Consider the following 86,327-nt stretch of genomic DNA (forward strand, 5'->3'; position numbering starts at 1 on the left):
GCGGTTCATTGTCAGTTTTATCGCCAACGGCCAACCGGATAGCCGAGTGATGGAAGCCGACAGCGAGACATTGAGTGTCAGCGAGGCCGAAGCCCTGTTGAGAGTTTCTTTCAGTGAACTCCAAAGCGCTCAATTAAGTGACATTCAAGTGCAGAAAAGAACACGCCCCACTGAACAGGAACATGGCGTACCCGGACACTTTAAACAACCATAGCCATTATCGTTTAATGTTTATAACGTTATCTGAGGCGTCGACCGCCTTTTAGCCATCAGCGCTGCGCATATGTGCTTTTCAGCGCGTCGATCCACGCCGGATCCAGGCACGACTGTCCGATATCCAGACCCATCTCCTGCATCCTTTCCACATGTTCATCGGCTTCTCGCGCCAACGCCCGCTGGTCGCTGGAATTGGCGTCCAGCCGATGCATTTGCTCCAGTCCCACGTGATAGAACCGCAGTAGCTTCATGGCGACCGGGTCCTGGACCTGCACACCGGCCTTTACCCGATGCATGACGTTGGTGACGCGCATCAGGTTGCGCTTGAGCTGCCAGCCGTACACCGCCGCGGCCATCCAGGGTTGCGTCCAGAAATACAGGCGCATCAGCGCGGCCATCACCAGCACCGCCACAATCACCCCGACCAGGTTGAAACGAAAGTTATCCCCCCCAGGCGTGCCGAACACCATCACGGCCAGGCTGGACAACAGCATCGCCAAGGCCAGGAACAGCACGGCGATGATCAGCGTACTGCGGCGGGTCTGCTGTTGGTAGAGGTCGGCATCCCAGGGTTTGATCTCGAACATCGCGGTGCAATTTCCTTGTACGGCACGAAAAGAGTCGAGCATTATCGCCTGCCCGGCCGATTTAGCTATGCTGGGGCTCATTTTGTGTTGCACCCGACCCGAAGGATCCGGATCAAAGTCCATGGCGATACCGCAAGGATCGTGCGATCTTTCTGCGTGGACGTATTTTTCAAGATGCCGCCTCAGTGTGCACGGCATCGTTTTCAAGGAAAGCTGAATGACTCAAAGACATGTAATCAACGCTTCGGTGAGCCCCAAAGGCAGCCTGGAGACCCTGTCCCAGCGCGAAGTCCAGCAACTGAGCGAAGCCGGTTCCGGCAGCATCTATACCCTGTTCCGCCAGTGCGCCCTGGCCATCCTCAATACCGGCGCCCATGTCGACAACGCCAAGACCATCCTGGAAGCCTACAAGGATTTCGAGATCCGCATTCATCAACAGGACCGCGGCGTGCGCCTGGAACTGCTGAACGCGCCGGCCGACGCCTTCGTCGACGGCGAGATGATCGCCAGCACCCGGGAAATGCTGTTCAGCGCCCTACGCGACATCGTCTATACCGAGAACGAACTGGACAGCCAGCGCATCGACCTGAGTTCGTCCCAGGGCATCAGCGACTATGTGTTCCACCTGCTGCGCAACGCCCGCACCTTGCGTCCCGGCGTAGAGCCGAAGATCGTCGTGTGCTGGGGCGGTCACTCGATCAACACCGAAGAATACAAGTACACCAAGAAGGTCGGCCACGAACTGGGCTTGCGCAGCCTGGACATCTGCACCGGCTGCGGTCCCGGCGTGATGAAAGGTCCGATGAAAGGCGCCACCATCGCCCATGCCAAGCAACGTATCCATGGCGGCCGTTACCTGGGCCTGACCGAACCGGGCATCATTGCCGCCGAGGCGCCGAACCCGATCGTCAACGAGCTGGTGATCCTGCCGGACATCGAGAAGCGCCTGGAAGCCTTCGTGCGGGTCGGTCACGGCATCATCATCTTCCCGGGCGGGGCCGGTACCGCGGAGGAGTTCCTGTACCTGCTGGGCATCCTGATGCACCCGGCCAACCAGGACCTGCCCTTCCCGGTCGTCCTCACCGGGCCGAAAAGCGCCGCGCCATACTTCGATCAGTTGCATGCCTTTGTCGGTGCAACCCTCGGCGAAGCGGCCCAGAAGCATTACCAGATCATCATCGACGACCCGGCCGAAGTGGCACGGCAGATGACCCAGGGCCTCAAGGAAGTGAAGCAGTTCCGCCGCGAGCGCAACGACGCCTTCCACTTCAACTGGCTGCTGAAGATCGATGAAGGCTTCCAGCGTCCGTTCGATCCGACCCACGCCAACATGGCCAGCCTGGGCTTGAGCCTCGACCTGCCGTCCCATGAGCTGGCCGCCAACCTGCGCCGTGCGTTCTCCGGGATCGTGGCCGGCAACGTCAAGGACAAGGGAATCCGCCTGATCGAAGAACACGGCCCTTACGAGATCCACGGCGATCCCGCCATCATGGAACCCCTCGACCGCCTGCTCCAGGCCTTTGTCGCCCAGCACCGGATGAAACTGCCGGGCGGTGCGGCCTATGTGCCGTGCTATCGCGTGGTGACCTGACCTCTCGCAAGCACCCACTGTGCCATTGTGGAAGCGGGCTTGGTGGGAGCGGGCTTGCTCGCGAAGGCGTCGGCTCATTCAATATGAATGCGACTGAACCACCGCTTTCGCGAGCAAGCCCGCTCCCACAGGGGTCTGCGGCGGTTATAGAGTGATGTTCAGCCGCATCAGTCCAGATTCATCCAATCCGACGCCAAGTCCAAGGTAACCCTCGATCGACGGATGCACAGTCTCCACCGGATGCACATGCGTCGCCGTCACCACCATCACATCCGCCCCCGCGGCCTCGCCGGCCCGGATGCCGGCGTCGGCATCTTCGAACACCAGACAATCCTGCGCTGCCACCTGCAGCCGCTCGGCAGCCAGTCGATAACAGGCAGGGTTGGGTTTGCCGTCGCTGACGTCCTCGGCGGTGACCATCACGGCGGGACGCGGGATACCGGCGGCCTCCATTCGACGCAAGGCCAGTGCCATGGGGGCCGAGGTGACGATCGTCCAGCGCTCGGGTGGCAGGTTGTTCAAGAACGCCACGACCCCCGGCACGGGCACCACGCCTTCGACGTCTTCGATTTCCTCACGGGTTATCTGCTCGGCCTCAGCCTGGGCATTCACCCCCGGCAGATGCTGGCGAGCGATCGTGTCGACGGCTCGCACGCCATGGATGGTGGGCAGAAATGTCGCCACGTCCACGCCGTGGCGCAGTGCCCAACGGGTCCAGATCCGCTCGGCGGCGGCGATGGAGTTCAGCAGGGTGCCGTCCATGTCGAAGAGGAAGGCTTTGTAGGCAGTGGATGAGTGTTTTACGGACATCGGGTTCTCACAGTCAAAACATTGGCCCCTGTGGGAGCGGGCTTGCCCGCTCCCACAGGGTTATGGTGTCTGGGGGCGATCATCTACACCAACCGCTCGATCGACTGATGCTGCCAGACCCGTTTGTAATACAGCACCTGCAGCAACAGCATGCTCAGGTACGCCACGGGAAACGCCATCCATACCCCTTCCAGGCCGAAGTGGGCGTCGAGCAGGTAAGCCGCCGGCACCTGTACACCGACGATGCAGAAAATCGAGATCGCCACCGGCATCAACACCGTGCCGCTGGCGCGCATGATGCCACCGACGATGGCCTGGAAACCGAATATCAGCAAGCTCCAGAGCATGATGTGCAGCAGGTGTTCGGCCTTGACCCGTGCCGCCGGGTCGGTGATGAACAAACCCAACAGCCAGTGGGACAACAGGTACCCCAGCAACACCAGTCCACCCGTCAGGTAGACGTTGATCAGCAACCCGGTGCGCAGGATCGGCCCCAGGCGCTCCAGGCGTCCGGCGCCAATGGCCTGGGCGCCGAGGATGGAAGCGCTGATGGCAATCGACAATGCCGGGAACTGCACATAGTTGACGATCTGCGTCACCGCGCCATAGGCCGCCGTGGCCTGGGAACCGTGGCGATTGACCAGCGCCAGGATCACCAGCTCCGACAACGAGATCACCACCATCTGCAACCCCGTCGGCAGGCCGATACGCAGCACTTTGGCGAGGATCTCCCGGTCCAGGCGCATCGCCGCGAACAACGCCCGATCCGGTGCCAGGGCATGCTCGCGACGGTTCAAGCGCCACGCCAGCAACGCCATGGCCGACGCCGTGCCCAGCAACCCCGCCAGTGCCGCGCTCTGGATGCCCATCTGCGGCAGTCCCAGCCAACCACGAATCAACGCTGGCGTGAGCAGCATCCCGACCCCGGTGGACACCAGCAACGCCAGCAAAGGCGTCAGCGTATCGCTGACCCCGCGCAACAACTGGGTAAACAGGACGAACACCAGCAATATCGGCAGAATCCACATCATGACCCGGGCATAGGCAACGGCGTCCTCCAGCACATCGGCCGGCGTGCCCAAGCCTTGCAGGGCCTGACGGGTAAAAATACTGCCAAGCACCGCCGCCACCAGACCGATGATCGCCCCCAGCAGCAACGTCGAGCCGGCAATCGCCTTCACCGTGCCGGTTTCCCGCGCACCGTAGGCCTGCCCGATCAGCACCCCGGCCCCCGCGCCCAGGCCGATCACCAGCGCAATGAAGAAGAACAGGATCGGAAACATCCCCGACACCGCCGCCAGCGCCTCGGTGCCAAGCATCTGGCCAATGTAGATGCTGTTGAGCGTACCGGACATGGACTGCAGGAAATTGGACAGGACCATGGGGGTGAGGAACAGGAGGTAGATTTTCCAGAGCGGCTGGGTCGGCATGGGAGCTCTTGATGGCAGGTTCGACAATTCAGGTGTCGGTAATTTAGCGCAATCCATACCTGTGGCGAGGGGATTTATCCCCTCGCCACAGGTTCACTAGGCTGGCAGTTACCTTCGTCAGGCCGATTCGACATTTCACAGACTGTGGCTAATCTGAAGTAGCACAGTGCCACGCCCTGAGTAGGCCTTTGCCTACAACAGTCGGAAATCGGACGACTGGTCTTCAAGTCAAATCCGAGGTCGCAGATAACCAGTTATTCGCCAATAACCCGTTAGCAACACTGTTCAAGGACCGAACCATGACGTCGTACCCACACGGTCATTCCTTTTCTTCAATCCCACCTCGCCTTCTCTGGAGTCCCGTGCTCGTTGCCGTCGTCGCCGCCATCGGCGTGCTGATGCTCAACGAGATGAACGCACAGAACATCGGTTTCAGTGCAGTGCTGCTGGTCCTCGGTCTCGGTACGGGCCTGTGGGGCGCGCGGGCACGACGTCGGCAGCTCGACGAAGCGCTGGCCGCCACCGCCCGGCAAGACCTGCAAGGCGCCGAGCACGCCCTCCACAAAGCCAGTGCACAACTCAACGAAGTCATCCTCGGTGCCATGCCGATCTGGGCCAAGCAGGTGGAAAGCTCCCGGCAGCAGACCGAGACCGCGATCGTCTCGCTGACCAGCCGCTTCACCGGCATTTCGTCGCGCCTGGAAGAAACCGTGCAAGCCTCGCAACTGGCTGCCGGTGAGCTGGCCGGGAAAAGCAGTGGCGGCGCCGTGCAGGTGCTGGCCCAGAGCGAGAATGAACTGGTACGGGTGATCGACTCCCTGAAAGCCACCCAAGCCAGCCGCGACGAAACCCTGGCCCAGGTGCGTAACCTCACCGCCTACACCGGCGAGTTGCGGACCATGGCCGCCGACGTCGCCGCGATTGCCGCGCAGACCAACCTGCTGGCCCTCAACGCCGCCATCGAAGCCGCCCGGGCCGGTGAAGCCGGGCGCGGTTTTGCGGTGGTGGCCGACGCCGTGCGCAGCCTGTCGAGCAAGTCCAGCGAGACCGGCCAGCAGATGTCGGCCAAGGTCGACATCATCAATACCGCCATCACCCAACTGGTCCAGGCCGCTTCCAGTAGCGCCGATCAGGACAGCCAATCGGTCTCCACGTCCGAGGACAGCATCCAGCGCGTATTGGAGCGTTTCAAAAGCGTCACCGGGCAGCTCGCCGAATCGGCGGACCTGCTGCAACAGGAAAGCTTCGGCATCCGCGATGAACTCACCGAGGTGCTGGTCAGCCTGCAATTCCAGGATCGGGTCAGCCAGATCCTCAGCCACGTGCGCGACAACATCGAGGACCTGCATGTGCATATGCAGCAGGCCCAGCAGTCGCCCGACCAGGCAGTGTCCATCGATGCCCGCCAATGGCTGGCACGCATGGAAACCACTTATGCCACCGACGAGCAACGCCGCAACCACCACGGCGACTCGGGCGCGCAGCAAATTTCACAGGAAATAACCTTCTTTTAGGAGAGCCGTTCATGGCTAAAAGTGTATTGGTTGTCGACGACTCCGCGAGCGTTCGGCAGGTTGTCGGCATCGCGTTGAAAAGTGCCGGCTACGACGTGATCGAGGCCAACGATGGCAAGGATGCGCTGGGCAAGCTCAACGGGCAGAAGGTGCACCTGATCATCAGCGACGTGAACATGCCGAACATGGACGGCATCACCTTTGTCAAGGAGGTCAAGAAGCTGGCGAGTTACAAATTCACGCCGATCATCATGCTCACCACCGAATCCCAGGAATCGAAGAAGCAGGAAGGCCAGGCGGCAGGCGCCAAGGCCTGGGTGGTCAAGCCGTTCCAGCCGGCGCAGATGCTGGCGGCGGTGTCCAAACTGATTCTGCCTTAAAGGGTTGGAGGCTGTGATGCCACTGCTGTACGAAACACAAAGTGACACCGCGCAAGTGCAGATCGACGGCGAGCTGACGATCTACACCGCCGCCGACCTCGCCGCGCAATTGCTGCCCTGCCTGGGCAACACGCCGCAGATGGAGCTGGACCTGTCGCAGGTGACCGAAATGGACGGCGCCGGCCTGCAACTGCTGCTGATTGCCCTGCGCGAAGCACCGAAGGCCGGTACCCAACTGACCCTGACCGCGCGCAGCAAGACCGTCAGCGAAACACTCGAGCTGTGCAACCTGCTGGCCTAGCGCCCGACACGACAAAGGATATGAGCGTGAGCATCAATCTCGACCAGGCACAACAGACGTTCATCGTCGAGGCACGGGAACAGTTGCAGGCGATGGAAGAATCCCTGCTGCAACTGGAAAACGACCCGGCCGACGATGACGCCATCGGTGCGATCTTCCGCGCGGCCCACACCATCAAGGGCTCGGCCGGGCTGTTCGGCCTGGAGCCGATCGTCAGCTTCACCCACATCGTCGAAGATGTACTCGATCGCCTGCGCAACGGCAGCGTCGAGGTGGACACCGGCCTCATCGCGGTGCTGCTCAAGTCCAGCGATCACATGCTGGAACTGATCAACGTGGTGGCCAACCAGGGCGGGACGCTGACGCCGCCGGCCCTGAAACGGGAGATGGAGCTGTGCCAGGTGCTGCAGGAGTACCAGGCGCCCCCGTCCGATGACGCCACGGCAGCGGCGGCTGAAACCACAACGCAGGAGTCGTCCGAAACGCGTCTCTGGCACATCAGCCTGCGTTTCGGCCAGGACGTGTTCCGCAACGGCATGGACCCCCTGTCATTCCTGCGCTATCTGCAGACCCTCGGTGAAATCGTCCACCTCGACACGCAGACAGAAGCGTTGCCCAGCGTCGAAGCCTTTGACGCCGAATCCTGCTACCTGGGATTCGACATCGATTTCCGCTCGGCCGCCAGCCACGGAGCCATCAACGAAGTCTTCGATTTCGTCCGGGAAGACTGCCTGATCGAGATCGTGGCCGTTGATGAGCGGGCGAACACCGGACTGGTTGCCACCGCCCAGGAACCCAGCGCCGAAAGTACCGCGCTGGTCACCACCGGCGAACTGCTGGCGGACCAGCGCAAGACGCCGCGAACGTCAGGCCGACTCCCGGCTGACGGATCACCGGCCAGCAGTGAAAACAAGGCCAAGGACGGCGCCTACGTGCGGGTCAACGCCGACAAGCTCGACGAATTGATCAATCTGGTGGGTGAACTGGTCATCGCCAGCGCCGGCACCAGCCTGCTGGCCCGCAACTGCCACGATGACACGCTGCAGGAAGCCACTTCGACGGTGTCCGGGCTGGTGGAGGAAATCCTCGACGGCGCCTTGCGCCTGCGCATGATCCCCATCGGTGAAACCTTCAACCGGTTCCGCCGGGTGGTGCGCGATGTCAGCCAGGAACTGGGCAAGGACATCGACCTGATCATCAGCGGCGCGGAAACCGAACTGGACAAGACCGTGGTGGAGAAGATCGGTGACCCGCTCATGCACTTGCTGCGCAACGCCATGGACCACGGCATCGAGACCGCCGACGCGCGGCTGGCCGCCGGCAAGCCGGCCAAGGGGCATCTGCACCTCAACGCCTATCACGACTCGGGCAGCATCGTGCTGGAAATCGCCGACGATGGCGCCGGCCTGAACCGTGACCGGATCCTGGAAAAAGCCCAGGAACGTGGCCTGGTCGCCCCCGGCGCCAGCCCGACCGACCAGGAGATCTACAACCTGATTTTCGAACCCGGCTTCTCCACCGCCCAGGCCGTCACCAGCCTGTCGGGACGCGGAGTGGGCATGGACGTGGTCAAGCGCAACATCACCCTGCTGCGCGGCACCGTGGACCTGGACAGCCAACCGGGCCAGGGCACCGTGGTGCGGATCCGCTTGCCGCTGACCCTGGCGATCATCAATGGCTTCCTGGTGGGCATCGACCAGTCCACCTATGTCATTCCGCTGGATATGGTCCAGGAATGCATCGAGCTGAGCGAAGACGACGGCACCGCCAGCCGCGAACAGGGTTACCTGGACCTGCGCGGCGAGGTGCTGCCCCTGGTGTACCTGCGCGATCACTTCAATCACGAAGGCCGGGCCGCACGCCGGCAGAACGTGGTGGTTGTGCGCTATGCCGAACTCAAGGCCGGACTGGTGGTGGATGACTTGCTGGGTGAATTCCAGACCGTCATCAAGCCCCTGGGCAAGTTGTTCGGCGCCCTGCGCGGGATCAGTGGCTCGACCATTCTCGGCAGCGGCGCCGTGGCGCTGATTCTCGACGTGCCGGCGCTGCTCGCCCAGATCGCCCAGACAGAAAACCGCTACACCCCTACCCCATTATCACAAGCCAACGCTCGCTGACGCTTTAGCAACTCCATGGAGAGGTATTTCCCAATGAAATGGTTCTACGATCTTAGAATCGCCACCAAACTGATCACGTCATTTCTTGTGGTGCTGGCCCTGACCGCGGTTATGGGGGTGTTTTCGATCATCCAGCTGGGCGAGGTGAACGGCACCACCACCGAAATCCGCGAAAACTGGATGCCGTCGATGCGCGCGGCGTCCGGCATGCGTTTCTACGGCGCGAACTATCGCCTCAAGGAAAACCGCCATATCACCGCTGATTCCGAGCAGGAGCGCACCACAATCGAACAAGAAGCGGAAGAAGCCAGGAAAGGTTTCGAGACCCGTCTGGCGACCTACGAAAAACTGCTTTCCAACGCCGAAGACCGTCAACTGTTCGAGACAACCCGCGATGATTGGGCCGCCTATCTGGCGATCAGCAAAGACCTGATGGCACTGTCCCGGCAAAACCTCACCGACCAGGCCCATGCGCTGCTCAAGGGCGAGTCCCGGCGCCGATTCGAGCTGGTGACCAGTGACCTGCAAAAACTGGTCGAACTCAACGATACCGGTGCCGGCGCGGCCAGCGAACGCGGCACGGCGCTGTTTGAAAAATCGCGCCTGTCGATCATCGCCGTGCTGGCTGCCGCCCTGCTGATCGGCCTGGGCCTGGCGCTGTTCATCTCCCGGGTTATTTCCCGCCCCTTGAAACAAGCGGCTTCGGTGGCCGAACAACTGGCCGAAGGCAACCTGAACGCAAAAATCGAAGCCGGTTCCAGGGACGAAACCGGTATGGTGCTCAACGCCATGCAGAACATGGTGGGCAAGCTGTCCCACATCATCGGTGAAGTGCGCAACGCGGCGGACAACCTGGCCAGCGCCTCCGAAGAGGTCAGCGCCACCGCGCAGTCCATGAGCCAGGCCACCAGCGAACAGGCGGCCAGCGTCGAGGAGACCAGCGCCTCCATCGAGCAGATGAGTGCCAGCATCAACCAGAACACCGAGAACGCCAAGGTCACCGACGGCATGGCCAGCAAGGCTGCCAAGGAAGCCACCGACGGTGGCGAATCGGTGCAGCAGACCGTGGTGGCGATGAAGAAAATCGCCCAGCGCATCAGCATCATCGACGACATCGCCTACCAGACCAACCTGCTCGCGCTCAACGCCGCCATTGAAGCCGCTCGTGCCGGCGAGCATGGCAAAGGCTTCGCCGTCGTTGCCGCCGAAGTGCGCAAGCTGGCCGAACGCAGCCAGGTTGCGGCCCAGGAAATCGGCGAACTGTCTTCCAGCAGCGTCGACATGGCCGAGAAGGCCGGCAACCTGCTCGATGAGATGGTGCCGTCGATCAACAAGACCTCAGACCTGGTGCAGGAAATCAGCGCCGCTTCCGAAGAGCAGGCCGCCGGCGTGGCGCAGATCAACACGGCCATGACCCAGCTCAACCAGGTGACCCAGCAGAACGCCTCCAGCAGTGAAGAACTGGCCGCCACCGCCGAGGAAATGAGCAGCCAGGCCGAACAACTGCAACAGGCCATGAGTTTCTTCACCCTGGACACGCCGCCCAAGTCGGCCAGCCTGCCGGTGAAGGTCGACCACACACCCGGGTCGTCCCTTCGCAAGCCGCCCCGGGCCTCGGTGACCACGTTGCCCAAGGCGTTTGCCTACAACATGGCCAGCGCGCCGGACGAATCCGAGTTCACCCGGTTCTGACGGTCCGCTTCTACAGGCTCGCTTATAAGGAGAAAAGCCATGGGCGCCATCGCGACCACCCGTCAAACCGCCATCGCGGTCGAGGAAGAAGCGCAATACCTGACATTCATGCTGGGCACGGAGATGTTTGCCATCGGCATCCTCTGCATCAAGGAAATCATCGAATACGGCAACCTGACCGTGGTACCGATGATGCCGGCCTTCGTCCGTGGGGTGATCAACCTGCGCGGTGCGGTCGTGCCGGTGGTGGACCTGTCGGCCCGTTTCGGCCGGCAGAACTCGTCGATCACCCGGCGCTCGTGCGTGGTGATCATCGAGGCCAACAGCGAAGACGGCCACGCCCAGGACATCGGTCTGCTGGTGGACACGGTATCGGCGGTGCTGGAAATCCCGGCCTCGCAGATCGAACCACCACCGAGTTTCGGGGCGAAGATCCGTGCCGACTTCATCAGCGGCATGGCCAAGGTTGAAGGCAAGTTCGTGATCGTGCTGGAGGTGGGCCGTGTGTTGTCCATCGACGAAATGTCCCAACTGGCCGAAGCCAGCCCCACCGCGCTGGAGTTTGAAAGCCAGTGAACACCGACACCTGCAAGGAACGCACCGTGAACTCACTGGCGCTCAGTGACCGAGAGTTCAGCCAATTTCAATCCTGGCTGTACAAGGCCGCCGGCATCAACCTGTCCGACGCCAAGAAAGCCCTGGTGGCCGGGCGTTTGTTCAAGCGCCTCAAGCACTATGAGCTGGGCAGCTACGGCGAGTATTTCAAGTTGATCATGAACGGCCAGCGCACCGACGAATTGCAGGTAGCGCTGGACCTTTTGACCACCAATGAAACCTACTTTTTCCGCGAACCCAAGCACTTCGATTTCCTGCGCCAGCACGTGCTGCCCCACGCCGTACCGGGCAAGACCTTTCGCCTCTGGAGCGCGGCCAGCTCGTCGGGAGAAGAACCTTACAGCCTGGCGATGACACTGGCCGAAGGGCTGGGCACCACGCCTTGGGAAGTCATCGGTTCGGACATCAGCACCCAGGTGCTGGCCAAGGCGCGCTCCGGGCATTACCCCATGGAGCGCGCCCGCACCCTGCCCCAGCCGCTGTTGGTGAAATACTGCCTCAAGGGCACCGGCAGCCAGCAAGGCACGTTCCTGATCGACCGAGCGTTGCGCAATCGCGTCAACTTCGTCCAGGTCAACCTCAATGACACCCTGCCGGAGTTGGGGGAGTTCGATGTGATTTTCCTGCGCAACGTCATGATCTATTTCGACCAACCCACCAAAAGCAAAGTGGTTGCCCGATTGATCCCCCGGCTCAAGTCCGGCGGGTATTTCATCGTAAGCCATTCGGAAAGCCTCAACGGCGTGTCCGATGCGTTGAAAATGGTGATGCCATCGATTTATCGCAAACCATGAGAGCCGCCCTGCAACCCGCGACGAGGGAGGTGGCCGAGGTCTACCTGGCGCCAGGCGAGTTCCGCTTCGCCACGTGCCCGACCCGGCTGCGCACCATCCTCGGCTCCTGCGTGGCAATCACCCTGTGGCATCCAGAGCAGCGGATCGGCGGCATGTGCCATTTCATGCTGCCCAGCCGCGTACGCTGCTCCACGGCCCTCAACGGCCTGTACGCCGACGAAGCCATCGAACTGTTTATCCGCAAGGCGCGGGCCCATCACACTGAACCCGAGGAATACCAGCTCAAGCTGTTCGGCGGCGGCGAGATGTTCCCCGAGCTGCAACGGCATGTGCCCTTCGGCGACGTTGCGCGGCTGAACGTCAATGCGGCGCTGGAAATGGCCGCCCTCTATCGCCTGGACCTGATTGCCCAGGACATGGGCAGCACCGGCTACCGGAGCATCATCTTCGACCTGTGCAGCGGCGACGTGTGGGTCAGGCACCAACCGATAAGGACACGGCATTAACCATGTCAAAAAAGATCAATGTATTGCTGGTGGACGACTCTGCCGTGGTTCGCCAGGTACTGCTGGCGATTCTCAGTGACACCCCGGACATCCACGTCATGGGCGCGGCTTCCGACCCGATTTTCGCCATGGACAAGCTGGCCCGGGAGTGGCCGGATGTGATCGTGCTGGACGTGGAAATGCCTCGCATGGACGGCATCACTTTCCTGAAGAAGATCATGAGCGAGCGGCCGACCCCGGTGGTGATCTGCTCGTCCCTGACTCCCAGAGGCGCGGAAACCACCTTGCAGGCGATGGCTGCCGGGGCAGTGGAAATCATCACCAAGCCCACCAGCGGGCTGAAGAATTTCTTGCTGGAATCGGCACCGGAACTGGTGGCGGCGATCAGGGGCGCCGCCCAGGTCAATGTCCGCAACCTGGGCAAGCGCCCCGCGCCACTGGCACCGGCCACCAAACTCAGCGCCGATGCCATGTTGCCCGCCGCGAACGGCCACGCCATGGCGCAGACCACCGAACGCATCGTCGCCCTGGGAACCTCAACCGGTGGCACCCAGGCCCTCGAAGCGGTGCTGACCGCTCTGCCGCGGGTGTGCCCGGGCATCGTCATCGTCCAGCACATGCCGGAGAAATTCACCGCCTCGTTCGCCGCCCGACTCAACAGCCTGTGCCAGATCGAAGTCCGCGAAGCGCGCAACAACGACCGTATCCACCCGGGTCTGGCCCTCATCGCCCCCGGCGGCAAACACATGATGGTGACCCGCAGCGGCGCGTTCTACCACGTGCAGGTGGTGGACGGGCCGCTGGTCAATCGCCATCGCCCGTCGGTGGACGTGCTGTTCCGCTCAGTGGCCAAGTTCGCCGGCCGCAACGCCACCGGCATCATCATGACCGGCATGGGCGACGACGGCGCCCGCGGCCTGAAGGAAATGCTCGACGCCGGCAGCGCCACCGTAGCCCAGGACGAAGCCAGCTGCGTAGTCTTCGGCATGCCCAAGGAAGCCATCAAACTCAACGCCGCACAGCGGGTGATGGGGTTGCAGGAGATTGCCCAGGTGATTTTGCATCGGTAGTCATGAGAAACCCTGTGGCGAGGGGATTTATCCCCTCGCCACAAAAGCGATTCCTACACCGGCGGAATCGTCGCAAGCACACCAATCAACAGGGTCAACGCCAGGAAACCACCCAGAAAAATTGCCATCTTCGTCATAAGCGCTCCTGAAAGAAATACACAGCAAGCAGCCACCTCACAACCCCTGTGGGAGCGAGCCTGCTCGCGATAGCGGCCTGTCAGTCGGCAAGGAGGTTGGCTGTGCCGACGCCATCGCGAGCAGGCTCGCTCCCACAGGGTCCAGAGGTGAACGCGCTATCGATGAACACCCGCCGTATTCTGGCTCGGGAATCAGGTGGCATTACAGCCGCACCTGCCAGCAAAAAAACCGGATCAGATCTCATCGATATACCAACGTATATTTTCCCGCCCTTAATCTCAGTGGCCATCGTCGAAGGCCGGACTTAATCTCGCCGCACTCAAACACCGACGATATAAAAGAGGTGCTCGATGCGCTCTCCACTCGCCGCCTCAGCATTGACCCCTTTCAACTGCAACGAGCCAGGTGCCTGGTGGGCCGATGTCACACTGGTTTGTCTCATCGTGGCGTTGGCCGTGTTCATTGCCTATGGCGTCGAGCAAATGAACCAGCCGCTCGGTGTGCTGGATGCCTCGCCGTTGTCGCTCGATCTGGCCCACTTGCCGGGATACACCCTGCGCACCACCTTGCGTATGTTCATCGCGCTGTTCGCTTCCTTGATGTTCTCCCTGCTCATCGCCACGTTGGCGGCGAAAAGCCGCAAGGCCGCCCTCGTCATCCTGCCGGCGCTGGATATCCTTCAATCCGTGCCCGTCCTCGGGTTCCTGACCTTCACCGTGGTGTTCTTCATGGGGCTCTTCCCCGGCAGGGAAACCGGGGTGGAATGCGCAGCGATCTTCGCCATCTTCACCAGCCAGGTCTGGAACATGACCTTCAGCGTCTATCAATCGCTGAGGACCGTGCCTAACGATCTCTATGAAGTCAGCCGGCAGTTTGCGTTCTCGCCCTGGCAGCGCTTCGTCAAGTTGGAGTTGCCCTTCGCGACGCCAGGGCTGGTGTGGAACATGATGATGTCGATGTCCGGCGGCTGGTTTTTCGTGGTGGCGTGCGAAGCCATTACCGTCGGCAACACCACCGTGAGCTTACCGGGGATCGGTTCCTGGCTGGCGCTGGCGATCGAACGCAAGGACATCGCTGCCACCGCCTGGGCCGTGCTGGCCATGACTGCGGTGATCATGCTCTATGACCTGTTGTTCTTCCGGCCGATCGTGGCCTGGGCGGACCGCTTTCGCTTCGAACAGACGGCCTCCCAGAAGCGCCCTCGCTCCAGGGTCTACGACCTGCTGCGCTCGACGCGCCTGGTGCCCTTGGCGTTGGGGGCCCTGGGCGGCCTCAAAACCTCCTTGTTCCTGGACAGACTCCCCAGGCTGCCACCCCTGCGCTTCAAGGCCAGCGCCCGTTTCAGCCGGGCTGCGGACCTGCTCTGGATCAGCTTGATCGTGCTGACCTGCATGACCGGTATCGTTCAATTGTCAGGCTTCATTGGCAGCACCTTGGGCCTGGAAGATGTCATCGACACCTTCGGCCTGGGGCTTGCCACCCTGCTGCGGGTCGCCGTGCTCATCGCGCTCGCCAGCCTGGTCTGGGTGCCCATCGGCGTGTGGATCGGCCTGAACCCGCGCTGGGCCGAACGCTTGCAACCCGTGGCGCAACTGTTGGCGGCTTTCCCGGCGAATCTGCTGTTTCCGTTTGCGGTGGTCGCCATCGTGGCCCTGAAACTGGATCCCGATATCTGGCTGTCGCCGCTGATGGTGCTGGGCACCCAGTGGTACATCCTGTTCAACGTGATCGCCGGGGCCAGCGCGCTGCCGACCGACCTGCGGGAGGCCGCACGCAGCTTCCATCTGCGCGGTTGGCAATGGTGGCGACGGTTCACCCTGCCCGGCGTTTTCCCCTACTACGTGACGGGCGCCCTGACGGCGGCGGGCGGCTCGTGGAACGCCAGCATCGTCGCCGAGGCCGTGTCCTGGGGTAACGAGCATCTGTATGCGTCAGGACTCGGCGCCTTTATCGCCCAGGCCACCGAGGCCGGAGACATGCAACGGGTGGCGTTGGGGGTCGCGGTCATGGCGATCTTCGTCGTCGGTTTCAATCAACTGCTGTGGCGACCCTTGTACGGTTTCGCCGAGCGCCGACTGCGAATTGATTGAGGATGAATCCAATGCAAATGATGGAGAAACGCTGCCTGGTCGACGTGCAGCAAGTGGGACATGTCTATGGCTCGGCCGGAGGCGCCGAACGGCGAGTCCTGGATGACGTCCGCATGCGCCTGGACGAGGGGGAAATCGTCGGCCTGCTGGGCCGCTCAGGGTCTGGAAAGTCGACCTTGCTGCGCGCTATCGCAGGTCTGATCTCACCCACCGCCGGTGTGATCGATCTTCCGGTCGATGCCCAGGGACTACCGAGCTCGGTGCGCATGGTGTTCCAGAGCTTTGCCCTGTTCCCCTGGCTGACGGTGCTGCAGAACGTCGAGGTCGGCCTCGAAGCCTTGAACGTACCGGTGCCCGAGCGCCGCCGACGGGCCCTGGCCGCCATCGACATGATCGGCCTCGACGGCTTTGAAAGCGCCTTCCCGAAGGAGCTGTCCGGCGGCATGCGCCAACGGGTCGGCCTGGCGCGGGCGTTGGTGGTCACCCCGGATGTACTGTTGATGGACGAGCCGTTTTCCGCCCTGGACGTGCTCACCGCCGAAACCCTGCGCACCGATCTGCTGGACCTGTGGCGCGAGGGACGGATGCCGATCAAGTCGATCATGCTGGTCACCCATAACATCGAAGAAGCCGTGCTGATGTGCGACCGGATACTGATTTTTTCCTCCAATCCGGGGCGCGTCATGAAGGAAATCAATGTCGGCCTCAACCAGCCGCGCAATCGCTCCGACCCGGCGTTCCAGGCTCTGGTGGAGCATATCTATGTACAGATGGCCGGCGGTGGGCGTTCAGACTCTCTGCCCCAGGGTGTGTTTGCCGGCAGCGGCGTGGGCATGGTCTTGCCGTCGATCTCCACCAACGCACTGGCCGGGTTGATCGAGGCGGTCCAGGATCACCCCTTTGACGGCCAGGCCGATCTGCGGGAACTGGCCGGGGCGCTGCGCTACAGCGACGCCGATCTTTTTCCGGTGGCCGAGGTGCTGCAGCTGATGCGTTTCGCCGACCTCCACGATGGGATCCTTACCCTGCTCCCCGCCGGGCACCGCTATGCCGAATCAGATGTCGATGAGCGCAAGCAGCTGTTCGCCCGGCACCTGCTCCGGTATGTACCGCTGGTGGGTCATGTACGAAGAGTGCTGGACGACCGCCCTACCCGCACGGCACCCGCCCGACGTTTCCGCGATCAACTGGAGGACTTCATGTCCGAGCACGACGCCACCCATACCCTGGACTGTGTCACGCAATGGGGACGCTACGCAGAGCTGTTCGCCTACGATGAAGTGGCCGATCAGTTCAGCCTGGACAATCCGTCCTGAGGTGATTCAAATGACAAGGTCGAAGCCCGGCCGGATCGAGCGACACGAGATGAATATTCAATGAGAAAGACTCAATGGGCGCTGCGCCTGCTGCTTCTGCTGGGGCTGGCGCTCGGCATCGCGGCGATAGACACCCTCACCGATCTCGAGATCGCCGTGGGGGTCTTCCAGATCGGCGTGGTGCTGATTGCCGTGAGGATGCTGCCGGCTCGTGCGGTCGCGGGTGTGTCGTTCATCTGCATGGTGTTGACGATCCTCAGCTATCGGCTGACCCGCTTCGGTGACTCCGAGGCCGGCCAGATCAACGTGCTGATCAGCCTCGCCGCCATCGCCGGCACGACCTACCTGGCCCTGCGCCTGTCCGCTGCCATCGAAACCGTGCATCGTACCCGCGCTCACCTGGCGCACATCGCCCGGGTCAACATGCTCGGCGAACTCGCCGCCTCCATCGCCCACGAAGTGAACCAGCCCCTGGCTGCCGTTGCCAACAGCAGCGGCGCCTGCCTGCGCTGGATGGCGACGGAGCCACCCAACCTGCCCAAGGCCCGCCTGGCGGTGGAACGCATCATCGCTGATACTCATCGGGCCAGTGAAATCATCACCCGCCTGCGCGGCATGGCCCGGCACCAGACCCCCACCAAGCAATGGCTGAACGTCGCCGACACGGTCAATACCGCCCTGCGACTCTTGGCCGGAGAACTGAACGAGCAAGGCATCACACTGCGCGTGCATATCCAGGAAGGCCTGCCACCGATGCTGGCGGATGAAGTGCAGATCCAACAGGTGATATTGAACCTGGCCATGAATGGGATCGACGCGATGCGCCAGGTCGAGGCCGATGATCGCATCCTGGCATTTCATGCCGAGCTGGAGTCCGGTCAGCAATTGCTGTTTTCCGTGTCCGACCAGGGCAAGGGTCTGTCCGGAAACGACCACGAGCGGGCATTCGATGCGTTCTACAGCACCAAGCCCGACGGCATGGGCATGGGCCTGGCCATCAGCCGCTCGATCATCGAGGCCCACGACGGGCGCATCTGGGTGTCCAGCAACCCGCAATCCGGTGCAACCTTCCACTTCACCCTGCCGGCCGTGACAAGGGAATCCGATGACTGAGCCCGATCTTGCCGAATCGATGGTCTACATCGTCGACGACGACAACTCCGTACGCGCCTCGCTTCAAGACCTGCTGGCCTCGGTGAACCTGCCGAGCATGGCCTTCGCCTCGGCGCGTGAATTCAGGGACGCCACGCTGCCGGACATTCCCGCCTGCCTGATCCTCGACGTGCGCATGCCGGGGATGAGCGGGCTGGATTTCCAGCAGGAAATGGCCCGCTTGAACCTGCCACTCCCGGTGATCTTCATCACCGCCCATGGCGACATACCCATGTCGGTGAAAGCCATGAAGGCTGGAGCATTGGAATTCTTGACCAAACCGTTTCGCGAACAGGACCTGCTGGACGCCATCAGCCAGGGCCTGAACCAGGACAGGGAACGGCGCAAGGCGGACGCGGTGATGGATGATTTGAAACGACGCTATGACAGCCTCACCGACGGCGAACGGGAGGTGATGGAACTCGTGGTGTCAGGCTTGCTGAACAAGCAAGTGGCCGGGCGCTTGGGGTTGAGCGAAGTGACCGTGAAAGTCCGGCGCGGCGCGTTGATGCGCAAGATGGAGGCGGACTCGTTGGCGGCGTTGGTCAAGATGTCGGAGCGGCTCAAGGGAATGAGTCACTAAGGAACCCCGAGGCTCTGCTTTTGGTTCGAGCGAACCCTGCTCGCGATGGCGGTAGCACATCCAACACCCCATGCCAGCAGGCCCACCGCTATCGTCGGATCGCCGCCCGGAGCAGGCATGGCGCTGCCGGAATTCGATGAACTGGCAATGGAGGCCAAATACGCCGGACTCAACGGCACGCCCTTGACCCCGGCACAACAAGACGCCTGGAACACATTGATAGCACTGGCAGCGGTACCGACAACACCAGCACATCCGAGCGGTGCAGGTGGCTTGCACTGGGAAGACGTGGATCTCAGCGCCCGTGAGATTGCGTCTCAGCAGACCAGGAGCCTGGCTGACCACATATGTACCGACATGAGAACAGGCAATCGACTTCCGTGTGCAGGCGATCAGCTACATCGCACCAAACACAAAATCGGCAGGCTCGAATCGCTCGCTCGTGTCCATCCGGATATTGCGCAAATGCGCTGTCTCCAAGTGCGACGCATAGAGCCGCTCCGAAAAATAGCCGATCAGGATCGAGCGACGTCGTGCCCCACTTACGTTCAGACCGGCCCCATGGACCAGCTCGGCATCAAACACCAGGATGTCGCCGGCACACCCGGAAAGCTGCACGGAATGGGACTCGTCAGCGAAGTCAAAGGGCGGCGTTTCCGGCGGCGGGCGATGGCTGCCGGGAACGATACGCGTCGCACCGTTCTCGGGACCATAGTCATCGAAAAAAGCCAGGGCGACCGCCGTGTCGCCTGGCCGCTGGGCCGACAGGTCGCGGTGCAACGGCTGATGACCGCCACCGGCCAAGGGCTCGCGTCCTTCCACCTGCGCGAGAAAGAACCGCTCGCCGATCAGCTCGCCCACCGCTGCCAGCAACGGCGGCAGACGGCACACCGCCCGGATCGTTGGATCGCAATCCAGCAGGGAGTGACGCCAGTCCCAGCCACGGGGAGTCGGCCATTGATCCGAGGGTATTACGCCCGCGTCGAATACGCTACGCAGCCCTGCGAGCCACTCGCTTGGGATCGCTCGGTGCAGGAGGACGTAACCATTCTGGTGGAGCTGATTGGGGCTGATCATGGCGCTGGCAGGTATCCTTGTGTGGCGAGGGGATTCATCCCCGCTGGACTGCGAAGCGGCCCCCATTAAGGCCTTGGAACTGCCCTCAGGAATTGGAACCCATCCGCCCCCCGAAACGCCATGCCCAGGCACCCCCAGGCTATGGTTCATGTGGGCGGTAGCAATCGGCCATTTAGCAACCGCTATATACGAGGTCGTTGCAGCTTGATCCACTCTTGCACTGTTGGGCGCTGCCATTGGCGATGAGCATAGTCTTCCAGTTGAGCGGGTACAGTATCTCCATTGAGTATCAACCGATTCAGCATTAATGCGAGATCAACATCGGCGATAGACCATTGACCAAAAAGGTAGTCCGGACTATCGGAAAGCAGCCGTTGAGCGGCATCAACCAACTTTTGCCTGGCAGACTCAGCCGACGCTGACAAAGGGCCGTATTTGTGGCCATAGAACACAACGAGAGTAGAGCGCTCCTGGCGGATGGGGAGCAGATCACTGCGTAGCCACGCTTGAATTTGCCTCGCCACGGCGCGCTTCTGTGGGAGCCGTGGGTACACAGGCGTCTGGGGGAACACATCTTCCAGGTATTCAGTGATTGCCGATGATTCCGACAGCGCAAAGTCGCCGTGTATGAGGGTGGGCACTCTTTGCGTCAGCGAAAGACGGGCGTAGTCGTCTGTCTGATTCTCCAGTGCGTCCAAGTTCAAAGTATTCATTTCGAACTCTATTCCCTTTTCTCGCAATGTCACAAAACATGACAGCGCGTAAGGGCTGGTGAACTGAGCGTCAACGTAAAGGCGCAGTCTTGGGTCATTCATAGCGACATCTCCATATGCAGGATGGAGCACGTTAAAAGATCCAGCGATTTAAATAAAATTCATGTTTTTTATGGAGGTATTCCTCTCAGGAATGCGGTATCGCCGCAAATTACCTCTAATTTTCCAGACTTTTCGAAGGACTACTTTTGATCGATCAAGATCGGGTCAGAATGACGAGTTGCTGCCGCATAAGTGACAGCCGGCGTAATCAGGCAAGGCGGGGTCGCCGTTCCTTCACTTTAGATCACACAGAACACGATATCATTCTGCCTTCATTGGGCATGCAACACCTGGCTCTGCCCTTTCGATCAGAAACCCGATCCAGGTGATCAGGAATAATGGAATATGCAAAACTGGAAAATCAGGACCCATCTCCTATTGCTCACTGGCTCGTTACTGTTTGGTTTGTTGTGTGTCGGCGGCCTCGGACTCTTTGGCATGCAATCCGCTGTACGCAGCCTGGAGACAGTCTATCTCGATCGAGTCGTACCCCTGAGGGACTTGAAGAGAATTGCTGACCTGTACGCCGTGGACATCGTTGACGCCACCCACAAGACGCGGAACGGCACCTTTACCAAAGCCGAATCGCTGACCCGTATAGAGCAAGCCCAGCGGGAAATCGATCAAACATGGCAAGCCTATAGATCGACGCAACTGATCCCGGCGGAAACGCATCTGATCGCACAAATCGAGCCGCTGATGGAAGCCTCTCGCGGGCCATTGCAAAACTTGCAGGGCATGTTGCGTCAGAACGACGATGCAGGTATCGCACGCTTTGCGACCGATCAGTTGTATCCACTGATTGACCCCTTGTCAGCCAAATTCTCCGAGCTGATCGAAGTGCAACTGGTCGAAGCCAAAAGCCAGTTCGATCAGCAGCAGATCGCCTACACCTTTTACCTCAAACTCAGCCTGTTGATTCTGCTCTTGGCGCTGGCCACCGGTGCAGCTTACGGGTTGTACTTTTCCAGGCTGCTGAGCCGCCAACTCGGTGCTGAACCCACAGAACTCGCCGCCATCAGCTCGAACATCGCCCAAGGAAAACTGGCCGGTACACAGCTGGATCAACGACAGCCGTCGACCGGGGTTCTGCACTCCGTTCAGGCTATGCGCCATAGCCTGCGCGAAATGATCGGTAAGATCGGCCACGCTTCCGAGCAGATCGAGGGTACCACCCTGCAATTGTCGGCGTCTTCCGAACAGGGAATGAGCAGCGCCGCCCTGCAAAGCGAGACAGCCTCGTCCATGGCCGCCACGGTAGAGCAGCTTTCCGTGAGCATCACCCATATTGCCGACAACGCAAAACAGGCCCAGAGCACCACACAAAAAGCGGGACAAATTACCGATGACGGCATGGCGGTGATGCACGAGTCCATCCAGGAGATGGGACACATTGCCAATCTGGTTGCGCAAAGCTCATCCGATATCGATCAGTTGGCTATTCAGTCGAACGACATCAGCCTGATTGTCGGTGTGATCCGGGGTATCGCTGAACAGACCAATCTTCTTGCGTTGAATGCCGCCATCGAAGCGGCACGAGCCGGCGAACAAGGCCGTGGTTTTGCGGTGGTAGCAGATGAAGTTCGCGGCCTGGCCGCCCGCACGGCTCAATCCACCACAGAAATCGTCACGTTGGTCAGCACGATTCAAAACGGCATGCACAAAGCCAAAGAGAGCATGGCCGCAGGCTCCGAGCGCGTGATCCATGGTCAGAAACTGGTCGAAAGCGCAGGCGAGTCCATGAGCAGGATCAAGAGCGCGCTGGACGAATCCCTTGCGGCCGTCAGTTTCATTTCGTTGTCGTTGCAGGAACAGCGCGCAGCCAGTGAGCAGGTCGCGCGCAACGTCGAAAAAATGGCGCAAAGTGTCGAAGAGAACGCCGCCGCCCAGGGAGGGATCGTGCGAACGACCCAGGAACTCAAGGCAATGTCCAACGGACTGGAAGTGATTCTGCGGCGGTTCAGCGTCTGAAGGGCTGCGAGTCACACGATCAGTAGTGGCTCGAAGTCTGTACCGGTAGGCAAGACCTGATCCCACTTCTCGATCTACAAGGAGTCGTTCTTCCATGAAAATGAAAGTGGACTTGCCTCCCTTACAAAACCGGACACAAAGCGAAAGGCGAAAAGGCGACTACACCCAGAGGTCAGCCACTCCGAGCAATTGAAAAACCTCATCTCCCGACGGCTCGGCGAAGATGATGTCCAGGCTCCGGTAACCGGAGTGGTCCCCTACCAGGCTCAACTCGAATCGAGCCCCATGGGCGTCGGTTTCATAGTTCTTCAAGTACGTCAGGTTCTTGGTTTCACTGAACACCACGTCCAAGGTGCCGTTGTAACCATTTCCCAACTGCGTAATGCCCAAGGCGGACACATCGATCCTGTCTTCACCCACGGTGTAGTCAATCAGCCGATCAGTGTGGTTCTCGGTCGCGGTACGGTAGCTGTCGCTCAATGCGTCGAAGCGGAACACATCGTTGTTGCCGCCCCCCACCAACAGGTCCCGGCCCTCCCCGCCAACCAATATGTCATTCCCCAGCGCGCCATGAAGGCGATCATCGCCCGCCAACCCTTCGATGATTTCGCCTCGAGCGTTGCCTTGTAAGCGATCGGCCCCTACGGTACCCATCAAGCTGGCTCGCTGAAACAGAAGGTTGGTTTCATTCAGCGTTTGGCTCAAATCACCGTCGAAAACCAGTTCGAAGCGTTCCCCATTTGCGTTGGCATCGAAACTTTTGAGGTAGGTCCGCGTCCCGCTTTCATTGACTCGAATCGCCAGCGTTCCATCATGTCCATCGCCCAGCCCGAGGAAGCCCAGGGAGAAGAGCTCGACGGTATCGGTGCTGGGATCGAAGTCGGTAATTCGGTCGCTATGGGCCGCCGTTGCGGTTCGGTAACTGTCCGTGACTGACTGGTAACGGAACGTATCGGTCCCGGCACCGCCGGTCAGCAGGTCACGACCTTGCTGACCATCGAGCAGATCGTTACCGGCACCGCCCGAAATCGCATCGTCGAACGAGGCGGTACCCAGCAAGAAATCATCATCGCCGCCACCATCAAGGTGGTGATAGCCGTCGTCGGGATTGCCGAAGCTGTGGTCCAGGCTGCCGTCAGCGTTCAACTGAACCAAGGCGGCCAGATAGCCGTCCGCGCTCGTTCCTTGGCTTCCACCAATCAACAGCTTGCCGTTGGCCAGCACGATCATGTCGGCGACTGCGAAAGGAGCGCTTTGCGAACCCCAACTGACCTGCCCCTGATGACCGAAATCGGTGTCGAGCGAGCCGTCGACGTTGAGCCGGATCACGGTCGCCACGCCGCCCGAGGCACCCGCCAGAAGGATTTTGCCGTCGTCCTGGATGACGAGGGCGTTTGCATGGACATCCAGGGCCAGGCTGCCGCCGTCCGCAAAGCTGCTATCCAGAGTACCGTCCTGGTTGACGCGAGTCAGGGTATCCCGCCCCGTGACCAATACCTTTCCGTCTGCCTGCAGCGAAACGTCGATCATACTGGCGGGGTGAATGCCGACGGACGCCGCCAGGTCCAGGACCCCACCCTTGGCGAAAGACGAGACCAAGGTCCCCGTCGCGTCGAAGCGGGCGATATGGATCTCCCCGGAGGGATACCCAGCGCTTGCGAAAAAGCTGCCGTCGCGTTGTACCGAAAATGACGCTTGCTGGCCTAGAAAATCATTCCAGTAGAAAGGCACTGTCGCGGTACCGCCGTTCCCGAACCCCGTATCGAGGCTGCCGTCAGCCAAGGTACGACTGACGCCTGACATCCAAGCGTCGCCTACTTTCACGTATTGCGCCACCAGGTAGCCCCCTCCCGGTTGCACCGCGGCATTACCGCCGTCCTCGATATCGAGCGAAACAGGCAGGAGGGATTTACCGTCTCCACTGTAGTTGCGGTCCAGGCTACCGTCGGCATTGAACCGGACCAGGCTGCCGGTGAAGCCCGAATCCTCTTCGCCTCCCAGCCCCAGGCGACTATAAGCGCCAAGCCAGATAGCACCATCCGGATCGACCGTGATACCGCCGATTTTGTCCGAGCCCCATAAGGGCGTGACCACCATGCCTGTGTTCCGCACAGCTGAAGCGGCGGGCGAAATGCTCTGGCCCATGTCCATGCCTCCGTTGGCTATTTGTCGCCCGAAACAATAGACACGGGTCAACCTGGTTGCCACTTTACGAGACGAAAGGAGGTTCTTGGGCGATCCTCGACCCTGCTATCGATGCAACCAGTTTCCTTTTCGCTAAATGCGGCCCCGGCCGATCCGGGCCACCAGCCTGCTCTTCTCCAAACTTGCCGGTTAACTTGACAGCCCCTAACCTGCGCCCCTTTCACGAGAGACCGCATATGCGAGAGCAGCAGGCAGCGCAATTTTTTTTCAGAGTACCAGCACTTCCATCCCTTGATAGCTAAATGCCATCCACCGATAATCCCCCTCCCCAAAAAAGCACATAAGGATTTGCTGTGAAGAAGCTCTACCTGGCTCTACCATTTTGCGCACTGTTGCTCCAAGGCTGCGGCGTGACCATGGCCCGCTATGAACCCAGCTTCCAGAACGTTCAGCAGCTCAAGCAACACGAGCCGATGCAGCCTCTGCGTGAAGCCCAGGTGAATGCCGATTCCGGCCAAGGATCGCTGATGGTGCGGATGAATCCGATCTCTTCGCCCGCAGGCAGCGTTCCATTGCACATTCAGGCGGCGATCAACGATGAGCTGCGCCAGGCGGGTCTGTTGGACCCACGTGCTGACCGTCAATTGCAGGTTCAATTGGTCAAGAACCAGCTCACTGCCGGCATGGGCAGCGGTCATGGCGAGCTGTCTGCGCGCTTCACGTTGCGCAAGGGTGACCAGGTTCTCTACGAAACCACCAAGGACGTGCAACGCGAATGGGACAGTAGCTTCTTCGGGCCGATCGCCATCCCGGCGGCGGCGAACAACTACAACCCGATGGTGCAGGACCTGCTCAAGAACTTGTACAGCGACCCGCAGTTCACTCAAGCGTTGAAGTAAGCATAAAAAAAGAGCCGCAATCGCGGCTCTTTTTTTCGGTTGTCAGCCCCGCGGAATGTGGGTGTCGACAGCGGAGTATTTCATGCGGTTGTTGTCGACCCAGTTCTTCAACAGCGCATTGACCTGGCGGTTGAAGGTGTCGGTAACGGCCGCCTTGGGCGTGTTGCCTGCCAATGGCAGGAACCAGATACCGATCCAGGTGTTGATCGCATCGTGGTTGCTGGTCTTGGCCAACGATTGACCGCGCTCGTCCACGGTTTCCAGGCTCATGGTGTACTGGTCGGTTGCCAGCGCAGGAATGATCGTGAAGGTGAAGCCACTGAGGAACGCCAGAGCCATTTGCCCACCGCCTGGCGCGTGGTTGTAGACCTTCAGGCGCAGGCTATAGTCGCCGGGTTGCTTCTGGAACTCATCGAAGACCACGCGCCCAAACAGCCCTGATTCATCGAAGGTTCGTTTCAGCTCGGGCTTGAGCATGTCCCGGGCTTGCGGCATTTCGGTGGCCTTGGCGTTGTCGGGTTCGCCCTGATAGAAATCGAAGTCGACATAGACGTTAGGCTTGTTCGAGTAGCTGGCCATCGACGGCAGGTTCACGGGGGCGACTTCATCTTTGGTGAAGCTGGCGCAGCCAGTGAGGCTCAGAGCCAGGACGAGGCCTATGGCTTTTCCAAATTGCATATCAACTTCCTTGCGTAATTTGCTTATGCCGCTCACAGAGAGGGAGGCGGATTCTAGCGAGATCCGTTTGAAATCAAAAGGCCATCATCTGATTACTTGCGACCGAGCCCGCTTGGTAGCGCCCCCCCCTCACTTGACCCTGACCACAACCTTCCCCTTCGCGCGCCCCTGAGCCAGATAGTCGAGCGCCCCCTTGGCTTGCTCAAAGGGAAAGACCTGGTCAATCACTGGCTTGATATGCCCAGCGTTGATCAGCTCGCCAAGCGCATTCAATTGAGCCCCATCCGGGCGGACGAAGAGAAATGAATAGCTAATGTCGTTTTTCTTTGCCAGGCCCATGATCTTGCGACTCATCAGGCCGAATACGAAGGTAAGGAGGAAGTTCAGCCGGCGAGTTTGAGCGAAGGCTTTGTCCAACGGGCCGACGAGGGAAACAATTTTTCCTCCGGGTTTGAGAATGCCAACGGACTTCTCAAGCGCATCCCCCCTGGTTGTACCGAGTACCACATCGTATCCCTTGAGTACCTGTTCGAAATTCTGGTTCTTATAGTCGATCACTTCGTCTGCACCCAAGTTGCCAACCCACTCGGTATTGGCGGTGCTGGTGGTCGTGGCTACCTTGGCGCCCAGGTACTTTGCCAGTTGGATCGCGAACGTCCCGATACCCCCTGAGCCCGCCGGTATGAACACTTTCTGATCGGATTCAAGGTGTGCACGCCCTTTCAACGCTTGCCAGGCGGTAAGCCCCACCATCGGAATAGAAGCAGCCTGCACGAAGTCCAGGTTGTCTGGCTTGAGCGCGGCAACATGCTCCGGTACGGCGACATACTCGGCGAGTGAACCGATGCCAAGATCAAACACACTGGCAAAAATGGCGTCACCGACCTTGAAGCGAGTCACAGCGCTTCCAACCTCCCTGACTACGCCAGCGAGATCGCTGCCTATCGTGGCGGGTAGCTGGAACTTCAAAACGGGTTTGAACATGCCCGTGAGAATCATGTTGTCGATCGGGTTCAACCCGGCAGCGTGAACCTCGACCAACAATTCGTCAGGCTTGATGGCTGGGCGAGAAACCTGCTCAAACCCGACGTCCGACGACTTGCCATAGCGTTTGAAGGTGAGTGCTTTCATATTGATTCCGATAGGTTGGATGGTAGGGGCTATGGCGTATCGCAGCTCAGATTTGCTTTCAGATTTTGATGGAAGCGCAGATAATGATTGCGACCGAACTCTAAAAAGTCAACATTTTGATGTCAGTCGACATCAATGCATGCTGACGTCATAGATGAAACCCCCGTGGATAGGCCATGAAAGTCTCGAAAAAACAGGCGCAGGAAAATCGTGCGCACATCGTGGAAACAGCGTCGGCTCTCTTTCGAGAGCGCGGCTATGACGGCGTAGGTATAGCGGATTTAATGGCCGCTGCCGGTTTTACCCAGGGAGGGTTCTACAAACACTTCAACTCCAAAGCCGATCTGATGGCGGAGTCGTCGGCGTGCGGCATTGAACAGTCTGCCGCGCTATTGGTTGGCGCCTCGACTGAAGATTTCGTGAAGACCTATCTGGCGCGCGATCACCGCGATCATCGCGCCACAGGGTGCACACTGGTAGCCTTGTGCGGTGATGCCGCGCGCAAAGAAGAAGGGGTTCGCGCCACGTTTGCTGCCGGCATTGAAGCCCAGCTCACGGCGTTGTGCGAAAGCGGGAGCGAAGCGGGCAACCCAGACGCTGCGCATGTCCGGGCAAAGCATCTTGCCCTGATGGCGCATGCCCTTGGCGCTGTGGTCATGTCCCGCGCCTGCCCGGATGACTCGCCGCTGGCCGATGAAATTCTTGCTGTGTGCCGTGATGCAATTCTTGGAATGATCGCGCCCTCGGGAACGGCGGATGCGGCCGAACCGGAACGATGACTCCGGGATGGATAGGCAGCTCCCTTCTCTACAGCAGCCGGTAGTCACCTTGCAAAAATGTGGGAGCGAGGCTGCTCGCGATGACAGCGGCACATTCAGCCTTCCAGCGACTGACATACCGCTCGCTCCCACCGAGGGATAACGCTTTTAAACGCCCTTGGTCGAAGGCAGCAGAATCGTCAACACACCCAGCAACGGCAGGTAGGAACACAGCGTGTAGACGTATTCGATGCCGTGGATGTCCGCGAGATATCCCAGCAACGCCGCGCCGATGCCGCCGAAACCAAACATCAGGCCGAAGAATACGCCGGCAATCATGCCGACATTGCCCGGCACCAGTTCCTGGGCAAAGACGACGATGGCGGAGAACGCCGAGGCGAGGATGAAGCCGATGATCATGCTCAGCACGCCGGTCCAGAACAGATCCACATAAGGCAGCGCCAGGGTGAACGGTGCCACGCCCAGGATCGAGAACCAGATGACCTTCTTGCGGCCAATCTTGTCGCCGATGGGGCCACCGAAGAACGTGCCGGCGGCCACCGCTCCCAGGAACAGGAACAGGTACACCTGAGAGCTGGTCACCGACAGGTGGAATTTCTCGATCAGGTAGAACGTGAAGTAGCTGGTGAAACTCGCCATGTAGAAATACTTGGAGAACACCAGCAATGCCAGGACCACCAGTGCGGCGGTCACCCGCGCCTTGGACAGACCATGGGTTGCCTTGCCGCCCTGTTTCAACTTGAACAGGTTGAGGTGGTTACGGTACCAACGGCTCAAGCCGTACTGCACGAAAATGGCGAAGACCGCAAACAGGCCGAACCAGGCAACATGGCCTTGACCAAACGGAATCACGATGGCCGCGGCCAGCAACGGACCGAAGGCGCTGCCCGCATTACCGCCGACCTGGAAGGTCGATTGCGCCAGGCCATAGCGACCGCCTGAAGCGAGCCGGGCCACACGCGAGGTCTCTGGATGGAAGGTCGACGAGCCGATGCCCACCAGCGCGGAGGCCAGAAGGATCGCGCCAAAGCTGCCAACGAACGCCAGCATCATGATGCCGATGAGGGTGCAAACCATGCCGGCAGGCAGCAGCCAGGGCTTGGGGTGACGGTCGGTGTGATAACCCACCCAGGGCTGCAACAGGGAGGCGGTTAGCTGAAAGGTGAGCGTGATCAGTCCCACCTGGGCAAAACTCAGCCCATAGTTGGCCTTCAGCATCGGGTAGATGGAAGGCAGTACAGCCTGAATGAGGTCATTGATCAAATGCGCGAGTGCGCAGGCACCAATGATCCGCATGACAAGCGGGCTCGTTTGGTTGACGACTGAGGCAGTGGTCGAGACTGTGGCGGTGGTGGACATGACAAAAGCTTCCAGGCGATAGGTCTGAAAAAAAACCTGGGCAGAAGATGACAGCACTTTCTGACAGGCTGGTCGTCATCCTAGAATCCACGCAAATGTCTGTCTCACTGGACAAGGGAATCAACCGTCGCAAAAAGGACATCATGATCAAACCCTTGAATGAAGCGTTGCTCGAAATCGACGAAGGTGCCTGGACCATGATCGGGCGGGCAACCGATTACCCTGCGGACTGGTTCATCCCCCCGCACGCCCATGAAAAGCACCAATTGATCTACGCCGTCGAAGGCGTGATGGTCGTACACACGGCGTCCAGCCAGTGGACCGTCCCGTCGAACCGGGGGCTGTGGATGCCATGCGGGCAGAGACATTCCGTGCGGTGCGTGGGCCACGTCAAAATGCGCAGCATATTTGTCCGGCCTGACGCAGTGGCGGACCTTCCGACCGAAACGAAAGCCGTCAGCATTTCCGCCCTATTGAGTGAACTGATCAAGGTCGCAGTGCACCTTCCGCTTCCCCACGCCCCGAACACCCGCGCAGCCAGGGTGATGGAGTTGATTCTCGATGAGCTCGCCCTGCTCCCCACCCTGCCGCTGCACCTTCCGCAACCCACGGACCCGCGGATCAAAAAGATCTGCGTCACGCTGCAAGGCGATCCTGCCGATGGCTCGACACTGTCGGATTGGAGCGCCCGCCTCGGCCTTGATGGGAAGACGATCCAGCGGCTGTTTCGCAAGGAAACCGGGATTACCTTCGGGCAGTGGAGACAGCAGGTGCGCCTGCTGCAAGCGGTGGAGCGAATGGCGGTGGGAGAAAAGATCATCGATGTTGCGCTAGCGCTGGGGTACGACAGCCCGAGCGCGTTCACGAACATGTTCAGGAAGCAGTTTGGCAAGACGCCGAGCAAGTTTTTTATATGAAAGGAGCATTTCCAGAAGCACCGGCGGCGGCTGACCGGCCGCTATCGCGAGCAGGCTCGCTCCACAGGGAATCGTGGCGAACATAAATCCCGAGGAGCCCCAAAAACAACTGTGGGAGCGGGCTTGCTCGCGAAAGCGATGGATCAGCCAATCTCTTCATCAACTGACCCGGCGCCTTCGCGAGCAAGCCCGCTCCCACAGGTTTTGTGACCTACTCACCAACTTTCAGGGATAGTGGCTGGTTCTTCACTGGATTCAGCAGCCAGTTTCAATCGGTCTGCTTTACTGATGTACTTGGGTTTGTTTTTCGGCGCCAACTTGGCACTCGCCTTTTTGGCGTGGGCCTTCAGTAGCTGCTTGATTTTTTTCTGACGATTCATACGCTTCTGCTCAAATCCTGGCGCCCAGGATAATGACAGACCTCAAGCCGTGAACGCCACAATCCCCTATGATCGGACCCACATGAACCCAATCGACACCCTGCCGTTCCAACGCATCATTGCCGCCCATGGCGCACTCGACGGTGCGGCGTATTTCGACGCTGAAGAAGATCTCGTCCAAGAGATATTTCCCGATCGCATCGTTTTCCAGACCAACTACCTGGACTACCGCAGCTACGAGGTCGATCTCGTCGACGGCGCGATACGTGTCCTCAAGACACGACTGGACAACTACCAGCGCGGCGATAAGGCAAAGGTGATCGCGGATGACATGGATGAGCAAGACTGGGAGGAACTGGGCAATCTGTGGCAGCGTCTGAGCCGGGACCTGGACACCCAAGGTCCGGGGCCACAGCTCGATCAGGTCGATACCTTGGCCGATCTGTTCGATTGCCTGTTCGACGAGGATCGCGCACAGGCGCTCATCCAGGGCATTGCGCCGCCAACGGCACAGTGGGACTGGGCGTGGACTCAGCTCGAAACAGCGCTTGCCCAGGCCAATCAACTGGCCGGGTTCGAATGGAAAGAGTGGTCGTCCCATGGGGTCTGCGCCGTCAATAGCCTTGGCCCGTTACGGCAGTTGAACATCGAGATCGCTATGCCCGACCGTAAAGCCATCGATACTGTCAACGGCGCCGACGATTGGGAACGGGCGCTGCTCCAGTATTTCAACGCACAACTGGATCCCCATGACCTGAAACTATTAGCCATCGGCACTCATTTCGATGAACACCAGAGCTTCGCCTGCTTGCCCATGAACGGCTTGGGCCTGGCCAATGCGTTGGAAATCATGGGTAGGCTGGGTATCGTCTACAAATTCTGAGCCTCGAATCGACGACATGAAAATCTGTGATCAATGCAGCAGCCTTCTTTCGGTTGACCGGTCATTGCGCCGGGGGCTGCTCGTAACGATGCTGGATACGCTTCAACTCGCCAGATTGGCGTAGCTGTTCCAAGGCATTGGCCCACGCGGCGACTCGTTCATCCTCGCTGTCTGGACTGAACGCGATGTACAGCGATGAGCGGTACAACTCGATGGGTATCTTGCGGAGCGTGCCGGGGGCGATGTTCAACTGGCGGCTGTAATACGCCACCCCTGCGTCGGTGTCCCCCACGATGATGTCGGTGCGCCCCGCCAGCAGCATGCGGTAGAGCAACTTGCTCTCCGTGGCACTTTTGTCGAGGTTCTTGAAGCCCAGCGACTGCAGCTTCTCAGGCACCAGCCCGGCGTGCCGCGTGGTGATCTGCGGGGCGCCCAGCAGTTGTTCCAGGGAATTCACCGGCGGTGTACGCGCCAGTTGATAAGGATAGATGGCTTCCTCCACGATCGGTCCGACCCACTTGTACAACGGCTCACGCTCCGGCGTGCGGAACAGCGAATACATGATCGTCTTGGGCCGGTTCTTCAAGACCTGGGTGGCACGCATACTGGGCTGCAACAGCACCTCGAACTCATCCCCGGTCAGCGCCATGATGGCCCGGACGATTTCCGTGGTCATGCCGGTGAGTTGACGGTTCTCCTGATAGTTGTAAGGGGCCCACTCCTCAGTGACCACCTGATATTCCTCGGCCCTGACCACACCCGTGCCGAGCAATAGACAGAGCAACGCCGTGGCGGGGGTCAAAGGCTTCACGTGTACTCCTGGAGGACTGTTGGCGTTCCATGGGCGGGCTGACCGGAGGGACAAGGTAAGCATAGACCCCAAACACTGTTGTGCTGGATGAGCAGGCGATTCACCTTCGACCTCATCGTGAGCAAGCTTCCATAACCAAAACCTCGCAAGTATCTGTAATTCCTATAGTCGCTATCGATACCAGCGCCGTTCTCGTCATTGCCCGACCTCTCTAATCTGCCCACCAACGCGATCGACAGCGGTCGCGACAATCACCCAGCCCTTATGGAGAGAGCCCAATGAACACGTTCAACCGCACCCTGGCCATCGCTACCTTGGCACTCGCGACCGTCGGCGCGCAAGCCGCGCCGGCACAACCCAGCGCCCCTGCCACCACCTCTGCCGTCGGCAGCGTCATCCAGTCCGCCAGCTACATCACCACCAAGGACGGCGTCCAGCTGTACTACAAGGATTGGGGCCCGCGCGACGGTCAGGTCGTCACCTTCAGCCACGGCTGGCCGCTGGACTCCGACAGCTGGGAGGCGCAGATGATGTTCCTCGCGTCGAAAGGTTATCGGGTTGTCGCCCATGACCGTCGCGGCCACGGGCGCTCCAGCCAGCCGTGGGAAGGCAACGACATGGATCACTATGCCGACGACCTGGCAGCGGTCATTGAAGCGCTGGACCTGAAGGATGTGACCCTGGTGGGCTTCTCGACAGGGGGCGGTGAAGTGGCTCGCTATATCGGTCGCCACGGGACTGCCCGCGTCAAGAAAGCAGTACTGGTGTCCTCTGTTCCGCCACTGATGCTCAAGACCGACACCAACCCCGGCGGCCTGCCGCTGGCGGTGTTCGACGGCCTGCGCAAGGCGTCCCTGGAAAACCGCTCGCAGCTTTACCTGGACATCGCCTCCGGCCCCTTCTACGGCTACAACCGCAAGGGCGCCAAGCCGTCCCAGGGCCTGATTCAGTCGTTCTGGGCCCAGGGCATGCAGGGTGGCGCCAAGAATACCTATGACTCGATCGCGGCGTTCTCGGCTACCGATTTTCGCGATGATCTGAAGAAATTCGACGTGCCGACGCTGGTGATCCATGGCGACGCCGACCAGATCGTGCCGATAGACGCGTCGGGCAAGGCTTCGGCGGCATTGATCAAGGGCGCCCGACTGATCGTCTACCCTGGCGCGCCGCACGGCTTGACCGAGACGCACAAGGATCGCCTGAACCAGGATCTGCTGACCTTCCTCAAGGAATAAGAGCGGCGCACTCGCCACGCAAGGCCCTTCTCAGGAAGGGCTTTTTTTGCGTTGCAAAGGTATGGAGCCGGTAATCAGCGATGCAGCAACTTGCGCAGCGGCACGCCATCCTTCAGCACCGGCGATTTGATAACGATGTAGCTGAAGTATTTGGCTATACCGATGTTCTTATCCAGCAGCCCCTCCATCACTTCCTGGTAATGCGGAATACTGCGGGTCATGAAACGTGCAAGGTAATCGTAACCGCCACTGATCAAATGGCATTCGAGCACCTCATCGACCAGGCGAATATTGGACTCGAACTTGGCGAAGTCCTCGCGCTTGTGGTCGTGTAGCGTGATCTCCGTGAACACGGTGACCGACTCAGTGATCTTGGCCAGATTGAGATGTGCGTTGTACCCCGAAATATACCCGGCTGCCTCGAGCCGCTTGACTCGCTGCAGACATGGGCTTGCCGACAGACCTACCGCGTCGGCGAGGCTGACATTGGTAATGCGGCCATCTTTTTGCAGCTCAACCAAGATGTTGATATCAATCCGGTCCAGCTTGACTAAACCTTCCATCGCATACCTCGTGATTGTTCTATGCAATCATTCTGTCAGTATTAGCGCCTTAGAGATTGTTGATGCTGTGTCACCAGGTCCGCCATGCTGTTGATGTAAAAATCCGCGGTGCCAGATAAATCAGGTTCGCTGCAACCACGCTGGATCAGGCACACACCGTTTGCCAAAGATACGTCGGCAGACGAACCGCACACCAGCAGAATATCCTTGGGTTCCAGGTCGTTTCTCAATAGCCAGTCGCGATCCTCCAATGGCTTGCTGGTCGGTGACAGAAAATCTTCCGACGCGATTCCCAGACGCTCACAGAATGCCTCGCGATCTGCGCTGTCACGGTCCCCGTAAACCAGCAGCCGATAAAATTTGCGCAGGTACAGCATCGCGCCAGGGGCGTCCTCGTACAGGGACCATTCGCAAACCGAACGGGCGAACGTCATGCCCTCCTCCCAACTGGCCTTGAGTCCCAGACGCTCGGCCAATTGGCGATGTGCAAAACACAGCAGACCACTGAAGCCCAGTTCGGAGAAGCGAGGATAGAGCTCACGCATCACCTGGTCATATTCAGCCAAGACCTGTTCTCTACTCAGTGTATCTGGATAATTCTCGAGCAGCGGTTGCAATGCCGTCCAGATGCCAGAGTTCCGATCGAACAGGACCTCATCGCAATCGATCAGCAGTGCACGATAGTCCGTCAGTTCCATGGCCTGAATGCCTCCCATGTTGGCATTTCAAAAATAGATACTCGTCAGGGTGCTCGGTCGGCATTTATTTCAATGTGCCGACCGAGACCAAGGCGTCAGCTCAAAACCCGTGACAACGCCTTTTCGAGAATATCCAACGCTTCGTCGACCTGCGCCTCTTCAGTCACCAGAGGCGCGAGGAAACGCAATACGTTGCGGTACACGCCACACTTGATCACCAGCAGACCGCCGTTGCGAGCCTCATCGATCACTTGTTGATTCAACTCTGGATCCGGACTGCGAGCCGCATCGTCCTTGACCAGTTCGATCGCAAGCATGAAGCCGCTGCCGCGTACATCGCCGATCTGAGGAAAGCGCGTCTGCAGGCGAACCAGCCCCTGACGCAGACGCTCGCCCAGCTTCACGCCGCGTGCCAGCAATTGTTCCTGCTCGTAGGTATCGATCACCGCCAACGCCGCCGCGCAAGCCAGCGCGTTGCCGCCGTAGGTACCGCCCAGACCGCCGGGCGCTGGTGCATCCATGATTTCTGCACGACCCACCACGCCAGAAATCGGCATGCCAGCGGCCAGGCTCTTGGCCACGGTGACCAGGTCCGGCTGAATACCGGCGTGCTGGAACCCGAACCATTTGCCTGTACGGCCGAAGCCGGTCTGCACTTCATCGGCAATCAACACGATGCCATGTTGTTCGGTGAGCGTGCGCAGCGCCCGGAGAAACTCGACCGGTGCGCTAAGGAATCCGCCGTCGCCCTGGACCGGTTCAATGATGATCGCAGCTACACGGTCCGGAGAAACCTGAGTAGCGAACAGCTCGTTCAGCGCCTGCAGTGCCATCTCACTGGTGAAACCGCGATAAGCATTCGGATAAGGTGTATGGAAGACTTCCGGTGCCATACCGAAGTTCTGCTTATAGGGCTGGCTCATGCCCGTCAGGGTCGTACCAAGCAAGGTCCGACCATGGAAACCGCCACGGAAAGAAATAACTGCAGGGCGTTGGGTATGGGCGCGGGCGATCTTCACGGCGTTTTCAACCGCCTCGGCACCCGAGGTGAACAGCACTGCCTTATGCGCAATGCCACTGGAACCTGCGACCAACCCGCACAAACGCTGCACCAGGTCGAGGTAGGGCCGGTAGGCAACCACCTGGAAGCAGGCATGGGTTACCTTTTGCATCTGCGCCTGCACTGCCGCCAGCACTTTCGGATGGTTGTGGCCGATGTTCATCACACCGATACCGCCGACGAAGTCCAGGTAACGCTTGCCACCCACGTCCCACACTTCTGCCCCTTGGGCCCGATCGATAACCAGCGGGTGGGCAGTGACCAGACCGCGCGGCACGAACTGATCACGCTGCTGGAGCAGATAAGGGGTTTCTTCGCATTTGCTGTTCATGACATCTCCATAGTGAGCCGGGCAACCAGGAGGAGGCTGCGATGTGCCTTAGGTTAAGCTTTCGACGCAATGCTCTAAGCCGAACTTGGCCGCTGAGAAATACGGATCGACTGTTTTAACCCCACAAAACGGCAGAATCCGTCAGGCGCTGCAGGCCCATGGAATCTGCCAGACTGTACCGCCATACACCCCGCGCCCTAATGCCAATCAGTCATTTGCACCGCCCTTATCGACAGAATCTGCTCCGGCATTCGGGCATGCTCCATTCTCTGTACATAAGAGCAGATGCCCATGGCCGAGGAAAAAAAAGCCCGCAGTGTGAGCGGGCAAAAAGGGTGAGCGTGATGTTCTGGAATGAGGCTCAGAGCGCTTCGGCAATCGCCCTGCCGACATCCTGGGTCGAACCCTGTCCGCCCAGGTCGGGGGTGATCGGCCCCTCGGCGATCACCTGCTCGATGGCCTTGAGGATGCCGTCGTGAGCGGCACGGTAGCGCTCATCGCCATTGCCGAGGAAATCCAACATCAGTGCGCCGGACCAGATCATGGCGATTGGGTTGGCGATGTTGCGTCCGTAGATGTCCGGGGCCGAGCCATGTACCGGTTCGAACAGCGAAGGGAAACGCCGCTCGGGATCGAGGTTGGCCGAGGGGGCGATACCGATGGTGCCGGCACAGGCAGGACCCAGGTCGGAAAGGATGTCGCCGAACAGGTTCGACGCCACCACCACATCAAAACGGTCAGGCTGCAAGACGAAACGCGCGCACAGGATATCGATGTGCTGCTTGTCCCACTTCACCTCGGGATACTGCTCGCCCATCAACGCCGTGCGCTCGTCCCAATACGGCATGCTGATGGAGATCCCGTTGGATTTGGTCGCCGACGTCAGGCGCTTGCGTGTCCGGGTCTGGGCCAGGTCGAAGGCGTATTTCAGAATCCGGTCGACGCCGCGTCGGGTAAACACCGACTCCTGGAGCACGAATTCGTTATCGGTGCCTTCAAACATCTTGCCGCCGACGGAGGAGTATTCGCCCTCGGTGTTTTCACGGACGACGACGAAATCGATGTCCCCCGCCTCGCGCCCGGCCAGCGGGCATGGCACGCCGGGAAACAGGCGCACCGGACGGATGTTCACGTACTGGTCGAAGTCGCGACGGAACTTGAGCAACGAGCCCCATAGGGAAATATGATCCGGCACCTTGTCCGGCCAGCCCACGGCGCCGAAGTAGATGGCGTCGAAGCCTTTCAACTGCTCGAACCAGTCGGCGGGCATCATTTGCCCATGTTCCAGGTAATAATCGCAGTGGGCCCAGTCGAGCACTTCGATGCTCAGGCCCAGATCCCACTTGCGCGCAGCCTGTTCCAATACCCGCAGCCCCTCGGGCAATACTTCCTTGCCGATACCATCGCCGGCGATCGCGGCGATCTTGAATGTCTTGCTCATGTCGTTACCTTTGCGGATTCGCGTCAATCAAGCCTGTGCAGACAACCGTTGCTCTACAGCCCACCGATATGGAAAGCCTTGATTTCCAGGTACTCGTCCAGGCCGTACTTGGAACCCTCGCGGCCCAGACCGGACTGCTTGACGCCGCCAAAGGGGGCCACTTCCATGGAAATCAGCCCGGTATTGAGGCCGATCATGCCGAACTCCAGCGCCTCGCCGAAACGCCATGAGCGACGCAGGTCCTGAGTGAAGAAATAGGCGCCCAGGCCATAAGGCGTGGCATTGGCCAGGGCCAGGGCCTCTTCCTCAGTGCTAAAGCGCATCAACGGTGCAACCGGACCGAAGGTTTCTTCCTTGGCCAGCAACATCCCGGCATGAGCCTCGGCCAGCACCGTCGGCTGAACGAACTGGCTGTCACCTGCCGGGATGCCGCCACAGAGCAGACGAGCGCCATTGCCCAGAGCATCGTCAATATGCCGGGCGACCTTACTGACCGCCGCCGTATTGATCAGCGGGCCGATGGTCACGCCGGCCTCCAGGCCATTGCCGACCTTGAGCTTGCCCACCTCCTCCACCAGGCGCTGAGCAAAACGCTCGTAGATCCCGTCCTGCACCAGAATCCGGTTGGCGCAGACGCACGTCTGCCCGGCGTTGCGGAACTTGCTCTGCATGATGCCGGCCACCGCCTGTTCCAGATCCGCATCGTCAAACACAACAAAGGGAGCATTGCCGCCCAGCTCAAGGCTCAAACGCTTGATCTGCTCGGCGCTCTGGCGCATCAACAAGCTCCCCACGGCGGTCGAACCGGTGAAGGAAATCTTGCGCACCGTCGGGTTACCGGTCAGTTCTTCGCCGATACCCACCGGCATGCCGGTCACGACGTTGAACACCCCGGCCGGTATCCCGACTCGCTCGGCCAGCACCGCCAGTGCCAAGGCGGAAAGCGGCGTCAGGTCCGAAGGCTTGACGATGACCGGACAACCGGCAGCCAGGGCCGGCGCGCACTTGCGGGTGATCATCGCGTTGGGGAAATTCCAGGGGGTGATCGCGGCACAAACCCCGACAGGTTGCTTCAGAGTAAGCAGGCGACGATCACCGCTGGGGGCCGGTATGGTCTCGCCGTAGATCCGCCGGGCTTCCTCGGCGAACCACTTGACGAAGCTGGCGCCGTAGCGGATCTCGCCCTTGGCTTCGTTGAGGGGCTTGCCTTGCTCGCAGGTCATGATCAAGGCGAGGTCGTCGAGATTATCGAGCATGGCTTGATACCAGCGCTCCAGCAGCGCCGCGCGCTCCGCCGCGGGCCGTGCGCGCCAGGCCGGCCAGGCACGGTCGGCGGCCTCGATAGCGCGACGGGTTTCCGCGCCTTGCAGGGCCGGAACCCGGGCCAGGCACTCACCCGTGGCGGGATTGATGACATCCAGGGTGGCAGCGTTATCGGCGCTCACCCAACGGCCATCAATGTAAGCGTGTTCTACCAGCAGGCTGGGGTCTTGCAAACGATTCTTGAGCATGATCGAGTCCTGTTCCGAGACAGCCTTCAGTCTATTCAGGCGCCACAGGCCAGGATGCTGAAAGCGCCTTTGCAGCAGCGTTGACTGCTGAATATCAGCGGATGACAGCAGGCTCTACCGGAGAAATTCGCTGATGATGTGAGCGACCGGCCCGCAGGGTCGTGGTGCACCAGGGTCTGCACCGATGCACCTGATCCCGAGTCAGACATTGAAGTGCTTGACCCGCCCACTCAGCTCGCTGGCCAGGCCGGCAAGTTCCTGACTGGACTCGCGGGTCTGCCTGGCGCCGGCCGAGGTCAGTGCGCAGACATCGCGGATATTCAACAAATTGCTGTCGACCTCACGGGCGACCTGGGATTGCTCTTCGGTGGCGCTGGCAATACTCAAACTGCGCTCATTGATCTGTCCGATCGCCTCGACGATAGCATTCAGTGCAGTACCCGCTCCGCGTGCGAGCCCCAGGGTATAGCGGGTTTTTTCATTGCTGCTGTGCATGGCACTGAGGGCGCTGCGGCTGCCTTGCTGTACCGAGCCGATGATGCCCTCGATCTGTCGGGTCGAGTCCTGGGTCCTTTGCGCCAGGGCCCGTACCTCATCCGCCACCACGGCGAAGCCGCGGCCGCTCTCGCCCGCCCGAGCCGCCTCTATCGCCGCATTCAGGGCCAACAGGTTGGTTTGCTCGGCGATGCCTCGAATCACATCCAGTACCGAGCCGATATCGCCAATCTGGCCCGCCAGGTTCTGCAGCGCATCAGCGGTATGCGCCATATCGCCGGTCAACGATTCGATGGCGTCGACGGTTCGGGTGACGCTGTCTTCGCCCTGTCGTGCGCAATGGTCGGCGGCCTGGGACACCTGCGAGGCCGAGGCCGCATTACGCGCCACCTCCTCGATGGCACAGGTCAACTCGGTAACGGCCGTCACCGCCTGGTCGAGTTCCTCGCTCTGCCTTTGCAATCCTTGGCTGGCGTCGTCGGTCACCGCGCTCAATGCCTCGGAAGTCGAGCCCAACTGTTCGGCGGAGCTCACCACCTGACTGACGGTGTCACGCAGGTCCGTTTGCATGCACTGTAATGCCTGCAGCAGGCGTGCCGCCTCATCCATACCGGTGGTCTCAAGCGTCTGGGTCAGGTCGCCCTTGGCGATCCGCTCGGCTGCCGCCATGGCAATAGCCAGCTGCTTGAGCAGGCGCAGTACGATCAAAGTGGCCAGGGTGCCGCCCACCAGCAGCAACGCCAGCAGACCGGCGGACATCAGCAGGGTGTCCTGCCGATAGCTGTCGCGCCTCGCCGCCAGCGCCTCGTTGAGCATTGCCATTGCGGAGTCGCCAAGGGCCTGCAGAGCGCTGATAGGTCGATCATACGCGGCCAGATAATCAGCTGCCGGGTAGCTCAACTTCACTCCGTAGCCACCACCGGCAGAAAGATCCATTTCGACGGCCGCGACCAACTGCGTATCGGTCAATGCCAGCGCCTGCTCGATCTGCGGGCGCAGCGCCGCCAGAGGTGTTTCAAGGGCAGCGGCGAACGCCTGATTGGTCGCCGCTGCCTTGGTGAAGGCCCGAGTCATCCTGTCGAGGCTGGCCAGAGCCTGGCCGGTCAACCCCACCAAGGCACCTTGTTGCTCGGGCAGAATTCGTCCCTGAACCAGATACAGGCTGCCGTAGCCACGCAACTGACCGAACAACTCGGCGGTTTGCGGCATTTCGATCAGCGCGGCGTACATCAGCGAATAGGTTTCCAGGACCGGGTCCAGGGCCAGTTCGAAATGATCGAGTAAGGCATCCTCGATCAACAGGATGGAGGCGATCAGTTGCGAATGCAGTTGCAGGCTCTGCCTGGCTTTGATGGTGCCTTGGCCGATCTGCTCGGACAGCGCCTGCCATTGTTCGCGTACCTTGCGCCAGGCCGTCAACAGCTCCGCATCGACCCCGGCCGCTTGCAGCGCCAGCTCGCTCGCTTCGAAGGCGCGCTGCACCTGCGCTTGCTTGGCCAGGCGCGCCTGTTGCAGGGCGTCGTCGCCGCCGAGCACGGTGGCAGCCAGATCGCGATGCTGCTGGGTCAACGCCACCAGACGGAGCAGCGCCTGGACCGGTGGCAGCCCCTGTACTTCCCGGTCGGCCTGACGGCCCGTCTGCAGCGCGCCAAGCACGTACAAGCTGCTCGGCACGGCAATCAGAGCGAGGACCAGCAGACCGAGCAAGGCGAACTTGGTGGGAAAGGAAAGGCGTTCGAGAACTTTCATGGACGGACTCCCGGAGTGTTATCGGGGACTCGTCGGAGTCCCGCTTTTTTTTTCTTGGTTACTCGGTTGAGGTATTGGTCTTTGGCAGACACGCGTACGCTGTCCTCGAGCGAGAAATCCGCCGACCATCAAGGGATATCGGGTGACGGTCAGAACGCGAGGCAACCCCTCCCGGACTCGGCAAGGGTCACATGCGAAACACCGGCGTTACAGCTTCAACGAGCCCAGCAGCCCATCGAGAAAGCGCTCCCCGGCCCGCATCTGGCTCAGCTCGACGAACTCGTCGGGCTTGTGCGCCTGTTCGATGGAGCCCGGCCCACACACCACCACCGGTATATCCAGGCGCAGGCTGAATAAACCGCCTTCGGTGCCGAAGGAAACTTTTGCGTTGCCGGTATCCGCTGGGGCGAAGTTCCTCAGAAAGCGCACGGCTTCCACACTGGGGTGGGTGTCCAACCCTGGGTAGACGTTCAGCGTCTCGATCTCGATATCGGCTGCACCGGACAGACGCTTGGCCTCGCGCACGATCTGCTCGGCCCGTTCGCGCATCTGCTCGAGAAACTGATCGAGGTCGTCGGCCGGTAAATTGCGCACCTCAAAATCCAGGCTGCACAGGTTCGGGACTATGTTCAGGGCCTTGCCGCCGGTAATCTGCCCGACGTGCACGGTGCTGTAGGGAACGTCGTAATCCGCGTCGCGCGCACCCTGCTGTTCCAGACGCCGTTGGCCCTCGCGCAGCATGGCGATAAAGTCGCAGGCCACATGAATGGCGTTGACCGACCTCGGGGCCAAGGATGAATGGGCTTCCTGCCCCCGACACCGAGCTCGGTAGGAACCCTTGCCCTTGTGTCCGAGAACGAACTGCATGCCGGTAGGCTCACCGACGATGCACAGCATCGGCCGCAACGGCGCCAGGTGCAGGACATCGAGCAAACGGCGTACGCCAACGCAGCCGATTTCCTCGTCATGGGACAGGGCCAGTTGCAATGGGCGGCTCAATGAGCAATCAGCGGCCTCGAGCATGGCGTCGATCGCCAGGGCAATAAAACCCTTCATGTCGCAGCTGCCCCGGCCATAAATCCGCTCATCCTTCAGCGTCGCCTGGAACGCCGGCACGCTCCAGGCCTGGCCGGCGGCCGGCACCACATCGGTGTGCCCGGACAGCAGGATACCGGGCTGATCGTGCGGACCGGTACTGGCGAACAGATTGGCCTTGCGCCCGCTCTCGTCCTTGACGATCAATGACTCGATACCCTTGCTCAGCAGCAGCTCGCGCACATAGTCGATCAGCGCCAGGTTGGACTCCGAGGAGACGGTGTCGAAAGCGATCAATCGCTTGAGGATTTCCAGTGTCCTCGCTCTCATGACGCCATGGTCCGTTGCTCAGCGACGCCGGCGAAGCGCGTGACGTCGAAAGGGGCAATATGCGTGCTGGTGCTCCCGGTGCTGATCAACTCGGCCATCACGTCACCAACCCCCGGCCCGAGCTGGAAGCCATGCCCGCTGAAGCCGAAAGCGTAATACAAACCGTCGACCTTGCCGCTGGAGCCCAGCACCGGAAGGCCATCCGAGACGTACCCCTCGATACCGCTCCATGTGCGGATGATGTTCAGGTTGGCCATATCCGGCGCAAGCCGACGCATTTGCTGCAACTGCTTGAGGATGCTTTGCGGCTCGAAATGGGCGCGCCGGGTGAGCATGTCCGGCTTGCTGTGGTGACACCCGCCGATGATGATATTGCCACGGGGTATCTGCCGGAAATACAGCATTTCCTCGGGATTCTTGGTGAACACGCCAATCACCGTTTTCAGCGCATAGGGTACGGGTTCGGTGACCGACATCTGCGGCCCCTTGGTGACCAGCGGCACCGGTTCACCGAACTGCGCGGAGAGCTTTTCGCCCCACGCGCCGGCAGTGATCAACAGTCGATCGGCGCGATACTCACGACCGTCAGCGGTGTTCACGTGGAACTGCCCGCCGACCTTTTGTACCTGCGTCACTTCCGTGCGCTCCTCGATACGCGCACCGGCCCGGCGTGCAGCGCGAGCGAAGGCCGGCGCAGCAAGGCGTGGGTTCGCGTGGCCGTCATGGGGTGCGTAGGAGCCGCCCTTGACCTCGGGGCCGAGGAACGGGAACCGCTCGTGCAGCTCGCGACCGCTGTAGACGCGCAGATCCAGTTCGCGTGCCTGCGGCGCCGCCGCGTAGGCCTCCAGTTCGGCGATCTCATCCTCGCGATAGCAGACGCGCATGTGCCCGCTGGGAACGAATTCAAGGTCGTCGCCGATCAGTTCCGGCAGGTGCTTCCACAGCGCGAAGGAGCGATTGGCCAACTCCAGTTGACCGAGAAAACGGCCTTGGCGACGCACGTTGCCAAAGTTCACTCCGCTGGCGTACTGGCCGATCTGGTCACGCTCGAGGAGTATCACCGACTGGCCGCGCTGGCGCAGGAAAAACGCCGCCGCAGCGCCCATCAGGCCACCCCCAACAATCAGTACATCGGCTTGTTGCGGGATCATCACGATACCTCCTCGGTAAGCATCGAGAGGGGTTTGACCGGCGCCTGACCACGCTGCCGCCCCACTTCCTGAATGCAGACGCCCGCAGCGGCGGCAATCACCTGCGCCCCGGCCTGCGAGCAGTAGCGGCCTTGGCACCGGCCCATCCCGACGCGGCTGAAGGCCTTGGCGCGATTGACTTCACAGGCACCCTTCTCGCGCACCGCATCGCGCAACTCGCCAACCGTAATCATCTCGCAACGACAGACGATCGCCTCGTCCGGCAAAGCCTGGGCCTGCGCCGCTGGCCAGGGGAAAGCCTCGGCCAGGCCAAGGCGAAACTCATCCATCACTTGCAGCGCACGACGTTGCTCGTTAACCAACCCGGCATCCACCGGCAGGTGCAGGTCGCGTAACAATGCCAATGCAGCCAGGCGTCCGCCGTGCTCTGCCGCATCGGCACCCCGGATGACAGCGCCGTCGCCGGCGGCATATATGCCGCGGACCGAGGTGCGGCCATCCTCATCGGTGTCCAGCAGCCATTGGCTGGTTGCCTCGTCGAAACGCAAACGGCAACCCGCCAGGTCGGCCAGTTGGGTTTCCGGACGCAGGTGATACCCCATGGCCACGGCATCGCAATCGAACTGCGCGGTTGCCCCGTTCGCCGTGCGCACCCGCACGCCGCTGACCCCGCTGTTCGCATCCCCCAACACCTGCAGCGGTTCGACGCCCAGGTGCACCGGGATGCCAGCCAGATAAAGCTTGGCCAACAGCTTCATCCCGGTGAACAGGACCCCAGGACGGGCGAGCAACTTGGGGAGGGCCGCGATACGCTTGCGCAACGGTGAGGTGTCGAGCACCCCGACCACCTTGGCACCGGCCTTGAGGTATTGGCTGGCCACCAGGTACAGCAGCGGCCCGCTACCCATGAACATCACCTGATGGCCGATGGAGACTGCCTGCGCCTTCAGCGCAATCTGTGCACCGCCCAGGCTATAGCAACCCGCCAACTGCCAGCCGGCGACCGGCATCAAGCGGTCGGTGGCCCCGGTACAGAGGATCAGCGCATCGTAATCCACGGTCGAATGTTTGCCCTGGCTGACGCAGCACAGTTGGCCAGGGGTCAGGCTCCACACCAGGGTGTCCGGCCGATAGTCGATCTGCTCACGCAAACAGTCGAAGCTCTGGTGCAACGCCTCGGCCTTGTCCGCTTCGCTGCCATACAGCGTCGCATAGTCACGGCTGAAGCCCTCGGGCTGGCGACGATAGATCTGGCCGCCGTCGCGACGGTTTTCATCGATCAGGATCGGCTTGATCCCCTTCGCCAGCAGGGTCTCGGCGCAACGGATGCCAGCAGGGCCGGCACCAATGATGACCACCCTTGCAGGCTCTACCCGCGAAATGGCCATATCGACTCCGGCTGTGTGGTGACTATCTCCAGGCCCTCGCGAACCTCATTGCTGCAGGCACGTAGACGCTCGCCGCTGCGGGTCCAGACCCAGCAGTCCTGACACGCCCCCATCAGGCAGAAGCCGGCGCGACGCCCTGGGTCGAACTCCGACTGACGCAGCACTGACACGTGGGTCAGCATCGCAACCATCAAGGTGTCGCCCTGTTTTGCCTCGATCGGCTCTCCATCGACCATCAACCTCACCGTCGTCCGGTCGCGCTCGGCCAAGCGCACAAAACGCGCATTCATGCGTAGGTACCTATCAGTTTCATGCTGTTTGATCCTTGCTGTGCCTTGAGCAGCTCGGCGCTTTCGTGGTGGCACAGAACCTCGCTGCCGCCGGCGATGCTTCGGCGTGGCGGCGCACTGCGATTACACAGCCCGTCGATGCGTACCGGGCAGCGGTTGAGGAATGGACACAGGTGCGCAGTGGTATCCACCGCACTGATCGGAGGCAGGTTGCCGCAGGAGGCAGCGCAGCTCTCCAGCCACCCCTGACGCAGCTCCGGTACCGAGTTGATCAACAGGTCGGTATAGGGATGGAACGGCACCTGGACGAATGACTCACAGTCACCCGCCTCGACCTTGTGGCCGCTGTACATCACCACGATGTCGTCACACAGCGCGCGGACGGTAGAGATGTCGTGGCTGATGAAGAGGTAGGAAACCCCCAGCTCCCGACGCAGGTCACGCAGCAGTTCGAGAATTGCCGCCCCTACCACGGTATCCAGTGCCGAGGTCACTTCGTCACACAGGATCAGGTCCGGCTCTGCCGCCAGTGCCCGTGCCAGGTTGACCCTCTGCTTCTGCCCACCGGACAACTCGCCGGGGCGGCGTTGCGCGATGCTTGCCGGTAGCTGCACCAACTGCAGTAACTCAGCCACCCGGCGCTGGCGCTGCGCGCCCTTCATGCCGTGATAGAAACGCAACGGACGGCCCAGGATATCTTCGATGCTGTGTCGCGGATTCAGCGCCGTATCGGCATTCTGAAAGACGAACTGAATTCGTCGGAACTGCTCGCGGGTCCGTCCGACCAACGTCTTGCTCAGAGGCTGGCCATCCAGCAGGATCCGCCCGGCCGATGGCTCCGCCAGGCCGGCGATAGCTTGGGCCAGCGTGGTTTTCCCTGATCCCGACTCACCGATCACACCGACTGCCGAGCCCTTGCGGACCTGGAGGTCGACATCCTGCAACACCTTCTTCAGGCCATAGCAAATCTCGAGACCACGGACGTCGAGCAGTAAATCATTACCCGTGGTGGGCGTGCCTTGATCGGTCGTGTCCTGGTTCGCTGAAGGCTTCATCGCCGACAGCAGGCTACGGGTATAAGGATGTGCCGGTTCTATCAGGATCTGCTCGGTACTGCTGTTTTCCTGGATCTGGCCGTCGCGCAGCACGACGATACGGTCGGCCATCTGCGCCACCACCGCCAGGTCATGCGAGACATAAACGGCCGTTGTGCCGAGTTCACTGACCACCCGTTTAAAGGCCCGCAGGACCTCGATCTGCGTCGTAACATCCAGCGCCGTGGTCGGCTCGTCGAGAATCACCAGTGCCGGATCGGTGATCAGCGCCATCGCAGCCATCAGCCGCTGCAACTGCCCGCCCGAGACCTGGTGCGGATAGCGCGCCCCAATGCCTTCGGGATCCGGCAACGCCAGCGCCCGGAACAACCCGACAGCCTTGGCCTGCGCCTGCTGCCGTGACAGCGTGCCATGGATCAGTGCGCTTTCGATCACCTGCTCCATGATGCTCTTGGACGGATTGAACGCCGCGGCCGCGCTCTGCGCGATATAGGCCACGGTGCGTCCGCGCAGCTTTGCCAGCTCGGCATTCGACAGCTTGAGCACGTCGACATCGCCGATATGTACCGAGCCGCCTACGATGCGACAACCGCTGCGAGCGTAGCCCATCAATGACAACGCGATGGTGCTCTTGCCTGAACCGGACTCGCCGATCAGCGCCAGTACCTCACCTTTTTTCAGACTGAAATCGGCACCGTGTACGATCGGTACATCGATCCCCTCTTCATTTCGCGCAGCCACGCGCAGGCCACTTACCCTGACGATTTCGTTCATTTCACTTCTCCGTCCCGCGCGTGGATCGCCCGCCGAAGCTGTCGATGAGCAAGTTGACCCCCATGGTCAGAGTGGCGATGGCGAGCGCCGGCACCAATACCGCCGGTGCCCCCTCCTCCAGGCCCTGGATGTTTTCTCGCACCAGCGACCCCCAGTCCGCGTCCGGGGGCTGTATGCCCAGCCCGAGGAAGCTCATCGCACTCAGCAGCAGCACCACATACACGAAGCGCAGGCCGAAATCGGTCAAGACCGGACGAAGCATGTTCGGCAGCACCTCGACGAAGATGATGTACGGCATGGCCTCACCCCGGGTGCGAGCGACCCGGACGAAGTCCGTCGTCATGACGTTCACCGCCACCGCACGTGCAATACGGAAGGAGCCCGGCATGTAGGCAAATGCAGCCATGCACAACAACAGCGGCACAGAGGAACCGAACGAGGCCACCATCAACAACGCGAAAATCTTGTTCGGAATGGAGATCAGCGCATCTTCGGTGCGGCTTATGAGCGCATCGATCCAGCCTCCGGAGGCCGCCGCCACCAGCCCCAACATCACACCCGCCGAACAGGCAAGTAGGGTTGCCACCAACGCCAGGCCGATGGTGTAGGGAGCCCCATGCAATAATCGGCTGAGAATATCCCGGCCCAGATAGTCGGTGCCCAACGGAAACTGCGCGCTGAGTGGCCCGAAGAAACCGTCGCTGGGCATGGCGTTGACATCGTAGGGCGCCAACAGGGGACCGAAGATGGCCATGAGCGCCCAGAAGCTCACGATCAGCAGGCCGATGAAGCCGCTGAAGGACAACTTGAGCCGACGTCGATGGTGGTGCGCAACGGGCTGCTTCAGTCCATCCTGCTTAATACCGTTCCCTATATCCGGCGTCGGTGGATTAGTGTCAAGTTTCATTTGCGCAGCCTCGGGTTGGACAGAATTGCACACAGGTCAGCCAGCAGTACCAGCACCAGAAACCCGAGGCAAAACAACATGACGCACGCCTGTACCAGCGGCATGTCGCGGGTGACCACGCCGTTTACCATCAGCGTCGCGATACCCGGATAGTTGAAGATCGACTCGACGATGACCACACCGCCCAGCAGGTACGACAGGCTCAATGCGATGGCATTGGCGATCGGTCCGATTGCATTCGGCAGCGCATGACGCAGCACCACCCGTATCGGTCTGGCGCCTTTGAGCACTGCCATTTCGACGTAGGGGCTGCTCAGTTGGTCGATCAGCGCCGCCCGCGTCATGCGGGCCATCTGCGCCACCAATACACAACACAGCGTCAGCACCGGCATCGCGTAGACGCGTACCAGTTCACCGAAGGATTCGACCTCGACATCACGCGACAGGGCCGACAACCAGCCCAGCTTGACCGCGAAGATCAGTACCGCGACGGTGGCAATCAGGAACTCCGGCACGGAGACGGCAAACACCGCCAGCATGTTGCTGTAACGGTCGAAAATCGAGCCACGGTACATGGCCGACAAAATACCTATCGTCAGCGCCAGCGGCACCGAGACCAGCGCTGCGATCGAGGCCAGGCGCAGGGTATTGGGCAGGCGACTGGCGATCATTTCGTCAACCGCCATGCCATTGACCAACGAAACACCGGGAGTGCCGGTGATCAACCCGCCCAGCCAGTGCAAGTACCGCAGGTACACGGGCTGGTCCAGGCCCAGTACCGCGCGCATTGCCGCCACCGCTTCCGGGGTTGCATCCTGGCCAAGCTGTTCCTGGACTGCGTCGCCCGGTAGCAGGCTGGTGAGAAAAAACACCACAAGCGACACGATAAGCAGCGTAAGCACACCTACAGCCAGACGACTGGAAACAAGCCGTGCGATAGTGCTGTTCATAATGAATACCTTTACTTGATGACCGCGCCTGCATCACCCCGCAGGCGCGTCTTGGTTATCGAGCTGTCGTTGCTCTATTCGCTCAGGCATCCAGCCAGACGTGCTCGGCGAACATGTAGCCCATCAAACCGCCGAGCGGGTGTGGAACCAGACCTTTCAACTTGGCATTGTGGCCATCGAGGCTGCTGGTGAACTGCGGGATGCCGACACCGCATTTCTCATGCACCAGCACCTGCATGTCGGCGTACATCTGCTTGCGCTTGGCGTCGTCGGTTTCCCCGCGCGCAGCCACCAGTAACTGGTCGAACTGCTCGTTCTTCCATCCCGATTCGTTCATGCCGGCACTGGACTGGAAGAACAGGCTGAACAGCAAATCGGCGGTTGGACGCGCACCGATGTTGCCGAACCCCAGGGGATGCTTCATCCAATGATTGGACCAGTAGCCATCCGCCGGCACCCGCTTGATGTCGAACTTGAGTCCGATCTGCTGGGCCGACAGTTGTAACAACTGGGCGATGTCCAACGAACCGGTGGCAGCTTCGGAAGCCACCAGCGGCAAGGTGCGTCCGACCATACCGGACTTTTGCAGGTGGAACCTGGCCTTCTCCGGATCGAACTCACGCTGTGGCAGATCGGCGAAGTAATAGCGGTTATTCGAGGCGATCGGCTGGTCATTGGCGATGGCGCCGTAGCCACGGAAGGCGGCTCGATTGATCTGTTTACGATCGAACAGATATTTCATCGCCAACACGAAGTCAGGATTCTGGTTCGGGCCCAGTTCATCGCGCATCACCAGATTGGTATAGCCACCGGTGCGGGACTCCATCAGCGCCACCTTGTTGCTCTCCAGGATGCGCGAAGTCGAACGGGGGTTGACCGGGTTGATGAGGTCGACGTCACCGGCGAGCAAGGCGCTGATGCGCGCGGCCTCGTCCGGGATCGAGAAAAATTCGACTTCGTCCAGGTAAGGCAGGCCTGGCTTCCAGTAACTGTCGTTGCGCACGCCGATCGAACGCACGCCCGGCTGGAATTCCGAGCATTTGAAAGGCCCGGTCCCATTGGCGACGGCGAAGTCGGTTGTGCCGTCACGCACGATGAGAAAGTGGGTCGTGGCGAGAATGGCCGGCAAGTCGGCGTTCGGGCTGGTCAGGCGGATCTGCACCTCGTGCGGCCCGGTGGCTTTCACCTCATCCAACTGCTGTGCGGTGGTCAATGCCTTGGAACCGACCTGGGGGAGCTTGTGTCGATTCAACGAATAAATGACATCGGCCGAGGTGAACGGTTTGCCGTCGTGAAAGACGACGTCCTTGCGCAGCTTGATCGTCCAGGAGGTCGCGTCACTTGTATCGAACGACTCTGCCAGCGCCATACGCGGCACCAGCGCCTCGTCCAGGGTCGTCAGGCCGTTATAGAACATGTTATGACGGCAGTAATCGGTGTAGTTCGAGCCCTTGGCCGGATCCAGCGTATCGGCGGTCGAACTGGTCGCACTGGCGACCTTGATGCGGCCACCGCGCCGACCTTTGCCCGTCCCACCAGCCGCTGCGCCGGCCTCCGCGGCAAACAGTCGACCGGCCGGGCCGAACAGGCTGCTCGCACCCGCGACGGCAACGCCGGCCATACCCAGCATACGCAACGCATCACGGCGTGACATGCCCCGATTGAGTCCCTCGAAAACGCGCAGGCTTTGTTCGCCGGTGATCAGTGGGGATTCGGATTTATTCTTGTTGTCAGTCATATCGGTTCTACCTGTCGATAATGAGAAGGCTCAATGCTCACGGTCAAGCCTGAGCGACCTGGTAACGCAAACGACGGTGAAGCAACAAACTCGGTTTCCGGATAACAGCGTCCCTGCGTACAACCCGGTGCAAGGAACAGCCTCAATGCAAATAGTCCTGTAGCCGGTAATAGAGCCCCACTGCCGGTAGGAACCAGGGCTTGCCGAAGTGCCCGGGAATCGCAGGCCATTCCAGATCCCCCCAGGGATTGGCCTCGACCTTGCCGTCCATGACCTCTGCCATCACCTGCCCCATGTGCACCGACATCTGCACCCCATGGCCGCTATAACCCATGGAGTGGTAGATACCGCCATGCTGGCCGGCGCGAGGCAGTCGATCAGCGGTCATGTCCACCAACCCGCCCCAGCAATAATCGGTACGGACCTCGGCCAACTGCGGGAACATCCGTGCCATCGCCGCCTGCAGCACCTTGCCGCTCTTGGCATCGGAATTGCCGCCGGACATGGCAAAGCGTGCCCGACCACCAAACAGCAGACGGTTGTCCGGTGTTATCCGGAAGTAATTACCGATCATGCGGCTGGTGACGTACGAGCGACGCTCCGGCAGGAGGCGGTCGAGCAGCGCGTCGGGCAATACTTCGGTGGCAACGATAAAACTGCCCACCGGCACGATCCGGCGCCGATACCAACCCAACCCGCCATGCTGGCAGGCACCGGTTGCCAACAGGACTTGCCCGGCCAGCAGGCTGCCGCGACTGGTGTCGACCCGATAACCGTTGCCCTCGGCCTTCCAGCCCTGGACCGTGGTCTGCTGGTAGATCAGCGCGCCGTGCCGTGCCGCCGCCTCGGCCAAACCGACACCGAAGCGCCCGACATGCATCTGCATGCCATTGCGTTGCAACAGTCCACCGTGAAACTCTGCCGAATCCACTTCAGCGCGGACCTGGGCGGCGGACAGCAACTCGACCTCGGAATCGACCTCACGGCGAATCAGCTCGCAGGTCCGCGCCAGCCCTTCATAGTGCTGAGGCTTGGCCGCCAGTTTGAGCTTGCCGCTGCGCCTGAAGTCGCAGGCAATCCGCTCCTGCTCGACCAGCGTAACCACGCTTTGGACCGCGCTTTCATAGGCACGGTAATAAGCGCGAGCCTGCTCGGCGCCGAGGCTGGCAACCAGGCTGCTGTAGTCCTGGGCTACCCCGGTGTTGCAATGACCACCGTTGCGCCCGGAAGCTTCGCCGACCACCCGTCCAGCTTCCAGCACCGCAACACTCGCGCCCTTCAGAGCCAGCGCCCGGGCTGCCGATAGACCGGTGAAACCGCCACCGACGACGATAACATCGACCCGTGCCGGCAGCGCTCCGGTCTGAGCCCCGGTGAACACCGGTGCGGTATCGAGCCAATAGGACTCACTGCGCATGGCTAACCCCTTATAGGTTGAGGAATGACGACTCAGAGACCGACCAGGCCTGCCAGCCCGCCGATATCGGCGATCTGACGATAGTTGTAGCAAGCGTTGCCCGGCTGCTCGTGACCACGGGCGACGAAGGCCTTGTTCTTGATCTTCATGTCTTCGGCCGGCATCAGGTCGTAGCGGAAGCTCGAGGACACGTGCATCACGTCCTCCGGACCGCAGCCGAGGTTGTCGAGCATGTATTCGAAGGCTTGCAGACGTGGCTTGTAGGCCTGGGCTTCCTGGGCGGTGAAGACTTTGTGGAACGGCACGCCCAACTTGTCGACGTTGGACGTGATCTGCTCGTTCATCGCGTTGGAGAAAATCACCAGGGGAATCTTGTCGGCGATCTTCGCCAGACCGGCCGTTACGTCGGGATGCAGGCCCCAGGTCGGCACGGCGTCGTAGTAAAGCTGGCCTTCGCCGCGATACTCGATGCCCCAACGCTTGCACAACCGCGACATGGCGGTCTTGAGAATTTCGTCGTAAGGCAGCCAGTCGCCCATCACCTGATCCAGGCGATAAGCGGTGAAATCCTTGACGAACTGGTCCATCTGCTCAGGGGCCACGCGGTCAGCGAACAGCTCGCGCGTCAGGGGGCCCATCTGAAAGTTGGTCAGCGTGCCGTAGCAGTCGAAGGTGATGTACTTGGGGCGCAGAAAGCTCATGGGGGCAGTCCTGGAAGTTCGTTAATGAACGTGCTGTCGACGGCACCGGCCCCCGTTCCAGGAGCGACAGTGCGTCGCAGCACTACGACTTCATTACAGCACCGAGAAACCAGCATATGGCGTTAAAAGCGCGACCTGCTTGATATAAACCACCGTTTTGCCAGCCAGACTCAGCAGACTTTGCGGAGCGCTTCAGAGCAGGGCATTTCCAGGCCCTCTGCACCCTTGCGGCTCATTGCTTCCAGCTCATAAAGCAAGTGTAGGCGGGATTTACCGCAGAAAATGCGCCCGGGAAAAAGACAAAACGGGCACCTTCCAGGAAAGCACCCGTTGCCGTTGTTACGACTTGCGACCCACACTTCACGCGTATCTCGAAACCCGCTCAATAACCACGGGAACGCTCGATAACACCCGAAAGCGGTTCGCCCTGCTGGTGTCGACGCAGGTTCGCCAGCAGGATCGGCGCAGCCGATTGGGGCTGGGTCATACTCGCTACATGAGGGGTCAGGAACACCCGCGGATGCGCCCAGAAGGGATGTTCGACTGGCAGGGGCTCAGGCTCGGTGACATCGAGGATCGCACGAGACAGCCGCCCCGAATCCAGCGCCTCGAGGAGATCTGCATCGACCAGGTGCGGACCACGACCGACGTTGATCAACGCCGCACCGGCAGGCAGCGCAGAAAAGACTTCCCGGTTCAGGATACCCTTGGTCGCCGGGGTAAGCGGAAGCAGGCAGACCAGCACATCGCACCCCTCAAGGAAGGTATGCAATTGATCGGGGCCGGCGAAACCTTCGACGCCATCCATCTCGCGCAAGGAGCGATTCCAGCCGCGCAGGCGGAAACCGTAACTCGCCAGCCGCGCCAGCACGGCGCAACCAAGAGCCCCCATCCCCATCACACCGATCGTACGGGCCGAGGCAGGTGGAACCTCGAGTGGATTCCAGACGCGCGCCGCCTTTGCCGCGACATAGTCGAAGAAGTCACGGTGAAGGGCCAGGACAGCCAGGCTGACATATTCCACCATGCCGTTAATAATGCCCGGCTCGACCATCCTGACGATGGGAATGTGCGCCGGCACGGCGGAAAAATCGACATGATCGACCCCCGCTCCCGATGAGAAGAAAACCTTTAGCCGAGGCAAGGTGGCGATGAACTCCGCCGGTGCCTGCCAGGCGATCAAGTATTCGACCTCGTCGAGATCGCCGGTATCAGGCCAGACACGAAAGTCGAGGTCAGGGGCATGCTCGGCGAAGTAGTTTGCCCAAGCAGCCGCACGCGCTGCATCGGATCGATAGAGAATGCTCATATATAAGTCCTACCAGCCGCCTACCCAGCCGTCGAAGAGTCCTTCCGGGAGGGTCTCTTCGTCGGCACCACGGAGAAAGTCGAAATCACAGCCGAGATGCGCCTGCTCGATGTGTCGATTGTAAAGATTGCGGTAACCACGCACGTGCCGGGATAGCGGAGGCTGCCACGCCTGGCGCCGGCGCTCGAGCTCCTCCGGCTCGACGCAGAGTTCCAGCCGGCGAGCGGCAACGTCCAGCTCAATGATGTCGCCGTCACGCACCAGGGCGAGCGGACCGCCGACGGCCGCCTCGGGGGAGACGTGCAGCACTGCGGCACCGTAGGCAGTGCCGCTCATGCGTGCATCGGAGATACGCAGCATGTCGCGCACGCCACGTGCCATCAAATGGCGCGGCAGTGGCAGCATGCCCCACTCCGGCATCGCCGCCCCCACGGGTCCGGCATTACGCAGGATGAGTACGCTGTTCTCGTCGATACCGAGCGCCGGATCGTCGATCCGGTCGGCAATCGTCTGTACGTCCTCGAATATCACCGCAGGACCGCGATGACGAAACAGTTTTGGATCCGCAGCACAGGTCTTCATCACCGCTCCGTCCGGCGCAAGGTTGCCCCTCACCACGACCATCGCCTCGCCAGACCTCACCGGATTGTCCAGCGCGCGAATGACTTCGGTATCAATGACTTCGGCAGTCTCGATGATCTCGCCCATCGTGCGTCCGTCGACAGTCTGCGCGTCCAGATGCAAAAACGGCTTGAGGGTCTTCAGTAGACCCGGTACGCCGCCGGCAGCCATCAATCGCTCGGTCAGATGTTCGCCGGCGGGCTGGACGTTTGCGATCAGCGGTACGCGCCTGGCGATCTCATCGAAGCGGTCGAGGGTCAGTGGCACACCGACGCGGCCGGCGAGAGCCAGCAGGTGGATGATGGCGTTGGTCGAACCGCCCACCGCACACAGGAGCGTGATGGCATTGTCGAAGGCCCGTACATCGAGAACCTCATTCGGGCACGGGCTGCCTTCGGCGGCCATGCGCACGCTACGGCGCCCCACCTCGCGAGCGATCTGATTGCGACGACGGTCAACCGCAGGAACCAGGCTACTGCCAGGCAGTGACACCCCCAGCGCCTCGCATATGACCGCCATCGAGGAGGCGGTACCCATCTCGGAGCAATGGCCGGCAGTGCCCATGACACTTCGCTCGAACGTCGCGAAATCACCTTCCGCGAGCTCGCCGGCACGCAGTTGGTCGACCAGACGCCAGACACCGGTGGCATTCGCCAGATTCCCGCCGGTCGATGACCTGGGTGTAGCCGGACCGCTTCCCAGGAAGATAAACGGAACGCCGGCACTGGCGGCACCCATCAGCAGAGCCGGCTGAGTCTTGTCGCAGCCTCCCAGGAGCACCACCGCATCGAATGGATAAGCGCGGATGGACTCCTCGGCCTCCATTGAAAGCAGGTTTCGAAATGGAAACGAGGACGGTTTGATGATGTTCTCGCTAAGCGACATCAGCGGAGCCTCGAATGGAATGCCGCCCGCCTCGAGGATCCCTACCCTCACCTCTTCCGCAAGGGCGCGAAGGTTGAGATTGCATGGGTTGATGTCGGACCAGGTGTTCAGGATGCCTACAACAGGACGCTCCATCAGGTCTTCACGACTCCAGCCGACGGTCGACAAGGTCGAGCGGTGTACGAAGCCAGGCAGGTCATCCTTGCGGAACCAGCGTGCGCTGCGTAGCGGCCGGCTGTGTTTGGTTTTGTTATCGCTCATGAAATCACCTTGGCGCGGGAAAATCCTAATTGGGCATTGGCAAACAATTACCCGTCCGACGCACTCCGACCAGGCGACGCAATCGCCCGGCCGGAGTGAAGTGACGGCAGTGACTCAGAGACCGACCAGGCCTGCCAGTCCACCGATATCGGCGATCTGACGATAGTTGTAGCAAGCGTTGCCCGGCTGCTCGTGACCACGGGCGACGAAGGCCTTGTTCTTGATCTTCATGTCTTCGGCCGGCATCAGGTCGTAGCGGAAGCTCGAGGACACGTGCATCACGTCCTCCGGACCGCAGCCGAGGTTGTCGAGCATGTATTCGAAGGCTTGCAGACGTGGCTTGTAGGCCTGGGCTTCCTGGGCGGTGAAGACTTTGTGGAACGGCACGCCCAACTTGTCGACGTTGGACGTGATCTGCTCGTTCATCGCGTTGGAGAAAATCACCAGGGGAATCTTGTCGGCGATCTTCGCCAGACCGGCCGTTACGTCGGGATGCGGGCCCCAGGTCGGCACGGCGTCGTAGTAAAGCTGGCCTTCGCCGCGATACTCGATGCCCCAACGCTTGCACAACCGCGACATGGCGGTCTTGAGAATTTCGTCGTAAGGCAGCCAGTCGCCCATCACCTGATCCAGGCGATAAGCGGTGAAATCCTTGACGAACTGGTCCATCTGCTCAGGGGCCACGCGGTCAGCGAACAGCTCGCGCGTCAGGGGGCCCATCTGAAAGTTGGTCAGCGTGCCGTAGCAGTCGAAGGTGATGTACTTGGGGCGCAGAAAGCTCATGGGGGCAGTCCTGGAAGTTCGTTAATGAACGTGCTGTCGACGGCACCGGCCCCCGTTCCAGGAGCGACAGTGCGTCGCAGCACTACGACTTCATTACAGCACCGAGCAACCAGCATATGGCGTTAAAAGCGCGACCTGCCTGGTATAACCCACCATTTTGCCAGTCCTACTCAGCAGACTTTGCCGAGCGCTTCAGAGCAGGGCATTCCCAGGCACTCTGCGCCCTGGCAGCGGGATAACCAGAGAAAATCCGCCCGGCAGAACAGCGGAGCCGATCAATCAACTGGTGATATCGATCAATCCCAACTCGGCTTTCCGGTTGCGATAGTGCTCAGAGGATACCCGCGCTGATCGAGCGGCTGCCTCAAGACGATTCGACTGGCAAATCTCTCGATCCCGATATCGTCTTCCAGCAGCCGGTCCATGAGCGCCTGGAAACAGGAAATGCTGGGCGCCACGATCTTCAACAGATAATCGTAGCCGCCACTCACGTTGTAGCACTCGATGATCTCCTGGTACTTGTCGACCCCTGCTTCGAACTTACGAAAGTCGCTGGGCCGATGGCTGCTGATCGTCACTTCGGAGAACACCATGACGTGACTGCCCAACTTATCCAGGGCTACCACCGCGCGATAGCCCTGGATAACGCCGGCATCCTGAAGTCGCTTGGTACGGAACAGGCACGGACTCTCACTGAGGGCAACGGCCGCCGACAGGTCGACGTTCGAACAGCGTCCCTCTCGCTGAAGATGCACAAGAATCTTGATATCGAACGGGTCAAGGGAAGCTGAAAATCGCATGTCGATTACCTTTAATGCCGTGCCGGTTACCGCGTTCTTGCAGATTGTGCTACGGCCAGCGCTTCGTCCAGCGCCTCGACCACCATGCCGGCTTGTTCCACGGACAGCACCAGCGGTGGGCGAATCTTGAGCACATTATGCCCCTTCGCGCAGGCGCTGAGCAGGACACCCTTGTCGCGCATTCGATTGACCACCCGCGTAGTGAGCTCTCGGTCGGGCGCTCGCGTTACTCGATCCGAGACCAGTTCCACGCCGACGAACATGCCCACACCGCGCACGTCACCGATAGCCTCATGCCGGTTGGCGAGTTCTGCGATGCCGTCGCGCAGGATCTTCCCGACCTTGGCCGCATGCTGCACCAGCCCTTCTTTCTCGAGAGTGTCCAGCACCGCCAATGCCGCAGCGCACGATACGGTGTTGCCGGCGAACGTATTGAAGTAGCGAGAGTTCTGGCCAAATTCCGCCAGCGCGTCAGCGGTGGCCAACAGTCCTGCGATAGGTTGTCCATTGCCCATCGGTTTGCCCAGGGTAACGATGTCAGGGTTGATGGCGTAACGTTGAAAGCCCCACATATGCTCGCCCGTCCTGCCGAAGCCGGGCTGGACCTCGTCGGCGATGAACAGGCCGCCGGCCCGCTTGATCGCCTCGACGGCGCCCTTCAACATGCCCGCTGGTCCAGGAAGGATGCCGTCGCTGGTGAACATCGAATCGACAATCAGTGCCGCCGGCTTGATGCCGTGACGCTGCAGATCGGCGATCGCCGCCTCGACATCGCGGGTGAAGCGATCGCAAAGGTCAGCGCCTTCGGCATGATAGAGGCTCGGCGCCGGGACCAGGCGAACGTGCGCACCGAGATCGACCGTCACGCCGAGTGACGGGGAAAATTTCGACACCGCATCGGTGAAACCGTGATAAGCGGTTTCGGTCACGATTACGCCCGTGCCACCGGTGCGAACCTGCGCGATACGATAGGCCAGATCGTTTGCCTCGCTGCCCGTGCAGGTCAGCATGAGGTGAGCAAGCCGGGTCTCGGGTACGGTCGCGACCAGACGTTCGGCCAGTTCCAGAATCGTGTCATGCAGATAGCGGGTGTTGGTCGCGAGAGTCTGCACCTGCCGGCATATCGCCTCGGTCACCGCCGGGTGACAATGCCCGAGTGACGCGACGTTGTTGTATACATCGAGGTAACGACGGCCCTCTGGATCGATCAACCAGACACCTTCGCCGCGCACGATGTGCAACGGATGTTCGTACATCAGCCGATAGGCCGGACCGAGCAAGGCGTCACGTCGCTCGATCATCGCCGTGGTGACGGGGCTCAGGTTGGCGCGCCCGGGGATATAGGCGTTGACCATGTTGAGGTCAGTGGTGCTTTTCATCGGCTTGTCCTTTTCGTACTTCAGTCAGTAATCGGTCGCGCGCCTCGGCGCGGGAAAGATCGGCCATCCGGGACAACGCCTCCCATGCTGCCGGGTTGTGGCGCATGATGTAGGCCCGGTTCTCGGGGTAACGCTTGGCCCGCCACTCCGAAATCAACACTGTGATGAGATGACGCGTGGCCATGAGGTCGGCGACGATCTCCTGCTCCAGCTCGCTGAGCGGCAGCGCCGCATGGTAGGCGCCGACGAACTGCGCCGCCCCCTCGAACGGGTCGGCTGTGCCGCTCATGTGGAAAGCCGCCGCCGTCGCGACCTCACCGACCAGTGGCGCATGCAGCATGTCGCCGAAGTCGATGATCCCCACCATGCGCTCGTGATCCTCAGGGGCGACCAGCACGTTGTAGAGGTGGTAGTCGTTGTGGATCACCTGTGACCTCACCGAGGCCAGATGCGGCAGGACATACTCGGTGAAACGCGTCATGAACGACTCGGCGAGCGCGCGACGCGGGGTGTCCACGATATCACTAAGCCTGGCTGCCAGCCGGTGTGCTGCGCAAACGTTCCAGAGCAGATCATGCGTCGCCGAAGGATGGGTGAATTCCCGCAGCGCGAGGTTCAGCCTGGCCAGCAACGTCCCCATCGCCCGACGCTGTGCGGCGGTCCGCACGGTATCCCGGATCTGGACGCCGTCGAGATAAGTCAGCATCCGCACGGTGGTCCAACCCCCGTCGGTCAGCATTACAGCGTCACGCGCCTGTCCGCCAAGCGTGCGCACCACGCGGGGCACCACCAGCTCGGGCGCCACGCGGGCAATGTGTTCAAGCGCCGCGATCTGGAAATCAACCACCGAAACCGGCTCGGATGGATTGCTGATCTTGACGACGTAACGCCTGCCGTCGTCGGTCTCTATGCGGCAGTTCTGGTCGCGCTCGCCCACCAGGGACTTGACACGGCCATCGATACCATAGAGACACCGGACCAGGGCTCCCACTTCGTCCGGGGCAAGGCTGGGTACTGCCGTGCTCAACGCAGCAGCCGTAATCGGGGGATTCTCCTCCATCACGCGCCCCGTTTCATCGCGGGAGCCTGAGCCAGGCAGTGGAGGCCGAGCAAGCCGGGAAGTTGGCGAATATCGGTCAATCGGTCAACACCATAGCCGTCACATGCAGGCTCGTGTCCGCGGTCGATAAAGGCCTTGGCCATGAACCCCAGATCCGAGGCCGTCATCAGGTCATAACGAAAACTCGATGAGACGTGCATCATCTGCTCGGGACCGCAACCGAGTTGATCGAACATGTATTCGAACATCTGCGCCCGTGGCTTGTAGGCGCGTGCCTCCTCGGCGGTGTAGACCGCGTGGAAAGGTGCCTTGAGGTGAGCGACGCTATGCGGAATCAGATCGACCATCGAGTTCGACAGGATCACCAGCGGAACATGCGCAGCGATTGCGGTCAGCGTCTCGACGACATTCGGGTGGGGCTGCCAGGTCGCTACGGCCTCGTACAAGGCGAGCGCATCGGAAAGGCGATACTCGACACCGTGCTTCTTACAGGTGCGCTCGATGGAGCTCTGAACGACGTCAAAGAATGGCTTCCACTCGCCGAGTACTTCATCCAGGCGGTAGAAGCTGAAACTGCGCAGGAAAGCCGGCATCCGATCGCTCGGAACACGATCTTCAAAAAGCTTTCTGGCCGTCGGCCCCATTTCGAAGTTGATGAGCGTCCCGTAGCAATCGAAGCTGATGAATTTCGGTTTGTATGTCACTTGGTCAATCTCCTGAATGTGGATGACAGTTGGTGACTACAAGTCTATGAAGATCAGCCCTACGGAAATGCTCTATTGCGGTGAGACTCAGGCAGATTCCTTTTTGATCTGAAGCATGTCTGAAATGATCTGCGGTCCCCGTTGCCGAGCCCTGATAGAACGGCTGCCCCATTCTGACTCAGAAAAAAAAACGCCCCTCCATGAAGAAGGGGCGTTCGTCAGCGTCAGTTCGCGATACCTCTACGGCTTCACAGGCAGACTATCCACCGCGCGTATCGAAAGGCTTACTCGCTAGTCTGGTAGATCTCGGCAAGGTCGCACAGGTCCCAGTTGCCGCCGGTCAATACCACGCAGACTTTTTCATCCGGCCTGACGTTGACGACGCCCGCCAATAGCGCGCCGATGCCGATCGAAGCGGCGGGCTCGGCGATCAGTTTCGCGTCCTTGGCCAGGACACGCATGCCTTGAATGATGTGCTCGTCCTCGACCAGCACGATCTCATCCACGTAGCGCTCGATGATGGGATAGGGGTTCTGCCCCGGCACACTCAACCGCAAGCCGTCGGCAATGGTGTTCTTCAAGGGAAGCGTGGTGCGCTGCTTGTTCAATCGGCTGTGATAGTACTTGGGGGTCAGCGCTGGCTCCGCGCCGACGACCCGCACCGATGGCTTGGTCTCCTTGATTGCGGTGGCGATGCCGGAAATCAGACCGCCACCGCCCATTGGGACAATGACCGTGTCCACATCCTCCAGATCCTCCAGGATCTCGCAGCCTATCGTTCCCTGACCGGCCATCACCACAGGGTCTTCGAAGCCATGGACGACTGTATAGCCGTTCTCTGCGGCAATTTCATACACTCTCTTCCAGCGTGCCAAATTGTCGCCATCGAACAGAATGACCTCGGCACCCAAGGCTTCCGTATTGGCGATCTTGATTTTCGGCGTGGTAACCGGAAGCACCAGGAATGCTTTCACACCCAGCATGCGAGCAGCGTAGGCGAGCCCTTGGGCGTGATTGCCGGAAGACGTGGCAATGATGCCGTTGGCGATCGCCTCCCTGGGCATCGAGAGCGTTTTGTTCAACGCACCGCGAATCTTGAACGCCCCGGTGATCTGCAGGGTTTCAGGCTTGAGGTAGAGCTGACAACCCGCCGCTTTCTCTATTTTCTCCGCACGCAGTAGCGGCGTATGTCTGACATGGGGTTTCAGCCGTTCCTGGGCTTCTCGAATGTCCTGGATGGTTGGATAGTCACGCATGGATGTTCTCTCTCCGTACTGTCGAAAAATCACAATTCAAAGGAACGCAAAAAAAGTCCCGACCTTGTTTTCCAGCGCATTGCGGTAGATTTTTTCGGCAGTGGTATTGTCCTGTATGGCCATGCCCGTGGAATCGAAGATGGTAATTTCGTCATCGTTTTCCCGGCCAGGTTTTCTGCCCAGCAGTATCTCGCCGAGCTCACCATGGATATCGTCCTGGGTGATGATCTTCGCGTTCAGCGGATGCCAGGTTTCGCCTTTTTCGATGCACTGTGAGATCGAGTCGTTGACAATCTTGGCGTGCCTGAATATTTCAGGATCCAGCTCCTGCTTGCCTTTCATATCCGTACCTATGGCGACGATATGGGTTCCAGGTTTCACCCAGCTCGCATCCACCAGGGAGCCTTTGCCACGAGTGGTCGTGATCAGAATATCGGCCTGCTCGACGGCCTCTTTCTTCGAGTCGGCCAGAATCACTGGAATGTCGAATTCGCCTTCGATATCCATTTTGAATCGGGCGAGCGCCTCGGGGTTTCTGCTCCACGCATGGATCTCTTCGATCTGCATCACCAGGCTGATGGCCCGGATCTGCATCCGGGCCTGGTTCCCTGTACCGATGGTGGTGATTTTCTTCGCGTTCTTCCTTGCCAACGCCTTTACTGAAACGGCCCCCGACGCCCCCGTCCGGAGACCGGTGAGCAGGCTTCCGTCCATGACGCAGATCAGTGCGCAGCTCCTGGCATCGAACAGGAGAATGGAGCCCATGCCGTTAGGCACGCCGTGTGCTGTCGGATTATCGAGGAAGCCTCCGGAAGAGGCTTTCATCGAGATCATTTCATTGCTCTTGCAGTACCCGACCTTGAAGTCGATTTCTCCGCGTGGTGCAGGCAGATGTATGCCTATGTAGTCAGGCTGTACCACCTGTCCACTGCAGAAGGCCTTGTACGCTTCTTCCACCGTACCGATGACTTCCTGCATGGAGATCAATTTGCCGACTTCTTCTTTAGTCAGTAGCAATGTTTTCATCTACACCAACTCGCTGTGATTGGGTGAGCATCTGTCAGGCTCACGCACAGGCTCCCAAGCCGAGTCTGCTCACCCTGCTCAGGCGCGAGCTCAACGAGGGTGCATGACCCGTTTGCCTGCAATCATTATGCTGCCGAGCGCTCAGCAGAAAATTCCGGATACCCTGGAAATACGCAACTTCCAGTCTTTTTCATCCTCTGCGACGAAAGCTAACGCTCCCAAAGACCAGCAATAAGTGGCGGATGGAACATTCGCTGCTGAGGCCACTGTGCCTGCCGCATGGATCATTCCGGTCAACACGGCAGAAACTTTCGACCCCCCCTCCGAAAACGCCCGATCCTGCGATTGCGCACATCCAATACGGCAGTCCTCTCGGGTCCAGATGTCTACTATGGGATCAACAATGGCAATGGCTGCATTGCTCACTACAAAGCGATAAACCCATAGGCTCCAGGCTCAGGAGAATAGAATGCCGGCCCCCTTGATAACCATTGCGTCCACACCGCAGCTGCCGCAAAGCGCCGATGCTGTCGTCATCGGCGGCGGTATCATCGGCGTATGCGCCGCCTATTTCATGGCCCGTCAGGGTATGAGCGTTGCTGTCATCGAGAAGGGCCGCATAGGTGCCGAGCAATCCAGCCGCAATTGGGGTTGGTGCCGTCAGCAGAACCGCGACGCCCGCGAGCTGCCGTTATCGACCAGAAGTCTCGCGCTCTGGGAGGAGATCACCGCTGACCTGAACGAGGACCTGGGCTTTCGCCGCTGTGGATTGTTCTATCTCTCGGACAGCCAGGCCGAACTGGACGGTTGGGCCAAATGGCGCGACTTCGCGCTCACCCAGGGCGTCACGACTCATATGCTGAGCGGCGCCGAAGCCACGCAACGCGGCGCTGCCACCGGCAAGCCCTGGTTGGGGGGCGTGTTTTCGCCGTCCGACGGCATCGCTGACCCATCGCGGGCGGCCCCACTGATTGCCAAGGGCGTGATCAAGCATGGCGGCTCGATACACCAATTCTGCGCAGCCCGCGGCGTCGAGACCGAAGCCGGACGGGTGTCGGGGGTCATCACGGAAAAGGGCGTGATCAAGACCCGTCAGGTGGTGATGGCTGGCGGCGCCTGGGCCTCTTCCTTCTGTGCCCAGCTCGGCATTCGCTTTCCCCAGGCGTCGGTGCGATCGAGCATCATGTCGGTCATGCCGGGGGCCCAGGGGCTTCCCGACACGCTGCATACCAGCGATGTGACCGTCACCCGGCGCGGGGACGGCGGCTATACGCTGGCTATTTCCGGACGGGCCTGCGTGGATCCGACGCCACAGCAGCTTCGGTTCTCATCGTACTTTCTGCCGATGTTCGCCAAGCGCTGGCAAATGCTCTCGCCCGGTGATCTGCAAGGTTGGCAATATGGACACGAGACGCGCCGCAAATGGGCGCTCGACCGACCTACACCGATGGAGCGCATTCGTATCCTCGATCCTCGCCCCTCAGATGCCATCCTGAAAGAAACCCTTGCCCGTGCACGTCGGTTGTTACCCGCCCTGGGCAGCGTGCCCATTCAGGCAGGTTGGGCAGGCTATATCGACAGCACTCCCGACGGTGTGCCGGTTATCGACGAAGCACAGAACCTGCCCGGCTTCATCCTGGCGGCCGGCTTTTCGGGTCACGGCTTCGGCATCGGCCCCGGTGCCGGGCGCCTGATTGCCGAACTCGCGTCCGGTACGCGGCCGTTTGTGGACCACACTCAATATTCACTTGCCCGTTTGAACAGAGGTGTTTGGGGCAAGGTCTCCGACTTCTGACAATCGTTCTTCGTTGTTTGGCGGGAGCTTTGTTCCCGCTTTTTTTTGTCCGTTAGAACCACCTACCCCGCAAAAAACCAGACATGCACTGCTCCCCAGAACGGTGAAAACCTATTCGGCCAGGCGACAACCAAGCTTCTATCCCCGAAAAACCAGCCGACATTTGCTGCCGGCGTTGCCCTCGATTCGAGCCGTAGATGCGGTCTGTCACGCCATCTTTTATGCAATCTGCCGAATTACTTTCAGCCCCTTGTCAGGCCTGGCGACAGCTGCGATACAGCCACCGCTCCCAGGGCAACAGAGGACGGACTGCCAATGCAACGAGGTCGCCGGCAGGGCTCTTCATTCTCGCGGGTTTGCCCAGGAGCCGGTTCTGCCGCAGACGCGTTGTCCACCGTAAGGGCAACGAAAACCAATAAAAAAACCAATGGAGTTACCCCATGAACGTCGTGAAACACAGCTGTCTCGCCCTGGCCGTCACTGCCACGGCCTCGCAACTGGCCGTCGCCGGCCAGCAGGAGGAAGCCAAGGGGTTTATCGAGGAGAGCAGCCTGAATTTGCTCAACCGCAACTTCTACATGAACCGCGACTTGCGCAACGGCGGCAGCAACAGTCAGGGCACCAACGGCGCCAAGCCGGCCAGTGAACGCAATGGCTACCGTGAAGAGTGGGCACAGGGTGCCATGCTCAACTTCGCATCAGGCTTCACCCAGGGCACCGTCGGCTTCGGTGCTGATGCCTTCGCTTACGGCGGGATCAAGTTGGATACCGGCCGCGGTCGGGTCGGCAACGGCCTGCTGCCGATCAGCAACAACCGAACCTCCGACGCTGATGTGCCGGACTCCTACGGGGAGCTCGGTGGTGCAGTGAAAATGCGCATCTCCTCCACTGTGCTGAAGTACGGCGAACAGCGACCGACCGCCCCGGTATTCGCCATGGGTGACAACCGCTTGTTGCCGGAAGTGGCCACCGGCTTCCAGCTGTCGAGCAAAGAGTTCGATGATCTTTTCCTCGAGGCCGGTCACTTCACCGCGTACAACGGCAGGAACTCGACCAACTCCAATGACAAGCTGGTCACCAGCTATGCGGGTGTCGAAGCCGACAGCGTCGACTTCGCCGGCGGCTCCTACAAGGTCAGCGACAACCTGCGCCTGATGGCCTACACCAGCAGAGCCGAAGAGGTCTGGCGCCAGTACTTCGGTAGCGCTTCCTACACCCTGCCGTTGGCCGACAAGCAGTCATTGAACTTCGGCCTGAGCGCCTACAAGACCAACGACGAGGGGCAAGCCCGCGCCGGCAAGATCGACACCACCAGTTGGTCGGCCAAAGCCGCCTACACCTTCGGCCCGCACAAGGTCAGCCTGGCCTACCAGAAGATTGATGGCGACGAAACCTTCGACTACATCGGTGTCGACTCGATCTGGTTGGCGAATTCGGTGCAGTACTCCGACTTCAACAGTCCCAATGAGCGCTCCATGCAGATCCGCTACGACATCGACATGGCCAGTTTCGGGGTTCCGGGCCTGAGCCTCATGACCCGCTACGTCAAGGGTGACCAGATCGACTTCACCAAGGCCGATCCCAACGGTGCCTATTTCCGTGCCGGAGCCGACGACGAGAAGCAATGGGAGCGCGATATCGAAGCCAAATACGTGGTCCAGTCGGGCTCGGCCAAGGACCTGTCCTTGCGCCTGCGCCAAGCCACCCATCGCTCCAGCTCGTTTGACAGCGATGTGGATGAGGTGCGGCTGATCGTCGAATATCCGCTGAGCATCCTGTAGCGATTTTCCCAGTCGGCTTTTCTCTCTCGTGGGTCGACCGGTTTTCTTGAAGGCTTTCTCCACGCTCCTTAGCCTTGAGGCGCCCATCCGGGCGCCTTTTTTTCCAAGTATTTATTGCTGCCAACGGGTCTCATTTAAGTAAAAAATTGGGCCCGAAAAGCTCTCGCGTGGGGAATCTGCCGAATTGACCCGCCCCCCTTGTCAGGCCTCGTGGCAAGTGGGATATAGCCTCCATCGCCGGTGAAATTTGCCACCGTCCCCACCCCTAATGGAGATCTGCCATGTCCGTCTCGCAGAAGCCATCGTATCGCTACCGTCCGATGACCGCCGCCGATGTAACAGCAGCCCACGCCTTGTCGGTCCGACTGAAGTGGCCTCACCGCCTGGAGGATTGGGCCATGTTGCAGCGCATCGCGGAGGGCTTCGTCGCCGAAGATGGCGATCGCTTGATCGGTACGGCATTCACTTGCCCACAGGGCGCTTATGCCACTATCGGCCTGGTTATCGTCAGTGATGATTACCAAGGCCAGGGCATCGGGCGCAAATTGATGGATCTGGCCCTGGAGGCCAGCACGCCACGCACCGCTATCCTCAACGCCACATTGGCCGGTGCCCCGCTTTATATCAGCCAGGGCTTTGTCGAGTTCGGTCACATCCTGCAGCATCAGGGCCAGGCGCAAGCCATCGATCCCCCTGCCCTGTCAGCCGGTGAACAGTGTCGGCCCTTGACCGTCGCCGACCGGGCTCGCCTACTCGAACTGGCCAATGCCGGCAGCGGTCTGGACCGGGAAACCGTACTCAACGATCTGTCCGATGTCGTCGAACACGCGGTCGGTATCGAACGCGATGGCCAACTTCGCGCATTCGCCATCCTGCGCCCCTTCGGCCGAGGCCACTGCGTCGGACCGATCGTCGCGCAGAATCCGGAGCAGGCCAAACACCTGATAGCTACGTTGTTGGCACGGGTACCGGATCAGTTCTTCCGTATTGATACTCCGGCGGATTGCGGCCTGTCCGACTGGCTCGACGCAGCGGGTCTGAAACAGGTCGACAAGGTTGCGCAGATGGCACGCGGGACGCCCCCTCAGTCCGTCGGCGGCGTCAAGCAATTCGCCCTGGTGAGCCAGGCCATTGGCTGACGGCCACACGACTCCCCTACTTACCCTACCTGGAGAACCCCAGATGTCAGAACCCACCTCAGTGCTGCTGGCTCGCGCCGATGGCACCCCTGTCTCGACTACCTTTATCCCTGGTCAATTGGGCGCCGGAGATCCTTTCGGCGCGCAGCGCAAAACCGCCTATACCAGCCCGGGAGATATCACCGCCGGGGTGGTCGAGGCCCGCGGCCAGTTCAACATCGATGAGTATCCTTATGCCGAAATGATCGTGGTCCATTCCGGACGAGTCATCCTGCAGAGCCATGACAGTACTCTTGATCTGGGCCCCGGCGGCAGCGCCGTGATCGGCCGCGGCTCGCCGCTGCGGGTTGAGGTGCAAGGGGACGCCGTTTGGGCGTTCTGCGCCGATATCCAGAGCATCGGTGAGCGCAGTCCAGGTCTCACGCTGCTCGACCCGCTCGCCACGCTCTCCCCCTCCAATCCCCCGGACGCCGAGATTCTGCTCAGCCCGACACCGCAATGCCGCTCACACAGCATGTTCGTCGAAGAACCAACCAATCTGCTCATTGGCGTCTGGGATTCGACACCCTATACGCGCCGGTCGCGCCCCCACAAGCTGCACGAGCTGATGCACCTGATCGAAGGCAGCGTCACCCTGCAGGCAGCGGACGGCAGTGAGCTGGTGGTCAACGCCGGCGATACGGTATTTGTGCCCAAAGGCGTTCCATGCGCCTGGAAGAGCACCGTCTACGTTCGCAAGCTCTACGTTGTCAAATAACACGAACAGTGTTGGGTGCCCGCGGATGATACTGATCCGCGGGCACCATTGAGGTTCGGCCTGGGGCGAAAGGCCCGATGATACAACGCCGTCATGTCCACGCTGGCGTGAGCCTTCATCCTTCCCCGATCCATCGACCACTTATTACGGAGCACACATCATGGGAATAGGCGGCATCAGTATCGGCAAGTTTCTGATCATCCTGCTGATCGTGATCATGCTGTTCGGCACCAAACGCCTGAGGGGGTTGGGCTCGGATATCGGCGACACGATCAAGGGGTTCCGCAAGGCCATGGGAGATGACAACAAGTCAGCCATTGAAGAACAGCCTACGGACCAGGCGAAAAAGTACTGAACGCCATTCACCATCAATTTCGGCAAATATCACGGGTGGCCTCGTCCCTTGAATGCCGACTGATGCTGGCATCGCCCCATGCAGCAAGCGCGTGATCCTGGCGCAGCGTTGTCTCGAATCGGTCTGCATTACGTTCTCGTGAAGTTGACTCGATATACAGCAGATTCTCCTTCACCGACCTCAAGAACGGCATATCCCCTCAGGGCCGCCTTGCTAGTTTATTGAGCAGAGACGACACCACGATCTGCTGCTGGCAGCGCTTTCACCACTCAATGGGAGCCCATTGCATGACGACCCAATCTTCGAACCCCTACAGCGTCGACCCGCAAATGTGTCGGCAGTTCTATATCAATGGCATGTGGTCGCCGCCGGTCCACCTGGTTACACAAGAGGTGTTCAATCCGGCGACCGAGGAAGTGATCGCCGAAGTCGCTCGGGGTTCCACCGAAGACGTCGACCGGGCAGTGGCGGCCGCGCGCACCGCGTTCGCCGATTGGTCCGCCACCTCGGTGGAAACCCGCGTTTCGATCCTGGGAAAAATCCATGAGCTGATCCTTGAGCGCAAGGAAGTGCTGGCCCAGGCATTGTCGCTGGAAATGGGCGCGGCCATTGGCTTCGCACGGTCCATGCAGGTGCCGCTGGCCGCCGAACACGTTCGGGTGGCCCGTGATGTGCTGTCCACGTATCCATTTCAGAAGGTCGAAAATGGCACCGCCATTCAACGCGAGGCCATTGGTATCTGCGCCCTTATCACACCATGGAACTGGCCGCTCTACCAGATCACCGCCAAAGTCGCCCCGGCGATTGCCGCTGGTTGCACCGTGGTGCTCAAGCCCAGCGAACTCTCACCGCTGAGCGCCCTGCTGTTCGCCCAACTGCTGCATGACGCGGGCCTTCCACCTGGTGTGTTCAATCTGGTGAATGGCAGCGGTGCCGACGTCGGCGCAGCCATGGCGGCGCATCCCGATATCGACATGATCTCCATCACCGGCTCCAACCGCGCGGGCGCGCTGGTGGCCCAGGCCGCCGCCCCGACGGTCAAGCGCGTCACCCAGGAACTGGGCGGCAAATCGCCAAACGTCTTCTTGCCGGACGCTGACTTCGCCAAGGCCGTGCCGCCCGGGGTGATGTCGGCGTTCCGTAATGTCGGCCAGTCCTGCAGCGCGCCGACCCGGATGATCGTGCCCAGGAACCGGCTGGCGGAAGTCGAAGCATTGGTCACCGCCACCGTCGACGGGATCATCGTCGGCGATCCCCGGTCGGAAGAAACGCAACTCGGGCCCATCGCCAACGAAGCCCAGTTCAATCGCGTGCAAACCATGATAGAGGCGGGCTTGAACGACGGCGCCAAACTCCTCTGCGGCGGCCCAGGACGGGTGCCGGGTTTTGCAAAAGGCTTCTATGCCCGCCCAACAGTCTTCTCCGAGGTGGATAACGCCATGCGCATCGCCCAGGAAGAAATCTTTGGCCCGGTGCTGTGCCTCATCCCCTATGACACAGTGGAAGAAGCCATCGCCCTGGCGAACGACACTGTCTACGGCCTCAGCGCCCATGTGCAAGGCCAGGACCTTGAAACGGTACGCGCCGTGGCCTCGCGCATCCGCGCCGGGCAGGTGCTGTTGAACTACCCGGCGTGGAACCCGTTGGCGCCGTTTGGCGGTTACAAGCGCTCAGGCAACGGCCGGGAGTTCGGGGTTCACGGGTTTGAGGAGTACATGGAGGTCAAGGCGATTGTCGGGTTTGGTTGATCGCCCTACTGCTCGGTCCGGCCTTTCCCTTCACGATCATGTTCGTATCGCGTCAACGGAAACGCCGGCAGCCACGCCTCGCGACGCACGGTCCAGCATTCGTAGCTAGGCATCAGCTGGTCAGGAGCATCCAGGCTTCCCAGGTTCACTTCAATCTCATCACCGCTGCGGGCGAAGACCGGCGAGCCGCAGCGGGGGCAAAAGCAGCGGCCGGCATAGTCGCGGGTTTCACCTTCGATCTTGACCGCCTCCTGGGGGAACATGGCTGCCGCGTAAAAAAGCGCGCCATGGTGCTTGCGACAGTCGAGACAGTGGCAGAGGCCGACCCGGTAAGGTCGCCCCGACGCTTCGAAGCGAACGTTGCCGCACAGGCAGCCGCCGGTGAATCGGTCCATGGTGCGTCTCCTCTGCAATCTAGCGGTGTAAGCCTTCGACCCTTCTCGTCGCTACGGGTTTAATCCTTTGTTGCCCGGCAAGACGCCTGCCTGGACACCACTTCGATCAGCAACCGGCGCATGCTGCGCCATCAATGCCACCATCCATTCGATGAATACTCTCAACCTGGCACTGATATGCCGGTTCGGCGGGTACGCCAGGTAGAGCGGCATCGGGTCGATGCGCCACGTTTCGAAAAGCGGCACCAGTCCGCCGTTGGCTTCGTGGGGCCTGGACATGTACTTGGGTAGCCATAGCACCCCCAACCCCGCCAGGCCCGCCGCGAGGTAGGCGTTGCCGTCGTCGACGGCCAGGGCGTAGCGCCCGTTGATGTGCAGGTGCTCATTGTCGTTGTGCATGGCATAGGGCACGGCTTTGCCGGTGCGGGCCCAGAGAAAGCCGACGATACGATGCAGGGAGTCTTCGAGGTCTCGTGGATGCGCGGGCGTGCCGACACGCGCCAGGTAGCTCGGCGCCGCGAAGACGCCCAGCTCAAGATCACCGATGCGCCGGGCGATCAGCGACTGATCCGTCAGTTCTCCGCCGCGCACCACGCAGTCGACGTTTTCATCGATGATGTCCACGATGCGATCGCTGACGCCCATGTCGATCTGGATATCCGGGTAGCGCTCATGGAACGTCGGCAGCGCCGGCATCAGGATCAGCGCGGCCAGCGGGCTCGGGACGTCTACCCGCAAGCGGCCCCTGGGGAGGGCCTGGGCATCGGACAGGCTGGTTTCGGCATCCTCCATGTCGGCGAGCAAGCGCAACACCCGTTGGTAGTAGACGGCACCCTGGGCAGTGACGTTGACCTTGCGTGTCGTGCGGTTGAGCAGCTTGACCCGCAGGCGCGCCTCCAACTGTTGCACCAGCTGGGTCACGGTGGTCTTGCTCATGTGCAGGGTCTCGGCGGCCTTGGTGAAACTGCCCGCCTCCACCACCCGGGCAAATGCCTGCATCGCATCGAAACGATCCATTGCGGCTCCGCGTATCGATCAGATTGTTTGGATTTCACAAACAGTGATCGCCAAGGTTGCGCGTTTATCGCCCGGACACAAGCCCCTAGAGTGACTTCATCGTTGATTTCTCACCTGATTCCGATGGAGGTTCCCATGACAACGCGCGATGTAGTTTTCCCACCTGGACGCCAGGCGCTTTACGAGCGTAATCGTTATTCGCCGGCGATCCGGTCCAATGGTTTTCTTTTCGTATCGGGGCAAGTCGGCAGCACCGACGACGGTTCACCTGAGGCCGATCTCGAGGTTCAGGTCCGCCGTGCATTCACCAACCTGGAAGCGATTCTCGCCGCAGCCGATTGCACCTTTGACGATGTGGTGGACGTCACCGTATTCATGGTCGATCCCGAATCGAAGTTCGAGACGATCTGGAAAGTGGTGCCTGAATTCTGGGGCAACGCACCGCACCCGACACTGACGGCGGTGGGGGTGACGTGGCTGTATGGATTTCAATTCGAGATCAAGGTGATTGCCAGGTTGCCTGACGCTGGGCGGTGAGTCAGTGCCTGCTCGCGATAGCGGTAGGTCCGTTGGATCGAGGCTGGATGTGCCGGCGCCTTCGCGGGCAAGCCCGCTCCCACAGGGTTTTGAGGGGGCTGCTGATACCGAGCCCACTGAAGATCCAGTGTGGGAGCGGGCTTGCTCGCGAAAGCGGTAGGACAGTCGCTGACCGGCTAGCCTTTCAACGCCGCTTCAATCGCCGCGATGTCGATCTTCGTCATTTGCATCATGGCCTCGAACGCGCGCTTGGCGGCGGCTTTATCGGGGCCGGCGACGGCGTCGGTCAGGACGCGTGGGCTGATTTGCCATGACAGCCCCCACTTGTCCTTGCACCAGCCGCAGACACTTGCCTCACCGCCGTTACCGACAATCGCATTCCAGAAACGGTCGGTTTCGGCCTGGTCCTCGGTGGACACCTGGAAAGAGAAGGACTCGTTGTGCTTGAACACCGGGCCGCCGTTCAGCCCGATGCAGGGAATACCCATCACCGTGAACTCCACCGTCAACACATCGCCTTCCTTGCCCGACGGATAATCGCCAGGCGCGTGATGGACGGCTTGCACGGCACTGTCCGGGAACGTCGCAGCGTAGAACTGCGCTGCCGCCACGGCATCACCTTCGTACCAGAGACAGATCCTGTTCTTGTTATTCATCCGACTTCTCCGAGAGGGATTGGTCGATGCAGTCTAGCAGTGCACTTTTTCCGGGATCGAACAAGTGATGAACGGTTTTGCACCTCGAACACCGCTGGCTGAAAAGCCGCGGTGACGGATCACCCACGGCTTCCAGATCCAAGCTTCAGGCAAACAGTTCCACCCCCAACTGGAAGGCAACCCACAGCGCCAGGCCCGTGGCAAAGGCCAGCGCAATGTTTTCGAACAGGTTGTTGCGGTACTCCTTGCCCAGCAACGACTTCTGGTTGGACATGATCAGCAGGCCCAGGGAAATGACCGGCAAGCCAACGATGTTCAGGGCATTGACGCCGATGGTCAGCGTGACGAAGTCCGGCATGCCGGGCAGCGACCAGACCAGCGGGGTCACCAGGATAAACAGCATGAACCATTTGTGCATCGGATCGCGGTGGAACTCCTTGCCATAGCGCTCCCGGCGCTCGGGGCGCACGTGCTGGAAGGCGTCGGTGATAAGCATCGGGAATGCCGTGGTCTTGCCCGAAATACTGGCGAACAGCGTGGCGAATACCCCGACGAAAAAGATGTACCAACCGATCGGGCCGAAGAACATCTCCAGCGCCTTGCCCAGATCCCCCAGGGTGTTGACCTCGATGCCATTGGGCCGGAGGATTTCCGCACCGACAATCCAGATCGCCAGATTGATGACGATCCCGACGAACACCGCGAACAGCAGGTCATTGCGCTGGACGCGCTTGTGCTCAGGGCCTGTCCAACCCTTCTGGCGCATGACATAAGGGTGGACGAAGTTGGCGATGGAGCCCGCGACCGCACCGATCACCGAGACAGCCACCAACAGCGCTCCGTGCACGCCCTCGTCGGGAGGAATGCTGAAGCCGATGGTGCCTTTGACGATACCGGCAACATCCGGGCCGGACATGACGGCCAGGGCCAGAAACGCCAGCGTCATGATCGCCAGCAGCGCCTTCATCACCCCTTCGATCATCGAGTAGATATTGCGGCCAACCAGCAGCCACACCGCCAGCACCACCGCCACCGAACAGAGCAACGGGCGGTCGATCTTCAGCAGCATGGCCAGTGCCTCACCGGCGCCCTTGATCATGTAGGCATTCATCAAATGCCCCATCAGCAGCGCATAGACCAAGAGGAACCAGGCGAAAAACGGATTGAGTTGGGCATAGCCCTGCAGGATGGTCATGCCCTGGTTATTGCAGAGCTGGAAGCGCGCGATGATGTTGACGATCAGGAATCGCAACAGCAAGGACACTGCCAGCACCCACATCATGGCGTAGCCGTAGTTCGCACCGGCCACGGAAGAGGTAATGAGGTCGCCTGCGCCCAGCCACGCCAGTACCGCGATGATGCCGGGGCCAAGCAGCTTCAACAGGCGCACGAAACGGCTTTGCGTGGACGCTGCTGCCGGGTCCTTGACGGAAGGAATGCTCGTCATGAGGGGGAGTCTCCGTTTATTTTTTTTGTAAGAAACGGAGACAGTCGAACACACTAGATACGACATCGTACAACATCGAACTGTGTAAAAATGTTTCTTGGCGCAACCTGTGGATACGTGGGCGCTGCGTGAGGTTTCCACCGGCCAGCGCACCCGGCTATGCCCTCACCCGCTCCCCATGCGCCATCATCCAGCGAATCAAGTGCGTCATCGACACCTGATGCTGCTGGACGACGCACTCACCGCCTTGCTCATGGCGGTAGCGTTCGACGTAGCGGCTGAGCAGCACATGATCGCCATCCTCCGCCAACCGTAGTTCGACCTCTCGGCACTGCAGACCACCCTGGCCGAGCGCCTTCACACTTCGCCGCAGAATCAGCGCGTCGTTAGTCATCGGCCTGCTCCTCCTCGCATTGTGGGGTGACCGCCCCCAGTTTGCCTTGCGCGACAACATCGGCGCGCTGCTGCGCGATCGCGTCGCGCAGGGCCAGGTAGTAATCCGGCTCGGTCCGCAGTTGGTCCGTCAGCGGCAGCGCCTGGGCGCGGCCATCGACGATGCCGCCTGCGGTATTGATCGTGCCCAGGGTATCGACGGTGCTGCTGTCGCCGCCAAACGGGTCGACCACGAAACTGATCACCTTACCGGTGGCATCCCTCAGGTTGGCCGTCCCCAGCAGCGGCAGCTCCACCGTCGGCCCCGGGGCGAGGTTCCAGACGCCGAAGGTCTGGCCGAAATCGGCCTCATGGCGCTCGATGCCGAGTTTGCCCGAGACATCGATCAAGCCGACGATGCCGGCCGTGGTGTTGATGACAAAACGCCCCAGGGTGTTGACCGAACGCTGCGCATTGCCTTGCAGCAGGTCGTTGATGAACACCTTGGGCTCGCCGAAGTTCGCCACGAAGTTATGCATGCCGGTCTGCGCGGCATCCGGAAGATGACGATAACCACGGGCGATGGGGGCCAGTGCGTAGTCGTCTACGGTGCGGTTGAAGGCAAAGATGCCGCGGTTGATGGGTTGTCCGGGATCGTAAACGGTGTACGGAACACTCTCGCAACTGCCGGGCTTTGCAGCGGGTGTGCTGGTGCAACCGCTGGCGAGTGCTGCGAGCATGATGACCAGAGAAAATCCAACACGTAGCGGCGCGGGTCTGAACGTCGGCATACAAAGCTATCTCGGCAAAGGATGGGCGATACCGTTCAGTTAAAAAGTCAGGCCCGACACAGCCCCTGTGGCGAGGGGATTTATCCCCTCGCTACAGGGTTCGGTGTTGTCCGGCTATTTAACTGTCTGGAAACGGCGCTATCCTGCCGCTGCTTTCTTGCCTGGAGATTTCCGGAATATTGCCCGTCGGCAACTTCATTGCAGGATTGAAATATATGACGCAGGGCCCGGATTGATCCTAGTATCGCTCCCTGTATCCATGACCCCGACGTACCCACTGTGAGCCATTTACTACTGGTTGACGATGACCTCGAAGTCCTCGCCCTCTTGCGCAAATTCCTCGAACAACATGGCTACAGCGTCGATGTGGCCGCCGACGGTGCCGCCCTGTGGCAGGCGGTCGAGCGCCAGCTGCCGGATCTGATCATCCTCGACGTCATGCTGCCAGGAGACAACGGCCTGGTACTCTGCCAGCGCCTGCGGGCCGAGCACAGGGTCGGCATCATCATGCTTACCGCCATGGGAGAGTTGAGCGACCGGGTCGTCGGCCTGGAGATGGGCGCTGACGATTACCTGACCAAACCTTTCGACGCCCGGGAGTTGCTGGCCCGGGTGCGGGCCGTGCTCAGGCGTACCGGCGAAGCCAGGGGCCCGCTGAACGACGCCTCGCGGCCGGTCCTGGAGTTCGACAAATGGCAGTTGGACGTCACCCGGCGTGAATTGCGCTCCCCGGATCAAGTCATGATTCCGCTGTCTGCGGGCGAGTTCGAACTGCTCCTGGTGTTCGCCGAACACCCGCGCCGGGTGCTGAGCCGCCAACAGTTGCTGGACCTGGCGCGGGGCGAAACCTTCGACGCGTTTGACCGCAGTATCGACGTTCAGGTCAGCCGCTTGCGTCGCAAGCTGGAGACGGATATCAGCGGCGCGACCATGATCCGCACCGTGCGCAACAGCGGTTACTATTTCAGCCCCCAGGTGGTGAAACGATGAAACCGCCGAGCCCCGGCACTCGCCGTCCGCGCGATACCCTGGCGCGCTGGATCGCCCTGACCACCCTGGTTGCCATGCTGACGCTGCTGGTGCTGAACGCGTTGTTCAGCCAACTGGCCGGAGCCTGGGCACGCCCGCCCCTGATGGAAACCGGCCTGTTTGAAAAGATCTCCGCCATCGCCCGCATCATCGACTCGGCAGCGCTTGAACAGCGGCCCGTCATTGCCAAGGCCGCCAGTGACCGCGAATTCACCACCCAATGGCTACAAGACCATGACGAGGCGCGCGTGCCGGTGGTCGACGACGACCCGGAGTACAGCGACGGCGCGGCACGGCTGCGCCAGCAACTGGGCAGGCCCGATGCACGGATAGAAGGCTACGAGCCGAGCGACTGGCCCGCCGACCAGCCCGGCGGGCGCTACGCCGCGCTGATCGAGCTGAGCGACCACTCATGGGTGATGTTTTCCATGCCCGCGCGCAACTGGGGCCTGGAGGAATGGGAGCGCAACCTGATCATCATCACGCTGATGCTGCTGTCGGCTTTTATCGTCGCGCTGGTCGCCACCCGGCACCTGGCCGCGCCGCTGGAACGCTTCGCCGAAGGCGCCAGGCGTTTCGGCGTGGACCACAAGGCGCCGCCCATTCCAGTCATCGGCCCCTACGAGATCCGCCAGGCCATTCTCGCCTTCAACGCCATGCAGGCCCAGCTCAAGCACTTCATCGAAGATCGCACGCAAATGCTCGCCGCCATCTCCCACGACCTGCGCGCGCCGTTGACCCGCATGCGCCTGCGCGGGGAGTTCATCGAGGACACCGAACAGCAATCCCGCTTGTTCAGGGACGTGGACGAGATGCAAGCGATGGTCAATTCGGCCCTGGAGTTTTTCCGCGACGACGCACGGCTCGAACATGCCACCGCTTTCGATCTGGCGGAGCTGCTGCACACCGTCGTCGATGATTTCAAGGACGCCGGCAGCGAAGTGGCATTCGAGGGCGCCCCTCGCTTCGTTTACGTGGGCCGGCCCATCGGGCTCAAGCGCGCGCTGGTGAACCTGATCGACAATGCGATCAAATATGGCACAGAACCCAGCGTCCAGCTCAAGACCTGGAGCGATCACGTTGAAATCGGCATTCTGGACCGGGGGCCGGGCATCGAGGCCAAATATCACGAGCAAGTCTTCACCCCATTCTTTCGTCTCGAAGGCTCGCGCAACAAGCACACCGGTGGCGTCGGGCTCGGCCTGTCGGCAGCGCGGGCGACCGTACTCGAGCACGGTGGAACGTTAACCCTCGACAATCGCCGCGATGGCGGACTGCAAGTCCGGGTTTCGCTGCCATTGACCTGACCTGCCGCGGGTCCGTTGGCAAACAAAGCCTAAACAACCGGGGCCATCCTCGGTAGGATGGCCGGCCTTTTGGCCCGGACCCGCTCTGGAATCGTCCCAATGATCCTGATTGTTTACGCCCACCCCTACCCCGACCAATCGCGGGTCAACCAGCAGATGCTCGAAGGTGCCTCCAGCCTCCCGGACGTGGTCGTACGGTCCCTCTACGACCTCTACCCGGATTTCGACATCGATGTCGAAGCCGAGCAGCGCGTCGTCGAGCAGGCAGGCCTGGTCGTCCTCCAGCATCCGATGTACTGGTACAGCATGCCGCCTCTGCTGAAACTGTGGATCGACAAGGTATTCACCCATGGCTGGGCATACGGCAGGGGCACCACCGCACTGAAGGACAAGAGCCTGCTGTGGGCCGTCACCACCGGTGGCGAGCCGGACCACTTCGAGATCGGTACCCATCCGGGCTTCTCCGTGTTGGCCCAGCCCCTCCATGCAACGGCCCTCTATTGCCGCATGCGCTGGCTGGATCCAGTGGTCGTCCACGGCGCCTATGCCGCCGAATCGCACGCCCAACACGCCCAAATCGAACACTATCGCGCCCGCCTGGCCTCCTGGAAGGAAGATTGATATGGAGACTCACAGCCTGATCGAGATGCTCATCTACCTGGCCTCGGCAACCTTGATCGTGCCGATTGCCGTCAGGTTCGGCCTGGGCCCGGTGCTGGGTTACTTGCTGGCCGGGTGCGTCATCGGCCCGTGGGGGCTGAAGCTCATTACCGACGTCAAGGCCATTCTGGAGTTCGCTGAAATCGGCGTCGTGCTGATGCTGTTCATCATCGGGCTTGAGCTCGACCCCAAACGGCTGTGGGCGTTGCGCCGGATGGTGTTCGGTGGCGGAGCCTTGCAGATGCTGGCCTGTGGCGCTGCCATCGCAGTGTTCTGCGCCGCCCTGGGCCTCAACTGGACGGCCGCGTTGCTGGTCGGCCTGACCCTGAGCCTGTCCTCCACGGCCATCGCCATGCAGGCGATGAATGAACGCAACCTGACGTCGACCGCCGTCGGCCGCAGCAGCTTTGCCGTGCTGTTGTTCCAGGATATCGCGGCCATTCCCCTGGTCGCCATGATCCCCTTGCTGTCGGCCCACGGTGAAACACCTTCAGGCACCGCCCTGGCGCTGTCGATCGTCAAGATCGTCGCGGCCATCAGCGTCGTTGTGCTACTGGGACGTTATGTGACCCGGCCATTGCTGCGCTTCGCCGCCCGCTCGGGCCTGCGGGAGATCTTCAGCGCCGTGGCACTGTTCCTGGTGTTCGGCTTCGGTTTTCTCCTGGAAGAAGCCGGCCTGTCGATGGCAATGGGGGCTTTCCTCGCCGGGGTGCTGCTGGCCAGTTCCGAATACCGGCATGCCCTGGAAAGCGACATCGAGCCGTTCAAAGGCTTGCTGCTGGGGCTGTTCTTCATCGGCGTCGGCATGTCGATCGACTTCGGCACCCTGATCAACGCGCCGTTGAAGGTCGCCACCCTGACCCTGGGCTTCATCCTGATCAAGCTGCTGGTGATCAAGACAGTGAGCCGGTTCCTCAACGTACCTGCCGGCCAACGTTCATGGCAGGCGGTGTTGCTGGGCCAGGGCAGCGAATTCGCCTTCGTGGTGTTCGGTGCCGCGACGCTGGCCGGCATCCTGACCGATCAGTGGGGCAAGAGCCTGACGCTGGCGGTGGCCCTGTCCATGTGCCTGACACCCCTGCTGATCCTGCTGCTGGGTCGCCTGGAGTCCGTCGCGAAGAAAAACCGTGAAGAATCCGACCTCGTCGATCAGCAGAACCCGCGCATCATCATTGCCGGGTTCGGCCGTTTCGGGCAGATCGCCGGCCGCCTGCTGATGTCCTGTGGCGTCGAAGTGGTGGTGCTGGATCACGACCCCGACAACATCGAGACGCTGCGCAAATTCGGTGTGAAAGTGTTCTACGGCGACGCCACGCGCCTCGACCTGCTGCACGCGGCCGGCGCGGCCCAAGCCGTGGTACTGATCAATGCCATTGACGATCAGCAGGACAACCTGACGCTGACCCGGCTGGTCCAGGAGCATTTCCCGACGTTGAAGCTGATCGTGCGGGCGCGGGACATGGGACACCTGATCACCCTGCGGCAGATGGGGGTCGAGGCGGCCGAACGGGAAACCTTCGAGAGTGCGCTGTCACTGGGCCGACGTGCGCTGATGCAGATGGGCGTCGGACCTTACGAAGCCCGCGAACGGGCGGATCAGTTCCGTCGCCTGAACCTGCAAATGCTGGAAGAAATCGTCGCCCAGCCGGAAGATGACCTCAAGTTCCGGCACGACGCCTACCGTCGCGCCAATGCGCTGCTCACGGACATGTTCAACGAAGACCGCGCGCGCCCCGTCGACCGCTGGCCTGAGCATCATCGCAACGAGACGGATGAAGCGCATAGCTGACGTTTCACGGCATCACACGCGACCGAACTGGCGCCGGTACTCCACCGGCGTCAGCCCCGTCAGCGCCTTGAACATCCGTTGCAGGTTGGAACTGCTGCTGAAACCCAGCTCCGCGCCGATGCTGGCAAGGGGCAGCGAGGTCAGCGTCAGGCGCTCGCCAACCTGGTTCAACTTGATACAACGGGCATACGCAGCGACGGTCTGGCCTGTCTCACGGCCGACCTTGCGCGCGAGCGTGCGCTCGGACATGGCAAGCCGGTCCGCCAGCGTCTTGACCGTGATCCGCTCCGCCGGCATTTGCTCGATCAGCCCGTGCAACCGGCGCAACAACCCGTCGGGCTGCTGGATCAGGGCAATGCCCTGGAATGCCGCGTGAGGGACGGCTGGACGCGGTAGCACCATCAATCGGGTGATGTCGCGCAGCGCATCACGGCTGACACTTCGTTCGATCAGTTTTTCAGCGATGGGCAAATAACCGTTCACCCCCGAGGCGGTGGCGGTCCGCTCGTTGAACACGCAGTTCCGCTCGCTTTGCCAATGCACTTTGCGATACCGCGCTTGCATCGCCTGCGCCAGCCACCACGTCACCGTCGCGCCCTGCCCGTCCAACCGGCCGCCCGCGGCCAACAGGCAGACTCCCGTGCAATAGGCCCAGAGCCGAAGGTGGCGCGGCTGTTTCGACAGTGCCTTCACCAGCGGCGCCTGCCCGGCAATGAGCGCATCCACCTGTTCGGCCGACTCAGCCCAGAAACCGGGCACAAGAATGGCCTCCAGCTCTGAATCCCCCAGCGCCGCCTGCGCCTGGAGGCTGATGCCATGGGCACACTCCACCGGACCTGCTTGCAAGGCGATATAGGTGGCCTCGAACAGCGTCCGCCCCTTTCTGCGATTGGCTGCGTGCAGCAGGTCGGCGAAAGCGAAGAGGCCGGCGGGCATGCAACCGGGGAACAGCAGTAGACCGATTCGGATTGTCTGGGACATGGCATGAAATGAATCAATGATGTCAGATCCGGCCATTATGCCCATCCACCCGGACCGGCACCATGGGCCCTCACTCCCTATCAAGGAACGCTTCATGAAGATCCAGCAGATCCGCAACGCCACGATCATCCTTGAATCCGGTCCGTATCGCCTGCTCGTCGATCCGATGCTCGCTGGCAAGGGCACGCTGCCGCCGCTGCGACTGTTCGGCGCCACCCAGCGTAATCCATTGGTGGAATTGCCGGCCGCTACGGCAGAAGCCTTGGAGAGCGTCACTCACTGCCTGATCACGCACTGCCAGAAAGGCCATTTCGATCATCTGGACCGCGCGGCCAAACGGTGGTTGAGGGAAAAACAGATTCCTGTCATCTGCACGGCTCACGATGCCAGCTACCTCGCCAAACGCGGCTTGAATGTTCAGCCACTCGCCAAGGACCCTGACCAGGCCAACGGGTTTCTCGGCGGCATCCTGCGCTCCGTCAGGTGCACCCACGGACGCGGCCTGGTGGGCAAGCTGATGGAACACGGCGTCGGTTACCTGATCGAGCTACCCGGCGAGCCCAGCGTCTACCTCACCGGCGACACCCTGCTCACCCCCACCGTGCGTGAGTTCGTGCTGCGCCATCAACCCCAGGTCAGCGTGGTTCCGGCAGGCGGCGCACGATTCGATCTGGGCGGCGATATCATCATGGGCATTGAAGAAGCCATCGAGTTCACCCGCCTGTCTCGCGGAACCGTGGTTGCCAATCATCTCGAAGCGATCAGCCATTGCCCGACGACGCGAACAGCCCTGCGCGACGCCGCGGTAATGGCCGGGCTCGGAGACCGGCTGCTAGTACCCGAAGACGGCGAGACGCTGGCGTTCACTTAGGCCAGTGCGTCCAACTCGGCCAGCATCGGCGCCGGAATCCGCAGCTCGCTCGCCGTGAGGTTTTCCCGCAGGTGCGCCACCGACGACGTACCGGGAATCAGGAGTAGATTCGGCGAGCGTTGCAGCAGCCACGCCAACGCAACGCACAGCGGTGACGCCTCCAGGCGCGCCGCGACGCTGGAGAGGGTCTGCGATTGCAACGGCGTGAAACCACCCAGGGGAAAGAACGGCACGTAGGCGATACCCTGCCGGTTCAGGTCGGCGATCAGTGACTCGTCCCCTCGATGGGTCAGGTTGTAGTGGTTCTGTACACACACCACGTTGGCGATGCCCTGGGCTTGCTTGACCTGCGCAGCCGTGACGTTGCTCAGCCCCAGGTGGCGGATGAGGCCCTGCTGTTGCGGGCTTTCGTGGATTTCATCAATCAGAATCGGCGGTAACGGCCCCCCGTTGCACTGCTCATCCTGTCTCGCGCAGACGGCTACAGCCGCTCGTCTCCCCGTTCCGAAGAATTTCGAACCAAGCCCCTGCGCATGGCTCGGACCTACATGACACCGTGACACCGCTGAATCAGTGATGACGCGCTTGAGCAGTCGAGACGCGAGCGGCTAGCGGTCGGTTGCGTTTCGATTCCGGGAGTTTCGCCATGTGTGAGGGTTTTGTTCAGCACGTTTCTTCAAAAGACGCCCTGGCGTATTTCGCCCAGCGAGACACCCCGGACGGACGTTTCGATACCAGCGTGACGCACCTGGACTTGTACAGGACAGTACCCACCGGGCCACAGGAACGGCACAGCCTGATCAAGCCGAACATGCAAGTCAGCGCCATTCGCCGTCGTGGCGGGCATTTGGAGTCCATCAAGGTTCGTTGGGGCTGGTCGCCCATCTGGTCGGTGGGAACGATGCCCCCGATGACGCATCTGCCGCTGCACCTGGTGATGCGCTCCAAGGTCTTTGACCCCATCAAACGCGAAGGTCGGGTACTGGTGGCCGTGGAGGGCTGGTACGAGTCGCACGCGCCCTCCGAATCCCAGCTGCAACATTCCAGCTACACGACGTCCCGGCAATCGGCCCCGATTTTCCTGGCAGCCCTGGCCCAGGCCAGCGAAACCGCCTTGGGCTGCGACGGCCTGGCCCTGGTGACTTATGGCGATCTTGCCAGCCAACAGCAGCGTGTCCTGGCTTTGAGCGCAGACGAGGCACTCGATTGGCTGGAACCCGATTTCGGATGGGCGCAGGCACAACAATTGGCAGAGCGCCTGAACAACGCGAAACCGCACCTTGAACCGGCGATGACGGCCCAGGTCCCGGTCAACCTTTGACCTTGGGCGGGAGGTGAAACATGTATGTGATCATGGGGGGGACGGGACATGTAGGCTCGGCCACCGTCCAGGCGCTGCTGGCCCAGGCAGCGCCGGTGATTGTTGTGACCCGCAAGGCCGCCCATGGGGAGCAATGGCGCGCCCAAGGCGCTCGGATCATCGAGGCGGATGCCCAGGATATCGACTCGCTGCGGGCCGCCTTCCGACTCGGGCGCCGGGCTTTTATCCTCAACCCGCCAGCCCCTCCGAGTACCGATACCGATGCGGTGGAGCGGCAAACCGTGGCCAACATTCTTGCTGCGCTGGATGGCTCGGGCCTTGAGAAGATCGTCGCCCAATCCACCGCCGGCGCCCAACCCGGCGAGCGACTCGGCGACCTCAGTGTCTTGTGGGGGCTGGAAGAAGGCTTGCGCAATCAATCGATCCCGGCGGCAATCAATCGCGCCGTTTACTACATGAGCAACTGGGACGGCCTGCTCGACACCGTTCGCACCACAGGCAAGCTGCCCACCCTGCTTCCCGCCGACCTGGCGCTACCTATGGTTGCCCCCCGGGACATGGGCGAAATGGCAGCGACGAGACTGTTGTCGCCGCTGACCGACACTGGTGTTCGTTATGTGCAAGGGCCTCGCCTGTATTCACCCAACGATGTCGCGCAGGCTTTTTCCCAGGCGCTCGGTCGACCAGTCGAGGTGCAGGTGATACCGAGGAACCGCTGGGAAAATGCATTCCTGGACCTCGGCTTCAGCCCCGCCGCCGCGCAATCCTACACGCGGATGACCGAGGTCAGCGTCGACAACGGCTTCGAGATTGCCGAGGATGGGCTGCGCGGCACCACTACGATTGAAGCCTACATTCAGACGCTGGTGCGAAACGAGGATAGATAAAGGAAACCGGGAACGGCGCACCAATGGACGGTAGACTGCATCTTTTTCCTTTCCTGCACGAGGAGCCGCATGGCTAACCCAGACATCACGTTCACTCCCGACCCGGATGCGGACTCCATCTCCTCCGACGTCGCCGGCTTCGGCGGCCTGCTGGTCACCACCCAGATCCCGACCCGCGCCGATGGCAGCCTGGAACTGGGCGACATCACCCTGCAGAGCGAATGTACGTTGCAAGCGCTCAAGACCGCGCTGGAGCGTGCCGGCAGTTCCATGGACCGGGTCTTGCACCTGACCATCTACCTCACCGACATGACCGAACGCGCCGCCTTCAACGAAGTGTACAAACGCTTCTTCGCCAAACCCTGGCCGGTGCGCGCCGCGATCGGCGTGGCGGCCTTGGGGGTCGAGGGCATGCGGGTGGAAGTCACGGCGATGGCGGCCAAGGGCTGAAGGGATCGCAGCACGCTTGCTTGCAGTGGGGTGGCCGGGCCGACGCCATCGTCGGATCGCCGCCCGGAGCAAGCCCGCTCCCACAGTTTTTTCCAGCGCCCACAGATCCAACGTACACCACAACTCCCTTGTGGGAGCGGGCTTGCTCGCCAAAGCGGTGGGTCAGCTTGAAGTGATGTTGACTGCGAAGCCGCCATCGCGAGCAAGCCCGCTCCCACAGTTTTTTCCGGCGCCCACAGATCCAACGTACACCACAACTCCCTTGTGGGAGCGGGCTTGCTCGCCAAAGCGGTGGGTCAGCTTGAAGTGATGTTGACTGCGAAGCCGCCATCGCGAGCAAGCCCGCTCCCACAGTTTTTTCCGGCGCCCACAGATCCAACGTACACCACAACTCCCTTGTGGGAGCGGGCTTGCTCGCGAAAGCGGTGGGTCAGCTTGAAGTGATATTGACTGCGAAGCCGCCATCGCGAGCAAGCCCGCTCCCACAGTTTTTTCCGGCGCCCACAGATCCAACGTACACCACAGATCCCCTGTGGGAGCGGGCTTGCTCGCCAAAGCGGTGGGTCAGCTTGAAGTGATGTTGACTGCGAAG

80 protein-coding genes and 2 pseudogenes (1 of these 82 cut by a window edge) are annotated in these 86,327 nt (G+C 60.9%); 38 read left to right on the plus strand and 44 right to left on the minus strand.

All coding sequences use genetic code 11. The annotated features are described in order from the left end of the window. Window positions 1–214 carry the 3' portion of a hypothetical protein gene (locus tag FBY02_RS07465; protein WP_144925398.1) on the plus strand. Its footprint begins 14 nt before the window's first position, so only the last 214 of its 228 coding nucleotides appear in the window; its start codon lies off the left edge, out of view; the stop codon is at window positions 212–214. Between the two features lie 55 nt (window positions 215–269). On the opposite strand, the gene FBY02_RS07470 is transcribed toward FBY02_RS07465, so the two are convergent. After that, complete coding sequence (locus tag FBY02_RS07470; protein ID WP_144925401.1) at window positions 270–803, minus strand: DUF3087 family protein; 534 nt, start codon at window positions 801–803, stop codon at window positions 270–272. Window positions 804–1,020: 217 nt separating this feature from the next. Here FBY02_RS07470 and ppnN point away from each other — a divergent pair, with 217 nt between their 5' ends. Further along, on the plus strand, window positions 1,021–2,394 hold the full coding sequence (gene ppnN, locus FBY02_RS07475; protein ID WP_024777331.1) for a nucleotide 5'-monophosphate nucleosidase PpnN: 1,374 nt from the start codon (window positions 1,021–1,023) through the stop codon (window positions 2,392–2,394). A gap of 144 nt (window positions 2,395–2,538) precedes the next feature. Here ppnN and FBY02_RS07480 read toward each other — a convergent pair whose 3' ends face one another. Together FBY02_RS07480 and FBY02_RS07485 are read right to left on the minus strand one after the other, a co-directional pair. Next, window positions 2,539–3,204, minus strand: coding sequence for an HAD-IA family hydrolase (locus FBY02_RS07480; RefSeq protein WP_144925403.1), 666 nt, complete (start codon window positions 3,202–3,204; stop codon window positions 2,539–2,541). Between the two features lie 83 nt (window positions 3,205–3,287). After that, window positions 3,288–4,634 carry an MATE family efflux transporter gene (locus tag FBY02_RS07485; RefSeq protein WP_144925407.1) on the minus strand — a complete coding sequence of 449 codons (1,347 nt, stop codon included), beginning with the start codon at window positions 4,632–4,634 and terminating at the stop codon, window positions 3,288–3,290. A 602-nt stretch (window positions 4,635–5,236) separates the two neighbouring features. Between FBY02_RS07485 and FBY02_RS07490 the strand changes: the two genes are divergently transcribed. The 14 genes and pseudogenes from FBY02_RS07490 to FBY02_RS28320 all read left to right on the plus strand — a co-directional run. Continuing rightward, on the plus strand, window positions 5,237–6,148 hold the full coding sequence (locus FBY02_RS07490) for a methyl-accepting chemotaxis protein (RefSeq protein WP_371921401.1): 912 nt from the start codon (window positions 5,237–5,239) through the stop codon (window positions 6,146–6,148). Window positions 6,149–6,159: 11 nt separating this feature from the next. Then, window positions 6,160–6,528: a response regulator gene (locus tag FBY02_RS07495; protein ID WP_063320603.1), complete on the plus strand. Its 369-nt coding sequence runs from the start codon at window positions 6,160–6,162 to the stop codon at window positions 6,526–6,528. A 16-nt stretch (window positions 6,529–6,544) separates the two neighbouring features. Then, window positions 6,545–6,829 carry a lipid asymmetry maintenance protein MlaB gene (locus FBY02_RS07500; protein ID WP_144925412.1) on the plus strand — a complete coding sequence of 95 codons (285 nt, stop codon included), beginning with the start codon at window positions 6,545–6,547 and terminating at the stop codon, window positions 6,827–6,829. A 26-nt stretch (window positions 6,830–6,855) separates the two neighbouring features. Then, window positions 6,856–8,946, plus strand: coding sequence for a chemotaxis protein CheA (locus FBY02_RS07505; RefSeq protein WP_144925415.1), 2,091 nt, complete (start codon window positions 6,856–6,858; stop codon window positions 8,944–8,946). A gap of 33 nt (window positions 8,947–8,979) precedes the next feature. Then, window positions 8,980–10,638 (plus strand): methyl-accepting chemotaxis protein, encoded by a 1,659-nt coding sequence (locus tag FBY02_RS07510; protein WP_144925418.1) that lies wholly within the window; start codon window positions 8,980–8,982, stop codon window positions 10,636–10,638. Between the two features lie 39 nt (window positions 10,639–10,677). After that, window positions 10,678–11,214 carry a chemotaxis protein CheW gene (locus FBY02_RS07515; RefSeq protein WP_144925422.1) on the plus strand — a complete coding sequence of 179 codons (537 nt, stop codon included), beginning with the start codon at window positions 10,678–10,680 and terminating at the stop codon, window positions 11,212–11,214. Continuing rightward, window positions 11,211–12,047 carry a protein-glutamate O-methyltransferase CheR gene (locus tag FBY02_RS07520; protein WP_178111987.1) on the plus strand — a complete coding sequence of 279 codons (837 nt, stop codon included), beginning with the start codon at window positions 11,211–11,213 and terminating at the stop codon, window positions 12,045–12,047. Before FBY02_RS07515 ends, FBY02_RS07520 begins: the two co-directional genes overlap by 4 nt. A gap of 8 nt (window positions 12,048–12,055) precedes the next feature. After that, window positions 12,056–12,553, plus strand: coding sequence for a chemoreceptor glutamine deamidase CheD (cheD, locus tag FBY02_RS07525; protein WP_144925617.1), 498 nt, complete (start codon window positions 12,056–12,058; stop codon window positions 12,551–12,553). Window positions 12,554–12,555: 2 nt separating this feature from the next. Further along, complete coding sequence (locus FBY02_RS07530; RefSeq protein ID WP_047700818.1) at window positions 12,556–13,623, plus strand: chemotaxis response regulator protein-glutamate methylesterase; 1,068 nt, start codon at window positions 12,556–12,558, stop codon at window positions 13,621–13,623. Window positions 13,624–14,243: 620 nt separating this feature from the next. After that, on the plus strand, window positions 14,244–15,851 hold the full coding sequence (locus FBY02_RS07535; RefSeq protein ID WP_256662483.1) for an ABC transporter permease subunit: 1,608 nt from the start codon (window positions 14,244–14,246) through the stop codon (window positions 15,849–15,851). 11 nt (window positions 15,852–15,862) lie between these two features. Beyond that, window positions 15,863–17,167, plus strand: coding sequence for an AAA-associated domain-containing protein (locus tag FBY02_RS07540; protein WP_144925620.1), 1,305 nt, complete (start codon window positions 15,863–15,865; stop codon window positions 17,165–17,167). Between the two features lie 60 nt (window positions 17,168–17,227). Beyond that, window positions 17,228–18,280, plus strand: coding sequence for a sensor histidine kinase (locus tag FBY02_RS07545; protein WP_144925428.1), 1,053 nt, complete (start codon window positions 17,228–17,230; stop codon window positions 18,278–18,280). Then, on the plus strand, window positions 18,273–18,902 hold the full coding sequence (locus tag FBY02_RS07550; protein ID WP_144925431.1) for a response regulator transcription factor: 630 nt from the start codon (window positions 18,273–18,275) through the stop codon (window positions 18,900–18,902). Before FBY02_RS07545 ends, FBY02_RS07550 begins: the two co-directional genes overlap by 8 nt. Before the next feature lie 117 nt (window positions 18,903–19,019). Beyond that, window positions 19,020–19,136, plus strand: a pseudogene (locus FBY02_RS28320) (FMN-dependent NADH-azoreductase); the annotation flags it as partial. Between the two features lie 162 nt (window positions 19,137–19,298). Here FBY02_RS28320 and FBY02_RS07560 read toward each other — a convergent pair. Beyond that, the gene (locus FBY02_RS07560) at window positions 19,299–19,979 is read right to left on the minus strand and encodes a phytanoyl-CoA dioxygenase family protein (RefSeq protein ID WP_144925434.1); all 681 of its coding nucleotides are present in this window, start codon (window positions 19,977–19,979) and stop codon (window positions 19,299–19,301) included. A gap of 182 nt (window positions 19,980–20,161) precedes the next feature. Continuing rightward, window positions 20,162–20,794 carry a glutathione transferase gene (gene yfcF / locus FBY02_RS07565; protein ID WP_144925437.1) on the minus strand — a complete coding sequence of 211 codons (633 nt, stop codon included), beginning with the start codon at window positions 20,792–20,794 and terminating at the stop codon, window positions 20,162–20,164. A gap of 345 nt (window positions 20,795–21,139) precedes the next feature. Between yfcF and FBY02_RS07570 the strand changes: the two genes are divergently transcribed. Continuing rightward, the gene (locus FBY02_RS07570; protein WP_144925439.1) at window positions 21,140–22,765 is read left to right on the plus strand and encodes a methyl-accepting chemotaxis protein; all 1,626 of its coding nucleotides are present in this window, start codon (window positions 21,140–21,142) and stop codon (window positions 22,763–22,765) included. Between the two features lie 159 nt (window positions 22,766–22,924). Here the strand turns inward: FBY02_RS07570 and FBY02_RS07575 are convergent, their stop codons facing one another. Next, window positions 22,925–24,910: a M10 family metallopeptidase C-terminal domain-containing protein gene (locus tag FBY02_RS07575; protein WP_144925442.1), complete on the minus strand. Its 1,986-nt coding sequence runs from the start codon at window positions 24,908–24,910 to the stop codon at window positions 22,925–22,927. 353 nt (window positions 24,911–25,263) lie between these two features. Here FBY02_RS07575 and FBY02_RS07580 point away from each other — a divergent pair, with 353 nt between their 5' ends. Beyond that, window positions 25,264–25,809, plus strand: coding sequence for a hypothetical protein (locus tag FBY02_RS07580; protein ID WP_144925444.1), 546 nt, complete (start codon window positions 25,264–25,266; stop codon window positions 25,807–25,809). 42 nt (window positions 25,810–25,851) lie between these two features. Here FBY02_RS07580 and FBY02_RS07585 read toward each other — a convergent pair whose 3' ends face one another. Both FBY02_RS07585 and FBY02_RS07590 read right to left on the minus strand, forming a co-directional pair. Continuing rightward, the gene (locus tag FBY02_RS07585) at window positions 25,852–26,487 is read right to left on the minus strand and encodes a hypothetical protein (protein WP_144925447.1); all 636 of its coding nucleotides are present in this window, start codon (window positions 26,485–26,487) and stop codon (window positions 25,852–25,854) included. 129 nt (window positions 26,488–26,616) lie between these two features. Beyond that, on the minus strand, window positions 26,617–27,618 hold the full coding sequence (locus FBY02_RS07590; protein ID WP_144925450.1) for an NADP-dependent oxidoreductase: 1,002 nt from the start codon (window positions 27,616–27,618) through the stop codon (window positions 26,617–26,619). Window positions 27,619–27,794: 176 nt separating this feature from the next. Here FBY02_RS07590 and FBY02_RS07595 point away from each other — a divergent pair, with 176 nt between their 5' ends. Beyond that, window positions 27,795–28,397: a TetR family transcriptional regulator gene (locus FBY02_RS07595; protein ID WP_144925453.1), complete on the plus strand. Its 603-nt coding sequence runs from the start codon at window positions 27,795–27,797 to the stop codon at window positions 28,395–28,397. Window positions 28,398–28,544: 147 nt separating this feature from the next. On the opposite strand, the gene FBY02_RS07600 is transcribed toward FBY02_RS07595, so the two are convergent. Then, entirely contained in the window at window positions 28,545–29,756 is a 1,212-nt protein-coding gene (locus FBY02_RS07600; RefSeq protein ID WP_144925456.1) for an MFS transporter, read from the minus strand. A 95-nt stretch (window positions 29,757–29,851) separates the two neighbouring features. On the opposite strand from FBY02_RS07600, the gene FBY02_RS07605 reads away from it, so the two are divergent. After that, a complete protein-coding gene (locus FBY02_RS07605; RefSeq protein ID WP_144925459.1) occupies window positions 29,852–30,673 on the plus strand; it encodes a helix-turn-helix domain-containing protein in 822 nt (273 codons plus the stop codon). A 215-nt stretch (window positions 30,674–30,888) separates the two neighbouring features. Here FBY02_RS07605 and FBY02_RS07610 read toward each other — a convergent pair whose 3' ends face one another. Further along, on the minus strand, window positions 30,889–31,053 hold the full coding sequence (locus tag FBY02_RS07610) for a DUF2986 domain-containing protein (protein ID WP_144925462.1): 165 nt from the start codon (window positions 31,051–31,053) through the stop codon (window positions 30,889–30,891). A gap of 82 nt (window positions 31,054–31,135) precedes the next feature. Here FBY02_RS07610 and FBY02_RS07615 point away from each other — a divergent pair, with 82 nt between their 5' ends. After that, complete coding sequence (locus FBY02_RS07615; protein WP_144925465.1) at window positions 31,136–31,936, plus strand: hypothetical protein; 801 nt, start codon at window positions 31,136–31,138, stop codon at window positions 31,934–31,936. A gap of 61 nt (window positions 31,937–31,997) precedes the next feature. Here FBY02_RS07615 and FBY02_RS07620 read toward each other — a convergent pair whose 3' ends face one another. Further along, entirely contained in the window at window positions 31,998–32,747 is a 750-nt protein-coding gene (locus FBY02_RS07620) for an ABC transporter substrate-binding protein (protein ID WP_256662480.1), read from the minus strand. A gap of 278 nt (window positions 32,748–33,025) precedes the next feature. Here FBY02_RS07620 and FBY02_RS07625 point away from each other — a divergent pair, with 278 nt between their 5' ends. After that, window positions 33,026–33,982: an alpha/beta fold hydrolase gene (locus FBY02_RS07625; protein WP_144925471.1), complete on the plus strand. Its 957-nt coding sequence runs from the start codon at window positions 33,026–33,028 to the stop codon at window positions 33,980–33,982. A gap of 74 nt (window positions 33,983–34,056) precedes the next feature. On the opposite strand, the gene FBY02_RS07630 is transcribed toward FBY02_RS07625, so the two are convergent. The 25 genes from FBY02_RS07630 to FBY02_RS07750 all read right to left on the minus strand — a co-directional run bounded on the left by FBY02_RS07630 (window position 34,057) and on the right by FBY02_RS07750 (window position 63,650). Further along, window positions 34,057–34,545: an Lrp/AsnC family transcriptional regulator gene (locus tag FBY02_RS07630; protein WP_144172315.1), complete on the minus strand. Its 489-nt coding sequence runs from the start codon at window positions 34,543–34,545 to the stop codon at window positions 34,057–34,059. A 41-nt stretch (window positions 34,546–34,586) separates the two neighbouring features. Further along, window positions 34,587–35,243 (minus strand): HAD family hydrolase, encoded by a 657-nt coding sequence (locus FBY02_RS07635; RefSeq protein ID WP_144925474.1) that lies wholly within the window; start codon window positions 35,241–35,243, stop codon window positions 34,587–34,589. A 95-nt stretch (window positions 35,244–35,338) separates the two neighbouring features. Continuing rightward, on the minus strand, window positions 35,339–36,634 hold the full coding sequence (gene gabT, locus FBY02_RS07640; RefSeq protein ID WP_144925476.1) for a 4-aminobutyrate--2-oxoglutarate transaminase: 1,296 nt from the start codon (window positions 36,632–36,634) through the stop codon (window positions 35,339–35,341). Window positions 36,635–36,995: 361 nt separating this feature from the next. Further along, window positions 36,996–38,075: a tartrate dehydrogenase gene (locus tag FBY02_RS07645; protein ID WP_144925479.1), complete on the minus strand. Its 1,080-nt coding sequence runs from the start codon at window positions 38,073–38,075 to the stop codon at window positions 36,996–36,998. Window positions 38,076–38,128: 53 nt separating this feature from the next. Further along, window positions 38,129–39,586 (minus strand): NAD-dependent succinate-semialdehyde dehydrogenase, encoded by a 1,458-nt coding sequence (locus FBY02_RS07650; protein WP_144925482.1) that lies wholly within the window; start codon window positions 39,584–39,586, stop codon window positions 38,129–38,131. A gap of 201 nt (window positions 39,587–39,787) precedes the next feature. Continuing rightward, a complete protein-coding gene (locus FBY02_RS07655) occupies window positions 39,788–41,830 on the minus strand; it encodes a methyl-accepting chemotaxis protein (RefSeq protein ID WP_144925485.1) in 2,043 nt (680 codons plus the stop codon). Between the two features lie 207 nt (window positions 41,831–42,037). Next, entirely contained in the window at window positions 42,038–43,195 is a 1,158-nt protein-coding gene (gene argE / locus FBY02_RS07660; RefSeq protein ID WP_144925488.1) for an acetylornithine deacetylase, read from the minus strand. Beyond that, the gene (locus FBY02_RS07665; RefSeq protein WP_144925491.1) at window positions 43,192–44,346 is read right to left on the minus strand and encodes an FAD-binding oxidoreductase; all 1,155 of its coding nucleotides are present in this window, start codon (window positions 44,344–44,346) and stop codon (window positions 43,192–43,194) included. Before FBY02_RS07665 ends, argE begins: the two co-directional genes overlap by 4 nt. Continuing rightward, window positions 44,346–45,734, minus strand: a complete 1,389-nt coding sequence (locus FBY02_RS07670) for an NAD(P)/FAD-dependent oxidoreductase (RefSeq protein ID WP_144925494.1) — start codon at window positions 45,732–45,734, stop codon at window positions 44,346–44,348. Before FBY02_RS07670 ends, FBY02_RS07665 begins: the two co-directional genes overlap by 1 nt. Continuing rightward, window positions 45,716–46,024: a (2Fe-2S)-binding protein gene (locus tag FBY02_RS07675; protein WP_144925497.1), complete on the minus strand. Its 309-nt coding sequence runs from the start codon at window positions 46,022–46,024 to the stop codon at window positions 45,716–45,718. Before FBY02_RS07675 ends, FBY02_RS07670 begins: the two co-directional genes overlap by 19 nt. Continuing rightward, complete coding sequence (locus tag FBY02_RS07680; protein ID WP_144925500.1) at window positions 46,021–47,853, minus strand: ABC transporter ATP-binding protein; 1,833 nt, start codon at window positions 47,851–47,853, stop codon at window positions 46,021–46,023. Before FBY02_RS07680 ends, FBY02_RS07675 begins: the two co-directional genes overlap by 4 nt. A 1-nt stretch (window position 47,854) precedes the next feature. After that, the gene (locus tag FBY02_RS07685; RefSeq protein ID WP_144925503.1) at window positions 47,855–48,760 is read right to left on the minus strand and encodes an ABC transporter permease; all 906 of its coding nucleotides are present in this window, start codon (window positions 48,758–48,760) and stop codon (window positions 47,855–47,857) included. Continuing rightward, complete coding sequence (locus tag FBY02_RS07690) at window positions 48,757–49,710, minus strand: ABC transporter permease (RefSeq protein WP_144925505.1); 954 nt, start codon at window positions 49,708–49,710, stop codon at window positions 48,757–48,759. The genes FBY02_RS07685 and FBY02_RS07690 overlap by 4 nt, the downstream gene beginning before the upstream one ends. An 82-nt stretch (window positions 49,711–49,792) precedes the next feature. Then, entirely contained in the window at window positions 49,793–51,448 is a 1,656-nt protein-coding gene (locus tag FBY02_RS07695) for an ABC transporter substrate-binding protein (RefSeq protein WP_144925508.1), read from the minus strand. Between the two features lie 142 nt (window positions 51,449–51,590). Then, entirely contained in the window at window positions 51,591–52,865 is a 1,275-nt protein-coding gene (locus FBY02_RS07700; protein WP_144925511.1) for an FAD-binding oxidoreductase, read from the minus strand. Window positions 52,866–52,897: 32 nt separating this feature from the next. After that, entirely contained in the window at window positions 52,898–53,566 is a 669-nt protein-coding gene (locus tag FBY02_RS07705) for a haloacid dehalogenase type II (RefSeq protein ID WP_144925514.1), read from the minus strand. 382 nt (window positions 53,567–53,948) lie between these two features. Beyond that, window positions 53,949–54,875 carry a glyoxylate/hydroxypyruvate reductase A gene (locus FBY02_RS07710; RefSeq protein WP_144925517.1) on the minus strand — a complete coding sequence of 309 codons (927 nt, stop codon included), beginning with the start codon at window positions 54,873–54,875 and terminating at the stop codon, window positions 53,949–53,951. A gap of 9 nt (window positions 54,876–54,884) precedes the next feature. Further along, window positions 54,885–56,642: a dihydroxy-acid dehydratase gene (locus tag FBY02_RS07715; RefSeq protein WP_144925520.1), complete on the minus strand. Its 1,758-nt coding sequence runs from the start codon at window positions 56,640–56,642 to the stop codon at window positions 54,885–54,887. Between the two features lie 114 nt (window positions 56,643–56,756). Further along, the gene (locus tag FBY02_RS07720) at window positions 56,757–57,425 is read right to left on the minus strand and encodes a haloacid dehalogenase type II (RefSeq protein WP_144925523.1); all 669 of its coding nucleotides are present in this window, start codon (window positions 57,423–57,425) and stop codon (window positions 56,757–56,759) included. 296 nt (window positions 57,426–57,721) lie between these two features. Further along, window positions 57,722–58,225: an Lrp/AsnC family transcriptional regulator gene (locus FBY02_RS07725; protein ID WP_144925526.1), complete on the minus strand. Its 504-nt coding sequence runs from the start codon at window positions 58,223–58,225 to the stop codon at window positions 57,722–57,724. Window positions 58,226–58,251: 26 nt separating this feature from the next. Next, a complete protein-coding gene (locus FBY02_RS07730) occupies window positions 58,252–59,604 on the minus strand; it encodes an aspartate aminotransferase family protein (protein WP_144925529.1) in 1,353 nt (450 codons plus the stop codon). Then, window positions 59,588–60,664 (minus strand): phosphotransferase, encoded by a 1,077-nt coding sequence (locus FBY02_RS07735; protein ID WP_144925532.1) that lies wholly within the window; start codon window positions 60,662–60,664, stop codon window positions 59,588–59,590. The genes FBY02_RS07730 and FBY02_RS07735 overlap by 17 nt, the downstream gene beginning before the upstream one ends. Continuing rightward, entirely contained in the window at window positions 60,664–61,368 is a 705-nt protein-coding gene (locus FBY02_RS07740; protein WP_144925535.1) for a haloacid dehalogenase type II, read from the minus strand. Before FBY02_RS07740 ends, FBY02_RS07735 begins: the two co-directional genes overlap by 1 nt. Window positions 61,369–61,652: 284 nt before the next feature. Then, window positions 61,653–62,624: a threonine/serine dehydratase gene (locus FBY02_RS07745; protein WP_144925538.1), complete on the minus strand. Its 972-nt coding sequence runs from the start codon at window positions 62,622–62,624 to the stop codon at window positions 61,653–61,655. Between the two features lie 36 nt (window positions 62,625–62,660). Next, entirely contained in the window at window positions 62,661–63,650 is a 990-nt protein-coding gene (locus tag FBY02_RS07750; RefSeq protein ID WP_144925541.1) for an ornithine cyclodeaminase family protein, read from the minus strand. A gap of 103 nt (window positions 63,651–63,753) precedes the next feature. On the opposite strand from FBY02_RS07750, the gene FBY02_RS28325 reads away from it, so the two are divergent. The 7 genes from FBY02_RS28325 to FBY02_RS07780 all read left to right on the plus strand — a co-directional run bounded on the left by FBY02_RS28325 (window position 63,754) and on the right by FBY02_RS07780 (window position 71,225). Continuing rightward, window positions 63,754–63,885, plus strand: coding sequence for a hypothetical protein (locus FBY02_RS28325; RefSeq protein WP_256662481.1), 132 nt, complete (start codon window positions 63,754–63,756; stop codon window positions 63,883–63,885). 234 nt (window positions 63,886–64,119) lie between these two features. Next, window positions 64,120–65,445, plus strand: a complete 1,326-nt coding sequence (locus FBY02_RS07755) for an FAD-binding oxidoreductase (RefSeq protein WP_144925544.1) — start codon at window positions 64,120–64,122, stop codon at window positions 65,443–65,445. 440 nt (window positions 65,446–65,885) lie between these two features. Further along, a complete protein-coding gene (locus FBY02_RS07760) occupies window positions 65,886–67,226 on the plus strand; it encodes an OprD family porin (RefSeq protein ID WP_144925547.1) in 1,341 nt (446 codons plus the stop codon). Between the two features lie 281 nt (window positions 67,227–67,507). Continuing rightward, a complete protein-coding gene (locus FBY02_RS07765) occupies window positions 67,508–68,365 on the plus strand; it encodes a GNAT family N-acetyltransferase (protein WP_144925552.1) in 858 nt (285 codons plus the stop codon). A gap of 43 nt (window positions 68,366–68,408) precedes the next feature. Then, window positions 68,409–69,122 (plus strand): cupin domain-containing protein, encoded by a 714-nt coding sequence (locus tag FBY02_RS07770; protein WP_144925555.1) that lies wholly within the window; start codon window positions 68,409–68,411, stop codon window positions 69,120–69,122. A gap of 160 nt (window positions 69,123–69,282) precedes the next feature. Next, a complete protein-coding gene (tatA, locus tag FBY02_RS07775; protein WP_144925558.1) occupies window positions 69,283–69,477 on the plus strand; it encodes a twin-arginine translocase TatA/TatE family subunit in 195 nt (64 codons plus the stop codon). A gap of 287 nt (window positions 69,478–69,764) precedes the next feature. Next, the gene (locus FBY02_RS07780) at window positions 69,765–71,225 is read left to right on the plus strand and encodes an aldehyde dehydrogenase family protein (protein WP_144925561.1); all 1,461 of its coding nucleotides are present in this window, start codon (window positions 69,765–69,767) and stop codon (window positions 71,223–71,225) included. 5 nt (window positions 71,226–71,230) lie between these two features. Here the strand turns inward: FBY02_RS07780 and FBY02_RS07785 are convergent, their stop codons facing one another. Together FBY02_RS07785 and FBY02_RS07790 are read right to left on the minus strand one after the other, a co-directional pair. Further along, a complete protein-coding gene (locus FBY02_RS07785) occupies window positions 71,231–71,620 on the minus strand; it encodes a GFA family protein (RefSeq protein ID WP_144925564.1) in 390 nt (129 codons plus the stop codon). A gap of 51 nt (window positions 71,621–71,671) precedes the next feature. Beyond that, window positions 71,672–72,637, minus strand: a complete 966-nt coding sequence (locus FBY02_RS07790; protein ID WP_144925567.1) for a LysR family transcriptional regulator — start codon at window positions 72,635–72,637, stop codon at window positions 71,672–71,674. Between the two features lie 135 nt (window positions 72,638–72,772). Between FBY02_RS07790 and FBY02_RS07795 the strand changes: the two genes are divergently transcribed. Continuing rightward, window positions 72,773–73,174: a RidA family protein gene (locus FBY02_RS07795; protein ID WP_144925571.1), complete on the plus strand. Its 402-nt coding sequence runs from the start codon at window positions 72,773–72,775 to the stop codon at window positions 73,172–73,174. 176 nt (window positions 73,175–73,350) lie between these two features. Here the strand turns inward: FBY02_RS07795 and FBY02_RS07800 are convergent, their stop codons facing one another. From FBY02_RS07800 to FBY02_RS07815, 4 genes are all read right to left on the minus strand, one after another. Continuing rightward, window positions 73,351–73,830: a VOC family protein gene (locus FBY02_RS07800; protein WP_144925574.1), complete on the minus strand. Its 480-nt coding sequence runs from the start codon at window positions 73,828–73,830 to the stop codon at window positions 73,351–73,353. 145 nt (window positions 73,831–73,975) lie between these two features. After that, a complete protein-coding gene (locus tag FBY02_RS07805) occupies window positions 73,976–75,277 on the minus strand; it encodes an Nramp family divalent metal transporter (protein WP_047700763.1) in 1,302 nt (433 codons plus the stop codon). A 157-nt stretch (window positions 75,278–75,434) separates the two neighbouring features. After that, window positions 75,435–75,671, minus strand: a complete 237-nt coding sequence (locus FBY02_RS07810) for a hypothetical protein (RefSeq protein WP_144925578.1) — start codon at window positions 75,669–75,671, stop codon at window positions 75,435–75,437. Then, window positions 75,664–76,440: a VacJ family lipoprotein gene (locus FBY02_RS07815; protein WP_144925581.1), complete on the minus strand. Its 777-nt coding sequence runs from the start codon at window positions 76,438–76,440 to the stop codon at window positions 75,664–75,666. Before FBY02_RS07815 ends, FBY02_RS07810 begins: the two co-directional genes overlap by 8 nt. A gap of 279 nt (window positions 76,441–76,719) precedes the next feature. On the opposite strand from FBY02_RS07815, the gene FBY02_RS07820 reads away from it, so the two are divergent. From FBY02_RS07820 to kefC, 4 genes are all read left to right on the plus strand, one after another. After that, window positions 76,720–77,430, plus strand: a complete 711-nt coding sequence (locus FBY02_RS07820) for a response regulator (RefSeq protein ID WP_144925584.1) — start codon at window positions 76,720–76,722, stop codon at window positions 77,428–77,430. Continuing rightward, window positions 77,427–78,776: an ATP-binding protein gene (locus FBY02_RS07825; RefSeq protein ID WP_144925587.1), complete on the plus strand. Its 1,350-nt coding sequence runs from the start codon at window positions 77,427–77,429 to the stop codon at window positions 78,774–78,776. The genes FBY02_RS07820 and FBY02_RS07825 overlap by 4 nt, the downstream gene beginning before the upstream one ends. Window positions 78,777–78,875: 99 nt before the next feature. Further along, the gene (gene kefF / locus FBY02_RS07830) at window positions 78,876–79,397 is read left to right on the plus strand and encodes a glutathione-regulated potassium-efflux system oxidoreductase KefF (protein ID WP_144925590.1); all 522 of its coding nucleotides are present in this window, start codon (window positions 78,876–78,878) and stop codon (window positions 79,395–79,397) included. A gap of 1 nt (window position 79,398) precedes the next feature. Continuing rightward, window positions 79,399–81,225, plus strand: coding sequence for a glutathione-regulated potassium-efflux system protein KefC (kefC, locus tag FBY02_RS07835; RefSeq protein WP_144925593.1), 1,827 nt, complete (start codon window positions 79,399–79,401; stop codon window positions 81,223–81,225). 12 nt (window positions 81,226–81,237) lie between these two features. Here kefC and FBY02_RS07840 read toward each other — a convergent pair whose 3' ends face one another. Beyond that, entirely contained in the window at window positions 81,238–82,206 is a 969-nt protein-coding gene (locus FBY02_RS07840; RefSeq protein ID WP_144925596.1) for a GlxA family transcriptional regulator, read from the minus strand. 94 nt (window positions 82,207–82,300) lie between these two features. On the opposite strand from FBY02_RS07840, the gene FBY02_RS07845 reads away from it, so the two are divergent. Then, window positions 82,301–83,077 (plus strand): MBL fold metallo-hydrolase, encoded by a 777-nt coding sequence (locus tag FBY02_RS07845; protein WP_144925599.1) that lies wholly within the window; start codon window positions 82,301–82,303, stop codon window positions 83,075–83,077. On the opposite strand, the pseudogene FBY02_RS07850 reads toward FBY02_RS07845, so the two are convergent. Beyond that, window positions 83,074–83,478, minus strand: a pseudogene (locus FBY02_RS07850) (aldo/keto reductase); the annotation flags it as partial. The gene FBY02_RS07845 and the pseudogene FBY02_RS07850 overlap by 4 nt on opposite strands. A gap of 245 nt (window positions 83,479–83,723) precedes the next feature. On the opposite strand from FBY02_RS07850, the gene FBY02_RS07855 reads away from it, so the two are divergent. From FBY02_RS07855 to FBY02_RS07865, 3 genes are all read left to right on the plus strand, one after another. Continuing rightward, window positions 83,724–84,398 carry an SOS response-associated peptidase family protein gene (locus tag FBY02_RS07855; protein WP_144925602.1) on the plus strand — a complete coding sequence of 225 codons (675 nt, stop codon included), beginning with the start codon at window positions 83,724–83,726 and terminating at the stop codon, window positions 84,396–84,398. A 20-nt stretch (window positions 84,399–84,418) separates the two neighbouring features. Continuing rightward, window positions 84,419–85,285 carry an NmrA family NAD(P)-binding protein gene (locus FBY02_RS07860; RefSeq protein ID WP_144925605.1) on the plus strand — a complete coding sequence of 289 codons (867 nt, stop codon included), beginning with the start codon at window positions 84,419–84,421 and terminating at the stop codon, window positions 85,283–85,285. A 69-nt stretch (window positions 85,286–85,354) separates the two neighbouring features. Beyond that, window positions 85,355–85,735, plus strand: coding sequence for a RidA family protein (locus FBY02_RS07865; RefSeq protein ID WP_041020290.1), 381 nt, complete (start codon window positions 85,355–85,357; stop codon window positions 85,733–85,735). The last annotated feature ends 592 nt before the right edge of the window (window positions 85,736–86,327 follow it).

Source organism: Pseudomonas sp. SJZ078 (genome assembly GCF_007828255.1).
In the GTDB taxonomy this organism is placed as follows: domain Bacteria; phylum Pseudomonadota; class Gammaproteobacteria; order Pseudomonadales; family Pseudomonadaceae; genus Aquipseudomonas.

Excerpts from the sequence above, each read along its gene's own strand:
- FBY02_RS07470 (WP_144925401.1), bottom strand. The coding sequence starts at position 803 with ATGTTCGAGATCAAACCCTGGGATGCCGACCTCTACCAACAGCAGACC.
- ppnN (WP_024777331.1), top strand. The coding sequence starts at position 1,021 with ATGACTCAAAGACATGTAATCAACGCTTCGGTGAGCCCCAAAGGCAGC.
- FBY02_RS07480 (WP_144925403.1), bottom strand. The coding sequence starts at position 3,204 with ATGTCCGTAAAACACTCATCCACTGCCTACAAAGCCTTCCTCTTCGAC.
- FBY02_RS07485 (WP_144925407.1), bottom strand. The coding sequence starts at position 4,634 with ATGCCGACCCAGCCGCTCTGGAAAATCTACCTCCTGTTCCTCACCCCC.
- FBY02_RS07490 (WP_371921401.1), top strand. The coding sequence starts at position 5,237 with ATGCCGATCTGGGCCAAGCAGGTGGAAAGCTCCCGGCAGCAGACCGAG.
- FBY02_RS07495 (WP_063320603.1), top strand. The coding sequence starts at position 6,160 with ATGGCTAAAAGTGTATTGGTTGTCGACGACTCCGCGAGCGTTCGGCAG.
- FBY02_RS07500 (WP_144925412.1), top strand. The coding sequence starts at position 6,545 with ATGCCACTGCTGTACGAAACACAAAGTGACACCGCGCAAGTGCAGATC.
- FBY02_RS07510 (WP_144925418.1), top strand. The coding sequence starts at position 8,980 with ATGAAATGGTTCTACGATCTTAGAATCGCCACCAAACTGATCACGTCA.
- FBY02_RS07515 (WP_144925422.1), top strand. The coding sequence starts at position 10,678 with ATGGGCGCCATCGCGACCACCCGTCAAACCGCCATCGCGGTCGAGGAA.
- FBY02_RS07530 (WP_047700818.1), top strand. The coding sequence starts at position 12,556 with ATGTCAAAAAAGATCAATGTATTGCTGGTGGACGACTCTGCCGTGGTT.
- FBY02_RS07535 (WP_256662483.1), top strand. The coding sequence starts at position 14,244 with ATGAACCAGCCGCTCGGTGTGCTGGATGCCTCGCCGTTGTCGCTCGAT.
- FBY02_RS07540 (WP_144925620.1), top strand. The coding sequence starts at position 15,863 with ATGCAAATGATGGAGAAACGCTGCCTGGTCGACGTGCAGCAAGTGGGA.
- FBY02_RS07545 (WP_144925428.1), top strand. The coding sequence starts at position 17,228 with ATGAGAAAGACTCAATGGGCGCTGCGCCTGCTGCTTCTGCTGGGGCTG.
- FBY02_RS07550 (WP_144925431.1), top strand. The coding sequence starts at position 18,273 with ATGACTGAGCCCGATCTTGCCGAATCGATGGTCTACATCGTCGACGAC.
- FBY02_RS07560 (WP_144925434.1), bottom strand. The coding sequence starts at position 19,979 with ATGATCAGCCCCAATCAGCTCCACCAGAATGGTTACGTCCTCCTGCAC.
- yfcF (WP_144925437.1), bottom strand. The coding sequence starts at position 20,794 with ATGAATGACCCAAGACTGCGCCTTTACGTTGACGCTCAGTTCACCAGC.
- FBY02_RS07570 (WP_144925439.1), top strand. The coding sequence starts at position 21,140 with ATGCAAAACTGGAAAATCAGGACCCATCTCCTATTGCTCACTGGCTCG.
- FBY02_RS07575 (WP_144925442.1), bottom strand. The coding sequence starts at position 24,910 with ATGGGCCAGAGCATTTCGCCCGCCGCTTCAGCTGTGCGGAACACAGGC.
- FBY02_RS07585 (WP_144925447.1), bottom strand. The coding sequence starts at position 26,487 with ATGCAATTTGGAAAAGCCATAGGCCTCGTCCTGGCTCTGAGCCTCACT.
- FBY02_RS07590 (WP_144925450.1), bottom strand. The coding sequence starts at position 27,618 with ATGAAAGCACTCACCTTCAAACGCTATGGCAAGTCGTCGGACGTCGGG.
- FBY02_RS07595 (WP_144925453.1), top strand. The coding sequence starts at position 27,795 with ATGAAAGTCTCGAAAAAACAGGCGCAGGAAAATCGTGCGCACATCGTG.
- FBY02_RS07600 (WP_144925456.1), bottom strand. The coding sequence starts at position 29,756 with ATGTCCACCACCGCCACAGTCTCGACCACTGCCTCAGTCGTCAACCAA.
- FBY02_RS07605 (WP_144925459.1), top strand. The coding sequence starts at position 29,852 with ATGTCTGTCTCACTGGACAAGGGAATCAACCGTCGCAAAAAGGACATC.
- FBY02_RS07610 (WP_144925462.1), bottom strand. The coding sequence starts at position 31,053 with ATGAATCGTCAGAAAAAAATCAAGCAGCTACTGAAGGCCCACGCCAAA.
- FBY02_RS07615 (WP_144925465.1), top strand. The coding sequence starts at position 31,136 with ATGAACCCAATCGACACCCTGCCGTTCCAACGCATCATTGCCGCCCAT.
- FBY02_RS07625 (WP_144925471.1), top strand. The coding sequence starts at position 33,026 with ATGAACACGTTCAACCGCACCCTGGCCATCGCTACCTTGGCACTCGCG.
- FBY02_RS07630 (WP_144172315.1), bottom strand. The coding sequence starts at position 34,545 with ATGGAAGGTTTAGTCAAGCTGGACCGGATTGATATCAACATCTTGGTT.
- FBY02_RS07635 (WP_144925474.1), bottom strand. The coding sequence starts at position 35,243 with ATGGAACTGACGGACTATCGTGCACTGCTGATCGATTGCGATGAGGTC.
- gabT (WP_144925476.1), bottom strand. The coding sequence starts at position 36,634 with ATGAACAGCAAATGCGAAGAAACCCCTTATCTGCTCCAGCAGCGTGAT.
- FBY02_RS07645 (WP_144925479.1), bottom strand. The coding sequence starts at position 38,075 with ATGAGCAAGACATTCAAGATCGCCGCGATCGCCGGCGATGGTATCGGC.
- FBY02_RS07650 (WP_144925482.1), bottom strand. The coding sequence starts at position 39,586 with ATGCTCAAGAATCGTTTGCAAGACCCCAGCCTGCTGGTAGAACACGCT.
- FBY02_RS07655 (WP_144925485.1), bottom strand. The coding sequence starts at position 41,830 with ATGAAAGTTCTCGAACGCCTTTCCTTTCCCACCAAGTTCGCCTTGCTC.
- argE (WP_144925488.1), bottom strand. The coding sequence starts at position 43,195 with ATGAGAGCGAGGACACTGGAAATCCTCAAGCGATTGATCGCTTTCGAC.
- FBY02_RS07665 (WP_144925491.1), bottom strand. The coding sequence starts at position 44,346 with ATGATCCCGCAACAAGCCGATGTACTGATTGTTGGGGGTGGCCTGATG.
- FBY02_RS07670 (WP_144925494.1), bottom strand. The coding sequence starts at position 45,734 with ATGGCCATTTCGCGGGTAGAGCCTGCAAGGGTGGTCATCATTGGTGCC.
- FBY02_RS07675 (WP_144925497.1), bottom strand. The coding sequence starts at position 46,024 with ATGAATGCGCGTTTTGTGCGCTTGGCCGAGCGCGACCGGACGACGGTG.
- FBY02_RS07680 (WP_144925500.1), bottom strand. The coding sequence starts at position 47,853 with ATGAACGAAATCGTCAGGGTAAGTGGCCTGCGCGTGGCTGCGCGAAAT.
- FBY02_RS07685 (WP_144925503.1), bottom strand. The coding sequence starts at position 48,760 with ATGAAACTTGACACTAATCCACCGACGCCGGATATAGGGAACGGTATT.
- FBY02_RS07690 (WP_144925505.1), bottom strand. The coding sequence starts at position 49,710 with ATGAACAGCACTATCGCACGGCTTGTTTCCAGTCGTCTGGCTGTAGGT.
- FBY02_RS07695 (WP_144925508.1), bottom strand. The coding sequence starts at position 51,448 with ATGACTGACAACAAGAATAAATCCGAATCCCCACTGATCACCGGCGAA.
- FBY02_RS07700 (WP_144925511.1), bottom strand. The coding sequence starts at position 52,865 with ATGCGCAGTGAGTCCTATTGGCTCGATACCGCACCGGTGTTCACCGGG.
- FBY02_RS07705 (WP_144925514.1), bottom strand. The coding sequence starts at position 53,566 with ATGAGCTTTCTGCGCCCCAAGTACATCACCTTCGACTGCTACGGCACG.
- FBY02_RS07710 (WP_144925517.1), bottom strand. The coding sequence starts at position 54,875 with ATGAGCATTCTCTATCGATCCGATGCAGCGCGTGCGGCTGCTTGGGCA.
- FBY02_RS07715 (WP_144925520.1), bottom strand. The coding sequence starts at position 56,642 with ATGAGCGATAACAAAACCAAACACAGCCGGCCGCTACGCAGCGCACGC.
- FBY02_RS07720 (WP_144925523.1), bottom strand. The coding sequence starts at position 57,425 with ATGAGCTTTCTGCGCCCCAAGTACATCACCTTCGACTGCTACGGCACG.
- FBY02_RS07725 (WP_144925526.1), bottom strand. The coding sequence starts at position 58,225 with ATGCGATTTTCAGCTTCCCTTGACCCGTTCGATATCAAGATTCTTGTG.
- FBY02_RS07730 (WP_144925529.1), bottom strand. The coding sequence starts at position 59,604 with ATGAAAAGCACCACTGACCTCAACATGGTCAACGCCTATATCCCCGGG.
- FBY02_RS07735 (WP_144925532.1), bottom strand. The coding sequence starts at position 60,664 with ATGGAGGAGAATCCCCCGATTACGGCTGCTGCGTTGAGCACGGCAGTA.
- FBY02_RS07745 (WP_144925538.1), bottom strand. The coding sequence starts at position 62,624 with ATGCGTGACTATCCAACCATCCAGGACATTCGAGAAGCCCAGGAACGG.
- FBY02_RS07750 (WP_144925541.1), bottom strand. The coding sequence starts at position 63,650 with ATGAAAACATTGCTACTGACTAAAGAAGAAGTCGGCAAATTGATCTCC.
- FBY02_RS28325 (WP_256662481.1), top strand. The coding sequence starts at position 63,754 with ATGACCCGTTTGCCTGCAATCATTATGCTGCCGAGCGCTCAGCAGAAA.
- FBY02_RS07755 (WP_144925544.1), top strand. The coding sequence starts at position 64,120 with ATGCCGGCCCCCTTGATAACCATTGCGTCCACACCGCAGCTGCCGCAA.
- FBY02_RS07760 (WP_144925547.1), top strand. The coding sequence starts at position 65,886 with ATGAACGTCGTGAAACACAGCTGTCTCGCCCTGGCCGTCACTGCCACG.
- FBY02_RS07765 (WP_144925552.1), top strand. The coding sequence starts at position 67,508 with ATGTCCGTCTCGCAGAAGCCATCGTATCGCTACCGTCCGATGACCGCC.
- FBY02_RS07770 (WP_144925555.1), top strand. The coding sequence starts at position 68,409 with ATGTCAGAACCCACCTCAGTGCTGCTGGCTCGCGCCGATGGCACCCCT.
- tatA (WP_144925558.1), top strand. The coding sequence starts at position 69,283 with ATGGGAATAGGCGGCATCAGTATCGGCAAGTTTCTGATCATCCTGCTG.
- FBY02_RS07780 (WP_144925561.1), top strand. The coding sequence starts at position 69,765 with ATGACGACCCAATCTTCGAACCCCTACAGCGTCGACCCGCAAATGTGT.
- FBY02_RS07785 (WP_144925564.1), bottom strand. The coding sequence starts at position 71,620 with ATGGACCGATTCACCGGCGGCTGCCTGTGCGGCAACGTTCGCTTCGAA.
- FBY02_RS07790 (WP_144925567.1), bottom strand. The coding sequence starts at position 72,637 with ATGGATCGTTTCGATGCGATGCAGGCATTTGCCCGGGTGGTGGAGGCG.
- FBY02_RS07795 (WP_144925571.1), top strand. The coding sequence starts at position 72,773 with ATGACAACGCGCGATGTAGTTTTCCCACCTGGACGCCAGGCGCTTTAC.
- FBY02_RS07800 (WP_144925574.1), bottom strand. The coding sequence starts at position 73,830 with ATGAATAACAAGAACAGGATCTGTCTCTGGTACGAAGGTGATGCCGTG.
- FBY02_RS07805 (WP_047700763.1), bottom strand. The coding sequence starts at position 75,277 with ATGACGAGCATTCCTTCCGTCAAGGACCCGGCAGCAGCGTCCACGCAA.
- FBY02_RS07810 (WP_144925578.1), bottom strand. The coding sequence starts at position 75,671 with ATGACTAACGACGCGCTGATTCTGCGGCGAAGTGTGAAGGCGCTCGGC.
- FBY02_RS07815 (WP_144925581.1), bottom strand. The coding sequence starts at position 76,440 with ATGCCGACGTTCAGACCCGCGCCGCTACGTGTTGGATTTTCTCTGGTC.
- FBY02_RS07825 (WP_144925587.1), top strand. The coding sequence starts at position 77,427 with ATGAAACCGCCGAGCCCCGGCACTCGCCGTCCGCGCGATACCCTGGCG.
- kefF (WP_144925590.1), top strand. The coding sequence starts at position 78,876 with ATGATCCTGATTGTTTACGCCCACCCCTACCCCGACCAATCGCGGGTC.
- kefC (WP_144925593.1), top strand. The coding sequence starts at position 79,399 with ATGGAGACTCACAGCCTGATCGAGATGCTCATCTACCTGGCCTCGGCA.
- FBY02_RS07840 (WP_144925596.1), bottom strand. The coding sequence starts at position 82,206 with ATGTCCCAGACAATCCGAATCGGTCTACTGCTGTTCCCCGGTTGCATG.
- FBY02_RS07845 (WP_144925599.1), top strand. The coding sequence starts at position 82,301 with ATGAAGATCCAGCAGATCCGCAACGCCACGATCATCCTTGAATCCGGT.
- FBY02_RS07855 (WP_144925602.1), top strand. The coding sequence starts at position 83,724 with ATGTGTGAGGGTTTTGTTCAGCACGTTTCTTCAAAAGACGCCCTGGCG.
- FBY02_RS07860 (WP_144925605.1), top strand. The coding sequence starts at position 84,419 with ATGTATGTGATCATGGGGGGGACGGGACATGTAGGCTCGGCCACCGTC.
- FBY02_RS07865 (WP_041020290.1), top strand. The coding sequence starts at position 85,355 with ATGGCTAACCCAGACATCACGTTCACTCCCGACCCGGATGCGGACTCC.